The organism is Mesorhizobium sp. BH1-1-4 (genome assembly GCF_020165665.1).
Classification (GTDB): Bacteria; Pseudomonadota; Alphaproteobacteria; order Rhizobiales; family Rhizobiaceae; genus Mesorhizobium.
In genome coordinates this window covers 1-111,955 of record NZ_JAIUIN010000014.1, presented here as the reverse complement: position 1 = coordinate 111,955, position 111,955 = coordinate 1, and the positions used below count along the sequence as shown (strand labels likewise).

Annotated in this window: 111 protein-coding genes and 1 pseudogene (1 of these 112 cut by a window edge); 55 read left to right on the top strand and 57 right to left on the bottom strand. The window is 64.5% G+C overall.

The window, feature by feature from the left end:
- Positions 1-1,335, bottom strand: partial view of a tRNA uridine-5-carboxymethylaminomethyl(34) synthesis enzyme MnmG gene (gene mnmG, locus LB569_RS22005; protein WP_224694071.1) — the 5' portion only. 537 nt of this gene lie to the left of the window's left edge; the window shows 1,335 of its 1,872 coding nt (coding positions 1-1,335); the start codon lies at positions 1,333-1,335; the stop codon falls past the left edge of the window.
- 471 nt (positions 1,336-1,806) lie between these two features.
- Positions 1,807-3,138 (bottom strand): tRNA uridine-5-carboxymethylaminomethyl(34) synthesis GTPase MnmE, encoded by a 1,332-nt coding sequence (mnmE, locus tag LB569_RS22000; RefSeq protein WP_224694070.1) that lies wholly within the window; start codon positions 3,136-3,138, stop codon positions 1,807-1,809.
- An 89-nt stretch (positions 3,139-3,227) separates the two neighbouring features.
- On the opposite strand from mnmE, the gene LB569_RS21995 reads away from it, so the two are divergent.
- Positions 3,228-5,246, top strand: a complete 2,019-nt coding sequence (locus tag LB569_RS21995) for a thioredoxin domain-containing protein (RefSeq protein WP_224694069.1) — start codon at positions 3,228-3,230, stop codon at positions 5,244-5,246.
- A gap of 82 nt (positions 5,247-5,328) precedes the next feature.
- Here LB569_RS21995 and rho read toward each other — a convergent pair whose 3' ends face one another.
- The 3 genes from rho to hemE form a co-directional block, all read right to left on the bottom strand.
- Positions 5,329-6,594 (bottom strand): transcription termination factor Rho, encoded by a 1,266-nt coding sequence (rho, locus tag LB569_RS21990; RefSeq protein ID WP_140703638.1) that lies wholly within the window; start codon positions 6,592-6,594, stop codon positions 5,329-5,331.
- 165 nt (positions 6,595-6,759) lie between these two features.
- The gene (gene hemJ, locus LB569_RS21985) at positions 6,760-7,296 is read right to left on the bottom strand and encodes a protoporphyrinogen oxidase HemJ (RefSeq protein WP_224694068.1); all 537 of its coding nucleotides are present in this window, start codon (positions 7,294-7,296) and stop codon (positions 6,760-6,762) included.
- Entirely contained in the window at positions 7,296-8,327 is a 1,032-nt protein-coding gene (gene hemE, locus LB569_RS21980; RefSeq protein ID WP_224694067.1) for a uroporphyrinogen decarboxylase, read from the bottom strand. The genes hemJ and hemE overlap by 1 nt, the downstream gene beginning before the upstream one ends.
- A 405-nt stretch (positions 8,328-8,732) precedes the next feature.
- Here hemE and LB569_RS21975 point away from each other — a divergent pair, with 405 nt between their 5' ends.
- From LB569_RS21975 to dnaQ, 5 genes are all read left to right on the top strand, one after another.
- Complete coding sequence (locus LB569_RS21975; protein ID WP_140703633.1) at positions 8,733-9,554, top strand: pyruvate, water dikinase regulatory protein; 822 nt, start codon at positions 8,733-8,735, stop codon at positions 9,552-9,554.
- Between the two features lie 287 nt (positions 9,555-9,841).
- A complete protein-coding gene (locus LB569_RS21970; protein ID WP_224694066.1) occupies positions 9,842-10,441 on the top strand; it encodes a Maf-like protein in 600 nt (199 codons plus the stop codon).
- Positions 10,434-11,297: a shikimate dehydrogenase gene (locus tag LB569_RS21965; RefSeq protein WP_224694065.1), complete on the top strand. Its 864-nt coding sequence runs from the start codon at positions 10,434-10,436 to the stop codon at positions 11,295-11,297. The genes LB569_RS21970 and LB569_RS21965 overlap by 8 nt, the downstream gene beginning before the upstream one ends.
- Positions 11,294-11,875 (top strand): dephospho-CoA kinase, encoded by a 582-nt coding sequence (gene coaE / locus LB569_RS21960; RefSeq protein WP_224694064.1) that lies wholly within the window; start codon positions 11,294-11,296, stop codon positions 11,873-11,875. Before LB569_RS21965 ends, coaE begins: the two co-directional genes overlap by 4 nt.
- Before the next feature lie 89 nt (positions 11,876-11,964).
- Positions 11,965-12,690: a DNA polymerase III subunit epsilon gene (dnaQ, locus tag LB569_RS21955; RefSeq protein ID WP_224694063.1), complete on the top strand. Its 726-nt coding sequence runs from the start codon at positions 11,965-11,967 to the stop codon at positions 12,688-12,690.
- Between the two features lie 9 nt (positions 12,691-12,699).
- Here dnaQ and LB569_RS21950 read toward each other — a convergent pair whose 3' ends face one another.
- The 9 genes from LB569_RS21950 to LB569_RS21910 form a co-directional block, all read right to left on the bottom strand.
- Positions 12,700-13,650: an alpha/beta hydrolase gene (locus LB569_RS21950; protein ID WP_224694062.1), complete on the bottom strand. Its 951-nt coding sequence runs from the start codon at positions 13,648-13,650 to the stop codon at positions 12,700-12,702.
- Positions 13,651-13,668: 18 nt separating this feature from the next.
- The gene (locus tag LB569_RS21945) at positions 13,669-14,349 is read right to left on the bottom strand and encodes an isochorismatase family protein (protein WP_224694061.1); all 681 of its coding nucleotides are present in this window, start codon (positions 14,347-14,349) and stop codon (positions 13,669-13,671) included.
- A gap of 265 nt (positions 14,350-14,614) precedes the next feature.
- Positions 14,615-15,919: a M24 family metallopeptidase gene (locus LB569_RS21940; protein WP_224694060.1), complete on the bottom strand. Its 1,305-nt coding sequence runs from the start codon at positions 15,917-15,919 to the stop codon at positions 14,615-14,617.
- A gap of 307 nt (positions 15,920-16,226) precedes the next feature.
- Positions 16,227-17,195 carry a GlxA family transcriptional regulator gene (locus tag LB569_RS21935; RefSeq protein ID WP_224694059.1) on the bottom strand — a complete coding sequence of 323 codons (969 nt, stop codon included), beginning with the start codon at positions 17,193-17,195 and terminating at the stop codon, positions 16,227-16,229.
- A 248-nt stretch (positions 17,196-17,443) separates the two neighbouring features.
- Positions 17,444-18,625: a trans-sulfuration enzyme family protein gene (locus LB569_RS21930; RefSeq protein ID WP_224694058.1), complete on the bottom strand. Its 1,182-nt coding sequence runs from the start codon at positions 18,623-18,625 to the stop codon at positions 17,444-17,446.
- Positions 18,622-20,076 (bottom strand): pyridoxal-phosphate dependent enzyme, encoded by a 1,455-nt coding sequence (locus tag LB569_RS21925; protein ID WP_224694057.1) that lies wholly within the window; start codon positions 20,074-20,076, stop codon positions 18,622-18,624. Before LB569_RS21925 ends, LB569_RS21930 begins: the two co-directional genes overlap by 4 nt.
- A 748-nt stretch (positions 20,077-20,824) precedes the next feature.
- Positions 20,825-22,177, bottom strand: coding sequence for an FAD/NAD(P)-binding protein (locus LB569_RS21920; RefSeq protein WP_224694056.1), 1,353 nt, complete (start codon positions 22,175-22,177; stop codon positions 20,825-20,827).
- Positions 22,178-22,208: 31 nt separating this feature from the next.
- A complete protein-coding gene (locus LB569_RS21915) occupies positions 22,209-22,682 on the bottom strand; it encodes an RrF2 family transcriptional regulator (protein WP_140703612.1) in 474 nt (157 codons plus the stop codon).
- 535 nt (positions 22,683-23,217) lie between these two features.
- Entirely contained in the window at positions 23,218-24,408 is a 1,191-nt protein-coding gene (locus LB569_RS21910; RefSeq protein ID WP_224694055.1) for a helix-turn-helix transcriptional regulator, read from the bottom strand.
- Between the two features lie 514 nt (positions 24,409-24,922).
- On the opposite strand from LB569_RS21910, the gene LB569_RS21905 reads away from it, so the two are divergent.
- The gene (locus LB569_RS21905) at positions 24,923-25,555 is read left to right on the top strand and encodes a LysE family translocator (protein WP_181173611.1); all 633 of its coding nucleotides are present in this window, start codon (positions 24,923-24,925) and stop codon (positions 25,553-25,555) included.
- A gap of 74 nt (positions 25,556-25,629) precedes the next feature.
- Here the strand turns inward: LB569_RS21905 and LB569_RS21900 are convergent, their stop codons facing one another.
- Together LB569_RS21900 and LB569_RS21895 are read right to left on the bottom strand one after the other, a co-directional pair.
- The gene (locus LB569_RS21900; protein WP_224694054.1) at positions 25,630-26,181 is read right to left on the bottom strand and encodes a hypothetical protein; all 552 of its coding nucleotides are present in this window, start codon (positions 26,179-26,181) and stop codon (positions 25,630-25,632) included.
- 166 nt (positions 26,182-26,347) lie between these two features.
- On the bottom strand, positions 26,348-27,625 hold the full coding sequence (locus LB569_RS21895) for a YadA-like family protein (protein ID WP_224694053.1): 1,278 nt from the start codon (positions 27,623-27,625) through the stop codon (positions 26,348-26,350).
- A 504-nt stretch (positions 27,626-28,129) separates the two neighbouring features.
- On the opposite strand from LB569_RS21895, the gene LB569_RS21890 reads away from it, so the two are divergent.
- Together LB569_RS21890 and LB569_RS21885 are read left to right on the top strand one after the other, a co-directional pair.
- Positions 28,130-29,290, top strand: coding sequence for a helix-turn-helix transcriptional regulator (locus LB569_RS21890; protein ID WP_224694052.1), 1,161 nt, complete (start codon positions 28,130-28,132; stop codon positions 29,288-29,290).
- Between the two features lie 140 nt (positions 29,291-29,430).
- Positions 29,431-30,579, top strand: coding sequence for a helix-turn-helix transcriptional regulator (locus tag LB569_RS21885; RefSeq protein WP_224694051.1), 1,149 nt, complete (start codon positions 29,431-29,433; stop codon positions 30,577-30,579).
- A gap of 36 nt (positions 30,580-30,615) precedes the next feature.
- On the opposite strand, the gene LB569_RS21880 is transcribed toward LB569_RS21885, so the two are convergent.
- Positions 30,616-30,954, bottom strand: coding sequence for a hypothetical protein (locus LB569_RS21880; RefSeq protein ID WP_224694050.1), 339 nt, complete (start codon positions 30,952-30,954; stop codon positions 30,616-30,618).
- Positions 30,955-31,275: 321 nt separating this feature from the next.
- Between LB569_RS21880 and tauA the strand changes: the two genes are divergently transcribed.
- From tauA to LB569_RS21860, 4 genes are all read left to right on the top strand, one after another.
- Positions 31,276-32,289, top strand: a complete 1,014-nt coding sequence (tauA, locus tag LB569_RS21875; protein WP_224694049.1) for a taurine ABC transporter substrate-binding protein — start codon at positions 31,276-31,278, stop codon at positions 32,287-32,289.
- A 111-nt stretch (positions 32,290-32,400) separates the two neighbouring features.
- A complete protein-coding gene (locus LB569_RS21870) occupies positions 32,401-33,174 on the top strand; it encodes a taurine ABC transporter ATP-binding protein (RefSeq protein ID WP_224694048.1) in 774 nt (257 codons plus the stop codon).
- On the top strand, positions 33,171-34,031 hold the full coding sequence (locus LB569_RS21865; RefSeq protein ID WP_224694047.1) for an ABC transporter permease subunit: 861 nt from the start codon (positions 33,171-33,173) through the stop codon (positions 34,029-34,031). Before LB569_RS21870 ends, LB569_RS21865 begins: the two co-directional genes overlap by 4 nt.
- Positions 34,032-34,050: 19 nt before the next feature.
- Positions 34,051-34,239, top strand: a complete 189-nt coding sequence (locus tag LB569_RS21860) for a hypothetical protein (RefSeq protein WP_224694083.1) — start codon at positions 34,051-34,053, stop codon at positions 34,237-34,239.
- Positions 34,240-34,254: 15 nt separating this feature from the next.
- On the opposite strand, the gene LB569_RS21855 is transcribed toward LB569_RS21860, so the two are convergent.
- Positions 34,255-34,446: a hypothetical protein gene (locus LB569_RS21855; protein ID WP_224694046.1), complete on the bottom strand. Its 192-nt coding sequence runs from the start codon at positions 34,444-34,446 to the stop codon at positions 34,255-34,257.
- Between the two features lie 309 nt (positions 34,447-34,755).
- Between LB569_RS21855 and LB569_RS21850 the strand changes: the two genes are divergently transcribed.
- The 4 genes from LB569_RS21850 to LB569_RS21835 all read left to right on the top strand — a co-directional run bounded on the left by LB569_RS21850 (position 34,756) and on the right by LB569_RS21835 (position 38,028).
- Entirely contained in the window at positions 34,756-35,124 is a 369-nt protein-coding gene (locus LB569_RS21850; RefSeq protein ID WP_224694045.1) for a septal ring lytic transglycosylase RlpA family protein, read from the top strand.
- 234 nt (positions 35,125-35,358) lie between these two features.
- Entirely contained in the window at positions 35,359-36,636 is a 1,278-nt protein-coding gene (locus tag LB569_RS21845) for a polyhydroxyalkanoate depolymerase (protein WP_224694044.1), read from the top strand.
- A gap of 159 nt (positions 36,637-36,795) precedes the next feature.
- Positions 36,796-37,410 (top strand): transglutaminase-like cysteine peptidase, encoded by a 615-nt coding sequence (locus LB569_RS21840; protein ID WP_140703593.1) that lies wholly within the window; start codon positions 36,796-36,798, stop codon positions 37,408-37,410.
- A 378-nt stretch (positions 37,411-37,788) separates the two neighbouring features.
- A complete protein-coding gene (locus tag LB569_RS21835; RefSeq protein WP_140703591.1) occupies positions 37,789-38,028 on the top strand; it encodes a hypothetical protein in 240 nt (79 codons plus the stop codon).
- Positions 38,029-38,104: 76 nt separating this feature from the next.
- Here LB569_RS21835 and LB569_RS21830 read toward each other — a convergent pair whose 3' ends face one another.
- Genes LB569_RS21830 through LB569_RS21815 form a run of 4 tightly spaced genes read right to left on the bottom strand, consistent with a single transcriptional unit; the run spans position 38,105 to position 40,842 of the window.
- Positions 38,105-38,473: a helix-turn-helix domain-containing protein gene (locus LB569_RS21830; RefSeq protein ID WP_140703589.1), complete on the bottom strand. Its 369-nt coding sequence runs from the start codon at positions 38,471-38,473 to the stop codon at positions 38,105-38,107.
- A gap of 10 nt (positions 38,474-38,483) precedes the next feature.
- On the bottom strand, positions 38,484-39,014 hold the full coding sequence (locus LB569_RS21825; RefSeq protein ID WP_224694043.1) for a Smr/MutS family protein: 531 nt from the start codon (positions 39,012-39,014) through the stop codon (positions 38,484-38,486).
- Positions 39,011-40,111, bottom strand: coding sequence for a murein transglycosylase A (locus LB569_RS21820; protein WP_224694042.1), 1,101 nt, complete (start codon positions 40,109-40,111; stop codon positions 39,011-39,013). The genes LB569_RS21825 and LB569_RS21820 overlap by 4 nt, the downstream gene beginning before the upstream one ends.
- A gap of 23 nt (positions 40,112-40,134) precedes the next feature.
- The gene (locus LB569_RS21815; protein ID WP_015314736.1) at positions 40,135-40,842 is read right to left on the bottom strand and encodes a Tim44/TimA family putative adaptor protein; all 708 of its coding nucleotides are present in this window, start codon (positions 40,840-40,842) and stop codon (positions 40,135-40,137) included.
- Between the two features lie 199 nt (positions 40,843-41,041).
- Between LB569_RS21815 and LB569_RS21810 the strand changes: the two genes are divergently transcribed.
- From LB569_RS21810 to LB569_RS21800, 3 genes are all read left to right on the top strand, one after another.
- The gene (locus tag LB569_RS21810) at positions 41,042-41,539 is read left to right on the top strand and encodes an FxsA family protein (protein WP_224694041.1); all 498 of its coding nucleotides are present in this window, start codon (positions 41,042-41,044) and stop codon (positions 41,537-41,539) included.
- A 363-nt stretch (positions 41,540-41,902) separates the two neighbouring features.
- A complete protein-coding gene (gene secB / locus LB569_RS21805; protein WP_224536780.1) occupies positions 41,903-42,406 on the top strand; it encodes a protein-export chaperone SecB in 504 nt (167 codons plus the stop codon).
- 488 nt (positions 42,407-42,894) lie between these two features.
- Positions 42,895-44,535, top strand: a complete 1,641-nt coding sequence (locus LB569_RS21800; protein ID WP_224694082.1) for an ABC transporter substrate-binding protein — start codon at positions 42,895-42,897, stop codon at positions 44,533-44,535.
- Positions 44,536-45,108: 573 nt separating this feature from the next.
- Here the strand turns inward: LB569_RS21800 and LB569_RS21795 are convergent.
- The 3 genes from LB569_RS21795 to lepA all read right to left on the bottom strand — a co-directional run bounded on the left by LB569_RS21795 (position 45,109) and on the right by lepA (position 49,710).
- The gene (locus tag LB569_RS21795; protein WP_224694040.1) at positions 45,109-45,591 is read right to left on the bottom strand and encodes a hypothetical protein; all 483 of its coding nucleotides are present in this window, start codon (positions 45,589-45,591) and stop codon (positions 45,109-45,111) included.
- Positions 45,592-45,703: 112 nt separating this feature from the next.
- Positions 45,704-47,803: a TPR end-of-group domain-containing protein gene (locus tag LB569_RS21790; RefSeq protein ID WP_224694039.1), complete on the bottom strand. Its 2,100-nt coding sequence runs from the start codon at positions 47,801-47,803 to the stop codon at positions 45,704-45,706.
- A 101-nt stretch (positions 47,804-47,904) separates the two neighbouring features.
- Positions 47,905-49,710, bottom strand: coding sequence for a translation elongation factor 4 (lepA, locus tag LB569_RS21785; RefSeq protein WP_224694038.1), 1,806 nt, complete (start codon positions 49,708-49,710; stop codon positions 47,905-47,907).
- A 208-nt stretch (positions 49,711-49,918) separates the two neighbouring features.
- On the opposite strand from lepA, the gene LB569_RS21780 reads away from it, so the two are divergent.
- From LB569_RS21780 to msrA, 4 genes are all read left to right on the top strand, one after another.
- Positions 49,919-50,983, top strand: coding sequence for a TadE/TadG family type IV pilus assembly protein (locus LB569_RS21780; protein ID WP_224694037.1), 1,065 nt, complete (start codon positions 49,919-49,921; stop codon positions 50,981-50,983).
- Between the two features lie 358 nt (positions 50,984-51,341).
- Positions 51,342-52,046, top strand: a complete 705-nt coding sequence (locus LB569_RS21775; RefSeq protein WP_224694036.1) for a DUF1223 domain-containing protein — start codon at positions 51,342-51,344, stop codon at positions 52,044-52,046.
- A gap of 86 nt (positions 52,047-52,132) precedes the next feature.
- Positions 52,133-52,411, top strand: coding sequence for a hypothetical protein (locus LB569_RS21770; protein ID WP_224694035.1), 279 nt, complete (start codon positions 52,133-52,135; stop codon positions 52,409-52,411).
- 214 nt (positions 52,412-52,625) lie between these two features.
- Positions 52,626-53,354 (top strand): peptide-methionine (S)-S-oxide reductase MsrA, encoded by a 729-nt coding sequence (msrA, locus tag LB569_RS21765; RefSeq protein ID WP_224694034.1) that lies wholly within the window; start codon positions 52,626-52,628, stop codon positions 53,352-53,354.
- A 162-nt stretch (positions 53,355-53,516) separates the two neighbouring features.
- Here the strand turns inward: msrA and LB569_RS21760 are convergent, their stop codons facing one another.
- Positions 53,517-53,789 (bottom strand): DUF4242 domain-containing protein, encoded by a 273-nt coding sequence (locus LB569_RS21760; protein ID WP_224694033.1) that lies wholly within the window; start codon positions 53,787-53,789, stop codon positions 53,517-53,519.
- 215 nt (positions 53,790-54,004) lie between these two features.
- Between LB569_RS21760 and LB569_RS21755 the strand changes: the two genes are divergently transcribed.
- Positions 54,005-56,593 (top strand): ATP-binding protein, encoded by a 2,589-nt coding sequence (locus LB569_RS21755; RefSeq protein ID WP_224694081.1) that lies wholly within the window; start codon positions 54,005-54,007, stop codon positions 56,591-56,593.
- A 29-nt stretch (positions 56,594-56,622) separates the two neighbouring features.
- Here LB569_RS21755 and LB569_RS21750 read toward each other — a convergent pair whose 3' ends face one another.
- Together LB569_RS21750 and LB569_RS21745 are read right to left on the bottom strand one after the other, a co-directional pair.
- Positions 56,623-57,627, bottom strand: coding sequence for a cytochrome d ubiquinol oxidase subunit II (locus tag LB569_RS21750; protein ID WP_224694032.1), 1,005 nt, complete (start codon positions 57,625-57,627; stop codon positions 56,623-56,625).
- 4 nt (positions 57,628-57,631) lie between these two features.
- Positions 57,632-58,993, bottom strand: a complete 1,362-nt coding sequence (locus LB569_RS21745; RefSeq protein WP_224694031.1) for a cytochrome ubiquinol oxidase subunit I — start codon at positions 58,991-58,993, stop codon at positions 57,632-57,634.
- Positions 58,994-59,287: 294 nt separating this feature from the next.
- Here LB569_RS21745 and LB569_RS21740 point away from each other — a divergent pair, with 294 nt between their 5' ends.
- Both LB569_RS21740 and LB569_RS21735 read left to right on the top strand, forming a co-directional pair.
- Positions 59,288-60,214 carry an ABC transporter ATP-binding protein gene (locus LB569_RS21740; protein ID WP_224694030.1) on the top strand — a complete coding sequence of 309 codons (927 nt, stop codon included), beginning with the start codon at positions 59,288-59,290 and terminating at the stop codon, positions 60,212-60,214.
- On the top strand, positions 60,211-60,972 hold the full coding sequence (locus tag LB569_RS21735; protein ID WP_140703560.1) for an ABC transporter permease: 762 nt from the start codon (positions 60,211-60,213) through the stop codon (positions 60,970-60,972). Before LB569_RS21740 ends, LB569_RS21735 begins: the two co-directional genes overlap by 4 nt.
- A gap of 344 nt (positions 60,973-61,316) precedes the next feature.
- Here LB569_RS21735 and LB569_RS21730 read toward each other — a convergent pair whose 3' ends face one another.
- The gene (locus tag LB569_RS21730; RefSeq protein ID WP_224694029.1) at positions 61,317-62,354 is read right to left on the bottom strand and encodes a phosphatidylglycerol lysyltransferase domain-containing protein; all 1,038 of its coding nucleotides are present in this window, start codon (positions 62,352-62,354) and stop codon (positions 61,317-61,319) included.
- A gap of 437 nt (positions 62,355-62,791) precedes the next feature.
- Between LB569_RS21730 and LB569_RS21725 the strand changes: the two genes are divergently transcribed.
- On the top strand, positions 62,792-63,979 hold the full coding sequence (locus LB569_RS21725; protein ID WP_224694028.1) for a flavin-containing monooxygenase: 1,188 nt from the start codon (positions 62,792-62,794) through the stop codon (positions 63,977-63,979).
- 41 nt (positions 63,980-64,020) lie between these two features.
- Here the strand turns inward: LB569_RS21725 and LB569_RS21720 are convergent, their stop codons facing one another.
- Positions 64,021-64,245, bottom strand: coding sequence for a hypothetical protein (locus tag LB569_RS21720; protein WP_140703554.1), 225 nt, complete (start codon positions 64,243-64,245; stop codon positions 64,021-64,023).
- Between the two features lie 135 nt (positions 64,246-64,380).
- Positions 64,381-66,384, bottom strand: a complete 2,004-nt coding sequence (locus tag LB569_RS21715; protein WP_224694027.1) for a PhoX family protein — start codon at positions 66,382-66,384, stop codon at positions 64,381-64,383.
- A gap of 278 nt (positions 66,385-66,662) precedes the next feature.
- Between LB569_RS21715 and LB569_RS21710 the strand changes: the two genes are divergently transcribed.
- Positions 66,663-67,226 (top strand): hypothetical protein, encoded by a 564-nt coding sequence (locus tag LB569_RS21710; protein ID WP_224694026.1) that lies wholly within the window; start codon positions 66,663-66,665, stop codon positions 67,224-67,226.
- Positions 67,227-67,447: 221 nt separating this feature from the next.
- Here the strand turns inward: LB569_RS21710 and LB569_RS21705 are convergent, their stop codons facing one another.
- Complete coding sequence (locus LB569_RS21705; protein WP_140703550.1) at positions 67,448-68,110, bottom strand: response regulator; 663 nt, start codon at positions 68,108-68,110, stop codon at positions 67,448-67,450.
- A complete protein-coding gene (locus LB569_RS21700; protein WP_140703548.1) occupies positions 68,107-69,498 on the bottom strand; it encodes a sensor histidine kinase in 1,392 nt (463 codons plus the stop codon). Before LB569_RS21700 ends, LB569_RS21705 begins: the two co-directional genes overlap by 4 nt.
- A gap of 187 nt (positions 69,499-69,685) precedes the next feature.
- On the opposite strand from LB569_RS21700, the gene LB569_RS21695 reads away from it, so the two are divergent.
- The 4 genes from LB569_RS21695 to LB569_RS21680 all read left to right on the top strand — a co-directional run bounded on the left by LB569_RS21695 (position 69,686) and on the right by LB569_RS21680 (position 72,997).
- Positions 69,686-70,024: a hypothetical protein gene (locus LB569_RS21695; RefSeq protein WP_140771065.1), complete on the top strand. Its 339-nt coding sequence runs from the start codon at positions 69,686-69,688 to the stop codon at positions 70,022-70,024.
- A gap of 50 nt (positions 70,025-70,074) precedes the next feature.
- Complete coding sequence (locus LB569_RS21690; protein ID WP_224694025.1) at positions 70,075-70,776, top strand: phosphatase PAP2 family protein; 702 nt, start codon at positions 70,075-70,077, stop codon at positions 70,774-70,776.
- A 94-nt stretch (positions 70,777-70,870) separates the two neighbouring features.
- Entirely contained in the window at positions 70,871-71,149 is a 279-nt protein-coding gene (locus tag LB569_RS21685) for a helix-turn-helix domain-containing protein (protein ID WP_140703547.1), read from the top strand.
- Between the two features lie 69 nt (positions 71,150-71,218).
- A complete protein-coding gene (locus LB569_RS21680) occupies positions 71,219-72,997 on the top strand; it encodes a SulP family inorganic anion transporter (RefSeq protein ID WP_224694024.1) in 1,779 nt (592 codons plus the stop codon).
- On the opposite strand, the gene LB569_RS21675 is transcribed toward LB569_RS21680, so the two are convergent.
- Positions 72,987-73,592 (bottom strand): DNA-3-methyladenine glycosylase, encoded by a 606-nt coding sequence (locus tag LB569_RS21675; RefSeq protein ID WP_224694023.1) that lies wholly within the window; start codon positions 73,590-73,592, stop codon positions 72,987-72,989. The genes LB569_RS21680 and LB569_RS21675 overlap by 11 nt on opposite strands.
- Positions 73,589-74,488, bottom strand: coding sequence for a LysR family transcriptional regulator (locus LB569_RS21670; protein WP_224694022.1), 900 nt, complete (start codon positions 74,486-74,488; stop codon positions 73,589-73,591). The genes LB569_RS21675 and LB569_RS21670 overlap by 4 nt, the downstream gene beginning before the upstream one ends.
- Before the next feature lie 121 nt (positions 74,489-74,609).
- On the opposite strand from LB569_RS21670, the gene LB569_RS21665 reads away from it, so the two are divergent.
- From LB569_RS21665 to LB569_RS21650, 4 genes are read left to right on the top strand one after another with little or no spacing between them, the layout of a single operon-like run.
- Positions 74,610-75,803, top strand: coding sequence for an MFS transporter (locus LB569_RS21665; RefSeq protein ID WP_140703542.1), 1,194 nt, complete (start codon positions 74,610-74,612; stop codon positions 75,801-75,803).
- The gene (locus tag LB569_RS21660) at positions 75,800-76,273 is read left to right on the top strand and encodes a cyclophilin-like fold protein (RefSeq protein ID WP_224694021.1); all 474 of its coding nucleotides are present in this window, start codon (positions 75,800-75,802) and stop codon (positions 76,271-76,273) included. The genes LB569_RS21665 and LB569_RS21660 overlap by 4 nt, the downstream gene beginning before the upstream one ends.
- Before the next feature lie 25 nt (positions 76,274-76,298).
- Positions 76,299-76,700 (top strand): cupin domain-containing protein, encoded by a 402-nt coding sequence (locus LB569_RS21655; RefSeq protein ID WP_224694020.1) that lies wholly within the window; start codon positions 76,299-76,301, stop codon positions 76,698-76,700.
- Positions 76,701-76,710: 10 nt separating this feature from the next.
- Complete coding sequence (locus tag LB569_RS21650; protein ID WP_224694019.1) at positions 76,711-77,727, top strand: zinc-dependent alcohol dehydrogenase family protein; 1,017 nt, start codon at positions 76,711-76,713, stop codon at positions 77,725-77,727.
- Between the two features lie 29 nt (positions 77,728-77,756).
- Here LB569_RS21650 and LB569_RS21645 read toward each other — a convergent pair whose 3' ends face one another.
- Entirely contained in the window at positions 77,757-78,617 is an 861-nt protein-coding gene (locus LB569_RS21645) for an SMP-30/gluconolactonase/LRE family protein (protein ID WP_224694018.1), read from the bottom strand.
- 113 nt (positions 78,618-78,730) lie between these two features.
- Here LB569_RS21645 and LB569_RS21640 point away from each other — a divergent pair, with 113 nt between their 5' ends.
- The gene (locus LB569_RS21640; protein WP_224539757.1) at positions 78,731-79,534 is read left to right on the top strand and encodes a helix-turn-helix domain-containing protein; all 804 of its coding nucleotides are present in this window, start codon (positions 78,731-78,733) and stop codon (positions 79,532-79,534) included.
- A gap of 8 nt (positions 79,535-79,542) precedes the next feature.
- On the opposite strand, the gene LB569_RS21635 is transcribed toward LB569_RS21640, so the two are convergent.
- From LB569_RS21635 to LB569_RS21625, 3 genes are all read right to left on the bottom strand, one after another.
- Complete coding sequence (locus LB569_RS21635) at positions 79,543-79,938, bottom strand: hypothetical protein (RefSeq protein ID WP_224694017.1); 396 nt, start codon at positions 79,936-79,938, stop codon at positions 79,543-79,545.
- A gap of 264 nt (positions 79,939-80,202) precedes the next feature.
- Complete coding sequence (locus LB569_RS21630) at positions 80,203-81,141, bottom strand: CHAD domain-containing protein (protein ID WP_224694016.1); 939 nt, start codon at positions 81,139-81,141, stop codon at positions 80,203-80,205.
- Positions 81,138-81,611: a CYTH domain-containing protein gene (locus tag LB569_RS21625; protein ID WP_224694015.1), complete on the bottom strand. Its 474-nt coding sequence runs from the start codon at positions 81,609-81,611 to the stop codon at positions 81,138-81,140. Before LB569_RS21625 ends, LB569_RS21630 begins: the two co-directional genes overlap by 4 nt.
- 90 nt (positions 81,612-81,701) lie before the next feature.
- On the opposite strand from LB569_RS21625, the gene LB569_RS21620 reads away from it, so the two are divergent.
- The 4 genes from LB569_RS21620 to LB569_RS21605 are packed head-to-tail and all read left to right on the top strand — an operon-like array spanning position 81,702 to position 85,493.
- Positions 81,702-82,493: a CerR family C-terminal domain-containing protein gene (locus LB569_RS21620; RefSeq protein WP_224694014.1), complete on the top strand. Its 792-nt coding sequence runs from the start codon at positions 81,702-81,704 to the stop codon at positions 82,491-82,493.
- Positions 82,490-83,443 (top strand): HlyD family secretion protein, encoded by a 954-nt coding sequence (locus tag LB569_RS21615; RefSeq protein ID WP_224694013.1) that lies wholly within the window; start codon positions 82,490-82,492, stop codon positions 83,441-83,443. Before LB569_RS21620 ends, LB569_RS21615 begins: the two co-directional genes overlap by 4 nt.
- On the top strand, positions 83,440-84,360 hold the full coding sequence (locus LB569_RS21610) for an ABC transporter ATP-binding protein (RefSeq protein ID WP_224694012.1): 921 nt from the start codon (positions 83,440-83,442) through the stop codon (positions 84,358-84,360). The genes LB569_RS21615 and LB569_RS21610 overlap by 4 nt, the downstream gene beginning before the upstream one ends.
- Entirely contained in the window at positions 84,357-85,493 is a 1,137-nt protein-coding gene (locus LB569_RS21605; protein WP_140703520.1) for an ABC transporter permease, read from the top strand. The genes LB569_RS21610 and LB569_RS21605 overlap by 4 nt, the downstream gene beginning before the upstream one ends.
- An 83-nt stretch (positions 85,494-85,576) precedes the next feature.
- Here the strand turns inward: LB569_RS21605 and LB569_RS21600 are convergent, their stop codons facing one another.
- A complete protein-coding gene (locus LB569_RS21600; RefSeq protein ID WP_224694011.1) occupies positions 85,577-86,551 on the bottom strand; it encodes a threonine/serine dehydratase in 975 nt (324 codons plus the stop codon).
- A 309-nt stretch (positions 86,552-86,860) separates the two neighbouring features.
- The gene (locus LB569_RS21595; RefSeq protein WP_224539742.1) at positions 86,861-87,184 is read right to left on the bottom strand and encodes a hypothetical protein; all 324 of its coding nucleotides are present in this window, start codon (positions 87,182-87,184) and stop codon (positions 86,861-86,863) included.
- A gap of 163 nt (positions 87,185-87,347) precedes the next feature.
- Between LB569_RS21595 and mbfA the strand changes: the two genes are divergently transcribed.
- The gene (gene mbfA / locus LB569_RS21590) at positions 87,348-88,331 is read left to right on the top strand and encodes an iron exporter MbfA (RefSeq protein ID WP_140703515.1); all 984 of its coding nucleotides are present in this window, start codon (positions 87,348-87,350) and stop codon (positions 88,329-88,331) included.
- 46 nt (positions 88,332-88,377) lie between these two features.
- Here the strand turns inward: mbfA and LB569_RS21585 are convergent, their stop codons facing one another.
- The 3 genes from LB569_RS21585 to LB569_RS21575 all read right to left on the bottom strand — a co-directional run bounded on the left by LB569_RS21585 (position 88,378) and on the right by LB569_RS21575 (position 89,319).
- Positions 88,378-88,722, bottom strand: coding sequence for an antibiotic biosynthesis monooxygenase family protein (locus tag LB569_RS21585; protein ID WP_224694010.1), 345 nt, complete (start codon positions 88,720-88,722; stop codon positions 88,378-88,380).
- The gene (locus tag LB569_RS21580) at positions 88,719-89,051 is read right to left on the bottom strand and encodes an NIPSNAP family protein (protein ID WP_140703513.1); all 333 of its coding nucleotides are present in this window, start codon (positions 89,049-89,051) and stop codon (positions 88,719-88,721) included. Before LB569_RS21580 ends, LB569_RS21585 begins: the two co-directional genes overlap by 4 nt.
- Before the next feature lie 64 nt (positions 89,052-89,115).
- Positions 89,116-89,319, bottom strand: coding sequence for a DUF1127 domain-containing protein (locus LB569_RS21575; RefSeq protein WP_224694009.1), 204 nt, complete (start codon positions 89,317-89,319; stop codon positions 89,116-89,118).
- 68 nt (positions 89,320-89,387) lie between these two features.
- Between LB569_RS21575 and LB569_RS21570 the strand changes: the two genes are divergently transcribed.
- On the top strand, positions 89,388-90,062 hold the full coding sequence (locus LB569_RS21570; protein WP_127279422.1) for an ArsR/SmtB family transcription factor: 675 nt from the start codon (positions 89,388-89,390) through the stop codon (positions 90,060-90,062).
- A gap of 210 nt (positions 90,063-90,272) precedes the next feature.
- Here LB569_RS21570 and ligD read toward each other — a convergent pair whose 3' ends face one another.
- The 3 genes from ligD to LB569_RS21550 form a co-directional block, all read right to left on the bottom strand.
- Positions 90,273-92,774 carry a DNA ligase D gene (gene ligD, locus LB569_RS21560; protein WP_224694008.1) on the bottom strand — a complete coding sequence of 834 codons (2,502 nt, stop codon included), beginning with the start codon at positions 92,772-92,774 and terminating at the stop codon, positions 90,273-90,275.
- Between the two features lie 9 nt (positions 92,775-92,783).
- Positions 92,784-93,653 carry a Ku protein gene (locus LB569_RS21555; RefSeq protein ID WP_224694007.1) on the bottom strand — a complete coding sequence of 290 codons (870 nt, stop codon included), beginning with the start codon at positions 93,651-93,653 and terminating at the stop codon, positions 92,784-92,786.
- 119 nt (positions 93,654-93,772) lie between these two features.
- The gene (locus tag LB569_RS21550) at positions 93,773-94,279 is read right to left on the bottom strand and encodes a ferritin-like domain-containing protein (protein WP_224539728.1); all 507 of its coding nucleotides are present in this window, start codon (positions 94,277-94,279) and stop codon (positions 93,773-93,775) included.
- A 399-nt stretch (positions 94,280-94,678) separates the two neighbouring features.
- Here LB569_RS21550 and LB569_RS21545 point away from each other — a divergent pair, with 399 nt between their 5' ends.
- Both LB569_RS21545 and LB569_RS21540 read left to right on the top strand, forming a co-directional pair.
- Entirely contained in the window at positions 94,679-94,819 is a 141-nt protein-coding gene (locus LB569_RS21545) for a hypothetical protein (protein ID WP_013892047.1), read from the top strand.
- Between the two features lie 179 nt (positions 94,820-94,998).
- Positions 94,999-95,436 (top strand): thiol-disulfide oxidoreductase DCC family protein, encoded by a 438-nt coding sequence (locus tag LB569_RS21540; RefSeq protein ID WP_224694006.1) that lies wholly within the window; start codon positions 94,999-95,001, stop codon positions 95,434-95,436.
- A 140-nt stretch (positions 95,437-95,576) separates the two neighbouring features.
- Here LB569_RS21540 and LB569_RS21535 read toward each other — a convergent pair whose 3' ends face one another.
- From LB569_RS21535 to LB569_RS21525, 3 genes are all read right to left on the bottom strand, one after another.
- Positions 95,577-95,960, bottom strand: a complete 384-nt coding sequence (locus LB569_RS21535) for a DUF1850 domain-containing protein (protein WP_224694005.1) — start codon at positions 95,958-95,960, stop codon at positions 95,577-95,579.
- Positions 95,957-98,077 (bottom strand): TRAP transporter permease, encoded by a 2,121-nt coding sequence (locus tag LB569_RS21530; protein ID WP_224694004.1) that lies wholly within the window; start codon positions 98,075-98,077, stop codon positions 95,957-95,959. The genes LB569_RS21535 and LB569_RS21530 overlap by 4 nt, the downstream gene beginning before the upstream one ends.
- Before the next feature lie 73 nt (positions 98,078-98,150).
- Positions 98,151-99,110 (bottom strand): TAXI family TRAP transporter solute-binding subunit, encoded by a 960-nt coding sequence (locus LB569_RS21525; protein ID WP_224694003.1) that lies wholly within the window; start codon positions 99,108-99,110, stop codon positions 98,151-98,153.
- A 255-nt stretch (positions 99,111-99,365) separates the two neighbouring features.
- Here LB569_RS21525 and LB569_RS21520 point away from each other — a divergent pair, with 255 nt between their 5' ends.
- Complete coding sequence (locus tag LB569_RS21520) at positions 99,366-99,734, top strand: YciI family protein (RefSeq protein ID WP_140703497.1); 369 nt, start codon at positions 99,366-99,368, stop codon at positions 99,732-99,734.
- 7 nt (positions 99,735-99,741) lie between these two features.
- A complete protein-coding gene (locus tag LB569_RS21515) occupies positions 99,742-100,986 on the top strand; it encodes an RNA polymerase sigma factor (protein WP_224694080.1) in 1,245 nt (414 codons plus the stop codon).
- Positions 100,987-101,156: 170 nt separating this feature from the next.
- Here LB569_RS21515 and cysK read toward each other — a convergent pair whose 3' ends face one another.
- The 5 genes and pseudogenes from cysK to hrcA form a co-directional block, all read right to left on the bottom strand.
- Positions 101,157-102,137, bottom strand: a complete 981-nt coding sequence (gene cysK, locus LB569_RS21510; RefSeq protein ID WP_224694002.1) for a cysteine synthase A — start codon at positions 102,135-102,137, stop codon at positions 101,157-101,159.
- Between the two features lie 210 nt (positions 102,138-102,347).
- Positions 102,348-102,965: pseudogene (locus LB569_RS21505) on the bottom strand (LysE family translocator).
- A gap of 279 nt (positions 102,966-103,244) precedes the next feature.
- The gene (locus LB569_RS21500; protein ID WP_224694001.1) at positions 103,245-104,594 is read right to left on the bottom strand and encodes a PQQ-dependent sugar dehydrogenase; all 1,350 of its coding nucleotides are present in this window, start codon (positions 104,592-104,594) and stop codon (positions 103,245-103,247) included.
- A gap of 111 nt (positions 104,595-104,705) precedes the next feature.
- Positions 104,706-104,903, bottom strand: coding sequence for a hypothetical protein (locus LB569_RS21495; protein ID WP_224694000.1), 198 nt, complete (start codon positions 104,901-104,903; stop codon positions 104,706-104,708).
- 176 nt (positions 104,904-105,079) lie between these two features.
- Complete coding sequence (gene hrcA, locus LB569_RS21490; protein WP_140703489.1) at positions 105,080-106,162, bottom strand: heat-inducible transcriptional repressor HrcA; 1,083 nt, start codon at positions 106,160-106,162, stop codon at positions 105,080-105,082.
- A gap of 180 nt (positions 106,163-106,342) precedes the next feature.
- Here hrcA and rph point away from each other — a divergent pair, with 180 nt between their 5' ends.
- From rph to LB569_RS21465, 5 genes are all read left to right on the top strand, one after another.
- Positions 106,343-107,059, top strand: a complete 717-nt coding sequence (rph, locus tag LB569_RS21485; protein WP_224693999.1) for a ribonuclease PH — start codon at positions 106,343-106,345, stop codon at positions 107,057-107,059.
- Positions 107,060-107,242: 183 nt separating this feature from the next.
- Positions 107,243-107,653, top strand: coding sequence for a VOC family protein (locus LB569_RS21480; RefSeq protein WP_224693998.1), 411 nt, complete (start codon positions 107,243-107,245; stop codon positions 107,651-107,653).
- Entirely contained in the window at positions 107,653-108,300 is a 648-nt protein-coding gene (gene rdgB / locus LB569_RS21475; RefSeq protein ID WP_224693997.1) for an RdgB/HAM1 family non-canonical purine NTP pyrophosphatase, read from the top strand. Before LB569_RS21480 ends, rdgB begins: the two co-directional genes overlap by 1 nt.
- Entirely contained in the window at positions 108,297-109,475 is a 1,179-nt protein-coding gene (hemW, locus tag LB569_RS21470) for a radical SAM family heme chaperone HemW (RefSeq protein ID WP_224693996.1), read from the top strand. The genes rdgB and hemW overlap by 4 nt, the downstream gene beginning before the upstream one ends.
- Positions 109,476-109,494: 19 nt before the next feature.
- The gene (locus LB569_RS21465) at positions 109,495-109,818 is read left to right on the top strand and encodes a low molecular weight protein tyrosine phosphatase family protein (protein WP_224693995.1); all 324 of its coding nucleotides are present in this window, start codon (positions 109,495-109,497) and stop codon (positions 109,816-109,818) included.
- 56 nt (positions 109,819-109,874) lie between these two features.
- Here the strand turns inward: LB569_RS21465 and LB569_RS21460 are convergent, their stop codons facing one another.
- Positions 109,875-110,063, bottom strand: coding sequence for a hypothetical protein (locus tag LB569_RS21460; RefSeq protein WP_135933149.1), 189 nt, complete (start codon positions 110,061-110,063; stop codon positions 109,875-109,877).
- A gap of 7 nt (positions 110,064-110,070) precedes the next feature.
- Positions 110,071-110,244 carry a hypothetical protein gene (locus tag LB569_RS21455; protein WP_224693994.1) on the bottom strand — a complete coding sequence of 58 codons (174 nt, stop codon included), beginning with the start codon at positions 110,242-110,244 and terminating at the stop codon, positions 110,071-110,073.
- 169 nt (positions 110,245-110,413) lie between these two features.
- Here LB569_RS21455 and rsmI point away from each other — a divergent pair, with 169 nt between their 5' ends.
- The gene (gene rsmI, locus LB569_RS21450) at positions 110,414-111,316 is read left to right on the top strand and encodes a 16S rRNA (cytidine(1402)-2'-O)-methyltransferase (RefSeq protein WP_224693993.1); all 903 of its coding nucleotides are present in this window, start codon (positions 110,414-110,416) and stop codon (positions 111,314-111,316) included.
- The gene (locus LB569_RS21445) at positions 111,309-111,686 is read left to right on the top strand and encodes a YraN family protein (RefSeq protein WP_181173603.1); all 378 of its coding nucleotides are present in this window, start codon (positions 111,309-111,311) and stop codon (positions 111,684-111,686) included. Before rsmI ends, LB569_RS21445 begins: the two co-directional genes overlap by 8 nt.
- The last annotated feature ends 269 nt before the right edge of the window (positions 111,687-111,955 follow it).

Below are 111,955 nucleotides of genomic sequence, written 5' to 3'. Positions count from 1 at the left end.
CAGCCGCTCATCGGCGTTGTCGGCGCGCAGCGACAGCCGGAACTCGGCGCGCGAGGTGAACATCCGGTACGGTTCGCTGATGCCGCGGCTGGTCAAATCGTCGACCATCACGCCGATATAGGCTTGGGTCCGGCTGAGCACGATTTGCTCGCCGCCTCCGGCGCGTCGCGCCGCATTGAGGCCGGCGAGCAGGCCCTGTCCAGCCGCCTCCTCATAGCCGGTCGTGCCGTTGATCTGACCGGCAAGAAACAGCCCGGTAACGCGCCTGGTTTCCAATGTCTGATGCAGTTCGCGCGGATCGACGTGATCATATTCGATGGCATAGCCGGGCTGCAGCATGACCGCACGCTCCAGCCCGGGAATGGTCTTCAGGATATCGAGCTGAACGTCTTCCGGCAGCGAGGTCGAAATCCCGTTTGGGTAGACGGTGTGATCATCGAGCCCTTCCGGTTCGAGAAAGATCTGGTGCCCGTCGCGGTCGCCGAACTTGACGATCTTGTCCTCGATCGACGGGCAATAGCGCGGCCCGACGCCTTCGATCGAGCCGGAATACATGGCCGAGCGGCCAAGATTGGCGCGGATAAGCTCGTGCGTCGCCGTGGTCGTGCGCGTGATGCCGCAATCGATCTGCGGCGTTGTGATACGGTCGGTCATCAGCGAGAACGGCACGGGATCCACGTCCGCCGCCTGACTGTCGAGCGATGCCCAATCGATGGTTCGCCCATCGAGCCGCGGCGGCGTTCCGGTCTTGAGCCGCCCGAGCTTGAAGCCGGCGCGGTCCATCGTCGCCGACAATCCCGTGCTCGCCTTCTCGTTCATGCGGCCGGCGACGATCTTCTTCTCGCCAATGTGGATGAGACCGCGCAGGAAGGTTCCCGTCGTCAGCACCACGGCGCCGCAGGCAAGCCGCCGACCGTCCGCCAGCAAAACCGCGGCGATCTTTCCATCGGAGATTTCGAAATCGAGAACTTCGCCCTCGACGACGTCGAGCTCGTTCTGCTGCCGAATCGCTTCCTGCATGGCAAGGCGATAGAGCTTCCTGTCGGCCTGCGTGCGCGGACCGCGCACCGCCGGCCCCTTGCGGCGGTTAAGCAGACGGAACTGGATCCCGGCAGCATCCGCCACGCGGCCCATCAGCCCGTCCATGGCGTCGATCTCGCGCACCAGATGCCCCTTGCCGAGACCGCCGATCGCCGGGTTGCACGACATGACGCCGATCGTGTCGAAACGCAGCGTTACCAGCGCGGTGCTGGCGCCGGCGCGCGCAGCGGCACTGGCCGCCTCGCAACCGGCATGGCCACCGCCCACCACAACCACATCATAGTGATCGGTCATTCCAAATGTCCTGGATTCGAAAGATTGAGGGACACATGTCCCCACGAGGCGAAGCTGTCAAGAAAACTTACGCGCGACGTTTCACGTGAAACAGGCAAACCGAGGCTCGGTGCGCGTTTCACGTGAATCACACCCCGGAATGTTCACGTGAGTCCGTCGAAGCCCCAGCAAAACGGCCAAGTATGTTTCACGTGTGTCAGGTCAACGGTTGCCGAAACCTACACGACTTCGTCATCCACGGGCGGAGCACGAGCGAAGCTCCGTCGCGAAGACCCGAGGATCCATTCCGCGACGTTGCTGACGGGTGCAAAAGGAGCAGAACCTGCACGGTGGCACGCTCGAAAGTCGCGGCATGGATCTTAAGTCCTGCGCTGCGTCGCTTCGCTCCTTGCTCCGCCATAAAATGACGAAGCCGTGGAGGTTTCCGACACCTGTCAGCCCTTCTTCAACCAAGTGATTGTTTCACGTGAATCATTTTCCGATACAGAACTGACCGAAAATCACATCGAGCATATCCTCGACGTCAATCGCGCCAACTATTCGGCCCAGCCGGTCAGCGGCCAACCGCAACTCCTCGGCGCGCAGTTCCTTGCCGGCGCCCTGGTCATCAGTGGCTAGAAGAAGGTGGCGATTTGCGTCACTGAGCAGTTCGACATGGCGTAGGCGGGACGGCAAAACATCGCCAACGTTTCCCGCCGCAACCGCCGCGCGCCTGCCGATCTCTGCCAGCAGAGCCTCCACGCCAGTCCCATCCAGAACTGAAATAACGAGATCATACCGATCGGGTGCATTACCCAACGCCTCGTGAGTCACCAGGTCGAGCTTGGTGCCGACCCTCAACAGCGGTGCCTTGTCCGGGATCGTGCCTATTTCCCTAGGAGACAAGATGTCTTCCAGCAGCAACAGGAGATCGGCACGATCCGCCTTGCTGCGCGCTTTCTCGATGCCGATCGCCTCGACCTTTCCCGGCGCATCCCGCAACCCGGCCGTATCGGTCAGCCTGACACGCAGGCCTTCGAGGTCCAGCACCACCTCGAGCAGGTCGCGGGTGGTGCCGGGCTCATCCGTTACAATAGCTGCATCGCGCCGCGCCAAGGCGTTGAACAGGCTAGACTTGCCCGCATTGGGCGCGCCAAGGATGACGACCTCGAAGCCGTCGCGGATGATTTCGGCGGCATGAAACCCAGCTATGTGGCGGTCAATCTCCGAGATCATCGACCGCACATCCGACCAGACCGTATCCGAAACGGAACCCGGCACGTCGTCCTCGTCGGCGAAGTCGATCTCCGCCTCGATCATGGCCCGCGCATGGATCAGGCGACGCCGCCAACCGAGATAAAGCGCGCTCTGTGCGCCTTCGGCATTCTGCACGGCAAAGCGCCGCTGCGCTTCGGTCTCGACGTTGACCAAGTCCGCCAGCGCTTCCGTCTCGACCAGATCGACCTTGCCGTTGAGAAAGGCACGGCGCGTGAATTCTCCGGGTTCGGCGTGCCTGACGCCTTCGAATCCGGCGATCGTTTCCAGCATCCTGGCCACCACGGCGCGGCCGCCATGGACGTGGAACTCGGCGACGTCTTCGCCGGTGAAGCTGGCAGGACCGGGGAAGAAGAGGACCAGCCCGGTGTCAACAAGCGTTCGATCCGCCGCCATGAACCTGCGCAGCACCGCGCTGCGCTCCTTAACCATGCCACCAGCGATCGTTTCGATAACGAATCGAGTCCGTGGGCCGGAGATACGCAGCACCGCGACGCCGGCGGGAAGCCGGCCGCTCGACAATGCCACGATCGAATCGTCTGAAATCATTTGCCCGCTCTACCGAACCGCCCTAGCTTCCGCCTCATCACCGACCTCTGGACCGCCCCGAAACGACTTGCCCCCGAAAGTTGGCCATCGTGACATTGCCCGCGCAAAACCTGCTTGCCGACGAGGCCAGCCCCTATCTGCGGCAGCACAGCGGCAATCCCGTGCATTGGCGGGGATGGTCGCCGGCATCGCTGGATGAGGCAAAGGCTCTGGACCGGCCTATCCTGCTCTCCATCGGCTATGCCGCCTGCCACTGGTGCCATGTCATGGCCCATGAAAGCTTCGAGAATGACGACGTCGCCGCCGTCATGAACCGTCTGTTCGTCAATATCAAGGTCGACCGCGAGGAGCGTCCCGACATCGACCAGATCTATATGGCGGCCCTGTCGTCGATGGGCGAGCAGGGCGGCTGGCCGCTGACCATGTTCCTGGCGCCCAACGGCAAGCCATTCTGGGGCGGCACCTATTTCCCGCGCGAGCCGCGTTATGGCCGTCCGGGGTTCATCCAGGTGATGGAAGCGGTCGACAAAGCCTGGCGCGAGAAGCGGGCGAGCCTGCACCAGAGCGCCGACGGCCTGACCTCCCATGTCGAGGCGCGGCTCTCGGCCACCCATGCCAAGGCGCTTCTCGATCGCGATACGCTGTCCGATCTCGCCGGCCGCGTCAGTGGCATGATCGATCGCGATCGCGGCGGCCTCGCCGGCGCACCGAAATTCCCCAACGCGCCGTTCATGCAAACATTGTGGCTGTCCTGGCTGCGCGACGGCAATGCCGCGCATCGCGACGACGTTCTCGCCAGCCTCGAACATATGCTCGCCGGCGGCATCTACGATCACATCGGCGGCGGGCTCAGCCGCTACTCGACGGACGCCGAGTGGCTGGTGCCGCATTTCGAGAAGATGCTCTACGACAACGCGCAGCTGATCCGCTTCTGCAACTGGGCCTTTGCGGCGACCGGCAACGATCTGTTCCGGATACGAATCGAAGACACGGTCGATTGGCTGCTGCGCGAAATGCGCGTCGATGGCGGCCCCTTTGCCGCCAGTCTGGACGCCGACAGCGATGGCGAGGAAGGGCTGTTCTACACTTGGAGCAGGGAAGAGATCGATTCCGTCCTTGGTGACGATTCAGCCTTGTTTTTCAAATACTTCACGCTTTCAAGCCCGCCCGGCTGGGAAGGCAAGCCGGTGGTCCATCAGACCTTGTCCCAGCAGGCGCTTGGCGCCGCGGACCGCGAAAGCCTGATCCCGCTGAAGGCAAGGCTCCTCGCTGTTCGCGAAGAGCGCGTCAGGCCAGGCCTCGACGCAAAGACCCTGACCGACTGGAACGGCCTGATGATCGCCGCGCTCGCCGAGTCCGGCCGTTCCCTGGCCCGGCCGGACTGGATCGGGGCCGCGGCAAAGGCTTTCGCCCGTATCGATGCCGCAAGCCGCGACAATCGCTTGCCACATTCCATGCTCGGCGCCCGGAAATTGTTTCCCGCACTGTCGAGCGACTATGCCGCCATGGCCAATGCGGCGATCTCGCTGTTCGAAGCCACGGGCGATTGGAGTTATGTCGACAAGGCCAGCCAGTTCCTGGAACAACTGGACCGTTGGCACACCGACGCGCAGGGCACGGGCTACTACCTGACCGCGTCGGACAGCACCGACGTGCCGATCCGCATCAGGGGCGATGTCGACGAGGCCATTCCGTCGGCCACCAGCCAGATCATCGAGGCGCAGCTGCGGCTCGCATCCGCCACCGGCAATCTCGACCTGCAGGAAAAGGTTTGGAAAACCGCCGAGCACGCCGCCGGCCGCGCCGCGCATCAGACCTATGGTCAGGCCGGTATCGTCAATGCCTGCGCGCTTGCCCTCGAGCCGCTGAAACTGGTCATCGTCGATGATCCGGACGACCAAAAACTTGTTCCGGTTACGAATCGAAATCCTGACCCGCGCCGCGTCGATATCGTGGTGCCGATCGGTACGGCAGCGAATCGACCCTTGCTGCCCGGCGGAATCCTGCCGCCGACAAACCGGCGTGGCGCTTGGCTCTGCACCGGCCAGGTTTGCCTGCCGGTGGTTACGGATCCGGGTGAATTGGAAGGATTGCTGCGGCGAACCTGATTTCGCCGCCAGATGTCAGAGCGCGAAGCGGACACGGCGCAAATCCGAGAACGAAGAGAAGGAGGGGCGAACCCCTCCGAACTCAAGTGTTCATCGAATCGAAGAAATCGCCGTTGGTCTTGGTCTGCTTCAGCTTGTCGATCAGGAACTCGATCGCGTCGGTGGTTCCCATCGGCGCCAGGATGCGGCGCAGCACGAAGATCTTCTGCAGGTCCTGGCGCGACACCAGCAGGTCTTCCTTGCGGGTACCGGACTTCAAGATGTCGATGGCCGGATAAATGCGCTTGTCGGCGACCTTGCGGTCGAGCTGGATTTCGCAGTTGCCGGTGCCCTTGAACTCTTCGAAGATGACCTCGTCCATGCGGCTGCCGGTATCGATCAGCGCCGTGGCGATGATGGTCAACGAGCCGCCTTCCTCGATGTTGCGGGCGGCGCCGAAGAAGCGCTTCGGGCGCTGCAGCGCGTTGGCGTCGACACCGCCGGTCAGCACCTTGCCGGATGACGGCACGACGGTGTTGTAGGCGCGGCCGAGGCGGGTAATCGAATCCAGCAGGATCACCACATCGCGGCCGTGCTCGACCAGGCGCTTGGCCTTCTCGATGACCATTTCGGCGACCTGGACGTGGCGCACCGCCGGTTCGTCGAAGGTTGAGGAGATCACCTCGCCCTTCACCGAACGCTGCATGTCGGTCACTTCCTCGGGACGCTCGTCGATCAGAAGCACGATCAGATAGCATTCCGGATGATTGGCGGTGATCGAGTGGGCGATGTTCTGCAACAGCACCGTCTTGCCGGTGCGAGGCTGTGCGTTGATCAGGGCGCGCTGGCCCTTGCCGATCGGCGCCACCAGATCGATCACGCGGGGCGAGATGTCCTTGGTCGGCGGATTGTCGACCTCCATCTTCAGCCGCGAGGTCGGATAAAGCGGCGTCAGATTGTCGAAGTGGATCTTGTGGCGGATCTTTTCGGGATCGTCGAAATTGATCGTGTTGACCTTGAGCAGCGCGAAATAGCGCTCGCCCTCTTTCGGACTGCGGATCGGCCCTTCGACCGTATCGCCGGTCTTCAGCGAAAAGCGCCGGATCTGCGACGGCGAGATGTAGATGTCGTCGGGACCTGGCAAATAGTTGGCATTGGCGGAGCGCAGGAAGCCGAAACCGTCCTGCAGCACCTCGACCACACCGTCGCCGATGATTTCGATGTCCTGGGCGGCGAGCTTCTTCAGGATCGCGAACATCAGTTCCTGCTTGCGCATGACGCTGGCGTTCTCGACCTCGAGCGATTCGGCATAAGCGATCAGCTCAGGCGGCTTCTTGTTCTTGAACTCGGTGAGTTTCATTTCTTGCATTAGATAGACTCTGGGTAGGCTTTGGGAAAAAAATCGGCGGGATGCGACAAATGCCGGGCGCGGCCGAAAGCAATGACGGGCGGCGCATGACGGGAAGGAAGACCCGTCTTGTATCGTCGGTCGGCTGAAAGAGCAAGCCGCCTTTTAACGGGGCCGGATGAAGCCTCAGAAAGGCTTCACCACGACCAGGATCACGATCGCGATCATCAGCAATGTGGGGATCTCGTTGACGATCCGCCAGTGCCGTGCCGGTTTTTCGTTGCGGTCCGCGGCGAATTTGCGCACCGCGGCGGCGAGATAGCCGTGGACGCCCGATAAAATCAGCACCAGGCCGATCTTGGCATGCAGCCAGCCACCCTGGAAGGCAAAGATCTTCCACGCAAGCCACAGCCCGAACACCCAGGTGAGGATCATCGCCGGATTGATGATGCCGCGCAGCAGGCGCCGCTCCATCACTTTGAACGTCTCGGATTGAACGGACCCTTTCTCGGCCTCGACATGATAGACGAACAGCCGCGGCAGATAAAGCATGCCGGCCATCCAGGAAATGACGGCGAGGATATGGATCGCCTTTGCCCAGGGATAGAAGCTTTCCGGTGCGAAGAAGAACAAAAGCGCGGTGAGAACGATCAGCACTGTGATGCCGACGGCCATGCGCTTCATCGCCTGGCCGGTGCTGTTGGTGTCATCTCGGTCAGCCATCAGCGTGCCGCGCTCCGAACCTGTTTCACCATCGCCTCGACATGGGCCACCGGCGTCTCCGGCGTGATGCCATGGCCAAGGTTGAAGATCAGCGGTCCGTGGCCCAGCGCCTGGAGGATCGCCCCTACGCCGTCGGCGAGCGCTTCACCGCCCGCGACCAGCCGCAACGGATCGAGATTGCCCTGGACCGCTCCTTGCCGCTGCAACGCCTTCGCTGCCTCCAGCGGCACCGTCCAGTCGATGCCGAGCCCAGTCACGCCGGTCCTGTCGCGATAGCTCTGGTAGCGGGCCCCGGCACCCTTGGGAAAGCCGATGATCGGCACGTCGGGATGAACGGCGCGGACCTGCCTGACGATCTCGGCCACAGGTTCGATGCAGAAGCGTTCGAACGAGGCATCGTCGAGCACGCCCGACCAGGAATCGAAAATCTGCACGACATCCGCGCCCGCCTCGATCTGGCGGATCAGGTACGAAGCCGAATGATCGGCGAGCACTTTCAAGAGATGTTTGAACGCCGCCGGCTCGCGATAGGCGAACAGCCGCGCCGGCGCCTGGTCGGGCGTTCCGTGCCCGGCGATCATATAGGTCGCCACCGTCCACGGCGCGCCGCAGAAGCCGATCAGTGTCGTCTCGTCGGGCAATTTCGCCCGCAGCCGGCGCACCGTCTCGTAGACCGGTTCGAGATTCACGTGAAACATGTCGCTTCCGAGCGCCGCGATCTCGCTCGCCGAAATCGGTGTCAGCAGCGGCCCGCGCCCTTCTTCGAAGCGTACGTCGCGGCCTAGCGCATGGGGAACGACAAGAATGTCCGAGAACAGGATGGAAGCGTCGAAGCCGAAGCGTTCGATCGGCTGCATCGTCACCTCGACGGCAAGGTCGGGATTGTAGCAGAGGTCCAGGAACGAACCGGCACGTACACGCGTTTCGCGATATTCCGGCAGATAGCGTCCGGCCTGGCGCATCATCCAGAGCGGAGGAGGAAACACCGCCTCGCCTTTCAGGACATCCAGCATGATCCGTCTTGCAGGCATCGAGCGCTCGCCTCTCCCGGCTTCCTCTTAATCAAATATCTTATTTATAAAGAGTCTTCTGATTCTAAGAGTCTGTTGGTTGTGGTGGTTGTCACCTGTCCCGCTTTGACCGCCAAAACGCCAGCAAGCATATTGTCGCGCATTGCGGGTCGCGCATTGCAGGGTTCTGGGGACAATCAGGAATCGCGCAGGCGAGTCAATGCGCTAAGTCCGGTGCCCTTGGAACCAGCCCTGTGGACGAGCGAAAGGCAAAATGCTTCGTCCACGGACTTGTCCCCAGCCGCCCGGCCAAGCTGACAGCGCATCGAATTGTGGACAAACCGCCATCTGATACAGTCGCCCCTGGCCAGTGCACCCGCCTGTCCAACCTTATCCACATCCGCCCACAGCCCCAGGTGACCCCCTGTGAACAAACCCCAGAGCTTCTTCCACCTGCATCTGATTTCCGACGCGACGGGGGAAACGCTGCTCGCCGCCGGCCGCGCGGCCTCGGCACAGTACAAGGATGCGCGCGCCATCGAACACATCTACCCGCTCATCCGCACCGAAAAGCAGGTCGCCAAGGTGTTCGAGGACATAGAGGAGGAGCCGGGCATCATCCTCTATACGGTGGTCGACCAGAAGCTGGCGCGCGGCATCGACGAACGCTGCGCGGCCATGGGCCTGCCCTGCGTGTCGGTGCTGGAGCCGGTACTGACCGTCTTCCAGTCCTATCTCGGCACCCCGGCCGGCCGCCGCGTCGGCGCCCAGCATGTTCTCGACGCCGAATATTTCCGCCGCATCGACGCGCTCAATTTCACCATGGACCATGATGACGGCCAGCTGCCGGCCAATATGGATGACGCCGATGTCGTGCTGATCGGCATATCGCGGACGTCGAAGACGCCGACCAGCATCTATCTCGCCAACCGCGGCATCAAGACCGCCAACATCCCGATCGTGCTCGGCGTGCCGGTGCCCGAAAGCCTGGTCAGCGCCAGGACACCGCTGGTCGTCGGATTGATCGCCACCGCCGAGCGCATCTCGCATGTGCGCCAGAACCGCATCCTCGGCAATTCAAGCACCTATGTGCCGACCGACTATGTCGACCGCGCCGCCATCAACGAGGAACTCGCCTACGCCCGCCAGATCTGCACCCGCCATGGCTGGCCGATGATCGACGTCAGCCGCCGTTCGATCGAGGAGACGGCCGCGGCCATCGTTGCCCTGCGCGGGAAGACGAGGTAGATGAGCGGACAGTGAGTTTTCCGAGTCACCTTTAGCGGAGGTCGGCGCCGCCCCTCACCTGCCTGCCGGCATCCTCTCCCCGCATAGTGACGGGGAGAGGGGCGCTGTCGTCGATGGTTCGCCAATCGCCAGCGTTGCCGCAAAGAGCGGCTGCACTGAAGCTGCCCCTTTCTCCCCGTCTCTATACGGGGAGAAATGACCGGCAGGACAATGAGGGGCGGCGCCAACCTTACAGAGTAAAGCTCCTCATACGCCAACCGCGTTTGTATCTGCGCCCGAGTGCAAAAATGACAGAAAAAATCATCCTCGCTTCAGGCAGTCCGTTCCGCAAGGCGATGCTGGTCAATGCCGGCGTCGATATCGAGGCGGTTCCGGCGACGCTCGACGAGCGCGCGTTGGAAGCGCCGTTGCAGGACAGCGGCGCCTCGCCCGAGGACGTCGCTTTGGTGCTGGCCGAAGCCAAGGCGACCGAAGTCAGCGAGCGCCGGCCCGGCGCGCTGGTGCTTGGCTGCGACCAGACTTTGTCGCTCGGCGACGAGGTGTTCCACAAGCCGGCCGACATGGAAGGCGCGCGACGGCATCTCCTGGCGCTGTCTGATAAGACCCATCAGCTCAACAGCGCCGCCGTGCTGGTGCGCGACGGCAATGTGCTGTGGCGCCATGTCGGCATCGCCTCGATGACCATGCGCAAGCTCGACCCGGCCTTCATCGGCCGCCATCTCGCCCGGGTCGGCGCCAAGGCCTTGTCGAGCGTCGGCGCCTATCAGATCGAGGGCGAAGGCATCCAGCTGTTCGAAAAAATCGAAGGCGACCATTTCACCATTGTCGGCCTGCCGCTGCTGCCGCTGCTGGCGGAACTGCGCAGACTGGGAGCCATCGATGGCTGAGGCAATGAAGAAAGCCTTCGTTACCGGCCATCCGATAAAACATTCGCGCTCGCCGATGATCCACGGCCACTGGCTGGCCGAACACGGCATCGACGGCAGCTACCGAGCGATCGATGTCGCGCCCGAGAACTTCGCCGATTTCCTGGCGAGCCTGCAGGCCAATGGCTATCGCGGCGGCAACGTCACCATCCCGCACAAGGAGGCCGCCTTTACCGGAGTCGCGCGCCGCGACCATGCGGCCGACGAGATCGGCGCCGTCAACACGCTGTGGCTCGAGGACGGCACCTTGTGGGGCGGCAACACCGACGGCCATGGCTTTGCCGCCAATCTCGACGATTACGCTCCGGACTGGGCGTCGAATGGCCCGGCCGTTGTGCTGGGTGCCGGCGGCGCCGCCCGCGCCGTCATCCACGCAATGAAGACGCGCGGCCTCAAGGACATCCGCATCGTCAACCGCACGCTCGCCCGGGCACTCGAATTGCGCGACCGCTTTGGCGCCGGCGTTTCGGCGCATGAATTGGCCGCGACCGCCGAATTGCTGCGCGATGCCGGCCTGCTGGTCAACACCACGGCGCTGGGCATGCAGGGCAATGAGGGCCTGCCCGCCGACCCCAGGGGTCTGCCCGCCGACCCCGCGCTGCTGCCCGACCATGCCGTGGTCAACGACATCGTTTATGTGCCGCTCGAAACCCCCCTGCTCGCCGCCGCGCGGGGACGCGGGCTGAAGACCGTCGACGGGCTCGGCATGCTGCTCAACCAGGCGGTGCCCGGCTTCGAGCGCTGGTTCGGCGTCAGGCCGAAGGTCACGGCTGCGCTCCGCGCGCTCATCGTTGCCGATCTGGCGCCGAAACCATGATCGTGCTCGGTCTCACCGGCTCGATCGGCATGGGCAAGTCGACCACGGCCAGGATGTTCGCCGAGGCCGGCGTGCCGGTGCATGATTCCGACCAGACGGTGCACCGCCTCTATGCCGGCAAGGCGGCCTCCCTGGTCGAGGCCGCCTTTCCCGGCACCACCGCTGACGGAAGCGTCGACCGCGCAAAACTCGGCTCCCGTGTGCTCGGCGATGCGGCTGCCTTGAAAAAGCTCGAAGCCATCATCCACCCGCTGGTCCGCGCCGATGCCGACGCCTTTCTGGTCAAGCATCGTAACGCCGGCGAATCGATCGCCGTCCTCGATATCCCGCTGCTGTTCGAAACCGGCGGCCGTGGCCGGGTCGACAAGGTCGTCGTCGTCACCGCGCCGCCCGAAATCCAGCGCCAGCGCGTGCTGGCACGGCCCGGCATGAGCGAGGAAAAACTGGCGGCGATCCTGGCCAAGCAGGTGCCGGACGCCGAAAAGCGCCGGCTGGCCGATTTCGTCATCGACACTGGTAACGGGCTGGACGCCGCGCGTGCCGCGGTAGCGGCCATCATTGCGGAACTTCGGGGATAAGCGGGGCTGCTGACGGCATGCCGTCAGCATTGCCCATTGCCATTTTGTTCCGGTCTGGCGATCCTGCCCCCTAGGAGCGACCTGATTCGATGCGTGAGATCATCTTCGACACCGAAACCACCGGCCTTGATGCGCGCGACGACCGCGTGATCGAGCTTGGCGGCGTCGAGCTGGTCAATCGGTTTCCGACCGGCAGGACCTTCCATCACTATATCAACCCGCAGGGGCGCGCGATCCATGCCGAGGCGCAGGCCGTGCACGGCATCAGCGCCGCCGACCTCGCAGGGAAGCCGAGTTTCGCCGAAATCGCCGAGGAATGGCTGCGGTTTACCGAAGGCGCCAAGCTGGTGGCCCACAACGCCACGTTCGATATCGGCTTCCTCAATGTCGAATTCGGCCGGCTCGGTCACCCGCCCGTCGACAACGGGCTTGTCGTCGACACGCTGGCCCTGGCGCGCCGCAAGCACCCGATGGGTCCCAATTCGCTTGACGCGCTGTGCCGGCGCTACGGCATCGACAACACCAAGCGCACCAAGCACGGCGCCCTGCTCGATTCCGAATTGCTGGCTGAGGTCTATATCGAGCTGATCGGCGGCAAGCAGGCGGCGCTCATTCTCGACAGCGCCACCGCGCCGGCCCAGGGCGAGAATGTCCGCCATATCGAGATCATCGTCGCCGAACGACCGGCGCCGCTCGTGCCACGGCTGACCGAAGCCGAGCGCGCGGCCCACGCCGCCATGGTCGCTACGCTCGGCGAAAAGACGCTGTGGCTGAAAGCAGCGTCTTCCGAGGCAAGCGCCGCGACGGCTTCGTAACCCGGACCTTCAGTAGGGCCACTCACCTCGACCCAGCGCGGCGACCGCCGCGATGATGCGCGCAAAGGCTTGCGCCGCTGCCGGCACCGTGGTGCGGGCGCGCAGGAAACTGTGCACCAGGCGGGGCTCCTCATGCCACCATGCCTTGCCGCCGGCGTCCAGGATGTGGTCGCGATAGGCCTCGCCATCCGATGACAGCGGATCGCATTCGGCCGTGATGATCACCGTTGGCGGCAGGCTGGAAAAATCCGTGTCGCGCAGCGGCGAGAAGGTCGGATCGTCGGGCGATTGCTTCCTCGCCGAGCGGACGTCGCGGTAGAAGGCGGCATCGCCTGTCGACAGCAGCGGCGCGTCGGCGTGTTCGATATAGGAGCCCATCGCCTCGATGCCGCCGAGATCGGGATAGATCAGCACCTGGCCGATCGCGGCGCGCGGATGGCGACGCGCGGCCTGTGCCACACCAGCCGCCAGATTGCCGCCGGCACTTTCACCGCACAGCACCAGCGGCAGCTCACTGCTTGCGGCCGCCCATTCGAAAGCCGCCAGTGCATCGTTGAAGGCGGCGGGATGAAGGTGTTCGGGGGCCAGCCGGTAGTCGACCGACAGCACGTCGAAGCCGGTGCCGGCGCAAAGTTCGGCGCAGATGTCGTCATGGCTTTCGAGGTCGCCGAGGATGAAGCCGCCGCCGTGGAAATAGAGCACCGTCGCGCGCGGCGCCGCGCCGGCGAGCCGGTAGCGGCGGACCGGGATGTCATGTTTCGAACCGGCAACCAGGCTGTCGCTGGCCTTGACCCCGGGCGGACGGCCCTGGTGGAAGGCGCGGCACATCCTGGCATAGACCGCGCGCTGCTTGTCGACCGGCAGGCCTGATATCCGCGGCGGATAAAAGGCGTTGACGCTGTCGATATAGGCCCAGAGCGCAGGGTCGAGCCAGGTTTCATATTTGCCGCGGCTGGTCATTTCAGCCCAAGGCGCCCATCAAAGCTCGGCATAGAGACGGGCGGCGTTGTCGAAGCTAAAGCGCAGCGGTACCGAGCCCTCGACCTGCCAGACGGTGGCGGTCTCGCCGGCCAGCAGCCGGCAGGCGCCGTCGGTGTCGGTCACCGCGCCGCCATAGAGCCGGTTGGCAAGGTTGAGGATACCGGTCTGGTGCATCGCCGCGCTGCCGCTGCCACAGGCGTCCTTGACCAGAAGCACGCGAAATCCCTTCGCCACCGCATCCTTTACGGTGGCGTCGATGCAGGCCTCGGTCCACACGCCCGCGACAACAAGCCATTCGATGCCTGAAGCCTTGAGCCGGTCGGCGGCCGGACCGGAGCGGAAGGCGCTGGCCTCGGCCTTGATCAGCAGCGCCTCACCCGGCGCCGGCGCCACCTCATGGCAGATTTCGGTCAGCGGGTCGCTCTTGTCGGAAAAGGCCGACTTGCCGTCCTCGCCGACCGGATGAAACGGCCGGTCCTGGCTGTCGAGATCGACGATATAGGCCCAGTGATGCAGCGGCACGTGGCTTTGCCGCGCCGCCGCCTGCAGGCGCTGGACGTTGGCGAGGATGTTTTCATAGCCCTCGACGAGGTAGCGCGGGTCCTGCCGGTGCTCTTCCTGCAGGTCGATGAACACGGCGGCCACCGTGCCGCCCTTGATGGAGATGGGGGCTTTCATACTGATGGGCCTTCGCCCCAAGATACCTCCAAACGCTGGAGGGGCAGCGCCCCCCTCTGCCCTGCCGGGCATCTCCCCCTCAAGGGGGGAGATTGGCGGTTGCGAATGCTTTCGCCAATCGCCAGCGTTTCAGGAAAAAGCGCTGCAAGCGAAGCTGCCGATCTCCCCCCTTGAGGGGGAGATGGCCGGCAGGCCAGAGGGGGGCGCCACGGAACGAGGCGCTCGTTCTTCATCTGTGATACTTCGCCGAGATGAGCAACCAGCGTCAAACCTCTCTCTCCAGAAACGCATCCTCATAGGGAAAGCGCGACAGAAGCTCCGTGCCGGTCTCGGTGATCAGGATCTCGTCCTCCAGCTTGACCCCCTCGCGGCCGCCCTTCTCGCCAATATAGCTTTCCACGCTCACCACCATGCCTGGCACGATATGGCCGTCGCGGCCATAGGTCTCGTAGTCCATGGCATGCGCGATGAACGGTGTCTCGCCATGCATGCCGACGCCGTGCATGACCGAGGTGTAGCGCTGGTCGACGAAGCGGTCCGGAATTTTCCACGCCTTTTCGGCTATTTCGCGAAAGGCCATGCCGGGTTTGACGATCGAGATGTTGTGCTGAACCTGGTCGTGCGCCATGCGGTAGAGCGATTTCTGGTAAGGCGTCGGCTTGCCCGGACCGCAGCGGAAGGTGCGGGAAAAATCGGAATAATAGCCATAGCAGCCGATCGTGTCGGTATCGAGCGCCAGCAACTCGCCGGGCCTGATCTTGCGGCCGCTGGCCTCGTTGAACCACGGATTGGTGCGCTGGCCGGAGGTGAGCAGCCGCGTCTCGATGAACTCGCCGCCCTGGCGGATGACCTCGCCATACATGATGGCGAACAGGTCGTTTTCGGAGACGCCGGGCTTGATCGCCTCGCGCACGGCATAGACGGCGGCTTCGGCGCCGGCCATCGACACCTGCAGGCATTTGACCTCCTCCGGCGTCTTCACCGCGCGCACCGCCAGAATCTCGCCCTGGCAGTCGCGGACCGCGCAGCCGCGCTTTTCCAGCGCCAGCGCCTGCAGATGGCTGCAGCGGTCGAGCCCGAGCTTCATCGAGCCGCCGCCATGTTTTTTCAGCAGTTCGGCGATCTCGTCGGCGAACGGCCCGGCGGTTTCATCGTCGCGGCCCGACACCGAAGACCAGACGAGCTTGGAAGGACGCGCCTCGTCGATCGTGTCGAGCACCATGGAGACATGGTAGCTCTGCGGGTACTCGAACAGCACGATCGGCCCTTCGGTCGGAATGAAGAAATAGCGGGTCGAGTTGCGCAGGAAATAGCCGAACATGTTGCGCGACCCGGTGGCGTAGCGCTGGTTGTAGGGGTCGAACAAAACGACGCCGCCATAGCCGGCCTCGCGCATCCAGCTGCGCAGCTTGGCCAGCCGGCCTTTGCGTAGCGCATCGGCATCGATGAAGGACGGCTCGGTGTCCGACAGCCACATGCCGCCGGCCGGATCGGCGGCGGCCGGGTGGCGCATGCGATCCTTGAAGTCGACGTCCTCGGTGCTGTCGGGTTCGAATACGACGATGCTCATGGGTTCGGCCTTGGATGGAATGCAGGCTCAGACCATGGCGCAGGAGGCGACGAGGGATTGTGCGGAAAACCGCGTGGGTTGTGCGGGATGCCGCTGAAGGAACAAGAGAGGCAGGCGCCCCCCTCTGTCCTGCCGGACATCTCCCCCTAAGTGGGGAGATCGGCAGTCTGTTCGGGCGGCGCCCTTCTAACAACGTTTGTGACTGGCGAAAGCGGAGATGACAGCCAATCTCCCCCAAGAGGGGGAGATGTCCGGCAGGACAGAGGGGGGCGCTGTCCCGCCAACGTCTCCCCGCGCCGGCGCGCGCCTAATGCCGCCGCGCCAGCTTCGGCGGATGGCCGTGCTCCTCGCGAAAGGCCCGGGCAAAGCTCGACATCGAGGCAAAGCCGCAGGCCAGCGCCACGTCGCGGACGGCCAGCGTCGAATGCGCCAGCAGATCGGCGGCACGCTTCAGCCTGAGCCGCCGGTAGTAGCCGTTGGGCGAGATGTCGAGTTCGGAGCGGAAGGAGCGTTCGAGCTTGTCGGACGAGACGCCGAGCTTGGCGGTCAGCTCGGCCATCCCCAGCCTTTCCTCCACCGCGTCCTCCATGATGGCGATGGCCGACAGCACCAGTTCGTTCTGGACGCCGGTGCGCAGGCGCAGCGGCATCAGCTTGCGGTCGACGCTGGAGCGCAGCTGGCTGTGCACGAACCATTCGGCGACGCCTGCGGCAAGCTCGGCGCCGTAATCCCGGGTGATGATCTCCAGCATCATGTCGAGGCTACCGACGCCGCCCGCCGAAGTGAAGCGCTTGCGGTCGATGACGTAGAGGTCGCGCCGCAACTCGATGTTGGGAAAGGCCTCGGTGAAGGCAGCCTGGCTGGTCCAGTGCAAGGTGCAGGCATGGCCGTCGAGCAGGCCCGCACGCGCCAGGAAGAACGCCGCGTCCGCCACCGCGCCGATATGAGCGCCATTGCGTAGACTGCGGCGGATCCAGCTCGCCGCGTCCTCGGCGACGAGATGATCGGCGTCACCGCCCGAGCAGACGACGATGCGGTCGACCTTGGGCGCGGCCTCCGCGTAAAAACCCGGCTGGATGACGACCCCGTTCGAAGCCTCGACGGGTCCCTCAGTCGCGCCGACGATGATCCAGCGGTAGCACGCTTTCTTGGCCAGAATGTTAGCCGCGCGCAGCGGCTCGATGACGGAACTGAACGCCATCATCGGAAAGCCGGGGAAGACCAGCACCGCGAAGGTGAGGGGCTCGGTGGGTTTGGGCGGGTCGCGCATGGCCATGGGCGCTACATCTCGGGCGAATGGCGGTCGGGGTCAATTGGACTGGGGGCTAACTGCTAATTGTGAGCCGTCAGCGCTGCCCCTCCCCTGCCTGCTGTCATCACGTGCTTCGCCAATCGCCGACATTGCAAAGAGAGGGCTGAGGTCGCAGACGCCCCTTGTCCCCGTCACTATACAGGGAGAAGTGCCCGGCAGGGCGATGAGGGGCGGCGCCAGCTTTGGCGATTGTCGATCTCAGCGAAGCGGCTTCACCCCCGCAGCGCCTGCTCCAGATCCGCGATCAGATCATCACCGTCCTCGATGCCCGCCGACAATCTTACCAGCGAATCCGTTATCCCGATCTCCTCGCGCTTCTCCGCCGGGATCGAGCCATGCGTCATCAGCGCGGGGTGTTCGATCAGGCTCTCCACGCCGCCGAGGCTTTCGGCCAGCGTGAACAATTGCGTGCGTTCGAGGAAACGCTTTGTCCCGGCGAGATCGCGGTCCAGCACAACCGTGATCATGCCGCCGAAGGCATTCATCTGCTGGACCGCGATGGCGTGCTGCGGATGGCTGGCGAGGCCGGGATAGATGACGCGGCGCACATCTTTTCGCGCTTCCAGCCATTGCGCGATCTTGAGGCCATTGTTGGAATGGCGCTCCATCCTGAGTGCCAGGGTCTTCAAGCCGCGCAGCGCCAGGAAACTGTCGAACGGGCCAGAAATGGCGCCGATGGCGTTCTGCAGGAACTTCAGCCGGTCGGCGAGATCCTTGTTGTCCCCGACCACGGCGACGCCGCCGACCATGTCGGAATGGCCGTTGAGATATTTGGTCGTCGAGTGCACCACGATGTCGATCCCGAGTTCCAGCGGCCGCTGAATATAGGGGCTGCAGAACGTGTTGTCGGCGACCGACAGGATGCCCCGGCGCCTGGCGAGCGTCGCGACGCCTTCGAGGTCAACGATGCGCAGCAGCGGGTTGGTCGGCGTTTCGACCCACAGCATTTTTGTTTCCGGCCGGATCGCGGCCTCCACGGCCGCAAGGTCGGTGAAGTCGACGAAGCTCACCTGCAGGTTGGCCGAGCGCTTGCGCACCCGTTCCATCAGCCGGAAGGAGCCGCCATAGATGTCGTCGGTGGCGACGATATGGGCGCCCGAATCGAGCAGCTCCAGCACCGTGGCGATCGACGCCAGGCCGGAAGCGAAAGCAAATGCGGCCGAGCCGCTTTCCAGGTCCGCCACCGCGCGCTCGAAGGCGAAGCGCGTCGGGTTCTGGCTGCGGGCGTATTCAAAACCGTTGTGCACGCCGGGCGATTGCTGGGCAAAGGTCGAGGTGGCGTAGATCGGCACCATCACCGCGCCGGTCTGCGGGTCGTGGCTCTGGCCGCCATGAATGGTGCGCGTCGAAAAGGCCAGGCGGTTCTTGCCGGCCGGCGGGGTGTGTTTGGTCATCGGGCGCGCCTCAGATGGTTGATCAGGTCGATGCGTGTGATCAGGCCGACGAACTCGTCGCCGTCGAAGATGATGGCGACCTCGTTGCGGTCGAACACCGGCAGCAGCGCATCCAGCGTCTGGCTGGCCTGCAGCGTGTGCAGGTTCGAGGTCATCGCCGTACGCACCGGGCCGTTGAAACGCTCCCAGCGCCCGTCATAGGGACCGTCGACATGGGCGAGAATATCGCTCTCGTCGACGATGCCGACCAGCTTGCCATTGTCCAGCACCGGCAATTGCGAGACATCGGAGCGGCGCATGCGGCCATAGGCGTTGAGCAGGCTCTCGTCCGGCCCGACCCAGACAGTGTCGCCGGTCCGGTGCGAGCGCATGACGAGGTCGCGCAGGTCGCCATGCTGTTCGTGTTCGGCCAGCCCCTGCTCGGCCAGCCAGAAATCGTCGAAAACCTTTGACAGATATTTGTTGCCGCTGTCGCAGACGAAGGTCACGACGCGCTTGGGCACCGTCTGCTCGCGGCAATAGCGCAACGCCGCCGAGAGCAGCGTGCCGGAGGAAGAGCCGGCCAAAATCCCTTCCCGCGACAAGAGATCGCGCACCGCCAGCATGCTCTGCTTGTCGGTGATGGAGTAGGCTTTCCTGACCAGCGACAAATCGGCATTGGGCGGCACGAAATCCTCGCCGATGCCTTCCACCGTCCAGCTGCCCGCCTCTTCCATCTTGCCGGTCTTGATCAAGGGCGCCAGCACCGAGCCGACCGGATCGGCCAGCACCATCTCCGTCTTCGGCGACACTTCGGCGAAGTAACGGCCAAGCCCGGTCAGCGTGCCGCCGGAGCCGACGCCGACCACCACCGCGTCGACATTGCCGTCGAGCTGCGAGAAGATTTCCGGGCCGGTCGTCGTCTCGTGCGCCAGAGGGTTGGCCGGATTGGCGAACTGGTTGGCGTAGAAGGCGCCGGGCAGTTCGGCGGCGATTTTTTCCGCCATGTCCTGATAGTATTCGGCATGGCCCTTGCCGACATCCGAGCGCGTCATGCGCACCTCGGCGCCGAGCGCGCGCAGATGCTGGATTTTTTCGCGCGACATCTTGTCGGGCACGACCAGGATGATGCGGTAGCCCTTGGGAATGCCGACCTGGGCGAGGCCAAGCCCGGTATTACCGGCGGTCGCCTCGACGATGGTGCCGCCGGGCTTCAGCCTGCCATCCCTCTCGGCCGCCGCGATCATGGACAGCGCGATGCGGTCCTTGATCGAGCCGCCGGGATTCTGGCTTTCGAGCTTGATGAACAGCCGGCATTTTCCGGTGTCGAATTTGGTCAATTCGACAATAGGCGTCTGCCCGATCAGGTCGAGCACCGAGGCATAGGGCGGGCGCAGCCGCGACATTGCGCCGTCCGACGCGGCGCTAGCTAAGGCGGCATTGTCGGCCGTGGCTTTTCTGTGCTCGCTCATGTCGGAGCCTCCTTGGATCAACCTAGCGTCTTTTCCAGCCGATCGCAGTTGGAAAGAAGATAGATCGTGCCAATCCGGGGGCCAGACGAGGAATGAAATTCCAGCGGCGCTTCAGAGCGCCGACCTCGACGACCCCGGCAATCGCCATCCGGGCGCCTCGGGGTAGGAAGGGACTTCAGTCTTAGTTGAGCTATAGCTAATGTAAGTATAGCTTGGTCGTGCGGGGGACGATCCCTAATCGAAGCCAAAACCCGCAATGGCCGGTGCGACCCGCTTCCAACCCAAGCATCCCCGCACCGGCCATTCTTTTCTCCCGGGTCGGGTCGCCTCATGGCCGATCCGCCGTCGCAACCCCGTCAAGGAAATCGGTCCGACCTCTGTGGAAAAGGCCGCGCCTTGAAACCGGGCTTTGAAGGGGACGGCAGACGGATCGGTTCCTTTTTGCAAGCCGATTTGCATCGCCATCACGCGAAACTGTATCAAGCTACATATATCTCGATTGACTAAAGTAACGGAACGTCAAATGGACAAGCACGGAACGTTCGAAGGCCCCTCGGACCAAGGCCTATTGGCGTGCAAGACTTTAGTCCCGCCGTCTTATAGTTAAGAACGGAAGTTGTTCAGCCCGACATAGGGCAGCGCGGAATGAATACCAGACCGCGCTCAACTGAACATGGTGTGATCGCGGAAGGCTCACGAGTCGAGGCGGATACGGTTCCGCCAAATAGGTGATCGCCGCCCGAATTGCCTACCCCAGCAACTGCTTGCTCAGCCTGGCGCACTGGACGCGGATATCGGGAATGGCGTCGATCTCGAAGAAGGTGCCGCGCGTCAGCGGCCCGACGGCGAGGATTTTCCGCGAAACCGAGCCGTCGGCGGCGATGATCTCGCAATTGGCCGAGACGTCGAGGCCGATACGCAGCGGATCCGGCCGCGCCAGCCCGCGGTCGACCAGGGAGCGCACCACGCTGTTCGACGAGGTCGAGATGTCGCGCACGATGCCGGAGCAATCATAGATGCGGGCGACTTCGAATGTTTCGAGGCGCTGGGTGTGGCGCGACTGGACCTCCACCGCGAAACCGTCGCCCGGCGTGACGGCGACGACGCGCCCCGCGACCGGCCGGATGCGGCCGGACCGCACGGCGTCCGTCACCCTGGCGTAGACCTCGGGCGCCATGCGGTGGCGATGGATGTCCCACCAGGCCTTGGTGTGTTCGACGAAGCGGCGCTTGGCCGAGGCGGGCCAGTTCTGCCAGATCTTCTGGTTGAACGGCCGCAGGCCGTCGACGACGTCGCGCCAGTCGACCCCCGCCTTCTGGTTTTCGCGGATCAGGTCGCGGAACCAGCCGACGAAATAGGAAAGCTGGGTGCCGAGCGGGATGTCGGCGACGTCTAGCTTGATCGGGTTGCCCTTGCGGTGCGGCGAGGGCAGCAGGCCGCGCCGCGACACCGCGACGATATCGCCGCGATGGCCGCGCTGCTCCAGCGCCAGAAATGCGTCGACCATGCTGAGGCCGGTGCCCAGCACCATCACCCGGCTGTCCGGGGTAATCTCCGTGTCGGCTTCCGAGCCCATTCTGATCGCATGGCCTTGCGCCGGCTGTTCGTCATGGCCGGTCGCCAATATGGCCAGATGAGCGACGACGCTGGTGCCATTGGCAAGCGCCACATCGACGCCGGACGAGGTCGGTGTGATCGAGCGGCTCTCCTCATGGATCAGCCGCAGGCGCCCGGTTGGCTGTTCGCGGGCTTCGAGTTCGTCGAGCAACTCCCCGAGGTAGCGGGCATAGATGCTGCGCGGCGCATAGAAGGGCGTCTGCGGCGTCTGCTCCGGGCCTATCAGCCCACGCCCCTGCAGCCAGCGCCAGAAATTTCCGGGATCGTCCGCATAGGCGCTCATGCCGGCCGCGCTGACATTGAGAACATGCGCCGACAGCAGCGTCGAATAGGCGATACCCTGGCCGAAATGCGGGCGCTTTTCGATCAGCGTGACACGCAGGTCCGGATTCGGCGATTTCAACAGATGCGCGGCCAGCACGACGCCGCTGGCGCCGCCGCCGACGATGATGATGGAATTGATCGAGTTGGTCCGGCCGGTCATGCGCGATCGAGCCTCTTGCGAGGCGACGGCTTCAGGCCTGGACCTTCGCCACGACAGCCAGGTCGGTCATGCCCGGCACGACCGGCAGGTCGTCGGCGATATCGCGCATCTCGGCGAGGCTGCGCTGGTCGAGCACCTCGGCGATCGCCTGCCGAACCTCGAGCATCAGATGTCGGACTTGGCATGTCGCCTCGTTACAGTCTTCACAGCGCTGATATTGGGTACGGCTGGCGCAGGGGATAGGGGCCAGCGGACCATCCAGCACGCGCACGACGTGGCCGATCTTGATCTCGTCGGCCGGTCGCGCCAGGCGGTAGCCGCCATCCTTGCCCTTGCGGCTCTGGACGAATCCGGCATTGCGCAACTCGCCCAATATGGCGTCGAGGAATTTTTTCGGGATGTTGTTGCCGGTCGCGATATCGCCAACGAAAGCGAGCTGTCCGGCCGGCATCCGCGCCAGATGGACGAGCGCCTTGAGGCCGTACTTGCCTTTTTTGGTGAGCATGAACCGAACGTTTCTCTTGTCGTGCGACGGCCCCAGGCCATCCCTGCGAAACGCCTGGCGTGCCTCCCCGCCGCACCGAAGCGTCCATGACACATAAATTCTAGTGACATGATATACAACCCAATTTCGGTTGATCTTGCTTGGTTTTCAAACCGTTGCGGCGATTTTAGGCTCGCCTTGCGACCCCGGCGACACAGAAACGAGGCTTCCATGCGGGCAGGCCTGCGCCCGGGAACCGGTGACTCCGGTGATCGCCACGATACGCTGATCCGCCATCCAACTGCCTATGTCGATAAGATTACTATACTTACCGTCGAAGACGCGAAATCGTTTGTCAATTCCATCTCTATTTGAGGCATGGATTTGCGCGAAACTCTCGAAATCGGAAATTCCGGCAGCAATTGCAGCGCGACTGGATCGGCAACTCCCTGTCCTGTTGCCTTCAATAGGCGGGATTCGGGATCTCGATATCCACCGATTGTGGTGGAGATGTTTCGAGCGGCGAGGCGTACGGGCTGTCTCCCCGCCCGACAGCTCACAAGGGTGATGCCAAGGCGGCGACAAGCCTGACGAGATCGACCTGGCGGCGGACATTGGTCTTCTCGAAGACGTGCAGGAGATGGCTCTTGACCGTCGCGCCGGCCAGGCCAAGGCCACGTGCGATCTCGCGCTGGGTGCGGCCGGCGACGATCAGTTCGGCGACCCGCACCTCCGCCGGGGTCAGGCCATAGAGGGCGGCGAAGGCATCGAAGGGAAGGCTTAACGGCCTGTCGGCCGGGGCGATGAAGAGGGCGGCGGTGGCGCGGCGGAACAGGCCAGGCCGGCTTTCACGCCTTTTCAGCGGCAGCACGTGAATGATGCGGGGCTCGCCGGAGAGACCACGCGTCGGAAAACCGCTGCCGCCACGACGCCCCAGTGCGACCTCGTCGCCGGCCGCCTGGGCGACCGCATCCTCGATCGCCAATGACATTTCGCGCGAGCCATCCGAGACGACGACGCGGCCGTTGCTGACCTTGATCGGGTCCTTGCGGGTCAGCATCTCCTCGGCTGCCGGATTGGCACGGATCAAGGCCATCAGTTCGTCGACCAGCACGACGCCTACGGAGAGACCGTCCAGCACGGAGGCCACGTTGGCCGCGGCGATCGACTGCAAATCGAGCAACTGGCTGATGGCGATGGCGCGCCGGAAGTGCGGGGCCAGAAGACGCAAGGCATCGAGTTCCCCGTTGCCGACAATGCCGACCGTTTCATGCCGGCCGAACGAAAGCGTGGAAACCATGCGCGAATTGCGCTCCAGCCCGATCGCGACCGCGTCGACCACCCCTTGCGGCTGAGCCCATTCGCGAAAATAGCGGCTGGCGACCAGCGCGGCATCCGGCACCGCCTGGGACTGCGCGATGGGCTCCTCGAGCGGATATTGTTTCACCTTGGTGTCGCCACCCCAGAGATCGACCAGGTCCTGGCCATAGGAAGGAAGCTCGCCGAGCTTCAATGAATCGATGCCCGTCGCGACACCGAGCGTCACTTCCCCTCCCGGGAGCGGATACACACCGAGAACCGCGTAGCAGAACTCCAGTTCCCGTCGAATGCTGTCGACGACCGCTGGCCAGCGGCTGGGGTCGAGCACGCAATCATAGATGGTGCCGATGAGTTCCGAAATGCGCTCCGCCGGATAGGACCGGCCGGTCATGCCGGCCAACGCGGGTTGGCGGCCACGGTCAAGCATGGCGTCGTGCTGCCCTGATATCGCTTCAACGGGATCAATCCTCGGTCGCTTTCGCGATTTCACATGTCTGGAGTCGACAGGGAGGTGGGGGGCGCACCGAAAGCCAACTGAAAGCGATTAGAAAAAAATGAAAGCTGGGAGTCAAGCCTAATCCAAATGGTGGACGCCGCGCCGCGTCTTTTGTGATTGGCTGCGCCGGCCCAAGGATAGACTGAATTCGGAGCCGTGCGACGCGCATCAGGAGAGTTCTAGATTTTCTCCACCGCCAGTTGGCGCGTCGGCTCAGGGGATAGGACGACGTCTATACACGAACGCACTTGAGTTAGAACCTTCTAATATTTGGAGAGAACGTCAAGACGACCGCTTGTCAGCCCCGCCGACGGTCGACCTTCCGAAACAATGTTCGAAGCAACTCACGAAAGCGGGGCGGCCCTTGCCAGCCACGGTTGGTATACGGCCGAGGTCTTGCTGGCCGAAACCCCGACGACGTGCGGCCCAAGGAAGATCTGTCAACATGTCGGGTACATCGGAACTTTTCCTCAGTGCGATGCGAGGCGCCTTGCTGGGTTTTGCGGTCGCGGCCCCCATCGGCCCCACCGGCCTTTTGTGCGTGCAGCGCACGATCACGGGCGGCATCGGGCCGGGTCTGGCGACCGGCTACGGGGCGGCGACCACGCACTCGGTCTATGCCTCCATTGCCGCCGCCGGGCTCGGGGCGGTGGCGCAGGTTCTGGTGGGCTGGCACATGTTGCTGCAGCTCTGCGCCGGCATGTTTCTGCTCTATATGTCGCTGACGGCGGCACGGCTGACGCCGTCGCTCGACACGGCGTTGCAGCGGCGCATGCCGTCGGGCCGGGCCTATCTGACGGGGCTGGTCTGGACCCTGGGCAATCCGATGACGCTGGTCGGCTTTCTCACGCTTACGCCGGGAATCCTGGGGGCCGGCGTACCATCCTGGAAAACCCTGGCGCTTGTTTCGGCCGGAGTGCTGCTCGGCTCGGCGGCCTGGTGGACAACGCTGACACTGGCCACCAACCATCTGCGCAAGCGTCTGAACGGGCGTGGGCTGCGCTATGTCAATCTCGTGTTCAGCTCGGGCCTGCTGATCTTTGCGCTGTCGCTGTTCGCACGCGCCCTGCGCGTTTGAGGTTTTGCAGGTCGAAACGGGCAGGATCGAGCTGTCGGTGTTTCCTTGAAACGATGAACAGCGCGAACGCGCGGCTACGGCTTTGTTTTCGTCTTCGGCGACACCGCCATAGAGGGGGCGTCCGGCGGCCCGGCATCGTCGGGTTTCTGTTGCTCGGCGACTGGCGTGTCAGGCGCCTGCGGCGACCCGGAGGTGAGGTTCACCGACACGCCGTAGATTTTCCACTGACGGTTCGCCGGTTCGAACAAAAGCTCGAAATTGACCTGCATCGGCACGGACGGAAAGAAGCCCGCCATGTGCAGCATGCCGTTCGGTTCGATCTGCGGCAGCAGGGTCAGTTGCGGCTCCAGCACCGCCACCGCGCCGAAATCCAGCGCCTGCTTGCGCTGGTTGGAAAAGATGTCGCCGAGCCCTGCCGCGCTGTTGGCCTGGAAGTTCGGCGAGCCGAGATCGCGCAGTACCGTGTAGTTGCCGGTCTTGTTGGCCTGGTCGAGCGCCAGAAGCGTGCCGCGGATCAGGATCAGCACGCCGTTGCGATCGATCCCGGCGGCATGGGCCACACGGACCTTGTCGCCCTTCTCGGTCTTTTTCGTCTGCGCCCACGCAACGCCCGGGGATGCCGCCATCAAGCCGGCCGCCAGCAAGGCTGCCAGGGTGGCCCGGGTCCGCCCTGTCGCCGAACAGTGTAGGCGCTTCATTTGACCTCCGCGGTCGCAATCGAGCCGGCGGCGGGCGATACTGGCGACCGCGTCTGTGGGAACGCGGCCGCCAGCGGCCCCCTCGCACTCGTGATCAGTTCAGCGTCCACGAAGCCCCGAGGCTGACGCCGACATCGCCGCGATTGGTGGTCGCCGACAAGGCGGCGTTGAGCCGGAAATCCAGACTGGGATTGTAACCTAGACCGAGCGCCAGGCCCGACTGGCCCTTGAAGTTGCCGAAGCCGCCGGCCAGCGACAATTTTCCCGGCCTGTCGTCATAGCGCAGCCCGGCCGTGGCCAGAGCCAGCGCGGTGCCGGCACGGGCCTCGGTGCGGTTTTCGCTGATCTGATCGCCAAGGTCGCGGAAGCCCGCTTCGAGATCGCCGACCCGGCCGTCGAGCTGGGTAATGTTGGCGGTGTTGGTCGTCACCCTGGTATCGAGATCCGCGATCTCGTTGGTGTGCACCGCAAGCTCGTTGGTGTTGTTGGTGATACGCGTCTCATGATTGGCGAGTTCTTGGGTGTTGGAGCTGATCTGTGAGGTATTGTTGGTGATGCGCGTTTCGTGGTCGGCGAGCTCGGTGGTGTTGGCGTTGATCTGCGTCGTGTGGCTGCTTACCGTGCTGTTCAGGTCGGCGATGGCGATGCCGTTCTGGGCGACCTGTGCAGGCAGATTTGTAAGCGTGGCCACATCGAATGTCGACGCCGCCAGATTGCCGCCGGCGTCCGTCGTCACCAGATAGGTCGGGCCGGACTGCGCGTCCGTGCTTGCCTGCGAAGTGATCCCGGCCAGCGTGTAGGTGTTGCTGGCCGCGCCAAGCATGACCTGATTTTTGCGCGTCGCCGTAACGCCCGCTCCGATCGCGATGGAGTGGTCTTGGAGGGCGGTCGCACCCGCGCCCAGCGCGGTGGAGTTCAAAGCGTTCGCTTTGGCCGAAGCGCCAATAGCGGTGGCATTTGACCCGCCCGCCCCTCGGGCCCCGGCCTGAGCCCCGGCGCCGATGGCTGTCGTGTTGGAATTCTCATAGTTGATAGTGGGGCTGCCATTGGGGTCATAGTAACCGCCCGCGTTAGCGAGGTTGCCGAGCGCCACGCTGTTGTCGGCAATGGCACCCGCACCCTGGCCGATGGCCGTCGAGAAATCGCCATTGCTGTTGGCGAAGTATCCGCATGCGGTGGAGCGGGTCGAGCCTCCCGCATAGGCCGCTCCACCGTCCACGCCATTGAAATCCGAGCAGATGACTCCGGCGCGTGCTGCGCCCGGCGTGAAGGCGACAAAGCCGGTGGCCGCGATCGCCACCACCACTGCTGTCCCGAGGGCGGGCACTTGGGAGGATGCCACGCGCCCGAAAACCGCCGTCGCGGCCGACACTAGTCCATTGCCTTTTCGACTTAGGCGCCTTGTCGTGGCTGTTTCGCTTTTTGTCTCGGCAGCGACGTCTTCCGATACGCTCACGCGTCCAATCTTTTCTGCGATCACGCTCAAAGCCCTCGCTTCATTGCCAATTAATCGACCGAGTCCCCTGCCGGCGGCTGTCGGTCCCGCACGCTGGCCGAGCCGGGCGGGAGGTGCTCCGGCCATGGCTGGGCTGACAATCAAGCAGTTGCGCACTTGGCGGCTGTGCTGCCGTCCCCGAACAGCACTCGCCTTGCAAACACCGACGCCCTCGAACTCCGCGCAGGACCGCAGCACCCGACGGGGGCAACCGAACACAAAGAGAATGCCGCGTCTTCCACCATTCGGTGGATAGCGACGGCCGGAGTTCGATGGTAGCGCCCGAGGCCGGATGACCATCTCCGTCGGGAGATGATCAAAGGGCTTGCCCGATCCGGATCATGTTTTAATTTTGCTGCGGTACAGCAAGGATAGGGTGAGATGCCTTCTTCTCTCTCGTTGGGTCGGCTGTCCGAGCTGATCGGGATGATCTACGACGCCGCGATCGATCCCTCGCTTTGGCCTGTCGCGATCGACGAAATCCGCAAGGCGCTCGAATTCGACAACGCCACCTTCACCCTGCAGGCCTTGCCGTCGGGCGAGGTGCTGATCAATGTGACCAGCAACATTCCTCAGCACTATCTCGACCGGATGGCCGGCTATGGCGGGGAGGTTCTCGACCAATGGGGTGGGCTGGCGGCGTTGCGCGCTCTGCCGATGGATCAGCCGGCGGTATTGAGCCGCGTCAATCCGGACGCGGTGCGCTTCGACGTCACGACAAACCGCTACTCCCTGGAGTGGGCCAAACCGCAGGGTCTCGTCGACGTCATGGCGCTCGGGCTCGCATTCGACGAGCGCGGTCTGGGCTCGCTGGCGTTTGGCCGCCACGAAAGCGCGGGGCCGATCGGCGAGCGTGAGATCGAGGCCGCCCGATTCTTGATCCCCCATCTTCAGCGCGCGGCGACCGTCAACCGGCTGCTGGACATGGCGGCGATCGCCCGGTCGACCTTCGAGGCGGTGCTCGATACGCTGACGGCGCCGATCTTTCTCACCAGCGCCGACCTCCATGTCGTGCATGCCAACCCGGCGGCGCTCGAGCTTGTCGCCACGGGCGGCCTGCTGAGCGTCCGCAACGGCGTTCTCGTCGCCAATGTTTCAGCCGTATCCAGCGCGTTGGCCGTCGCCGTCGCCCAGGCGGCACGGGACGAGGGCGCGCTCGCCCGCAAGGGATTGGGTGTTCCGGTACGCTGGCAGGACGACTCGGCCGGGGCCCTGCATGTGTTGCCGCTGCGCCCTGGGCGCGGCTCGTTCGATGCCAGCGTGGTCGCGGCGGTGTTCGTGGCGCGCGCCGATACGCCTTTCGTCGCGCCGACCGCGCTGGTGGCGGCGCTGTTCGGTTTGACGCCCGCCGAGGCACGTGTCTTCGAGCAGATCGCGGTCGGCCGCACGGTGGAGGAGACGTCCGAAGTCCTCAGCATCGGCCGCAGCACGGTCAGGACGCATCTCCTGCGGCTGTTCGAGAAGACCGGCGCGCGGCGACAGGCCGAGTTGGTTCAGCTCGCGGCGTCGCTTGCGGCACCCTTGGCCGCCAGCACTGGATAGAAGCCACCGGCGGACCCGTCACGGGCGCTTCCGCTTTCGCGCCGCGCGGGAGTGCTCCAGTTTGGGCTTGCCCGCTTCGGATCATGCGTTCATTTTGCCATGCAGCAAGAATTGTTGCTTTGCAGCAGAAGCAGGTGGTGATGCGGTCTCCTCTCTCCATGGAGCGGCTGTCCGAACTGATCGGGCTGATCTACGACGCCGCGATCGATCCCTCACGCTGGTCCGTCGCAATCGAGGAGATGCGCATCGCGCTTGGCTTCGCGACCGCCGCCATCCGCCTGCAAGCGTTGCCGTCGGGCGAGGTGCTGGTCAACGTGACCAGCAACATTCCGCAGCCCTATGTCGATCAGATGAACAGCTACGGCGCTGAAGTCCTCGAGCTGTGGGGTGGCATGGCGGTGGTAGGCTCGCTGCCGATGGATCGGCCGGCGGTGTTGAGCCAGCTCAATCCCGACCTCGACACCACGACGAACCGCTATTTTGTGGAGTGCGGCAAACCGCAAGGCATGATCGATTCCCTGGCACTGCCGCTCGCGCGGGATGGGGGTGGTCTCGGCTCGCTGGCCTTCAGCCGCCATGTCGGTGCCGCTCCCATCAACGATCTGCAGATCGAGGCCGCCCAGCTGCTGATCCCGCATCTCCAGCGCGCCGCGACGATCAACCGGCTGCTGGACATGGCGGCGATCGCCAGGGCAACCTTCCAGACCGTGCTCGACACGCTGACGGCGCCGATCTTTCTCACCACCGCCGATCTGCAGGTCGTGCATGCCAACCCGGCGGCGCTCGAGCTTCTCGCCACGGGCGGCCTGCTGAGCGTCCGCCACGGCGTTCTCGTCGCCAATGTCTCGGCTGTATCCAGCGCGTTGGCCGTCGCGGTGGCCCAGGCGGCACGGGACGAGGGCGCGCTTGCCCGCAAGGGATTGGGTGTTCCGGTACGCTGGCAGGACGACTCGGCCGGGGCCCTGCATGTGTTGCCGCTGCGCCCTGGGCGCGGCTCGTTCGATGCCAGCGTGGTCGCGGCGGTGTTCGTGGCGCGTGCCGATACGCCCTTCGTCGCGCCGACCGCGCTGGTGGCGGCGCTGTTCGGTTTGACGCCTGCCGAGGCACGTGTCTTCGAGCAGATCGCGGCCGGCCGCACGGTGGAGGAGACGTCCGAAGTCCTCAACATCGGCCGCAGCACGGTCAGGACGCATCTCCTGCGGCTGTTCGAGAAGACCGGCGTGCGACGACAGGCGGAGTTGGTTCAGCTCGCGGCGTCGCTTGCGGCACCTTTGGCTGGTCTGGCGTAGAAAAGAACTCAGGCGGCCCTGCCGCGAGAATTCATTTCAACCAGGCAGTCCGATCCGCAAACCAATTTGCTCGATCACGCTGGCAAGTGTTGTCTTTTTGATCTCAAGCGAAATTTTCGTCTTCGCGCGCGCAGCTGGGATGAACAATTCTTCCTCGCTGTATCTACTCAGGAACTCCGCCACGGCCGACAATTCGGCACCCTTTACACAGATATTAATAATGCTGTGCGACGCCCGCTTTGCGACTCGCTCAGATAAGATCTGCAGGGGCCCGCAAGTGCAGTCACAATATCCTTCGTCGTGGTGATAAATACAAATGCAATGATCGTATTGCGGACAAACTGTATTACATTCGCAATCGTCCTCAATTGTCATCGTATTCTCCAAAAACTAGTGATGTATGGATTCCCATCGGATCTGGGACAGAGGTGGACGCAGACCACCACGAAAAGAATTTCGGGTCATCCACCGTTCGGTGGACAGTGACGGTCCCAGCCCGAGGATTTCACCGCCACCCGACGCCGCGCCGCGATGTGAAGGGTGCGCCATAGCCGCCACATCCGCCTCGGCGGCAAGCCGCCAGTGGCTTTTTTCCAACAAACGCCGCGCTGTTGGAAGGATTTAACTCTACAAGAACCATAGAATTAGCTGACTATGTACAGGCAATCCGGGTTTTCTCTTTTCACGGAGCCTTTCATGTCCAGCATTTCACGCCGCATCATTCTGCTGTCTTCGGCGGCCCTTGCCGGCGCCGCCTTCCTCGGCCCGGCCATGGCCGATGACCTCAAGATCACCATCGGCTACCAGACGGTGGTCGAGCCCTCGAAAGTGCCGCAGGCCGACGGCGCCTATGAAAAGGCCACCAAGGCCAGCATCGACTGGCGCAAGTTCGATTCAGGCGCCGACGTCATCGCCGCCGTCGCTTCCGGCTCGGTCGATATCGGCTATGTCGGCTCGAGCCCGCTGGCGGCCGCCGCCAGCCGCGAACTGCCGATCCAGGCCATCTTCGTCGTTGGCCTGATTGGGCCGTCGGAAGCGCTGGTCGCCCGCAACGGCGCCGGCATCGAAAAGGTCGCCGACCTCGCCGGCAAGAAGGTCGCCGTGCCGTTCGTGTCGACGACGCATTACAGCCTGCTTGCCGCGCTCAAGCATGAGAATGTCGACCCGAAGTCCGTCGAAATCCTCAACCTCAGGCCGCCGGAAATCGCCGCCGCCTTCGCGCGCGGCGATATCGATGCCGCCTATGTCTGGGATCCGGCGCTCGGCCAGATCAAGACATCGGGCAAGGTGGTGCTGGATTCCTCGCAGGTCGCCGCCTGGGGCGCGCCGACCTTCGACGCCTGGATCGTGCGCACCGACTTCGCCGAAAAGAACCCGGAAGCCGTGCGCGACTTCGTCAAGGTGACGGGATCTGCCTATACCGAATATCTCGCCAAGCCCGACGCCTGGTCAGTGTCGTCGCCGCAGGCCGCGGCGATCGCCAAGCTCACCGGCGCCAAGCTGGAAGAGGTGCCGGAGCTCCTGAAGGGCTACGTGTTCCCGACGCTTGAAGAGCAGGCCTCGGACAAATTCCTCGGCGGCGGCACGGTCAAGGCGGTCGCGGCCGCATCCGCCTTCCTCAAGGAGCAAGGCAAGGTCGACGCCGTGCTGCCGGACTACTCGAAATACGTGACTTCGAAATACGTCACCGAGGCGCTGGCTTCGAACTGACGGCATACACGCGCGACCCACCTTCCTGACGCCGTGTGTCGCCTGTCCCGGAGCCGCTGACGAGGCGCGGTTCCGGGGGCGGGCAAATCTTCCTCCAGATACGAGGACCCCATGCCGCATCTCGTGCTTGACAAGATTTCGATCCATTATGACGGCCAGCCGGCACCCGCCGTCGAGCGTGTGTCGATCACTGTCGCCAGGGAGGATTTCGTCGTGCTTGTCGGCCGCTCCGGCTGCGGCAAGACCTCGCTGCTCAATGTCGCCGCCGGCCTGGTCGCACCCGCGCGCGGCACGGCCTCGATCGGCGGCCGGCCGATCACCGGGCCCGGCTCGGACCGGGCCGTGGTGTTCCAGAACGATGCGCTGTTTCCGTGGCTCACGGCGCGCGAAAATGTCGCCTTCGCGCTCAGGCTGCGCGGGGTGAGGCCATCCGAACGGGCGCGGCGCGCCGACCGATTGCTGGACCTCGTGAAGCTCGGCGACGCCGGCGACAAGCGCATCTGGGAGCTGTCCGGCGGCATGCGCCAGCGTGTCGGCCTTGCCCGGGCGCTCGCCGCCGAACCGCAATTCCTGCTGCTCGACGAGCCGCTCGGCGCGCTCGACGCACTGACGCGCGAGCGCATGCAGACGACGCTGCTCGATCTGTGGACGGCAAGCCATGCCGGCGTGCTGATGGTCACGCACGGCATCGAGGAGGCGCTGGTGCTCGCCACCCGCGTCGTCGTGCTGGCGCCCGGCCCCGGACGCGTGGTGCGAACCTTCGAGCCGGGCTTCTCCCGGCGCTATGCCTCCGGCGAGCCGATTCGCGCCATCAAGGCCGATCCGGCCTTCGCGGCGGCGCGCGGCGAACTGACCGACGCGATCTTCGAGGGAGAGGCGGCATGACCGTGACATCTTATACGGAGCGATCGAGCCGGAAGATCGACGAGGTCGATGGCCTGTCGGTGCCATGGTCGCCGCCCGCCCCGAAGCGCAAAGGCGTCTCGGCGCGCATGATCAGCGCGATCACCATTCTGGTGGTGCTGGCGGTATGGGCGTTGTCGGCCCGCCTGCAACTCGTTTCGCCGGTCTTCCTGCCCTCGCCAGCCGCCGTGTGGAACAAATTCTTCGTTGTGGTTCGCGATGGCTTCGTCGACGCGACGCTGTTGCAGCACGCCGTCGCCAGCCTGGGCCGCGTGTTCACGGCACTCCTCGCCGCCATCCTCGTCGGCGTGCCGGTGGGCCTCGCCATCGGCATCAGCACGGCGGGGCGCGGCATCTTCGATCCGCTACTCGAATTCCTGCGACCGATCCCGCCGCTGGCCTATCTGCCGCTGGTCATCATCTGGTTCGGCATCGGCGAGCCGTCGAAAATCCTGGTGATCGCCGTCGCCATGCTGGCGCCGGTGGCGCTGTCGACCGCATCGGGTGTTCGGGGTGTCTCGCAGGAGCGCATCAACGCCGCGCGCTCGCTTGGCGCGACGCGCGCGCAAGTGGTCCGCCATGTCATCCTGCCCAGCGCCCTGCCCTCGATCCTGACCGGACTGCGCATCGCGCTCGGCGCCGGCTGGTCGACACTGGTCGCGGCCGAACTGGTGGCGGCGACGCGCGGACTTGGCTTCATGATCCAGTCGGCGGCCCAATTCCTCGTCACCGACGTGGTTGTGATGGGCATATTGGTGATCGCCGCCATCGCCTTCGTGCTCGAATTCACCATCCGCCGGATCGAGCGCGTGCTCGTCCCGTGGGCGGGACGGGAATGATCGGAAAAAGAGAATGACGATGCCCCATTCCACCGCCGTGTTGTTCGCCCATGTCGGCTCCTGGCTGCTCGGCCTTGCCTCCGATGACAAGGCGACAAAGGAGGACGCCCCGCGCTCGCCGGCGCCGGTCCGGTTCCGGGCCGGCCACGACCGCCTGCCCCCGCGCGACGAGAGTTTTTACTGGGCCTGGCAATACTGGTCGCAGTGAACGCGGCTCACCGCCTCAACGGTTCGCCCACCACAGTCCGATCAGGCCGGCCAGCATGGCGGCGAGGCCGATATAGAGCCATTGCGACTGGCCGGTCATGAAGCTGCCACCGACCACGCCGATGCCTTGCAGCGACCACAGCGCACCGACAGCCAGCACGATCAACGCCAGCAGGTTCTTGGCCAGCACATTTTTGGTCAGTCTCATTGTCGCACCCTACTTTTGAAAGTCGATCGATTGCGGCACCGTGGCCACGATGAAAGAGCCGAAGGAAATGGCCAGATCGTCCAGGATTCTATTTGAAGATCAACGCCGGATCTGTCATCAAAGTCCTTCGTGCCGATCAAAACATGATCGAAAACTGGTCAATTCGCGCCAGAAAATCCCTGACAGACTGTTACCCTGTGACTCCAAACGTGTGATCTCGCCACGGAACCGCCAGATCACTGCCGCATTTCCTGCCTTATTCTCGACCTAACGGCTGGGTCTGTCAAAAAACGGAGCCATCCCCCAAATATGAAGACCACGAAACAGACCGCGCTTGCCGCGGTAACGATCGCTGCTGGCCTGATGGTCGGTGCTTCCGCCACTTCGGCAACTGCCGCCGCCGGCCAGTGTGGCCGCGCCTCCTGGTACGCGCTGCACTCCAAGACCGCGTCCGGCGAGCGCATGAACCCCTCGGCGATGACCGCCGCCCACCGCACGCTGCCTTTCGGCACCAAGCTGCGGGTGACCAACAAGAACAACGGCCGCAGCGTCATCGTGCGCATCAACGATCGCGGCCCGTTCATCAAGGGCCGCGTGCTCGACCTCTCCAGGGGTGCCGCCAGCCAGCTCGGCTTTATCAGCTCCGGTCAGACCGCGATCTGCATGGCGCGCGTCTGACGGTTCGGGGTGTCCGGCATGAGGGGCCGGACACATATCCTTCACATTTCGGCGGTGCACATTGAGCCGGCTGCGCCCTTGAAGGCGGCTGCACCAAGGCTTCGGACGAAAGAAGCATTGGTCACGCCACGTGACGTATTGCATCGCAGCAATTAGTTGTTAACTTTCCCGCGAGACATCTAGGGCTCGGCGCTGCTCGTCGTCCCTTCGGTCGAGGCAGCAGCGGGGTTCTTGATGTTCTACCAGCTCTACGAAATGAACCACGCCGCCCTGCAGCCGGCGCGGCTCTATGCCGACGCGGTCCGGCTCTTCTATTCCAACCCGCTCAACCCGGTTTCGCACACGCCCTGGGGCCGTTCGATCGCGGCGGGCGCCGAACTCTTCGAGCGCACCACGCGCCGCTACGGCAAGCCGCAATTCGGCCTCGCCAAGACCGTGGTCGACTGGAAGAGCGTCGCGGTCAGCGAAAAGACCGTCTGGGCGAAGCCGTTCTGCAATCTCGTCCGCTTCGAGCGCGACGTTCCCGCTGGCCGCAAGGCCGACCCGAAGCTTTTGATCGTGGCGCCGATGTCGGGCCATTACGCGACGCTGCTGCGCGGCACGGTCGAGGCGATGCTGCCCTATGCCGATGTCCACATCACCGACTGGGTCGACGCGCGCATGGTGCCGCTGGCCGAAGGCCAATTCGATCTCGACGACTATATCGACTACATCATCGACATGCTGCACACGCTGGGTCCCGACACCCATGTGATGGCGGTGTGCCAGCCTTCCGTGCCGGTGCTGGCGGCGGTGGCGCTGATGGAGACGAAGGGCGATCCCTTCGTCCCGTCGACGATGACCTTGATGGGCGGGCCGATCGACACCCGCCGCAACCCGACCGCGGTCAATCTTCTCGCCAAGGAAAAGGGCATCGACTGGTTCCGCGACAATGTCGTCATGCGCGCGCCCTGGCCGGTGCCGGGCTTCGGCCGCGAGGTCTATCCCGGCTTCCTGCAGCTTTCCGGCTTCATGAGCATGAACCTCGACCGCCACATCATCGCCCACAAGGACTTCTTCATGAACCTCGTGAAGCATGACGGCGACAATGCCGAGAAGCACCGCGACTTCTATGACGAATATCTGGCGGTGATGGATCTGACGGCCGAGTTCTACCTGCAGACGGTCGACACCGTCTTCGTGCGCCATGCGCTGCCCAAGGGCGAGATGACGCATCGCGGCACCAGGATCGACACGTCAGCCATCCGCAACGTCGCCCTGTTCACGGTCGAGGGCGAGAACGACGATATTTCGGGCCTTGGCCAGACCAAGGCGGCGCAGGATCTCTGCGTCAACATCCCCGCCGACCGGAAGGCGCATTACATGCAGCCGGCGGTCGGCCATTACGGCGTCTTCAACGGCTCGCGCTTCCGCTCCGAGATCGTGCCGCGCATCGTCGACTTCATCACCAGCTATGGCCGCCAGAACCGCGTCGCGGTGAAGCCGAAGCTGGTCCGCACCGCAAAGCGGTAGCAATTGTGAAACGGAACCGGGCCGGTGGCCCGATTCTGTTGCACAATAGACGCTGTTCTCCCCTGCGGGTAACCATGCTGCAAATCAGGCCGTCGTCGTAATTGACACGGAGTGTAAATCGCCCTTAACGTTTCGTTAACAACAGGGCGAGCGGGGACAATGAATTCCTCAACCATGCAAAGGCTGCGCGTATGCGTGGCAGCCGGGCTTGCGTTAACGGGGGGCTGGATGGCACCGGCCTGGGCGTCGGGCGCCATGGCGACCGGAGGCCTTACCTCGCAGCCGATCGGCCACTATGATTTCTGCAAGCAGCATCCGGGCGAATGCTCGATCCGTCCGGCCAACCTCGCGCCGGCGGCCCTCACCGACGGCTTGATGCGCAAGCTCGCCAACGTCACCGCCAGGGTCAATGCATCGGTCAAGCCGATGAGCGACATGGACATCTACGGCAAGGACGAGGTCTGGGCCTATCCCGACAGGGGCGTCGGCGACTGCGAGGATTATGTGCTGGAGAAGCGTCGCCAGCTGTCGCGCATGGGCGTGTCGCTCGCCGATCTCCTGATCACCGTGGTGCGCAAGCCCGACGGCGAAGGCCACGCGGTGCTGACGGTGCGCACCGATGGCGGCGACTACGTGCTCGACAATTTGACCGACAAGGTCAAGGCCTGGGACCAGACCGGCTACCGCTTCCTCAAGCGCCAGGCGATCGACAACACCGGCCGCTGGGTCTCGATCCGCGGTGGCCAGCAGGTTCTGGTGGGGTCGGTGCAGTAGCAGAGAGCGCTGCCCTTCGGATCGCGGCAGCTCTCGTGCGCACCACCCTGTCTTCACTTATCCATAACAAAGGGCAGCGCCGCCCCTCATTGCCCTGCCGGGCATTTCTCCCCGTATAGTGACGGGGAGAAAGAGCCGTCATCGCCGATCTCGCCAATTGTTACCGGTACAGGAAGGGTGGCGAGGTTGCCACAGCGACCTTTCTCCCCGTTCTACGGGGAGAAGATGCCGGCAGGCAGATGAGGGGCGGCGCTGACATCGCCGATCGCGCGTCTCGCATACTCATTCCGAAAATTTTCCGCTCCTCCATGAACCATTTCCGTTCGCGCGGCGACACACAGCCGTGAACCGAACAAACCCAAACCATGGAGACCTCGAATGACTGCTTTTCTGCGCAACACCCTTCTCGCCGCCGCTGCCGTCTCGGCCCTGACCGGATCGGCTCTGGCCGGCCAGACCATTCCAAGCTGTTCCAACACCAACCTCAACGACCTGTGGGCCGGCCGCTGTTGCGGCGAGGCCGGCGCGTCGGACTGTCTGGGCGGTGGCAATGGCGGGCACGACCATGGCGACCATGGCCGTGGCGGCAATGGCGGCAGCACGGCCGGCAAGAACTGATCTCACCACGGCTGCCCGCTGGCTGGTCGCCGGCGGGCACCGTTTTGCGCTCGGGGCGCGTTGTCATGAAACTCGGCTACTTCAACCGGCCCAATGCCGCCCGGATCGATGCGGTGATGCGGCGCAGCTCCGCCTCGTCGAGTTTCTCGATGGTCTCGGCCAGGAGATTGGCAAGCTCGGTGGCGGCGGGCGACAGACCCGACGTGTCGAGTTTCACGCGCGGATGCGAGGTTTCGGCCAGCCGCGCCAGCTCCTCGGCATCGTCCCAGATGATGTTGAAATAGCCGATGATCTTCTGGATCAGCGTCCAGGTCGGCGCGCCGCGCCGGCCATGCTCGAGCGCCGAGAGATAGGCGGCGCTGACGCCGATCGCCGCCGCCATGTCCTTCTGGCTGACGCCGCGCTCGGCCCGCAGCGCCCGCAATCTCTCGCCGAACGGCGTCATGCGCCCGGCCTCATGCCCTGATCCGCCGCAGCCTGATATAGAGCGCGCCCGAACCGCCATGGTTGCGGGCGGCATGGTCGTGGCTGGAGACCAGCGGCCGGAACGCCGGCGTCGACAGCCAGGCCGGCACGGCGCGCCGCAGCACACCGTCGCCGCCCGAGGACGACCCCTTGCCGGTGATGACCAGCACATAGCGGACGCCGCCGGCATGCGCCCGGTGCAGGAACGAGAACAGCAGCGAATAGGCCTCGTCCTGCGTCATGCCATGCAGGTCGACGCGGCCCTCGATCGGCAGCCGGCCTTTTTGCAGCTTGTCCAGCGTCGGCTCGTCCAGCCGCTGCGTAACATGCTGCACCCTGGGCTTTGCCGCGCCGGGCGCGTTGGCGGCGGGCTGGGCTGGCTGTGCCGGCGTCGGCCTGGCATCGGCAGCCATGTCTGGAATGTCGACGGCGGCGCGGCCCTTCAGCGGTTTGGCGGTGCGCGCCACCAGGTTCCACAGCACCCGGTCGTCCTCGCTGAGCCTGTCCGGGCGCTTGCTCATTTCGCGCCCTCGGCCAACGCGCGCGGCACCAGCGCGTAGAAATCGGCGGCGTTGCGCACCACGCCGGCGATCTCGCCGGCGGCGTCGCCCGAGCCGGCGAACAGGTCGCCGCGCGCCGGTCCGGTGATGGCCGAGCCGGTGTCCTGCGCGATCATCAGTCGCCGGAACGGTGTTTCGTCGAAGGCGGTGAGGGTCGGCGCGTCGATGTGAAAGGGCGTGCCGAATGTGTGCAGCAGCCGGTCGACCGCCATCGAGCGGCCCGGCGTCAGCGGCACCTTGGCGGCCGCGATCGGCCCCAGCGCGGCGTCTTCCACGGCGGCCTCGCGAAAGAAGATGTAGGAGGGGTTCTGCCACAGGATCTCGTCGATCCGGTCGGGATGCGCCTTGAACCAGGCGCGGATCGACTGCATCGTCACCTGCGCCAGCGGGATTTCGCCCAGTTCGCTCAGAATTTTGCCGGGGCCGGTAAAGCGCTGGCCCGACTTGGCGGCGTAGGTGACGCGGCAGAGCCGGCCGTCGGTCATGGCGAGCCGCGCCGCGCCCTGCACATGGATGAAGAAGGCATCGACCTTGTCGGCCAGCCAGGCGATCTCCAGCCCCTGGCCAGCGAGCGCCCCGCGCTCGATGGCGCCGCGGTCGAAATATTCGGCAAGTCCATCCGGCGTCCGCTGCGCGAATGCCAGATAAGGATCCATCCCGGCGGGCCGGTTGGCGTCATCCACGTCAATGAGATCGGCCGGCCGCGACAGCAACGGCACGGCAAAATGCTGCGTCCGCACCGGCGAGGCCTCGACTACAGGCTCGTAGAAACCGGTGACGAGCCCGACGCCGGTCTCCGGCCGCACCAGCATCGGGACAAAAAAGCGCTCGAAGAAGGCGCGGGCCTCGGACGAACTGGTAGCGGGCGCTTCGCGCGCTTGCGCATAGGCCCCGGCGAAGGCGCCGAAATCGACGCCCAGCGCACCGCTGCGATAGGGTTTTGCCAACACGTGGAAGGCGGAACGGGCAAAGGCGGCGAAGGCCGGCAGATGGTCGTCGTCGCCCCAGCCAGGCAGGTCGCCGAAAGACTTTGCCGCGAAGGAAGGCGACAGCGACACCGGAGCCCCCGCCTATTCCGGACTCAGTCTTCTTCTTCGGTGGCGACGAGCTTCCAGTTCGGGTCGCGCGAGCGCGTGTCGCGGGCGAAGGTCCAGACATCCTTGACCTCGGCAACCGTCTCGGGATCGCCGTCGATGACCGTGCCGGCCTGGTCGCGCGTCGCCGAAATCAGCTCGCTGATGATGCGCAGCGTCACATGCGCCTCGCCGCCCTTCATCTCGGCCGAGACGATATCGGCCTTGTCGATGCCGACGAAGGAGGACTGGATCTTTTCCGACTTGGCCTCGCGCTCGCCGATCGCGGCGACGAAGCCGTCATAGACCTCGCGCGACAACAGATTCTTCAGCGTTTTGCGGTCGCCGTCGGCATAGGCCATGACGATCATCTCATAGGCCATCTTGGCGCCGTCGACGAAGCCCTTGGGGTCGAAGGACGGGTCGTTGTCCTTGATCGCGCGCAGGCCCTTGTTGAGATCTGTGTCGGGCTTGGCGAAGGCGTCGATCGCCGTATAGGCGTCGGCCGGCGCCGGCTCGCCGGGCGCCCGCTTGCGCGGCAGCGACACAACGTTCTCGGGCTTCTGCGTGGCGTCCTTGTCGGTGCGCGCGGCCGTATAGGGGTCGAAGGGCGGCCGTTCGCTACCGGTCCGACGGCCCAGCACATTGCGCAGCTGGAAGAAGATCACCACCGCCGCGATCAGGAAGAAAATCGTGCCGAAGTCGAAGAAGCCCATATTTTCCGCCAATCAATCCCTGCCTCTAGGCCGGACCATCCAGCCGACAGGCTGCGGTCGCATAGCGTTCACCATTCAAAGCATATAGAACGCAAGGCGCAATCATTCAAATCAAAGGCAGGCATACCTATCTAACAGCCTCCGTGCCAGCGGCGATTGGTCGCCAACCGGCAAAAACATCCGATCGAGAAGGCAAGACTTGCGCATTTCCTTCCTTCCCCTCCTCATCCTCGCACTTCCGCTGCTGGAAATCGCCGGTTTCGTCGTCGTCGGCCGCCAGGTCGGCGCGCTGGCGACGGTCGGCCTGGTGCTGGCCTCGAGCATCGCCGGCGTGCTTTTGCTGCGCCATCAGGGTTTTGGCGTCATGACCCGCATCCGCGCCGAAATGGATGCCGGCCATGATCCCAGCCGCCAGCTCGCCCATGGCGCCATGATCGTGGTGGCGGCGATCCTTCTGATCATCCCCGGCTTCATCACCGACATCATCGGCCTGCTCCTGTTCCTGCCGCCGGTGCGCGACTTCGCCTGGGAGAGGCTCAAGGGCCGCATTGTGGTCGCCACCAATTTCTCCACCGGCGGCTTCCGCCGCCAGCGCGACAAGGTCATTGACCTCGAGGACGGCGACTATTCGCGCGAGGACGATCTCAAGCGCGGCCCCGACCACAATTCGCCGTGGCGGCGCCTGAAGGACGACTGAGGGGGCGTGCCGCCCCGTTCCCGACGTCGGCGCTGCCCCTCATTGTCCTGCCGGACATTTCTCCCCGTATAGTGACGGGGAGAAAGGGCTGAATGCGCCGCTGGCGCCGTGCAGCGTTGGCGATTGGCGAAACCATTGATGACAGCACCCCTCTCCCCGTCCCTATACGGGGAGAGGATGCCGGCAGGCAGGTGAGGGGCAGCACTGCCCTCGACAATTGACTTCTCGAACGCACAAGCAGCCTCAAGCAAATGCCCTCGCCACCACAAGGCGGCAAACCTTGTCTTGTCATGTCGGCCATGCTAGCCAACGCCCGATTTCAATTCGGTCAGCAAAGCTGCCCAGGGGAAAAGGAAACGGCTCATGGCCAGCAATGATGACGCGCCGGTCGGCGCCAACGGCAACGGAAACGGCAACGCGACGCAGCCCTCGCTCAACGTGCTCGCCCAATATGTGAAGGACCTGTCCTTCGAAAGCCCCGGCGCGCCGAACTCGCTGCGCGGCCGCGACAAGGCCCCCGGCATTGCCATCAACGTCAACGTCAACGCCAATCCGCTCTCCGACAAGCAGTTCGACGTCAATCTGACGCTGAACGCCAAGGCCTCCTTCGACCAGGAAGTGCTGTTCAACGTCGAGCTGGTCTATGGCGGCGTCTTCGCCATTTCGGGCTTCCCGCAGGAGCACATGCTGCCGATCCTGTTCATCGAATGCCCGCGCCTTCTGTTCCCCTTCGCCCGCCAGATCATCGCCGAGGCGACGCGCAATGGCGGCTTCCCGCCGCTGATGCTCGACCCGATCGACTTCGCGCAGATGTTCCAGCAGAAGATCGCCGAGGACCAGGCCGCCTCGAAGGTCCAGGTGAGCTGAGCTCGGCCTGAACGGATTTCGTCGAAGAACCCGGCCTCGCGCCGGGTTTTTTGTTGGCGCGCCCCGCACAGGCCACCCCATGCCTTCGTCATCCTATGGCGGAGCAAGGAGCGAAGCGACGCGGCGCAGACCATAGGATCCATGCCGGGACTCCGATGCGTCGCCACGGGTCCAGAATTCTGCACCGCTGCACCCGTCAGCAAGGTCGCGGCATGGATCCTCGGGTCTGCGCCGCGTCGCTACGCTCCTTGCTCCGCCCGTGGATGACGAAGCCGCGAGAGCGGGTGCCCGCCCCCTGCGGAACACCGCATAACTCCTGCGGATTCCCGAACACTCCGCGCCGTCCCCTCGCCCTATCATTCCCTCTCAGGCAACGACGCCCCGGTGGTCGCGACCGCCTCGCGTGGCGATTTCGCCGGGGCGAGCCTGTTTTCGTGCATTCCCCTGCGCAGTCCGGCCGGCATGCACCAACAAAAGAGGGAACGATGATGAGATTCATGCTGACCGACAGGAACCTGCACCCGCGCGCCAGACCCGTCGCCGACGATTTCAGGAAGGGCGGCATCAGCCGCCGCGAATATCTGGCGCTGATGGCCGGACTCGGCGTCAGCGCCGCCGGCGCTTTTGCCCTGGGCGGCCTGACCGCGACGCCGGCCCGCGCCGCCGAGCCCAAGAAGGGCGGAACCTTGCGCGTCGCCATGAACGTCAAGGGCTTCAAGGACCCGCGCACCTTCGACGGCGTCGAAATGTCCAACGTGGCGCGCCATTGCAACGAATATCTGGTGCGCTGGAACACCGATTTCTCGTTCGAGCCGTGGCTCCTGGAAAAATGGGAGATGAGCGACGACGCCAAGACGCTGACGCTGCACGTGCGCAAGGGGATTTCGTGGTCGAACGGCGGCGCCTTCAACGCCGACGATGTCGTCCACAACCTGACCCGCTGGTGCGAGGCCGGCGTCGCCGGCAATTCGGTCGCCGCGCGCATGGGCGCGCTGGTCAACGCCGACACCAAGAAGGCGGTCGATGGCGGCATCGAGAAGGTCGACGACTACACGATCAAGCTCAACCTGCCGAAGCCAGACATTTCGCTGATCGCCGGCATGGCCGACTATCCCGCGCTGATCATGCACCGCTCCTATGATGGCGACGGCGACCCCATGAAGGCGCTTGCCATCACCACCGGCCCTTGCGAGCTGGTCAAATGGGACGCCGAGACGGGTGCGGAGGTGAAGCGAAAGGACAAGCCCTGGTGGAAGGGCGAGTTCTACCTGGATGGTATCAGGTGGATCGACTACGGCTCCGACCCCAACGCCATGTTGTCGGCCTTCGAATCCGGCGAGATCGACACCGACCACGAAACCGCTTCCGATGCCGTCTCGCAGACCGACAAGATGGGGCTGAAGAATTCCGAGATCGCCACCGGCTCGACCATCGTTGCCCGCTTCAATGTCTCCAACGCGCCCTATGACGACGTCAAGCTGCGCCGCGCCGCCCAGCTCGCCGTCGACAATTCCGCCGTGCTGAAGCTCGGCCTCGACGGCCGCGGCAAACCCGCCGACAACCACCATGTCGGCCCCATGCATCCTGAGTTTGCCGATATCGGCCCGGCCAAGCGCGATGTCGAGCAGGCGAAGACACTGCTCGCCGAATCCGGCAAGGCGGACCACGAATATGAGCTGATTTCGGTCGACGTCGAATGGCAGAAGAACACGGCCGATGCCATCGCCGCGCAGATACGCGAGGCCGGCCTGAAAATCAAGCGCACCGTGCTGCCCGCCGCCACCTTCTGGAACGACTGGAGCAAGTTCCCCTATTCCTGCACCGAATGGCTCGGCCGCCCGCTCGGCGTCCAGGTGCTGGCGCTGGCCTACAAATCCGGCGCCGCCTGGAACGAAAGCGCCTACGCCTCGAAGGAATTCGACGCGCTGCTCGACAAGGCGCTGGCCATGCCCGACCCCAAGGCCCGCAAGGAGATCATGGCCGAGATCGAGCGGAACCTGCGTGACTCAGGCATCATCATTCAACCCTACTGGCGCTCGGTCTACCGGACCTATCGCAAGGGGGTGGAAGGCTGCGAACAGCACCAGGCGCTGGAGCAGCATTTTGAGAAGGTCTGGATTGAAAGTTGAGGTTGGCGCGGCGTTCTTCCTTCTCCCCCTGTGGGAGAAGGTGGATTGCCGCGAAGCGGCAAGACGGATGAGGGGTGCGTGACGGATCGCCGCCTTGCAGAACTAAGCGCTGTGCGCCCAATCCTTTCCACCGCCTCACTCCGCTGGAACACCCCTCATCCGTCTCGGCGCTGCGCGCCGATCCACCTTCTCCCACAAGGGGAGCAGGGAAGCAGCGTCGCGCCCGCGCCTCACCTTCACCCTCAGCGCCGCCCCTCACTGTCCTGCCGGACATCTCTCCCCGTAAACGGGGCGAGAGGGCTGGCCGCAAACCCGGCGCCCTTCCTGCAACGTCTGCGATTGGCGAAAGCGGCAATGCCAGCCCCTTCGCCCCGTTTACGGGGGTGAGGAATGATCCGCATAGCGGACGAAAAGCCAATTGCTTGGCTTTTCGAATGACGAACGCCCGAAGGGATAGCGAAGGGCCGGGATGCAGGCAGGCAGATGAGGGGCAGCGCCAACGCCGGTCTTCCTGTCACGGATTCCGACAGCAGCGTTCATCCCTCACCGCCCATCCCCCACCAGCGTCCAGATTCACCCAGCAAAGGTCAGCACCAGGAAGGGATAGCCTGCCGTCGGCAGCGGCGCCGAGGTCGGCAGCAGGCGCGCGCCCCACAGCACCATGCCCACCGACACCAGGAACAGCACGGCGGCGACGAGCGCGGTCAGCCGCATCCACAGCGCAAACGTATTCGGCACGCTGACCAGGATCAGAGCCGCCGCCCAAAGTGGGATGCCGCCGACATAGGAAGGCACGCTGGCTGGCAAGCCAGCCGCGTTGCCAGCCAGAAGCAGGCTCTCGCCGGCAAGGAAGGTCAGGAAGCCCGCGGCCACGCAATCATTGCCGAGGCGCTGGTATTTCATCGTCAGCAGTGCCGTCGCCACCACCAGCGGCACGCCATCGATCGCCCAGAGTGTTTCGCGCAACGCATCGCTCGCCATGAAGGTGCCGGCAAGGCCGAAGGCGCCCCCGATGGCGAGGCCGGTGGCGACGGTGTCCAGAAAATTACTGCGCATTGAGGTCTGCCCAAGCCAGATGAAAGCGTCTACAGCGATCACAATGCTATGCAAGCACGAGTTTGCCATCGGCCACCGAGACGAAACCATCGGGCGGCCGGAAGAACGATTTCTATGGTGCGTCCCTAAGAATTTCTTGAAACCAAGGGAAGTGCCTGAGACTGGCTAAGTCGGTATCTGTCTCAAGGTGTGCCCTGGATGGAAGTGAGCCGACAGCGGCGCACGCTTCTAAATGAGTCCTGGCGCTATTCGTGTTACCTTCCAGCGCGCATAAACATGCCATATTATACGCTTCGGTTGGCTTTATCTTCAGGGCTTTTTCGAGCTTGTCGCGGATCGTGTCAAATAAAGTCGTATCCCCGGTGGCATTGGCCTTGGCCAACAACGCGGTGCCCCAATTATTCAGTGCATCGTAGCTATTTGGCTTAGCCTCCAGTGCCGCTTCGTACTTTTCACCGGCCGCATCAAACAGCGCGGCATTGCCAGCAACCTTGGCCTTGGCGAGAAGCGCGTTGCCCCAGTTAATCGCCGCCTCATAACTGTGGGGTCTGATCTTCGACGCCGCTTCGTATTTTTCGCAGGCCGCGTCAATCAGCGCCGTGCTGCCAGCTGCACTAGCCTTAGCCTTGGCCATTAGAGCATTGCCCCAGTTATTTAGCGCCTCATAACTGTCGGGCTTAACCTTCAGCGCCGTCTCGTACTTTTCGCAGACCACATCAAGCAGGGCCGGATCACCGGTGGCCTCCGCTTTTTCCATCAGCGCACTGCCCCAGTTGTTCAGCATCTCATAACTATCGGGCTTAATCTTCAATGCCGCTTCGTACTTGCTGATAATCTCATCTAATTGCGAGGTATCGCCGGTTATCCTAGCTTTAGCCAACATCGCGTTACCCCAATTGTTCAGCGCCTCGGCAATGTCCGGCTTGATATTGAGCGCCGCTTCGTACTTCTCGCCAGCCGAATCGAACAGCGTCGTTTCGCCAGCGGCTCGGGCTTTGCCCAGCAGCGCGTCACCCCAGAACGTCAGGGCCTCGTGGCTATCCGACTGTATTTCTAATGCCGTCTTGAACTTCTGAATCGCGGCTTCGAATAGAGCTGCCTCGCCGGATGCCCTTGCCTTTTCTATTATCTGGGTTCCCTCTCCCAACAACGCCGCCGCCAGTACCCTCGGGGGGATGTCCTCACCTCTATTTGAAGCAGCTATAATTTCGCCAAAGTCCCCCTTTAGGAGATCCATGCTAGCACGAAGTGCTAGATCTTCGACGGTTGGATCTATTTCGATCAGATCTAGCTTTTTTCGCAGAGCTTCCAACACGTCCACGCCAACATCAGACGTTCCGTCTATGGGAAATTTCGTAATCGGAGAAATCTCATTTCTAATGTGAGATATCGGATTTTGGAATACCATCGGAGGCCAACAGTTAAGTTCTTGAGCAACCCGCACAAGAAACGTATCTGCATCTGCGCCACCAAAATATTCTGCGAGTTGTGGATTTTTTGCCAATAGCTGAGATACGTTTGCATCGGCGTCATCGCCGTGGCCAATCCAAAACATCCGCTCTGTCCCATCGAACTCGCTTACGATGACTGGAAATACCGCGTCGGCCAAGCCACTATACCCGATGACCAAAAGTGGCGATGTTCTTATTGTCTCCATCAACAAAGGGCGAAGCCTCTCAGCATGATCCTTTGTCTCCTGATCGGAGTTTAACATGGAAAGACCATAGCCCTGACCATGAAGATGGATAATCGCTGGAGAAACGATATGATCTGTGGTTCTGGAGGCTCCAGTAACGAAATCATAAGTTGCTGGATACAGTCCGCAAATCCCGCAGGCTCTTGCAAGAACGCTGTCGAAATTGAAGGTCATTGTCCTTGACACAAAACCAGACGCCATCATTGCCGCTATGGCGATATTAGCCCAGTTTACTTTAGCTTCTTTTAGGTATTTTCCGAGTAGGTCTTTTCTGTCATTCTTACTCAGGCAAGCCATAAGGCGCCCGTAGCTTTTTCGATCATCATCGCTAAGCTTTGCGATGTGCGGTTGAAATTGAGAACTTTCGTTGATTTCCTTGATGAGTTCTCGCGCGAGTGGAATTCCAGCTGCTTTGGAGCAGCCGGCACCTATCAACAAAGAAAAAGGCCGAGTGTCTTTCGCGTGCCGTATGAATCCAGCTAAGCGTTTTACATCTTCTGATGAATATTTCCCCATAACAGAATAGTATCTACCGCCGCACGTAAATCAATAGACGCTGGGAGCCACGTCGCCCTCCTACAGGGGGCTTGAGGTCGCCATGCGCGCCAACCGGCTTCTCAATCCCCCATCTTCAGCGCCTGGATAAACGCCTCCTGCGGGATATCGACCTTGCCGAACTGCCGCATCCGCTTCTTGCCCTCTTTCTGCTTGTCGAGCAGCTTGCGTTTGCGGCTCACGTCGCCGCCGTAGCATTTCGCGGTCACGTCCTTGCGCAGCGCCGAGATGGTTTCGCGCGCGATGACCTTGCCGCCGATCGCGGCCTGGACCGGGATCTTGAAGAGATGGTTGGGGATCAGCTCCTTCAGCTTCTCCACCATCTGGCGGCCGCGCTTTTCCGCCGCCGTGCGGTGGACCAGCATGGAGAGCGCGTCGACCGGCTCCTCATTGACCAGAATCGACATCTTCACCAGGTCGCCCTCGCGGTAGTCGGTCAGGTGATAGTCGAACGAGGCGTAGCCTTTTGAAATCGACTTTAGCCGGTCATAGAAATCGAAGACCACTTCGTTGAGCGGCAGATCGTAGGTCAGCATGGCGCGCTTGCCGACATAGGACAGGTCGGCCTGGATGCCGCGCCGGTCCTGGCAGAGTTTCAATATGCCGCCGAGATAGTCGTCGGGGGTCAATATGGTGGCGCGGATCCACGGCTCCTCGATCGACGCGATCTTCACCACGTCGGGCATGTCGGCCGGGTTGTGCAATTCCTTCATCGTGCCGTCATTGAGCTGCAGCCTGTAGACGACGGAGGGTGCCGTGGCGATCAGGTCGAGGTTGAACTCGCGCTCCAGCCGCTCCTGGATGATTTCCAGGTGCAGCAGGCCAAGGAAGCCGCAGCGATAGCCGAAGCCGAGCGCGGCACTGGTTTCCATCTCATAAGAGAAAGAAGCGTCGTTGAGGCGCAGTTTGCCGACGGCGGCGCGCAGGTCCTCGAAATCGGCGGCGTCGACCGGGAACAGGCCGCAGAACACCACCGGCTGCGCCGGCTTGAAGCCGGGCAGGGCCTTTGCCGTCTGGCGCTTGTCCTCGGTGATGGTGTCGCCGACGCGGGTGTCGGCCACTTCCTTGATCGAGCCGGTGAAGAAGCCGAACTCGCCGGGGCCAAGCTCGTCGACATTGATGCGGGCGGGCGTGAACACGCCGGTGCGCTCGACCAGGTATTTGGCGCCGGTGCCCATCATGCGGATGGTCTGGCCCTTCTTCAAGACGCCGTCGATGATGCGCACCAGCACGATGACGCCGAGATAGGCGTCGTACCAGCTGTCGACCAGCATCGCCTTCAGCGGCGCCGTGGCATCGCCCTCGCGCGGCGGCGGCAATTGGTGGACGATGGCCTCGAGCACGTCGGGAATGCCGAGGCCGGTCTTGGCCGAGATCAGCACGGCGCCGGAGGCGTCGATGCCGATCACCTCCTCGACCTGCTCGCGGATGCGCTCGGGCTCGGCGGCCGGAAGGTCGACCTTGTTCAGCACCACGACGATCTCGTGGTTGTTGTCGATCGCCTGGTAGACATTGGCCAGCGTCTGCGCCTCGACCCCTTGTGAGGCGTCGACCACCAGCAGCGAACCCTCGCAGGCGGCGAGCGACCGCGACACTTCATAGGCGAAGTCGACATGGCCGGGCGTGTCGATGAGGTTGAGGATATAGTCCTCGCCATTGTTGGCGCGGTATTTCAGCCGTACCGTCTGCGCCTTGATGGTGATGCCGCGCTCGCGCTCGATGTCCATCGAGTCCAGCACCTGCTCCTTCATGTCGCGCAGCTCCAGCCCGCCGGTCGACTGGATCAGGCGGTCGGCAAGCGTGGATTTGCCATGGTCGATATGGGCGACGATGGAGAAATTGCGGATGTGGTCGAGGGGCGTGCTCATGCCGCGCGCTTTAGCAGGGGCGGCAAGCGGCGGCAAGGCTTGGCGCCCAAGGGCCGCCTTGCCGCTCGCAAAGCGGTGAAATCGGCAAAAGAATCGAAAAAACCGGCCCGCGGGCCAAGAATGCATAAACTTTGATCGATCACATTAGAGCTTGGTTTGCTGGCTGCGTGGTAACTGCACGCTCGCTAATGTCCGTCGAGGGTTTGAAATGTTCAGGGTTTTGCGCGGCTTTGCCCGCTCCCGCAGCGGGTCGATGATGCCGCTCTTCCTGGTGAGCCTGATGCCGCTGATCGCGGTCATCGGCTTCTCGGTCGACTATACCGGCGCGGTCCAGACCAAGTCCAACCAGCAGCAGGCGCTCGATGCCGCGATCCTGACGATCACCACCATGGACACCACGTCGACGCTGGCGCAACGCCAGGGGCTGTTGCAGGATTCCTTCGCCGCCAATGGCGGACAAGGCGCCGCGACGCTGACCAACTTCGTGGCTGGCAGCGCCACCACCGCCACCACCGCGCGGGCCACGGCAAGCTTCGCCATGCCGACCGTTTTCATGCAGATCGCCAGGATCGACACCGTGCCGATCGCCGTGGCCTCGGCGGTCAGCAAGCCGCCGGCGCTGGTCAATGCGACCTTCAAGGTCACCGGCGTGTCGGGTTACTGGAACAAGACGATGACCCTCTACGGCACGCAGTTCGGAGCGGCCGTGGCCAAGCCGCTGATGACGATCGACTATGTCTATGGCAACACCAAAGACCCGAAGGGCTACGGCACCACCAACGTCAACGTTTTGACCACGAATTCAGCCGGCAACACCGTCACCACGCTTGTCCAGAGCCAGGTCTGCACCGTCGGCAACAATCCGCCAACGGGCGTGACCCTCAAGACCGATGCGAGCGGCACGAAATATTACTGTGTCGATACGATGTATCCCGCCAACAGCGCCGGCGCGGCGATCGACGTCAGCCAGATGGGCGGCCTCTATTTGCAGATGGATGTGCCGTCGGGTAACCCGAAAAAGCTGATCTCCAACGACCCCGCGACGTCCAACCGGCTCTATAGCGGGTTGAGCGCGAACAGCCTGACCGAGACCGCCACCGGTCAACCCGTTGACATCTTCAGCGTCGTGCCTTGCGGCGCGACGGCCTATCAGGCTTGGGAAGACGGCGGCAACTCGGTTCCCGCGCCAGTCAGCAACGCCGACTTCTTCTACAACGTCACCGGCAAATGCGACTACAACAAGCGGCCCTCGGAGACCGCACTGACGCAGTGACACTGCCGATCTCCCCCTCGTGGGGGAGATGGCCGGCAGGCCAGAGGGGGGCGCTGTCCCGCCGACCTTACAGGTTCATCCGCTAGGCCCGATTTCCTCTCTGTCAATCCAAGATCGATGATTGTGGAATTTCACCTCGATCAGCGCTCTACGGCGCCCCCCTCTGTCCTGCCGGACATCTCCCCCACAAGGGGGGAGATTGGATGCGACCACCGTTTTCGCCAATCTCCGAGGCCGCAAGGAACACGCGCGCCACCATCTTCAATCACAAACCGGTGAGCGTTGTAACGAAGCCCGTGGCGGCGGCGAAGTGGGGATATGAGCGGCGCATCGTGGCGCCCTCCCACGGAGCAAGCCGATGTCGCCAGTCATGTCATGCAAGATCCTCGCATTGTCCGGCCTCGCCACGCTGGCGCTCGCCGCCGCGCTTGGTGCGGCCAGCGCCCAGCCGCTCACCGTGGTCGAGCTGTTCACCAGCCAGGGCTGTTCGTCCTGCCCACCGGCCAATGCCAACCTCATCAAGGTCAAGGACCGGCCCGGCGTGCTGGCGCTGTCCTTCAACGTCACCTATTGGGACTATCTCGGCTGGAAGGACACGTTCGGCAAACAGGAATTCACCCGACGCCAGGTTTCCTACGAGCCGCCGCTCGGCCATGACGGGCCGTTCACGCCGCAAGTGGTGGTCAACGGCCATGCCGATGTCGTCGGCGCGGCACCCGGCGAGATCGAACATCTGATCGCTGCGACGGCCAGGACCGGCGGCCCGTCGCTGTCGCTCGGCGGCGGCAAGATCGCGATCGGCGCCGGCGCGGCACCGGGCGGCCACGCCGACGTCTGGCTGGTGCGCTATACCAAGGGTGTCGTCGAAGTGCCGGTGGCGCGCGGCGAAAACACCGGCCGCACCTTGCCGCATGCCAATGTCGTGCACGCGCTGACGAAACTCGGCGGCTGGACCGGCGCTGCCAAGACGCTCGATCTGCCGGCGGCCTCCGGCGGCCTCAGCACCGCCGTGCTGGTGCAGTCACCCGGCGGCGGGCCGATCCTGGCCGCCGCGACCGACTGATCATCCCCTTTTACCGCACGGGGCCGCGCAACGCGGCAACGCATCACCCGGCCCGCTTGCGCGCGCCAAAACCCAAGGAGACTTCCATGACCAGATATCTGACCCTGCCGGCGCTCGCCTTCGCGCTTTCGGCCGCCATGTTCGTCGCCGGCGCCCGCGCCGACGACGCGACCAACGCCATGAAGCCCGCCAATGCGATGGCGACCGACGCCATGAAGCCCGCGACGGATGCCATGAAGCCGGCGGATGCCATGAAGCCCGCGACCGACGCGATGAAGCCCGCCGACCCGATGGCCACCAACGCGATGAAGCCCGCGGCGGATGCCATGAAACCGGCGACGGATGCGATGAAGCCGGCGCAGTAAACCGGGCCGGCCGCCCCAGCCTCGCTCGGCCAACCTCTCCCTGCTGGGGAGAGGAGACTGTCGGCGCCGGCGCGAGCCTCTTCTCCCCTCGGGGAGAAGGTGGCCCGAAGGGCCGGATGAGGGAGCCCCGCCGACAGGGGCCGCCGCACGGCAAATTGAGAACCTCTTGGCGGCCTGCCTCGTATATACTGGAACAACAACAGGAGATCAGGACATGACCGGTACCGAAAAGACACGACCGTTCTTTACCCGCGGCGCGCTGGCCGTGCTCGGTTTCGCAGCGGTGGCGGCGGCGGCCTTCTGGCAGACCCCGGCGCGCTCAGCCGAGGACGCGGTGGTGATCCCGCCGCCCGCGATGGACGAAAAGGCCGCAACGGGCAGCGAAAAGGCCATCTTCGCCGGCGGCTGCTTCTGGGGCGTGCAGGGCGTGTTCCAGCACGTCAAGGGCGTCAGCAAGGCCGTTTCCGGCTACACCGGCGGCGCCAAGGACGACGCCGTCTACGAGACGGTCGGCACCGGCCGCACCGGTCACGCCGAATCCGTCGAGATCACCTATGATCCGTCCGAGGTGACCTATGGCCAGCTGCTGCAGGTCTATTTCTCGGTCGCCCACAACCCGACCCAGCTCAACTACCAGGGCCCGGACTCGGGCACCCAGTACCGCTCGACGATCTTCGCCGAAAACGATGCCCAGAAGAACATCGCGCAGGGCTACATCGCCCAGCTCGACAAGGCCAAGCTGTTCGGCGCGCAGATCGTCACCACGATCGAGACCGGCAAGACCTTCTACCCGGCCGAGAACTACCACCAGGATTTCCTGACGCTGAACCCGACCTACCCCTACATTGTCTACAACGACCTGCCCAAGGTGGCGAATTTGAAGACGCTGTTCCCGGCGCTTTACAGCGACAAGCCGGTGCTGGTGCTGTCGGCCAGCAACTGATGAGGGTTATCTCCCCCTCGAGGGGGAGATGTCGCCAAAGGCGACAGAGGGGTCGGTTCGACCGGGCTCGACTTCCTGCGACAGAAGAAGGCTAGCGCTCCATCTCCGGCGACCCCTTCTGGCCTGCCGGGCATCTCCCCCTCAGGGGGAGATGCCGCACCGTCACCGGTAAAAGTAGGGGTCGAGAACCCGCACCTCCGTGATCTTGTCGACCGGCAGCGAATTCTTCTGGGCCGTGCTGCGGATCGCTTCCGGCGAGGGTGCGTCGTAGATGCAGAATGTGTGCTTCTTGTCGGGGGACACGAAGGACTGCACCCAGGTCACGCCTTTTTCCGCATTACGCATGATGACGCCGTCCAGCGCATCGGCGCCGGCATCGTTCATCGGAATGTTGAGGCCATCGGGAAAGGTACGTTCAACCAGGTAACGGGGCATGGGATTTCCCTTTTCTATTGCGTCGCACTCGATCCGAGCGCGGCCAGAGTGTGACCATGCGCATCGGCGGCGCGCATCGGCACCATTCCCCATGTTTCCCCGATTGATTCCCCATATTGGCCTCGGAGCCACACAGCGGATACCAAACACGCCTATCGTGGCGCATGAATCGGGGTTTGGGCGGCGGCAGAACGGATCAATCCGTGCGAATGACGATGCTTCTGGAACGGCAGGCACAACTGGAGCACCTGGGCAGCCTTCTGGCTGAGGCGGCGCGCGGCCACGGCCATGTCGCGGCGTTGGTTGGGGAGGCGGGCGCCGGCAAGTCGGCGCTTGTCGAGGCTTTCATCGGCGCGGGCAGCGATGGCACACGAATTTTGCGCAGCGCCTGCGAGGATCTGTCGATTCCCGACCCGCTCGGGCCGCTCTATGATCTCGCCCGCGAGGCGCAATGGGCAATGCCGCAAGCGATCGACGTGCGGCAGGGACAGAAGTTGCCGGTGTTTTCCGATGCGCTCGAAGTCTTCGAGACCAGGACCCAGCCGACGCTTCTGGTAATCGAGGACCTGCACTGGGCCGATGACGCGACGCTCGACTTCGTCCGATTTCTCGGCCGGCGCATCGCCAACACCCACATCCTCCTGCTTTTGACGGCGCGCACCGACCGCAGCGAGGGCCAGATGCGCGTGCGCCGCGCGCTGGGCGAAATTCCGGCCGGCAGCGTTGCGCGCATCGATGTGCCGCTGCTCAGCGAGAGGGCGGTGTTGTCGCTTGCCGCGGCCGCCGGCCGCGACGGCGACGCCATCTACCGGGCAAGTGCCGGCAACGCCTTTTTCGTCACCGAACTGCTGAGCGCCGAAAATGAAACGGCGCTGCCGCTCAGCGTGCGCGAAGCGGTGCTGGCGCGCGCCGAACGCCTGTCGACCGGCGCCCGCGCGATGCTCGATGCGGTCTCGGTGTTTCCAAGGCGCGCCGACGCCTGGGCCCTTACCGGCCTGTGCGGCGTGGCCAGCGCCGGCCAGCTTGCGGAATGCGTCTCCAATGGCCTGCTCGACGATCTCGGCGACGCCTATGCCTTCCGCCACGAGATCGCCCGCCGCGCCATCGAGGCCATGCTGACGACCAGCCACAGACGCGAGTTCAACCAGCGCGCGCTGTCCGCGCTGCGCGAACGGAATGGCATCGCCACGGCGCGGCTGGTCCATCACGCGGTGGAGGCGCACAATCTGGACACGGTGCGCGAACTGGCGCCTGTTGCCGCCCGCGAGGCCTCTCGTGTCGGTGCCCATCGCGACGCCGCGGGTTACTACGAGGTCGCCTTGCGCCAGGCCGACAGCCTGGCCGCGCAAGACCGGGCCGGACTTTACGAGCAATATGCCTTCGAGTGCCATCTGATCGGCCGCATCGACGAGGCGATCAAGGCGCAGGAACACGCAGGGGCCCTGCATCGCGCGCTGGGCGACGTGCTCAGGGAAGGTGACAGCCTCCGGTGGCTATCGCGGTTTTCCTATCTGGTCGGCGACCGGCAGGCCGCCGACCTGTTCGGCGCCCAGGCGGTGACGCTGCTCGAGACGGCGCCAGCCGGGCCGGAACTGGCCATGGCCTATTCCAATCTCTCGCAGCTGGCGATGCTGGCCGAACGGCTCGACGAGACCTTGTCGCTGGGCGCCACGGCGATCAGGCTTGCCGAAGAGTTGGACCGGCCGGACATTGTCTGCCACGCGCTTAACAATGTCGGCGCCGCCGAGCAGTGGGTGGACCCGAACAGCGGGCGGCTGCGTCTTGCCCGCAGCCTTGAAATCGCGCTCGCCCAGAATTTTCAGGAACACGCCGCGCGTGCCTTCACCAACTGCGCCTGCAGCGGCATGAATCAGCTGGACTACAGCCAGGCGCAGTCCTTCCTCGATCGCGGCATCGACTATTGCGTCGAGAACGATCTCGCGACCTGGCGCGACTACATGCGCGGCGTGCGGGCGCAATTGCTGCTGCGTCATGGACGGTGGGACGAAGCGGCCGCCGAGGCGGTTGAAGTCCTCGCCGGCAATCATGCCGCGGCCCTCGTGCGCTATCCGGCCCTCGTGGCGCTGTCGCGGCTAAGGGTCCGTCGCGGCGACCCATCGGCTGAGCTGCTGCTGGCGGAGATGAAGCAGTTCCTGGAAAAGGGAACCGAGCTGCAACGTCTGTTGCCCTACGCGGCGGTGATCGCCGAACAGGCCTGGCTGGGCGACGCGGACAAGGACGAGGCGTTGCGGCTGATCGGCCTTGCCGAGGGCTTGTCGCCGACGCGGGCGGTGTTCGCCGAACTGGCCGGCTGGCGGCAGCTGCTGGCACCCGACATCGATCCGGGCGACGCATCAGGCATGGCCGCGCCCTACCGGATGCTGCTGGCTGGCGACTGGCGTGGGGCGGCCGCGGTCTGGGCGGAACTCGACGCCCCTTACGAACGCGCGCTGGCGCTCGCCCAGGCCGACGAGGCCGCGCAGCGGACGGCGCTGGAGATTCTCGAGGCGCTCGGCGCCCGGCCGGTCGCAAGCCATGTACGCGACATCATGCGGCAAAACGGCGTCATCCATATCGCCCGGGGGCCGCGCCGCACGACGCGTGCCAACAGCGCCGGCCTGACCCAGCGGCAGATGGAGGTGCTGCAGCTGATCGAGCGCGGCCTGTCCAACAAGCGCATTGCCGAGCATCTCGCCATTTCGCCCAAGACCGTCGACCACCATGTCTCGGCGGTGCTTGGCAAGCTCGATGCCGTGTCTCGTGGCGAGGCCACCGCCGCCGCGCGCGACTCAGGGCTGATCTGAGGCGGCTGGCGGTTCGAACGGCCGGGGCCTCAGTCGTAGGTAAGATCCGTCGCCTTGCCGCCGAACACCCGGTAGGCGTAGAACGAATAGAAGATGATCACCGGCAGCACCACCACGGTGCCGACCAGGATGATGGCGAGGCTTTCGGGCGCCGACGCCGCCTGCCAGATGGTCAGTTTGTCGGGCACCACGAACGGGTAGAACGACCAGGCGAGACCGGCAAAGCCAAGCGCGAAGATGGCGGCGAGCGTCAGGAACGGCCGGATCGCATGGCGATCGTCGGGCTTGGGCAGATCGAAGGTCTGCCGCCACAGCCAGAAAAACAGCAGCGCCGACAGGATCGGCAGCGGCGACAGATAGAGCATTTCCGGCCAGACGAACCATTTGGCGAAGATGCGCGGGCTGGCGAAGGGCGTGGCCAGCGACACGGCGGCCATGCCGAGCGCGGTCAGCACCAGGGCCGTGCGCAGCCAGCGCACCGCCTTCTTCTGCAGCTCGCCTTCGGCCTTGTAGATCACCCAGGCAGCGCCCATCGCCGCGTAGGCTGCCGCCAGGCAGAACGCCACCAGCACGCCGAACGCCATGCCGCCCACGCCGACATCGAGGCCGAGCACATAGACGCCCAGCATATAGCCTTGCGCCAGCGAGGCGATGACCGAGCCCAGGAAGAAAATACGATTCCAGCGATGTTTCTTCCCCGCCGGCACCTTGGCGCGGAAGTCGAAGGCGACGCCGCGCAGGATCAGCCCGACCAGAAGCACGAAGACGGGAATGTAGAGTGCGGTGAGGATGAGGCCATGCGCCAGCGGGAAGGCGACCAGCAGCAGGCCGACGGCCAGCACCAGCCAGGTTTCGTTGGCGTCCCAGAACGGGCCGATCGCGGCGATCATCGTGTCCTGTTCGGTGTCTTCTGCCGCCGCGAACAGGATGCCGATGCCGAGGTCGAACCCGTCGAGGATGACATAGATCAGGATGGCGAGGCCCATCAGGCCGGCGAAGATCAGCGGGAGCAGGGTTGACCAGTCGTAGCTCATTTTCTCACTCCTCCGCCGCCGGTTGCGACATCGCTATCTTCATCACGCCCGGCAGCGGCGAGGAATCGCCATCCTTGGCCGCCTTCAGCGCCAGGTGCACCAGCACGCCGAGATAGGCGATCAGCAACAGCACATAGAGCAGGAGGTAGATGGCGAGCGTCAGCGCGACATGGCTGCCGGCCACCGGACCTACGGCGTCGGCGGTTTTCAGCACCCCCGTCACCAGCCAGGGCTGGCGGCCGATCTCGGTCGTGTACCAACCGGCGAGCGTCGCCAGCCAGCCCGACAACGCCATCGGCACCATCAGCATGGCGAGCGGCCTGGGCAGCGAATGCCGGCGCTTGAGGAAGAAGGCCGCCGACCACGACACGGCGAGCATCAAAAGCCCGGTGCCGACCATGATGCGAAAACTCCAGAAGAGCGGAAAGACCGGCGGATGGTTGCCCGGATAATCGTTCAGCCCCGGCACGACACCGTCGGTGCTGTGCCGCAGGATAAGGCTGGCGCCGTCGGGAATGGCGATCTCAAATCTGTTTTCCTTCGCCGCCTCGTCGGGCAGCGCGAACAGCACCAGAGGCACGTTAGGCCCCGTGTTCCAGTTGGCTTCCATGGCCGCGATCTTCTGCGGCTGGTGCTCCAGCGTGTTCAGCCCATGCTGGTCGCCGGCAAGAATCTGGATCGGGATGAGGATGGCGGCGGTGAAGACGCCGGTGCGCAGCGCCTTCCACATCGATTCCGAACGGTCGCCATGGAGGTAGCGCAGCGCCGACAGGCCGGCGATCAGGAACGACACAGTCAGCCCCGAGGCGAGCAGCATGTGCACCAGCCGGTAGGGCATGGACGGGTTGAAGACGATGGCCCACCAGTCGACGGCGTGCGCGACGCCGTCGCGCATCTCGAAGCCGGCCGGGGTCTGCATCCAGGAATTGAGCGCGATGATCCAGAAGGCCGAGAGCGTCGTGCCGCCGGCGACCAGCACCGTCGCCAGCGTGTGGACGCGGTTGGAGACGCGGCGGAAGCCGAACAGCATGATGCCGAGGAAGGCGGCCTCGAGGAAGAAGGCGGTGAGGATCTCATAGGCCAGCAGCGGCCCGGCGATGTTGCCGACATGCTGCATGTAGCCCGGCCAGTTGGTGCCGAACTGGAAGCTCATGGTGACGCCCGAGACGACGCCCATGGCAAAGGACAGCGCGAACACCTTCACCCAGGTGAAATAGGCGCGCATCCAGGCGGAATCATTGGTCGCGTTGTAGCGCAGCTTGAAGAACAGCAGCACCCAGCCAAGCGCAATGGTGATCGTCGGAAACAGGATATGGAACGAAATATTCGCGCCGAACTGCATACGCGACAGAATAAGCGGGTCCATGGCGGGCTCCGGCTGCTTATTATTTCGACGCAATTCCCAAGGGAAAGCGCGCTACACTTTTCCTGGAATTGCTCCAATACTGGCGGAGGATAGGCCCGAAGCGTGGTCAGGTCAAAGCGGCGTCCTGCCGCGAGGCTCAACGCCACAGGACAATTTTACCGGTTGCAGGCGATGCATTTCCAGCCGGCCCCGAGCCTCGATGTCCAGAACTGGCAGCAGGGCATTGACTTGTGGTTGCACTGGCCGACAACAGGCCTATATCAAGTCACCTCTTTCAGGCAGCCGTTTTCAGCCATGCCCTCCATTCTGTCCATTTCCGGGGTCTCCAAGACCTACGCCACCGGCTTCACCGCGCTCAAACAAGTCAATCTCGACATAGAGCGCGGCGAGATCTTCGCGCTGCTCGGCCCCAATGGCGCCGGCAAGACGACGCTGATCTCGATCGTCTGCGGCATCGTCAACCGCTCGTCGGGCACCGTCACCGTCGATGGTCATGACATCAACAGGGACTATCGCGCCGCGCGCAGCCTGATCGGGCTGGTGCCGCAGGAGCTCACCATCGACGCCTTCGAGAGCGTCTGGGCCACCGTCAATTACAGCCGCGGTCTGTTCGGCAAGCCGGCCAATCCGGCCTTTGTCGAAAAGGTGCTGCGCGACCTGTCGCTGTGGGACAAGAAGGACGCCAAGGCCATCACCCTGTCGGGCGGCATGAAGCGGCGGCTGATGATCGCCAAGGCGCTGTCGCACGAGCCGCGCATCCTGTTTCTCGACGAGCCGACCGCCGGCGTCGACGTCGAGTTGCGCCAGGACATGTGGGAAATGGTGCGCCGGCTGCGCGAGGACGGCGTCACCATCATCCTCACCACCCACTATATCGAGGAAGCCGAGGCCATGGCCGACCGCGTCGGCGTCATCAACCGCGGCGAGATCATCCTGGTCGAGGACAAGGCCGAGCTGATGCGCAAGCTCGGCCGCAAGCAGATGACGATGGAGCTGCGCGCGCCGCTCGCCAGCGTGCCCGAAGGGCTTTCGCGCTATGCGCTCGAACTGTCGGTCGACGGCAACCAGCTCACCTACACCTATGACAACCAGAGCGACCGGCCGGGCGTTGCCTCGCTGATCAGGGATCTCGAGGCGGCAGGCGTCCAGTTCCGCGATATCGACACCAAGAACAGCTCGCTCGAGGAGATCTTCGTCAATCTTCTGAGGCAAGAGCCATGAACCTGCGCGCTGTATGGGCGATCTACCGGGTCGAGATGGCGCGTGCGTTCCGCACCGTGCTGCAGAGCATCATCTCACCGGTCATCTCGACATCGCTCTATTTCGTCGTCTTCGGCTCGGCCATCGGCTCGCGCATCACCGAGATCGACGGCATCAGCTACGGCGCCTTCATCGTGCCGGGCCTGATCATGCTGTCGCTCTTGACGCAGTCGATCTCCAACGCGTCCTTCGCCATCTATTTCCCGAAATTCGTCGGCTCGATCTACGAACTCCTGTCGGCGCCGGTCTCCTATCTGGAGATCGTCATCGCCTATGTCGGCGGCGCGGCCACCAAGTCGATCATCCTCGGCCTGATCATCCTGGCCACCGCCTCGCTGTTCGTGCCGCTCCACATTGAACATCCGTTCTGGATGCTCTCCTTCCTGGTCCTGACGGCGGTGACCTTCAGCCTGTTCGGCTTCATCATCGGAATCTGGGCGAAAAGCTTCGAGCAGCTGCAGTTGGTACCGCTGCTGATCATCACCCCGCTGACCTTCCTCGGCGGCAGCTTCTATTCGATCCACATGCTGCCCGGCATCTGGAAGACGATCACGCTGTTCAATCCGGTGGTCTACCTGATCAGCGGCTTCCGCTGGAGCTTCTACGGCAAGGCCGATGTTTCGGTCGGGGTCAGCCTCGGCATGACGCTGGTCTTCCTGGGCGTCTGTATCGCGATCGTCGCCTGGATTTTCAAGACCGGCTACCGGCTGCGCAACTGACGCGGTTGGTCTGGTGTGCGTGGCAGCTTGGCGCATGCATTGTCTTACGCTGCGCTGGTCGACCCCCACTCCGTCTCGGCTTCGCCGAGCCACCTTGCCGGGGCGAGCCACGGGTCTCGCCCGTCCTTCGGACCCCCCGATCGACGGGGTAGAGGAAAGGCGCCAAGCTTTTTGCCGTCAACGCTTTTCCAATGAGGCTCCCTTCCTTTCCCTCCTGCGAAGCAGCGACGGATTGGGGGAGCCACATGGCAATCAAGTGTCGCGCCGATCAGTCACGCAAGTCACGGAAGATATGTACATAGAGCTTACGGAAGTGGGGGCGGAGAACCCAAGTCCTGCAGAGTTCAAATAGCCTTGACCAGCCGCAGCAACCCCAGCATCTCGATATAGGTCCCCTCGCGAAAGGCGATGTAGACGGGCTCCTCGGCGCCGTGGAAGCGGCGCTTGAATGCCGCCTGTCCCTGCAGGTTGAACCTGCGGCGGTTGACCCAGGGCGAATCGTAGGCGCGCTGAAAGGTGTTGCGCCAGAAGTCGCTTTCTGAAAATCCGCTCGGGCCCACGTCGACGAGCGGCGACAGGCCGAGCGTCACCACGGAGATGCCTTCCTCGCGAAACCGGTCGACGGCGTATTTGGTCAGGCCGATCTCGGCATGCGGCGAGGCATCGATATGCTTGCGCTTGAAGGCGGTGGTATAGCCGATCACCTTGCCGCCGGCGAAAAGTGGGTCGAAGTCGAGCAGGGCGATGAGCTCGCCATCGGGGCCATGCAGCACGAAACGGCGCATGTCGGTGCCGAGCTGATCGTTGAAGGGACGATTGAGGAAGCCCATCTCCCAGCGCTTGACGATGCGGTCGCCGCGCCAGTTGTCCGACAGCCGCTTGATCTCGTCGAGATGGACCGTCCGCTTGTCCTCCTCGAACGAAAAGCCTTTCTTCAACAGCCAGCGCTCGGAATAGCGCACGGTCTCGTTGCGCTTTCCGGAAAAATCATGGTCGGGCAGGACAAGCCGGGTGTCGATGCCCAGCCGGTTGACCTTGTAGCCCAGCCCGGCCAGCACGCGCGCGGTCTCCGCGCCGATCTGCACGAACCACGGGCTGCCGGCGGCCTCGACGAAACGCCTGATCATGTCGGGCCGCAGCGCCGGAGCCACCACAGGGTCGCCAAGCGCGAAATGATGCCTCATCTTGGTGCCGAAGGCGATGTAGCCGTTCGCGTCGCCGAAATAGGAAAGCTTTTGCTGCACGGCGGTGGAGTAAGCGAGCGAGAAGTCGCCATGACGGCGCACCAGCGCCAGGCGCTCGACATGCGTCAGCGCCAGGCGCTCGACCTTGGGCGAGGCGCCCTCGAGGATTTTGTCGAAATAGATCCGCAAGGAGGGCATGGTCGAGATTCCGCGTGCCGTCTGCGGCGCCGCATGCCTTGAATAGCAAGCTGGACCGCCGTGGCGCCTTGATTTCTTGCGGGAAGCCGAATGGGTTACGGGTTCGGATTCCTGCGCCGTCAGAAGAGGTCCGCCAGCCCCCGGACCTCGAATCAATCACATTGCCGCGACCTGATTATCGCCGATGCCGCCGATATGCCATATAGGGCTGGATGTATTCGGACAGAAGCGGGAAACCGTCATGTCGTCGTTTTGGCCGCGCTGCCGCCCCGGCTGTTTTCGCCGGGCGCACGGAATCCTCCCGATCGGCATCGCGGCTCGGCGCGGGGCCTGGAAACGGCATCGGGTTGCCGTTCGGACCCTGTGCGCGATCAAACCGTTACAACGGCCTGCGAACCTTTCGGGGTTGCCGCTAGGTGAGTGGGATTCGAGAGTGCATGGCTGATACGACAACCCGGACGATGATGGAGCAGTTGGTGGCGGTCGAGCCGGTGATCGTCATTGGCGCCGGTGCCGCCGGGCTGGCTGTCGCACAGGCTTTGATCAAGGCCGGCGTCGCGACGGTGATCCTGGAGAGGGAAAGCCGGCTGGCCGAACCCTGGCGCCGGCGCCACGAGCAGCTGCACCTCAACACCCATCGCGATCTCTCCGCGCTGCCCGGCCTTGCCTATCCGAAGGGGACCCCCGCCTTTCCGCACCGGGATGTCGTCATCCGCCATATGAACGATTTCCATGAGGCGAACCGCTTGCCGGTGGAGTTTGGCGTTTCCGTCGAGGCCGTCATGTTCAAGGGCGATCACTGGGCCGTGCGCACCAGCGCCGGCTCGCGCCTGGCGCGTCATGTCGTTGTCGCCACCGGCCGCGACAGGGAACCCTTCACGCCGCAGTGGAAGGGCATGCAAGCGTTCGCGGGCCGGATCGTCCATTCGGCGGATTTTGGCGACGCCCAGGCCTATGCGGGCAAGAAGGTGCTGGTTGTCGGCGCCGGCAATTCCGGCTTCGATGCCCTCAATCATCTGTCGGGCATCGATACTTCAGCTGTCTGGCTGTCGGCTCGCAGCGGCCCCGCCCTGTTGCCCAAGCGCATCGGCAAGATCGCCGTGCACCGCCTCTCGCCGCTCATGGCGCGCCTGCCGCCGCGCGTCGCCGACGTCGTGATGGCGGCGACGCAGCGTCTGGTGTTCGGCGATCTGACCAAATTCGGCATGCCGCCCGCGCCTGCCGGCGGCGCCAGCCGTTTGATGTCGGACTACACCGCGATCGCCGCGGACGACGGCGCCGTCGATGCCATCAAATCGGGCAGGATCGTGGTGGTGCCGGGGATACGGGAGTTCACCCGCGATGGCGTCATCCTGGCCGATGGCAGCCTGATCGCTCCCGACATCGTCATTGCCGCGACCGGCTACCGCACCGGGCTGGAGCGCATGGTCGGCAATCTCGGCGTGCTCGACGAGAAGGGCGTTCCGCTCTTCAATGGCGGCCAGGACGATCCGAAACTGCCCGGCCTGTGGTTCACCGGCATGCGGCCGAGCATCCGCGGCTGCTTCGCCAATGCCGCCATTTTGGCCAAGGCGATCGCCAGGCGCATCGCCGGTGCGACCCATCCATCCAGCGCATCACGCTAACAGCATGAATCCGTTTCGACGCGACGTGCTGATCTCGGATGCTACGCCGATTTCGGCTCCAGCCGCCGGAAACCGACAGCCTCCGTCAGCGTCTCCTCGTCGACCATGCCGGCATTGTAGAGGGCAAGCAAGGTGAGCGCCAATTCACGCGCCTCGGCGGATTCGGGGTGGGCTTGCCGTCGGCGGCAGGCCTCGTCGAAGACACGTTGCAAGGTGGCCACCTCGTCGGGTTTGAGCAGGCCACGGTCGTAGATCGACTTGGGCATGGCGATGATCTCCTCATCACGATCTAGGGCGCCCTGTTTAAATTGCCAATCTTTCCCGAGGCTTGAATGCAATACCGCGCAAAAGAAGGGGGCTCCGGCGATCCGGAGCCCCCTCTCGGTTTGTCTTGTCCGATGTCAGATGGCGATCTTGCCGCCGCCCTGCTTGGTGATCGCCACGACCGCCGGCCGCACCGGCATGTCGGGCTTGAAATCGGGCCAACGCGTCGACAGGTCCTCATAGTAGGAGGGCCGGCCAAACGCTTCCCAGTCCTCGCCGCCGTCACCAGGATGCTGGACGGCGACGAAGGCGGTCTGATCGTCCGGCGTAAACAGCGGGCCGCACATCTCGGCGCCGATCGGCACGCGGAAGAACAGTTTCGAGGTCGCCCGCGCTGATCCTTCCGTGTCCACCGCCCACAGGCCATCGGTGCGGCCGGTGGCCTTCGGACCCTGGCCGTCGGTGGCGACCCACAGGCGGCCGGCCGAATCGACCGCGCAATTGTCGGGCATGCCGAACCAGCCATGGGCCGTCGTCGCGGTGGAGAAGGTGGCGCCGACATCGGCCACCGAGGGATCGCCACATTTCAGCAGCACTTCCCACTTGCCCTTGGCAGCGGCGAAATCACCGCCGTCCTCCGATATTTCGATAATGTGGCCGAAGGCGTTTTCGGCGCGCGGATTGGCGGCGTCGACCTGGTCGGCCTTGCGCTTGGAATTGTTGGTCAGCATGACATAGACCTTGCCGTTGACGCCATTGGGCTGGATGTCCTCGGGCCGGTCCATCTTGGTGGCGCCGAGCAGGTCGGCGGCGCGGCGTGTCTCGATCAGCACGTCGGCCTGGCCGGCAAAGCCGTTTTCCGCCGTCAGCGGACCCTGGCCGAACACGATCGGCAGCCATTCGACCGAACCGTCCTCGGCGAATTTGGCGACATGCAACGTGCCGTCGTCGAGCAGGTCCTTGTTGGCGGCAGGGTCGTTGGCGTCGAATGTGCCCTTGGTGACGAATTTGTAGACATAGTCGAAGCGCTCGTCGTCGCCGAGATAGAAGACGACGCGGCCGTCCTTGGCGACGATCGATTCGGCGCCCTCATGCTTGAAGCGGCCCATGGCGGTGCGCTTGCGCGGCACCGAATTCGGATCGGTGACGTCGACCTCGACGATCCAGCCGAAGCGGTTGGCCTCGTTCGGCTCCTTGGCGAGGTTGAAGCGGTCGTAATGCGCGCCCCATTCATAAGCGCCTTCCGGGATGCCGAGGCGCTTGTAGTTGGCGGCTTCCTTGTGGCCTTCCGGCAGTTCGCCGGAGAAGTAGCCGTGAATATTCTCCTCGGACATCACATAGGTGCCCCAGGGCGTGACGCCGCCGGCGCAATTGTTGATGGTGCCGAACACCTTGGCGCCGGACGGGTCGGCATTGGTCTTGACGCGGTCATGGCCGGCGACCGGGCCCGACAGCGCCATTTCGGTGTTGGCGGTGATGCGGCGGTTGAGCTTGCCGTCGCGCACCACCTGCCACTTGCCGCCATCCTTGCGGATCTCGACGATGGTGCCGCCATGCGCGGCCATCTCGACATCGACCTGCTCCTTCGAGAGCGGCGCCACCTCGGCCGACTTCTTGCCGTCCTTCTCGACGATCTTGACGATGCCCGGGAACATCAGATGCGGGTTGGTGTATTCGTGGTTGACCACCAGCAGGCCATGTTCGGCCGAACCGTCGAGCGGAATGTAGCCGACATAGTCGTTGTTGTAGCCGAACTGCCTGGCCTGGGCCTGTGCCGACTGCTTCGTCGGATCGAAGTCCGGCGAATCGGCGAACAGCGGATCGCCCCAGCGCAACAGAACGTCGGCGTCGTAGCCCGGCGCGACATGGTGCTTGTCGTCGATGCCGGCTTCCAGTTCGTCGAATTTGAAGGCGGAGCCTTCCGCGGCGCGGGCATCGTCGGCGGCGATCAGGGCCAGCGGGCTGACGGTGGCGGCGATCGCCGAGACGGCGAGCGACCCCTTGAGGAAGCCACGGCGCGAAAACCGCCCGGCGATGATCTCGCCCATCGTGCGGTTTTCGCTGGGATTGTTGGCCGGTCCCTCGTTTTCCTCGAGCAGGCTGGTGCGGAATCGGACGTCGGGGGAGCGATGTTCGGTCATGGGAGCCTCTGGCTTGGATTTGGCTGGAGCTTGTTGCCTTTTCAACCGCCTTATAGCGTGCTGATCACATTTTCGTGACATCGTATCCCCGCCATCGCTCCCTCACGACACCGCTTTTTCACGACCGGCATGGGACTTTGGTCCAATCTTGCGCCTGCAAAGGTCTTGGAAGACAAACGCAACGGTCGGAGGTCGCTTCCGGTCACCATTTGTTTCGGCGATGTTGGTCGCACTGCGACGTTGGGGTGGGCGCGCCGGCTCAATCGACGGAGATCAGGATGCACGGATCGATAAACGCCCGTTGTTGCCGGCTGGCTTTCGGCTCGGCGGCTCTGCTGGTGCTGACCATCGCTCCCTATGGAATTGCCTTTCATGGCTTCGTTCCCGGACTCGAGGCCGCGACCGCGCTTGCCGGTAAGGGCGGCGGCGGTGGTGGTGGGAATGGCGGCGGCAACGGTGGCGGCGGCGGGAATAGTGGCGGCGGAAACGGCGGCAATAGCGGCGGTGGGAACAGCAGCGGCGGAAACGGCAACAGCGGCAGCGGAAATAACAGTGGCAACGGAAACGGCGGCGGCAACAACGGCAACGGCAACGGCAACGGCGCTGATAACGGTGGCGGCAATTCGGGGGCCGGCAAGGGCCAGGGTGCGAAGAGCAGCCATGTCAACGCCACGACCGGCGACAAGGTCGACGTGGACGGCAACAAGATTACGGTTCAGCACCCCGATGGCTTGACGGAGAAGATAGAGAACGGCCGTTTCAGCATGAAGGACAAGCTCGGCCGCACGATCATCGATCGCCGTGCCACACCGGCCGATGCAAGCCGCCTCAAGGCTCTGTGAATCCAGGCAGCGCGAATCTGGGCTCTGTGAATCTCGGCCCCGTGAATTTCGGCCTTGTGAAACTGGTCAACAGGCAACGACCAGTTTCACACGTCACCTCCGCCGCCCCCCGGCGGAGGTGACCTCGTTTTGCGCGGCATTCCAGTGCCGCGATATGTAACCGTCTTCGCGGGAAAAGCGCGCGGCGAGCGGGCCGGCTGTTCCATTGAACGCCGACCCATCTACGGGCGATCCCTCTCGCGGTCGCGAAACTCGCGCATCATCAGGGCCGCTTCGGTGCGGTTCCGCACGTTGAGTTTCGACAGCACCCCCGTCATGTGATGCTTGACGGTCTTCTCCTGCAGCTCCAGGCGCAAGGCCACTTCCTTGTTGCTGAGCCCCTCCGCCACCAGCCGCAGGATTTCGGTCTGTCGACCGGTGAGTTGCCGCAGCCGGTCCGCCATGCCGTTGGCGGGCTGGAGGGACTGAACATCGGAAAGCAGCCGGGCCGATAGTGTCGGCGAAAGATAGCTTTCACCGGCCGCCACGTTGCGCAGGATATCGGCAAGCGCGCGCGACCCGACGCCTTTGAGGATGTAGCCGTGCACCCCCGCGTTCAGGGCCTTGGTGACGTCGGAATTGGCCTCCGACACGGTCAGCATGACGATTTTCTGGGCGGGGTGGTCGGCAAGGATGTTCGCGACCGCGGGCAGGCCGCCGCCCGGCATGGAAATATCGAGCAGCAAGATGTCGGGCTGCACGGTCGAGGCGATGCGTTCCGCGTCCTGCGCGGTAGCCCCTTCCCCGACCACCTCGAAGCCTCCGATCTCCGACAGGCTGCGTGTCACACCCTCGCGGAAGAGAGGATGGTCGTCGACAATGGCGATACGGATGGCGCCCATCATGCTTGCTCCTCGACCGAAAGACGGATCACCAGTTTCGTGCCCTTCGGCCCCGTCAGGGTTTCGAACTGTCCGCCAATGCTTTCAACCCGCTCTCTCAGGCCGGCGAGCCCCAATCCTTCGGCCCGCGCCGGATCGAAACCCGGCCCGCCATCCGACACTTCGACGAAAAGCCTGCCGTTTTTCATGCCCGCGCGCACCGCCTGATCCTTGCCCCGCCCGTGGCGGTAGGCATTGTTCAGCCCCTCCTGCACGAAGCGATAGATGCTGATCTTCTCAGAAGCGCCGGGCTCGGGCAAATGCGCGGGCTGCGTGAGCCTCACCGCCGTGCCCGTCCGGCGCTCATGTTCCTCGACGGCCAGCCGCAACACGTCCGCCACCGCCGCCGTTTCTATCTGCGGCAGGACCAGGCCGGTGCAGATGCCGCGTATTTCGCGCATCGCGTCCTCCAGCGTCTTGCGGATCATCGCGACCTCGGTCGAGCGGCCCTCGCTGGCAAGGCCGTCGCCGGTAAACACGGGACTGTCCATGCGCAGCGCCGCCAGGGCCACGAGCTGGGCCGGGCCGTCATGCAGGTCGGCGCCGATCCGGCGCAGATATCTTTCGTTGAGCGCGGTGGCGCGGCGTGACGCCCGCTGCACGCGGTGCCGCAGGGCGCTGTTCTGCGTCACCAGGTCCTGCAGCTCCGACACCTGGCGGCGCAGCGCCCCGCGCTGGTCGTCGATGGTGCGGCTGCCGCGCAGGACGATGCCTGACAGGAGCAGGAATGCCATCAAGGTGGTGCCGGCCACGACCAGCCAGCTCGACAGCAGCGCCGATGCCAGCGTGGCCTTGAAATCGCTGGCGACCTCATAGAATTCGGTGACGGCGACCACATCGCCGGACCAGGGTTCGCGCACGGGGTTGTAGATCTCCAGCAACGGCACGCCCGAGGACCGCTCCTTCTCTTCGTTCTCGTCGAACGTATCGAACTGGGCGGTAACGTTGCCCTGGAAGGCGGAACGCAGATTGTCGGTCACCTCGAAGCGCCGGCCTATCAAGGCCGCGTCTTTCGAATAGAGTACGGTGCCGTCGCGGCGCCAGAGCCTGAACGACACCAGGCGTTTGCCGAGCGCGCCCTGGCCGAGCGTCTCGTCGAGCGCCTGCTTGACGGACTCGCTGAGCTCCTCGTTCTTGCGCAGGTCGGGCAACAACGGCGCGATCACGCTGTCGACGTAGAGCGCCGTCGTGGCGGCCGAATTGCGGGTGACCCCCTCCCGGATCTGCGTCGTCACCCAGGCGCCCACCACCAGCATGACGACCAGCAAGCCGAACCCGCCGGCAACGACGAACTGCAAGGCGAGGGAAAGCTCGCTCCAGCGCCGCGCCAAGTTCTGAAGAATACGAATCATGAGCCCCTGATCGCCCTTTTATCGACAGGCTGGGCGATTTTCACCACATTGAGCCTCAGCCCCGCCGTTGCCAAGACCCTCGTTAGCACGAGGCCGCCATGGGCATGACATCGCTTGACGGACCGGCATGCTTCGGGAACAAGGTCCGCCACGCACGCGGCCAGAGCCGCTTCGAGGGGGACGGACGTTGAGTTTTTCGGGATTGCTGCAGCTTGGCTTTTCGACGGTGATCTTCCTGCTGGCGGCGACCGCCGCCAAGCAATGGGGGCTGGCGCCCAGCCTGGGCAAGATCCTGCTGACGCTGGCACTCTATTCGCTGGGCAATCTGATCATGCTGCGGCTGATCCGCGAGTTCGGCATGTCGGTATCTTTCAGCCTCTCGGCGGTGATCCAGCTGGTCTCGGTCAACGTCGTCGCACTGGTGTTCTTCGGCGAGCGCGTCAACGCGCTGCAGGCGGCCGGCATCGTGCTGGCGATCGCCGCCGTGGCGCTGATCACGCTTGGCCCCTATCTGCAAGGGCGATGACAAGAAGGGGGCGATGACAAGAAGGTACGATGGCCAGGGATGAAGGGCGGATGAAAGATCCCGCAAGCACGCTGCTCAACCGGATCGAATTCCCGGTGCTGCTGGCCGGCCTGGCCATCGCCGGCGGGCTGTGGGGTTTCGTCGAGCTGATGGAGCTGGCACGCGCCACCGCCGCGCATGGTTTCGACACCGAGATCCTGCTCGCCTTCCGCCAGCCGGGCCAGCCCGGCGTTCCCATCGGTCCGCCATGGCTGGAAGGGGCGATGCGCGACATCACTAGCCTTGGCAGCGCCAGCGTGCTGGTGCTGATCACGGCCGCGACCATCGTCTACCTCTTGTTGATTCGCAGGCCGGGGACGGCACTTCTCATGTTCGTCGCCGTCGCCGGTGGCCAGCTTCTGTCCAGCCTGTTGAAAGTCGGCGTCGATCGGCCGCGGCCCGAACTGATCTCGCATCTCGTCAACGAGACCTCGCTCTCCTTCCCGAGCGGCCACGCCATGCTGTCTGCGGTGACCTACCTGACGCTCGGCTCGCTCGCTGCGCGGTTCCTGCGTGGCCGGGCGACGAAAATCTATGTCCTGTCGCTTGCCGTGCTGACGACGGTCTTAGTCGGCGTCAGCCGCATCTATCTCGGCGTCCACTGGCCATCGGACGTGCTGGCCGGTTGGTGCGCCGGTTTTGCCTGGGCGATGCTATGCTGGCTGGTGGCGCGGATGCTGCAGCGCCGCAAGGTGGTCGGCGAAAGCGAGTAAACTTGCATGTCTGATATATGCATAATGATGCTTGAAACATCACAATGACAGTATTATACGTTATATCAGCAGACTCAGACATGGGTTCCGGCCGATGATCACTGCCGCGCAGATGCGTGCCGCAAGGGCCTTGGCCGGCATTGACCAGAAGACGCTCGCCGAGCGCGCCGGCGTCTCGCTTCCGACAATCCAGCGCATGGAAGCGAGCGACGGCGTGGTCAGGGGCGTGGTCGATACGCTGATGAAGGTCATCCAGGCTCTCGACGAGGCCGGGGTGGAGCTGATCGGCGAGAACCATGCCAGCGAGCGCGGCGGCAGGGGCGTGCGCCTCAAGTCCGCGGTGCCGCCGGATCCCAAGGCTGAGCCGGCATAAGTCGCGACGGCGACCGCCGACAGTCCTGCCGACGATCCCGCCGCCTTTGCGAGGTGCGGAAGGCAGCCCATGGACCAAGCCCGTCAAGCAGTGCATCAACCGGCCCGTCAACGGGTTCACGGGCCGGCCCGCGGATCGCCTCAAGGGTCGGAAAAACCGACCTTTTCCGAACTGTTCACACCGAAACTGGTGACGGTCTGGCGGGAGGGTTACCACCTGCCGCAATTCAAGGCCGACGTGATGTCCGGCCTGACGGTCGCCATCGTCGCGCTGCCGCTGTCGATGGCAATCGCGATCGCGTCCGGGGTGACGCCGGAACGTGGCCTCTACACTTCCATCGTTGGCGGCTTCATCATCTCGGCCTTCGGTGGCAGCCGCTTCCAGATCGGCGGCCCGGCCGGCGCCTTCATCGTGCTGGTGGCGGCGACGGTCGCACGGGTCGGCGTCGACGGCCTGCTGCTGGCGACGATGATGGCGGGCGTGTTCCTGCTTGCCATCGGCTATCTCAGGCTTGGCACCTACATCAAATTCATTCCCTATCCGGTCACCGTCGGCTTCACCGCCGGCATTGCCGTCATCATCTTCTGTGGCCAGATCGTCGAACTGTTCGGGCTGACCATGCCGGTCAGGGAGCCTGGACCGTTCGTCCCCAAGCTGATCGCGCTTGGCGAAGCGTCCGGCACGATCAACCTCGCGGCGACGTCGGTGGCGGTGCTGACCATGGCAACCATCGTTTTCCTGAAGCGCTGGCGGCCGAAATGGCCTTCCATGCTGATCGCCATCGGGCTTGCCTCGATCGTGGTGGCGTTGTTCGCGCTGCCGGCCGCGACGATCGGCACGCGCTACGGCGGCATTCCGCGCAGCCTGCAATGGCCCGGCCTGCCCCCGGTCAGTGTCGACAGGATGATCGAGGTGCTGCCGGATGCCGTCGCCTTCGCGCTGCTCGGCGCCATCGAATCACTGCTGTCGGCCGTCGTCGCCGACGGCATGACGGGGCGGCGGCACCGGTCGAATTGCGAGCTGGTCGCGCAAGGCTTCGCCAACATCGCGTCGGCCTTGTTCGGCGGCATCTGCGCCACCGGCACCATCGCGCGCACCGCCACCAATGTGCGGGCCGGCGCGCACGGCCCGGTCTCGGGCATGGTCCATTCGGCCATCCTGCTGGTGCTGATGCTGGCGGCCGCACCGCTGGCCAGCTACATTCCGCTCTCCGCCCTTGCCGGCGTGCTGGCGGTGGTCTGCTGGAACATGGTCGAGAAACAGGCCTTCGCCACGCTGCTCAGGGCCTCGCGGGGCGATGCGCTGGTGCTGATGGCGACCTTCCTGATCGTCGTCTTCCGCGACCTGACCGAAGGCATCGTCGTCGGCTTCGCGCTCGGCTCGATCCTGTTCATCGACCGCATGGCGAAGTCAGTCGCGGTCGAGGCGGAGCTGGCCCAGGACGATGTCGCCGACGGCGCCGACGGCGGTCGCGCCTACGATTCCAGCGAGGCTGTCGACGCCGACACCGTCGTCTATCGCATCTCGGGCGCCTTCTTCTTCGGTGCCGCCTCCACCGTCGGCAGTGTGCTCGACCGCATCGCCGACCAGCGCAAGAATTTCATCCTCGACTGTTCGGCCGTGCCGCTTTTCGATTCGACCGCGGCCAATGTCATCGAAAGCGCGGCCCGCAAGGCCAGCCGCGCCGGCGTGCGCTTCATCATATCGGGCGCCTCGCCGCGGATACGGCGCATGCTGATCAACCACGGCGTCAAGCGGCCGCTGGTGACCTACGCCGCCTCGATCCGCGACGCGCGGGCCCAACTGGCGGGAAAACAAGAGGCGGAGAAGCCTCCCCTCAGCGGTTGAGCGACCCCGGGCCGCTGACGAAGGGATTTTTCCTGACATGGAAGCGCAGCAGGCGCTCGGCGTCCTTGGAGATCCCGATCCGGGTGCTCTGTCCGATCTCGCCGGCGTAGTGCCCGTCATCCGCCAGCCATAGCGGGCCTCTCTGGCAAAGGTCGAGCCCGTCGAGCGAACGATCGATCCGCAGTGCCGCGGCCAGCCGTCCCGGCCCGCGCGTCAGGTCGCGCAGCCGTTCTACGCCACGGTTCAGCCGCATGATCGGAATGCCTTCCAGCGGCTCCAGCGCCCGGATCAGCACGCCGGTGCCGATGCCCGGTGCCTCGCTCGAAACGTTCAGCATGAATGAGATGCCATAGGCGAGATAGACATAGGCGTGCCCGCGCTCGAGAAACATCGAGCGGTTGCGCGCCGTCATCCCCCGAAAACCATGTCCGGCGGCATCGCCGACGACATAGGCTTCAGTCTCGACGATCCGGCCGCTGACCCTGCCTTCGGGCAAGTCGCGCACCACCAGCTTGCCGATGAGATGGCGGGCAAGCGCTGCCGTATCGTGCGGCAGTTCTTCCCGCGCGAGCAGGCGGGGCGCGGTCAGGCTCATGAGACATCCGCATGGCGCAATGCATTGGCGATCACCGCGAAGGCAGGTGAGTTCTGCCGCCGGGTCGGATAGTAGAGGTAATAGCCCGGAAACAGCGGGCACCATTCGTCGAGCATCAGCACCAGCCGGCCCGACCGGATCTCGTCGGCCACCAAATTCTCAGGCACATAGGCGATCCCGAGGCCGCTGACGGCGGCGTCGATCATGGGGATCGTCGAATTGAAGGTCAGCTGTCCGTCTATACGCACCCTCAGCTCTCGCCCGTCCCTGGCGAACTCCCAGGCATAGAGGCCGCCCGACCGTGACTGGCGGTGGTTGATGCAATCGTGCTGGACGAGGTCCTGCGGCGTGCCGGGCGCCGGATGCCGGGCGAGATAGTCGGGCGACGCGACGACAACCAGCCGCCAGTCGGGGCTGATGCGAATGGCGATCATGTCCTTGTCGACGCTTTCCCCCAGCCGCACGCCGGCGTCGAACCGCTCCTCGACGATGTTGCGGAAGCCATTGTCGACATTCAGCTCGACGTGAATGTCGCGATAGTGCCGCAGCACCGGTTTCAGCTTCGGCCAGACGATCCAGTCAAGCGCGTGATCGGAGAGTGTGATCCGCACATTGCCCGAAGGCTTGTCGCGAAACGCCATCAGCGCGTCGATGTCGTTTTCGATATCCTGGATGCGCGGCGCCAAGGCGCGCAGCAACCGCTCCCCGGCTTCGGTCGGCGAGACGCTGCGCGTGGTTCGGGTCAGCAGGCGCAGGCCGAGCCGCGCCTCGAGCTGCTTCACGGTGTGGCTGAGCGTCGACTGGGACGTGCCGAGCTTGGCGGCCGCTTTGGTGAAGCTGCTTTCCTCGGCCACCGCCTGGAACCAGAGCATGTCGTTCAGGTCGCGGCGGTTCATGGCCAGCCCTCGTGTATTTATATCAGAATTAGATAAGTCCATGCGAATTACAACGGCTAATCGGGGCAGTCCGGACGATTTATACAGCCTTCAACGAAAACCGTTGGAGGGGCCGAGGCGCATGGAAACCACCTATGACAGCCAACTTGCCGAATCACCGAGCGCCTGGGGCGCGGTGATCTGCCTGTCACTGCTCACCTTCGTCCTGGTGGCGTCGGAGTTCATGCCCGTCAGCCTGCTCACGCCAGTCGCCAGGGACCTGGCCATCACCGAAGGCCAGGCCGGCCAGGCTATCTCCGTCTCTGGATTCTTCGCCGTCGTCACCAGCCTGTTCGGCAACGCCCTGCTGTCGAGGCTGGACCGGCGCACGGTCGTCCTCTTCTATACCGCCGTGCTCGTCGTCTCCGGACTGGCGATCACCTTTGCGCCGAACTATCCGGTGTTCATGCTCGGACGGGCCCTGATCGGCGTGTCGATCGGCGGCTTCTGGTCACTGTCGACAGCCATTCTGGCGCGCATCGTCTCGCGCGACGACTTGCCCAAGGCGATCGCCATGCTGCAGGGCGGGACGGCATTCGCCACGGTCATCGCGGCGCCGCTTGGAAGTTTTCTCGGCGGCCTGATCGGATGGCGCGGCGCCTTCTTCATCGTCGTGCCGATCGGGCTCGCCGCCATCGTCTGGCAACTCGCCGTCCTGCCCAGCATGCCCGCCGAAGAGCCCGTCTCGGCTAGGCGCATGTTCGGCCTTCTCGGCAACCGCGCCTTCGCCATCGGCATGGCGGCCACCACACTCGCCTTCATGGGCCAGTTCTCCCTTTCCACCTACCTGCGTCCATTTCTCGAAGGCGTCACCGGGCTCGACGTGAACACGCTCTCGATGGTCCTGCTCGGGCTCGGGCTGGCGGGCCTCGTCGGCACGTCGCTCGTCGGTTTCGCCCTGCGCTCGCATCTGGGCGCCGTGCTGATCGGCCTGCCGGCCATGCTTTCGGTCATCGCGCTGCTGTTGATCGCGCTTGGCCCCTTCGCGGCCGCGACCGCGATCCTGCTCCTGCTGTGGGGATTGTTCACCACGCCCATTCCGGTGGCATGGAACACGTGGATGGCCAAGGTCATCCCGAACGATCTCGAGGCGGGCGGAGGCCTGCAGGTCGCGCTGATCCAGTTCGCCATCACCTTCGGCGCGTTTGCCGGCGGGTTGCTGTTCGACACCGCCGGCTGGTGGAGCCCCTTCGCCCTCGCCGCCTTGCTTCTCCTCGGCTCGACGCTATTTGCCGTCGCGGCGGCGACCTCCACCTTGGCGAGCCGACAGTCGTGACACGACGACAGGTCACCCGACGCACGCTGCTCTGGGCCGCGATCGCGCAGGCGGCGGTCTTGCCTGGACAGGCTTTCGGGCAGCAAGGCGCCGACCCGGCAAGCCAGGAGCCCACGGACATGAAGATCAGGATCGGCTTCAACGGGCAGACGATGACGGCCACGCTGTACGACAATCCCTCGGCACGGGATTTTCATGCCTTGCTGCCGCTGGATCTGACGATCGACAACTACGCCGGCAACGAGAAGATCGCCTATCTGCCGCGCAAACTCACCGAACAAGGCAGCGGTCCCTTCGGCAACGAACGGCCCGGCGACCTCTGCTATTTCGCGCCCTGGGGCAATCTGGCGTTGTTTTATGACGGGTATAGCTGGTCAACCGGGCTGATCCGGCTCGGGCGCCTCGACGACGGATTCGAGCCCCTGCTGACGCGCGGAGAATTCCCCCTCCGCATCGAGCACATTCACTGACACCAGGAAAGGAAAGGGTTGTTCCATGGATATCCAACGCGCCGGCGCCAAGCCGTCCGCCAAGGGACCCGCCGAGTGGTTCACCGGCACGGTCCGCATCGATCCCCTGTTTTCCGCGCCTGCCCCGGCACGCGCCGCGGGCGCCGCCGTCACATTCGAGCCAGGCGCACGCACGGCCTGGCACACCCATCCGCTCGGCCAGACACTGATCGTCACGGCTGGCCTGGGCCGTGTGCAGCGCGAGGGCGGTCCCGTCGAGGAAATCCGCCCCGGCGACGTCGTCTGGTTCGCGCCTGGCGAAAGACACTGGCATGGCGCCAGTCCGAGCACGGCAATGACGCACATCGCCATCCAGGAAGCGCTCGACGGCAAGGCGGTCGACTGGCTCGATCACGTCACCGATACGCAATACGACACCAACCGATAGGAGACGTTCCATGCGCGGCACCGTTCTTTACAGCCCTGGCGACATTCGCTGCGAGGAAGTGGCGGATCCCGAGATCCTGCTGCCCACCGACGCGATCGTGCGCTTGTCGGCGACCTGCGTCTGCGGATCGGATCTGTGGCCCTATCGCGGCTTGCAGCCGATCGCCGGGCCCGCCCATATGGGCCACGAATATTGCGGTGTCGTCGAGGAGGTCGGCAGCGCGGTTCGAACCATCCGCCCTGGCCAGTTCGTGGTCGGGTCGTTCGCGACTTCCGACAACACCTGCCCCAATTGCCGCAACGGCTATCAGTCGTCATGCCAGCACCGGACATTCATGACCGGCGCCCAGGCGCCTTTCCTGCGCGTGCCGCTGGCCGACGGCACCTTGGTGGCGCTGTCCGATCAGCCTTCGGCCGAGATGATCCCGAGCCTGCTCGCCACGTCCGACGTGCTGGGCACCGGCTGGTTCGCCGCCGACGCCGCCAACGTAAAACCAGGGTCGACGGTCGCGGTGGTCGGCGACGGCGCGGTAGGCCTGCTTGCCGCGCTTTCCGCCAGGCAGATGGGCGCCGAGCGCATCATCGTCATGAGCCGGCACGAGCCGCGCCAGAAGCTCGCCTTGGAATTCGGCGCCACCGACATCGTCACCGAGCGCGGTGAGGAAGGCGTCGCCCGCATCCTGGACATGACCGGCGGCATCGGCGCCGACTCCGTGCTCGAATGCGTCGGCACGCAGGAATCGATGAAGCAGGCGATCGGTTCGACCCGCAAAGGCGGTTACGTCTCCTATGTCGGCGTCCCGCACCAGGTGCAACTGGATGGGCAACAGCTGTTCTTCGCCCATGTGCACCTGCATGGCGGCCCGGCACCCGTGCGCCGCTACCTGCCCGAACTGATCGCCCTCGTCACCGAGGGCAAGATCAATCCCGGCAAGGTGTTCGACCTGGTCCTGCCGCTCGACCAGGTGGCCGAAGGCTACAAGGCGATGGACGAGCGCCGCGCCATCAAGACGCTGCTGCGGGTCTGACCATCACCCCTGCTACGCCGTCACGGCGCTCAATCGACCTTGAGCGCCGCGACCTCGCCCTCGTTCATCAGCGGCACGTAGAGGATCGACTTGCCGTCGGTGCCGATGTCGGCGCTGCCCGGCTTGAAACGCGCTACTTCTTCCGGCGCGCCGCCTTCCCTGTAACGATAGAGCGTGCCGGTCATGTAGGCGGTGGCGTAGATGGTGTCGCCAATGGCGATGACGCCGTCGAGGTCGGCGAATTTCTGCGCCCCCGCCAGCGGCGTCACCGCCCTGCTGGCGAGGTCCACCGCCAGCAGCCCGCCCGGCTCGGCCGTGCTGAAGTCGGCCTTGATGCCCTTGCCCCATGAGGCGACGATGAGCCTGCCGCCATCGGCGAAGACGCCGTTGGGCGAGGCGAGCAGCGGGTCCTTGACGAACAGCTCCGGCCTGTCGCCGTCGATGCGGTAGATCGCATCCGCCAGCATATCGGTGACGTAGACGTGGCCGGAAGCGTCCGCCGTCATGTCGTTGAGGAACACGGCATTCGGCACCGCGATGCTGGCGATCAGTTTGCCGCTGGCGAGGTCGACGACGCGGACCTTGGTGATGTCGGCGACATAGAGTTTGCCGCCCGCTATCGCCATGCCCTTTGGCGCGTCCATGCCGTCCGTCCAGTGCTGGGTCACTGTCTTGCCGTCGAGGGACAGCACGCTGAGATAACCATTGCCGTCGGCATCGCCCGGATTGCCCACGATGTTGGAAACGATGACGCGGCCGTTGGCGGCGTCGAACAGCGCCGATTCCGGCTGCTCGAGGCCCGTGGCGCGCCAGAGCTCTGCGGCTTGGGCGACTGGCGGGGCGGCGATTCCGATGGCCGCGGAAAAAGCGGTAGAGATGAGGCGTTTCATGTCCGGTCTCCTGTGATGACGGCGGAGACCTATGATTTTCGATACTTTCCGGGAAGGGCAATTGCCGCTAGCATCGAATACCGATACGAAACGCCCAGCAACAGGTGCATTCCATGAACGGTCTGATCTTCGAGGCGCTGAAACGGACGCTGAAGGCCAAGGGCGTCACCTATCGCGAACTCGCCGAACGCATGGGCGTTTCCGAGCCGACGGTGAAGCGCATCTTCCATGACAAGAACTGCAAGCTCGACCGTCTGGTGGAGATCTGTGCTGCCGCCGGCGTGGAGCTGGAAAACGTGCTCGGCTCGATGAGCAGGGGGCCGGGACCGGTCAACCGCGTCGCACCCGAGATCGAGCGCCGGCTCGCCGGCCGTCCGGCACTGCTGTTCGTCTTCGTCATGCTGTCGGAAAAATTCACGCCTGAAGGCATCATGCGCTCGCAAGGCTTGAGCGAAGCCTCGATGTTCCTCTATCTGCGCGATCTCGAGGAACTCGGCCTGATCGCGCTCGGCCGTGGCCTGTCGGCAAGGCTCTTGGTCGAAACGCCGATCCAGTGGAATTTCGAGGGGCCGCTGAGGCCGCTGTTCGAGATGACCAACAAGAATTTCATCGGCTGGGCGATCACCCATATCGAGAAGGAAGCGACCTTCGTCAGCTTCTCCAGGCGGATGCGGCCGGAAACGGCGGAGATGGTGCGGCGCGAGGCCGAGGAACTGGCCGATCGCGCCAAACTCTTGGCCCATCACGACCAGCACACCACGCCGGAGGATGGGCTGGTCGGCTACAAATGGACATTTGCCTTCGGCGCCACGCCGTTCGAGGCGATCATGCCGATCGGCCCGCATGCGCGGGATGCCGGCGCGCGGACGAAGGATCAGCCTTCCCTGGTCAAAAAGCGGCCGCCGCTACCGGCATAGGCCATCGGTCAATAGTTGGCGCCGCCGCCGCAATCGCATTCGGCCTCGCTGGCCCTGTCGTTCCAGCCGCTGCCGACATAGGAGTAGCTTCTGCTGGAGCGGAAATGGTGGCCGCCGCGGTCGATATGTTCCCACAGCGTGATGGTGCAGCCGCGCTTGACCTTGAACGACGACACCTTGTCGTTCCATGACGGTTCGTAGATGAAGCGGTGAATGCCATCGGATATGCCGACATCGGGCGCGTTCACCATCTTCATGTCATCGCCGCTGCCCAGCGTCCAGTGCGACCCGCCATAGTCGCGATCCGAGTAGATCGTGCAGGTCCGATTGGCGGCATTGGCCGCGCTCGCCAGCATGCCGACGGCGACACCTGCCGCCAGAATGTACGCTTTCATCTGTTTCATCTCTCCCTCCAGCCCGGTCTCGATGAAGTGCGAAATATGGAATTCCCGGGGAACGAGCCGTCACCGGCAAGGCCCGGATCGATCGGTCCAGCCCGCGGATCGAAAAGCAATCAAGTCGTAAGCAATCGGGTCAGCAAGCAATCAGGTCAGTAAAGGACGCGGCATGACAAGTGGTGCCGTCGAGCAAGCGGCAACGGCCGGCGCGCCACATCGTGGTCGCAAGATTACAGCAATTGTGGTAAAGCAACAAACATGAAAGTTTATTTAGGCGGCGGCCAGATCGTCCGTGGTCGAGGCGCCGGCGAGATCGTCGCGCGCCTTGCGGGCAAGCCTTTTCGTCGAGCGCTTGGGACTGTCGCCAAACAGTTCGGTCGCTTCGGCAAGGCAGGCCTTCTTCAGGCTCTTCTCCGAGCGCTTCAGCAGCTTGCCAAGAAGTTTTGTGTCCTCGGGCGGGCCAAGCGGCTGGTCGTCGGCCTCGAGCAGCGCGCGCATGACGAAAACGTCGTGCAGTTCGCCGAGCCGCTCGCCCAGCGCGTCGACGGCCTTGCGCCGCGCCTTGATCGGGGTCGGCCACAACCTGCCCAGCAGCGACAGGTGCATGCCATGTGTCTTGGCAGCCTTGCGCAGGTCATGGAAATCGTCGGCCTCGCCACGCGCGCCGGCCTTGTCGAGCGCCTTCCTGGCACGGCGCAAGGTGACGCGCGCGCCTTCGGCAAGCACGTCGGCAGCCTGTTCCGGCTGGCCGGGCAGGGCAAGGGTTTCGATGCGCTTCATGCCCTCTTCGCAAGCGGCGGTGGCCGCGCCGATCGCTGCCCGCAGCCCGGCGCCTTCGTGCAGATCATGCTGGCGTGCGATCAGCCTGTCGCGCACGGCATCGAGCCCGCCATCGGCGCTTTCCCTGGCAAAGGCCGCCGCAAGCCGGTCGATGGTTTCGATCAGCGCTGTCGCTTCGCGCGGGCCGGCAAGCAGCGCGGCGACATTGCGATAGCATTGGTTTTCCGTGGCGCAGAATGTTTCGTCTCCGGAACGAACAAGGCGCAGCAAGGCACGCGCGCTCTTCAGCCGCTTACGGCATTTGTGCAGCCCCTGCTCCGGCCGGGTGCGCGCCACATCCAGATGCAGGAGCGCCTTGCCGATTTCCTCGGCAAGGATACGCCTGACCTCGCCGGTCAGCGGCAGGCGCGGATCTATGCGAAAGCTCATGCGGCGATCTCCGGTATCCCCCCGAGGGCGAGCGACGCGTTGTAAAATTTCTGCTCGCCGGTGACTTCACGACCGAGCCAATCAGGCAGCATTTCGTCCGGAACGTCTTCCGGAGTCTCGAGCTCGGCCACCACAAGTCCCGCCAGTGCGCCGCCAAAGACATCGACTTCATAGAGATAGCCGCCATGCCTAACATGGTGACGTGTCTTCTCGATGACACGTCCGATGGCGAAGTCCAGCATCTCCACAGCCTCCTCCAGCGGGACCGGATATTCGAATTCGTCGCGTTCGCGCGCTCTGCTGCCGAATTTGAGCGTCAGCCTAGCCGAGGCGCCATCGCTGATGCGGATACGGACTGTTCGTCCGGGTGCCGTGGCGAGATAGAACTGGAGAATGCGGATCTCCGCTTCCACCAGATCCCGCCATGCGGTGCTGGAGACCAGGAACTTACGCTCGACTTCCTTGCCCATGGCCGCGCACTAAAGCGTTTGCCGCGCGCGATGGCAAGACGCCCTCGCTTGTAAGTTGACTTTAATCAATCGATTGATTAAAGTCCCGTCATGATCAAAATGCCAGACGCCAAGCCGCCCCGGCGCGAGACGTCCCCGGCGGAGCTGACGCGGGCCGCGCTCGTCCAGGCGGCGCTGAAACTGTTCGGACGGCAAGGTTTCGACGGCACCTCGACGCGCGAGCTGGCGGCCGAGGCCGGGGCAAATATCGGCTCCATCGCCTATCATTTCGGCGGCAAGGAAGGTCTTCGCGCCGCCGCCGCCGACTTCATCGTCGAGACCATTCAGGCAGTCGCTGGCCAGGCACTGGGCGTCGGCCAAGCACTGGGCGCCGGCCAAGCACTGGGCGCCGGCCAAGCACTGGGCGCCGGTCAAGCACTGGGCGCCGGTCAGACGCTCGATGGACAGGCCGTGACGGCTGGCGATCCGGAGGCGGCGCGGGCACAGCTCATCGCGGCGCTGGAGCGGATGGTCGGCTTTGTCGTGGCGAGCCCCCAGGCCGGCGAGATCGTGCAGTTCGTGCTGCGCGAGCTGTCGCATCCGACGGCGGCGCTCGACCGCATCTATGACGGCGTCTTCGAGCCGGCGCATCGCCGCCTGTGTCTGCTGTGGGAACAGGCCACCGGCGAGCCGGCCGAGAGCGAACGCACCCGGCTCACCGTGTTTACGCTGATCGGCCAGGTCATCTATTTCCGCATCGGCCGCGAGGCTGTCATGCGCCGCATGGGCTGGCACGACATCGGGGCCGCCGAGGCCGCCAAGGTGGTGGCCGTCACCACGGACAACCTCGGCGCCATGCTGGCCGCCCGAAAGGGGGCAGGGATGAAGGGATCAAGACAATGAGCTTCCTGTGTTCGCTGCCGCTCGCCGCTCAACTGTTCGGCGCCTGCGCGCCGGCGGCCCCGCTCGCCGTCGGCTATGTCGAGGGCGATTATGTGCTCCTGGCGCCGATCGAGGTGGCGCAGGTCGAGACGGTGACGGTCAAGCGCGGCGACCGCGTGACGCCGGGAGCCACCGTGGTGACGCTTGAAAATGCCGACGCCAAGATCGCGGTGGCGCAAGCGCAGGCAGCCCTTGCGCAGGCGCAGGCGCAGTTTGCCGACCTCCAGGTCGGTAAGCGGCCGGAGGAAATCGCCGTGCTGAAGGCCGAGGTCGACATGACCAGGGCGCAGGCCGCCGACGCCAGGCGAAAGTTCGACCGCGCCAGCGACCTGTTCAAACGCGGCGCCGGCACGCAAGCTGATTTCGACACGGCTTCCGCGACGCTGGAGACGGCCAATGCGCAGGTCGGCCAGGCGGAGGCCAACCTTGCGGTCGGCGGCCGGCCGGCGCGCGCCGAAACGATCAAGGCCGCCGACAACCAGGTCAAACAGGCGCAGGCGGCGCTGGATCAGGCGCAATGGCGGCTCTCCAAACGGGTGTTGGCCGCCCCTTCGCCCGGCCGCGTCAACGACGTCATCCGCAACCCCGGCGACACGGCGGGTCCGACCGCGCCTGTCATCTCGGTGCTCCCCGACGGCGCGGTGAAGCTCAGCGTCTATATTCCCGAAAGCGCCTTCTCCTCGGTCAAGGTCGGCAGCCTGCTCAGCGTCCATTGCGACGGCTGCGGCGAGGGCGTGAAAGCGCGCGTCAGCTATATCTCGCCCGATCCCGAATTCACGCCGCCGGTGATCTACTCCCTCGAAAACCGGCAGAAGCTGGTCTACCTCGTCGAGGCGCGGCCGGAGGGCGATACGGGTCCACTGCAGCCCGGCCAGATCGTCGATGTCGATCTTGCGGTATCGGCAAAATGAACGCCATCGACGTTCACGGCCTGGTAAAACGCTTCGGCGACAAGACCGTCGTCGACCATGTGACCATGTCGGTCGCCAAAGGTGAAATCGTCGGCTTCCTCGGCCCCAACGGCTCGGGCAAGACCACCACCATCCGCATCATGTGCGGCCTGCTGACGCCGGACGAAGGCGACGGCACGGTGCTGGGTTTCAACATCCGCACGGAGTCGCTCAGGATTAAGCGCGAAGTCGGCTACATGACGCAGAAATTCTCGTTCTACGAGGATCTGACGATCGGCGAGAACCTCGAATTCGTGGCGCGGCTCTACCGGCTGAGGCCGGTCGAGGAGTATGTCTCCCGCACGGTGGAGGAACTTGGGCTCACTACGCGCCGCAACCAGCTTGCCGGCACGCTGTCCGGCGGCTGGAAGCAGCGGCTGGCGCTCGCCGCCTGCATCATGCACAAGCCGAAATTGCTGCTCCTCGACGAGCCGACCGCCGGCGTCGACCCGAAGGCGCGGCGCGAATTCTGGGACGAGATCCATCGCCTGGCCAGCGGCGGGCTCACCGTGCTGGTCTCCACCCACTACATGGACGAGGCCGAGCGCTGCCACCGCATCTCCTACATCTCCTACGGCAAGATGCTGGCCACCGGCACCGTCGCCGAGGTGGTGAAGAATGCGGGCCTGACAACGTTCGTGCTGCAGGGTCCAAAGCTCGACCAGGTGGCGCAGGCGCTGCAAGGCCGCCCCGGCGTCGACCAGGTGGCGCCGTTCGGCGCAACGCTGCATGTCGTCGGTTCCGACAGGAAGAAGCTGGAAGCAGCCCTTGCCGATGTCGAGAAAGAGCACAAGGGCGTCACGGTGAAGCCCGGCGAAACCAGCCTCGAGGATGTCTTCATCCAGTTCATGTCGGGTTCGAAGGACAATATGGCATGAACAGCGTCTTCTCCTTCGCCAGGCTCGGCGCCTTGCTGATCAAGGAATTCATCCAGATGCGGCGCGACCGCATCACCTTCGCCATGATGCTGGGCGTGCCCCTCATCCAGCTCGTCCTGTTCGGCTACGCCATCAACAACGATCCGAAGAGCCTGCCGGCGGCCCTGGTGGCGACCAGCAGCGACCCCTACACCCGCGCCATGGTCTCGGCGCTGCAGACCACCGGCTACTACCGCTTCGACCATGTCGCGCAAAGTGCTGATGAGGCCGAGTTCCTGATGGCGCGCGGCGATGTCGCCTTCGTGGTCACCATCCCCGCCGACTTCGCCCGGCGTGTCGAACGCGGCGACAAGCCACAGATCCTGATCGAGGCCGATGCCACCGATCCGGCGGTTGCCAGCGGCGCCATCTCGACGCTCGGCACCATCGCCGGCCAGGCGCTACTGCGGGCGCAGGGCACGCAGGAAGCCGCCGCGGAGGCCGCCAGGGGACAGCTCGATGTCGTCGTCCACCGCCGCTACAATCCCGAAGGCATCTCGCAATACAACATCGTGCCCGGCCTGCTCGGCGTCATCCTGCAGATGACTATGGTGATGATGACCTCGATCGCGCTGACGCGCGAGACCGAGCGCGGCACGATGGAGAACCTCCTGGCGATGCCGTCGAGCCCGCTGGAGATCATGATGGGCAAGGTGCTGCCCTATCTGGCGGTCGGCGCGGTGCAGGTGGTGGTGGTGCTGGCGGCGTCGAAGCTTCTGTTCGCCATCCCCTTCACCGGCTCGATGACGCTGCTTTTGTCGGCGGTGCTGGTGTTCGTGCTGTCCCTGGTGCTGCTCGGCTATACGATCTCGACGATCGCGCGCACGCAGATGCAGGCCCTTCAGCTCACCTTCTTCTTCTTCCTGCCGTCGATCATGCTGTCGGGCTTCATGTTTCCCTATCGCGGCATGCCGGACTGGGCGCAGACCTTCGGCGAGATCTTTCCGCTGACGCATTTCCTGCGCATCACCCGCGCGGTGATGCTGAAGGGCGCCCAACTGCCGGCGGTGGCGACCGAGATCGGCTGGCTGGTGGTCTTTGTCGCATTGTTTGCCGGCGTGGCGTTGGTGCGCTTCAGGCGGACGCTGGACTGAGGAGAGCTTGCCCAGGTGCCTGGAGCCGCCCGAATTCCTCGTGCGGGAGGTGCGGAGATCACACGGGCAGGGACGGCGACGCTCTATGCCGCCATGATCCCGGCATAGGTGCCGAAATCGACATTGCCGCCCGACAGCACCACGGCAACGCATTTGCCCGACAGGTCGATCTCGCCCGATGACAGGGCTGCCAGCGCGACGCAGCCGCCGGGCTCGACCACCAGCTTGAGATAGGCCATGGCGTCGCGCATCGCCTGTGCCGTCGCTGTGTCGGAAACCGCGATGGCGCCGGCGAGGTTGCGGCGGTTGATCTCGAAGGTGATGGCGCCCGGCTCGGCGGTGAGGATCGCGTCGCAGATAGAGCTGTGGCCCGGCTCGTTCGAAACCCTGGCGCCCGCCGCCAGCGAGCGGCGCGTGTCGTCGAAATGCTCGGGCTCCACCGCCCAGATCGCGGTGCCGGGCGAGGCATCCTTGACCGCGACGGAAATGCCGCTGGTCAGGCCGCCACCGCCGCAGGGGATGACGACCCCGTCGAGCGATACGCCGAGCGCCCGCGCCTGCTTCACCAGCTCCAGTCCGATCGTGCCTTGGCCGGCAATGATGGCCGGATCGTCGAAGGGCGGCACCAACGCCATGCCCTTGTCCAGATAGGGACGGATCACCGTCATGCGGTCGTCCTTGAAACGGTCGAACGGCACCACCTCCGCTCCCATCTTGCGGACATTGGCGATCTTCATGTCGGGCGCATCCGCCGGCATGGCGATGACCGCCTTGACGCCGAACATGGCGGCGGAAGCCGCCACCCCTTGCGCGTGGTTGCCCGAGGAGAAAGCAACGACGCCGCGCGAGCGCTCCTCCTCGCTCAGCGTCGACAGCTTGTTGTAGGCGCCGCGGAACTTGAACGAGCCGGTGCGCTGCAGCGTCTCCGGCTTGAACAGGATGCGGCCGCCGAAGCGCCTGTTCAGCTCGGCCGATTCGATCAGGGGGGTTTCGACGATCAGGCCCGAGAGGCGTGCGGCGGCGGCGTGGATATCGGCGATGCCGGGAGGGGTGGTCATGGCGGGTCCTGCGGAGTGTGATCGCGCCATGGTGCACGCAAAGAGCCGTGCGATGCCAACGAAAAGATGTGATGGTTACAAAGTTTGGCAATGCGACGAGGTGCCAAGTGTCGCTAGCGTTGCGGCCTGCACACCCCCCTCTGTTCTGCCGGACATCTCCCCCGCAAGGGGGGAGATTGGCAGTTCATGCGTCGCGCTTTGAGATCTTGGAGATTGGCGAAGGCCGAAGCCACATCCGATCTCCCCCCTTGCGGGGGAGATGGCCGGCAGGCCAGAGGGGGGTGCTGTCCCGCCGACATTTCGGCAAATTCACCCCAGCAGCGTCCTTTGCCTCTTCGTCCCGCCAAGCTTGCGCCAATTGTTGAAGCGGTGCGTGGCGGCGGCGAACGAGATCTTCATCTGCTGGGCCACCGAATAGCGCGACTTGCCTTCGTCGAACATGCGATAGCAGCACTCGACGCCTTCCTCGGTCAGCTTGCCGTCCGGCGCCTTGTTGTGCGGATTGGCGGGGTCGAATTTCTCGATCTGCTGTTCGACCAGCGCCTTCAGGCGTTGCAGGTCGGCTTCTATGCTGGCGATGAGGTCGAGAACAGGCTTGGCGTCATAGGCATGCGGAGGCTTCTTTGCCGTCATCTGTCGTTTCCTTCTCTGGCTTGGCTCCGACATATAGGTGAACATTCACTGATAATGAAGAGCCGGACGCTTCAACAAATCTTGACCCGCGATCACCGGCGCGGTTGACCGAGGCCACCGCAAACTCTAGTTTAGAACAATTCTAAACTAGGGTAATTTCCTCATGCTTTCCCGTGTTTTCGGCTTCGGCCGCCGCTCTTTCGAGTCCTTGTCCGAACAGGAGATCCTGGCGCTCGCCATTTCATCGGAGGAAGATGACGGGCGCATCTACCGGGCCTATGCGGACGGGCTGGCTGAGACTTTTCCGCAATCGGCCAAGGTTTTCGAGGCCATGGCCGAGGAGGAAGACGGCCATCGCGACTCCCTGATCGAACTCTTCCGCAAGCGTTTCGGCGAGCGCATTCCGCTGATCCGCCGCGAGCATGTAAAGGGCTATTACGAGCGCAAGCCTGACTGGCTGGTGCGGCCGCTCGGCATCGAGGCCGTGCGCCGCCAGGCCGAGGCGATGGAGCGGCAGGCCTATCTGTTCTATGTCGAGGCGGCCAAGCGCACGTCGGACGCCTCGACCCGCAAACTGCTCGACGATCTGGCCGTGGCCGAACAGAGCCATGAAAGCTCGGCGCATGCGCTGGAGCAGGAACATGTTCCAGGCGACGTCAGGGTCGAGGAGGCGACGGCCGAGCAGCGCCAGTTCATCCTCACCTATGTGCAACCGGGCCTGGCCGGGCTGATGGACGGCTCGGTGTCGACGCTGGCGCCGATCTTCGCCGCCGCCTTCGCCACGCATGACACCTGGCAGACGCTTCTCGTCGGTCTCGCCGCCTCGATCGGCGCCGGCATTTCGATGGGCTTCACCGAGGTCGCTTCCGACGACGGCAAATTGTCGGGCAGGGGCTCGCCGATCAAGCGCGGCCTGACCGTCGGCATCATGACGACGCTCGGCGGTCTCGGCCACGCGCTGCCTTACATCATCCCCCATTTCTGGACGGCCACCGCCGTTGCCGCCGTGGTGGTGTTCTTCGAATTGTGGGCCATCGCCTTCGTCCAGAACCGCTACATGCAGACCCCCTTCCTGCGCGCCGCCTTCCAGGTGGTCCTGGGCGGCGCCCTGGTGTTCGCGGCGGGCGTGCTGATCGGCAATGCGTGAACTTTTCCCTTCTCCCACAAGGGGGGAAGAAGAGCCGCGCCTCTCCTCACCCATTCACCGCGCGGCTGTCCGCCGGCGCCTCGTCGCGTTCCGTCAGCCCGTAATCTCGCACCACATCGGCGATCCGTAATCGATAGCCGGCAAATATACCGCCGCGCCCCGCCTGCTGCGCCTGCCGGTGTTCTTCCGTATTGCGCCATGCCTTGACCGCCTCCTCGTCGCGCCAGAATGACAGCGACAGCACGCGGTTCGGGTCGGCCAGGCTCTGGAAGCGCTCGATGGAGATGAAGCCATCGATGCCGTCGAGCAGCGGCCGCAGGCTGGCCGCGATGCCGAGATAGGCATCGCGCTTGCCCTCCGCCGGCTGCACTTCGAAGATGACGGCGATCACGGCAGTACCAGCTTCGCATGCGGGCCGGACGCCAGTTTCAGGAACATGCGGTCCTCCTTGACGATAAATCGTTCGCGGTGGGCGAATTCGTAGTTTGCCTTGCCGGCGGGGTCGGCGGCAAGCCGGGCGCGATAGGCTTCGTAGGCCGCCAGGCTTTCGATGTTGTAGGCGGCATAGGCGGTCGTGGCCGAGCCTTCGTGCGGCGCGAAATAGCCGATCAGATCGGCACCGCAGCGCGGAATGGCCTGGCCCCAGTTGCGGGCATACTCCTCGAAAGCCGCCTTGCCGAACGGGTCGATCTCGTAGCGGATGAAGCAGGTGATGGTCATTTTTTCTCCTCTGAGTGTGCATCGATAATTCGAGCGACGTCGAAACGTCGCGCCGGCCGATCTGCTAGGCCTGCCAGAAGGGCTTCGCGCATTCGCGGCGCACGTCCTGCCGTGTCAGGCCGAGGTCGCGCAGCAGGTGGTCGTCGATCTCGGCAAGGTCGAGCCGCTGCAGATGGCGGTCATACCAGCGGGCCAGCAGCCCCAGCCGGACCCAGGCGACGAACGGGAACGGGCTGCGGCTGGCGAGCGGACTGGAAGCGGATGTCATCGTCGTCTCCTTGATCTGACCGCAGAATAGTGGTTATCTGACGAGAATACTTCGATGGAGGCCGAACCATGCGTGAAGGACCCGACATAGCCCGCATCGCCAGCCTGGTCGGCGACCCGGCCCGCGCCAACATGCTGAACGCCCTGATGGGCGGCACGGCATTGACGGCGAGCGAATTGGCGCTGGAGGCCGGCGTGTCGCTGCCGACCGCCTCCTCGCATCTGTCCAAATTGATGGAGGGCGGCCTGCTGACCGTGGCCAGCCAGGGCCGGCATCGCTATTACGGGCTGGCCGGCCCGCAAGTGGCCGGCATGATCGAAGCCATCACCGGCGTGGCCGAAGCCGTTGGCCCCAAGCGCGTCCGGCCGGGCCCGCGTGACGGCGCGATGCGCATCGCGCGCGTCTGTTATGATCACCTTGCCGGCGAGCAGGCTGTTGCGATGCTGGACCGCCTCGTCGACAAGAACATACTGGTCCGCGACGACAAGGAGATCAGGCTCGGCCCTTCGGCGGCATCGCATTTCGCAGCGATCGGCATCGACGTCTACACCAAACCCAGGCGGCCGGTCTGCCGCGCCTGCCTCGACTGGAGCGTGCGCCGCTCGCACCTCGCCGGCACGCTGGGCGCCGCCATCCTCGACAAGATCCTTGCCGAGAAATGGGCGCGCCGCGAGAAGGACAGCCGCGCCGTGGTTTTCTCGCCGCCGGGCAAGCAGGCTTTCGAGAGGGTGTTTTTGGGGTGATGGACTGCGGAGATGTCGGCGGGACAGCGCCCCCCTCTGCCCTGCCGGGCATCTCCCCCTCAAGGGGGGAGATTGGCAGTTTCGATGCCGACACTTTCTTTCAGACGATGAAAATTGGCGAAGGCCCAGATGACAGCCGATCTCCCCCCTTGAGGGGGAGATGTCCGGCAGGACAGAGGGGGGTGGTGCCCCCCGGCGTCGAAAGTCGAATTACCCCCGCTTCAAAGCCTTTCCCTGCTTGAAGAAATCCACCCACGGATCCGCGTCCGCCAGCCGCCTCATCGTCGTCTTGTCGCCGATCGGGAAGGCGTTCGGGGCCAAGCCGGCCTCGATTTCGGCCCAAGTCACCGGCATCGATACCGTAGCACCCTTCTTGGCCCGCGACGAATAGGGCGCCACTGTCGTCGAGCCCCTGCCATTGCGCAGATAGTCGACGAAGATTTTTCCCGTGCGCGCCTTCTTCGACAGCGTCGCCGTGTAGCGGTCAGGCGCCCCCTGCTCCAGCGCGCGGGCGAAATCATGGGCGAAACCCTTCACCGCGTCCCAGTCCGCCGAGGGTTTCAGCGGCACCAGCACATGGTAACCCTTGCCGCCGGAGGTCTTGACGAAATTGGGCAGCGACAGATCATCGAGCTTGCCCCTGATGTCGAGTGCGGCCTCGCGCACCGCCTTCACCTCGACACCCTCATCGGGGTCGAGATCGAAGATGATCTGGTCCGGCTGTTCGAGCTTGTCGATGGTGCAGCCCCAGATATGGATCTCGACCACACCGTACTGGACGAGCGCCGCGACGCCGTCGAAATCCCTGACGAACAGGATTTCCTCGCCATCGGTGGGGTCCTTCATGCGCATGATCTTGTCGCTCATGCCGGCCGAGGCGTGTTTCTGGAAGAAGCGCTGGCCGCCGATGCCGTCGGGCGCGCGCACCAGGCTGAGCGGCCGGTTGACGACAAATTGCTCCATGCGCGGCCAGACCTGCGCATAGTGGTCGAGCAGGTTCTGCTTCGATATTTTCTCGTCGGGCCACAACAGCTTGTCGGGATGGGAGAGTTTTATCGAGGTCGTCATTCCGCCGGCCTTGCCGGCGCCGCCTGCGGCCGGCTTGGCCTTGGCGGGGCTCTTGCCCGTCGTCGCCTTGGGCTTTTCCTGCACGACTTCCTCCGCCGGCTTGTCCTCGCGCAGCCCCTGGAACGAGGCATGGCGTATTATACGGTCCGACGTCCAGCTGCGAAACTCCACTTCGCCGACCAGTTCCGGCTTGACCCAGACCAGCCCCTTGCCCTTAGGCACGGCCGCGTCGAAGGGCGAGGCTTTTGCCTTCAGCGCATCGAGCTTCTTCTTCAGGTCGTTGGCGCTCTTGGTGGAGAAGCCGGTGCCGACACGGCCGGCATAGTGCAGGCTGCCGCCTTCGTAATAGCCGACCAGCAGCGATCGCAGGCCGCGTCCGGCCTTGTCCGACGGCAGATAGCCGCCGATGACGAATTCTTGGCGCGCCGTGCATTTCGATTTGACCCAAGCCGGGCCGCGTCCGCTACGGTAGGGCGCATCGGCGCGCTTCGAGACGACGCCTTCCAGCCCCATGCGGCAGGCATGTTCCAGCATGATCTTGCCGGGTTCGGCGAAATGGTCGGAGAAACGCACAGCATTGTCGGCTTGCTCGCCGAGCAGGTCCTGCAAGGCCCGCTTGCGCTCGACCAGCGGTTCCCGGCGCAAATCCTTGCCGTCGAGCCGCATCAGGTCGAACACATAATAGATGAACCGGTTCGTCCGCTTGGCCGACAAATCCTGCTGCAGCAGCGCGAAGGACGACACGCCGCTGTCGGCCAGCACGACGATCTCGCCGTCGATGATGGCATCGCTGCATTTCAGCCCTGCCAGTTCGGCCGCGATCTCGCCGCCGAATTTTTCCGTCCAGTCGAGGCCGGTGCGGGTCAGGAGCCGAACCTCGGTGCCGGCGATCTGCGCCTGCATGCGATAGCCGTCGAACTTCACCTCATGCAGCCAGTCCTGGCCCGACGGTGCATCCCGCTCCAGCGTGGCCAACTGCGGTTCGATGAAGTCGAGTTTCCTGGCCCCGGCCTTGGCCTTGCCGGCGGCCGGCTTGTTGGAGTGCCAGACCTTCGGTTTCTCACCCTTGGCCGCCTTGCCCTCGCCGACTTCCTCGATCGTCAGGCCCGATTTCACCGATTTCGGCTCGTCCTTCAGAATGTCCTCGCCGGGGCGCGCGGCGGCATCGTCGGACTTGATCAGCAGCCAGTTGTCCCGCTTTTCGCCCGGGCGCGGCCGCAGCCGAACCAGATGCCATTTGCCACGCAGCTTGTGGCCATCGAGCTCGAAGTTGATATGGCCCTTCTTCATCATCGTCGCGGGATCGCCCTCGGGCGTCCAGCGCCCTTCATCCCAGACGAGAACCGAGCCGCCGCCATATTCGCCCTTGGGGATGGTGCCTTCGAAGCCGGCATAGTCGATGGGATGATCCTCGACATGCACGGCCAGCCGCTTTTCGTGCGGGTCGAGGCTGGGACCGCGCGTCACCGCCCAGCTCCACAGCACGCCGTCATGCTCGAGCCGGAAATCGTAGTGCAGCCTTGTCGCGGCATGCTTCTGGATGACGAAGATGCCGCCGTCCTTCTGCCCGCGCGTAACCTTGCCGGCCGGCTCGCCAGTCTTCTTGAAGTCACGCTTCGAATGATACTGTTCGAGGCTTGCCATGTCGTATCCTCAGGCCGATTTGCGCTTCGGCGCAACGCTTTTCGCCTTGGCGCGCTTCGCCGCCGGCTTGGCTTTCGCTGAGGACGACTTCGTCGATCCTGAATCCGACGACAGGCTTTTCTTCAGCGCGTCGAACAGATTGACGACGTTGGAGGGTTTGGGGGCAGCCTTGGCCTTCGGCGCCTTGTGTCCCGCCTTCTTGGCGCGGACCAGTTCGAGCAGGGCATCCTCATACTTGTCCTCGAATTTCGAGGGATCGAACTTCGCTTTCTTCTTGTCGATGATGAGCTCGGCGAGATCCGTCATCTCCTGGTCGGTCTTCACCGCCTTGATGTCGCCGAAGACGCTCTCGGGCTGGCGCACTGTGTTGTCGTAGCGCAGCGTCGTCAGCACCATGCCCTTGCCGAGCGGCTCGATGACCACGGGACGTTCGCGGCTGTACAGAACGATGCGGGCAAGCCCGGCCATCTTCTTGCCCGCCATGGCGTCGCGGATGACGGCGAACGCCTCTTCCGAAACCGTGTCGGCCGGCGCGACATAATAGGGCGTGTCGAGATAGATCTGCTCGATCGAGGCCTTGTCGACGAAGCCGTCGAGGCTCATCGTGTGCGAGGACTCGATCTGCACCGCCTCGATCTCCTCCTCCTCTATGTGGACGAAATCGCCCTTGTCGACTTCGTAACCCTTGATCTCGTCGCCGTCCTCGATCGGCTTGCCGGTTTCGGCGTCGACATAGATCCGCTTCACCGTATTGCCAGTCTTGCGGTTGAGGATGCGGAACGACACCTTCTCGGCATGGGTGACGACGTTGGTCAGTTCGATGGCGCACGTGACCAGCGAGAGCTTCAGATAGCCTTTCCAGGCCGGGCGCGGCGCCATGATGGTTCCCCGTGAGAGAAAGATCAGGTGGAACGGGCGACCACCCCGCCCGGTTCCAATCCTGTCCGGCCGGGCCCGGCGCGGTTGCCTCCGGCCCCGGTCCTATTCGGCGGCCTGCCCTACTCGGCGGCTTGGAGGTTGATCTTGCTTTCCGCCATTTCGGTCAGCTTGCGATCAGTCGCCTGCTCCTCCTTCAGGTTCTTGGCCAGCACATTGGCGCAGTCGCTGCGGCCGAGCTGCTTGGCCCAGGCGATCAACGTGCCGTAGCGGGTCATTTCATAATGCTCGACGGCCTGGGCGGAGGCGATCAGCGCGGCGTCGAGAACGTCCTTGTCGTCGACATCGCCGCTGACGTCGTCGGCCTCCTCGAGAATGCCGTCGATGGCCGGGCAGTTCACCTGCTTGGCCTTCACCCCAAACAACTCGAACACCTCCTCGACGCGTGCGATATGGCCCTTGGTCTGTTCGAGATGTTTTTCGAAGCCGGCCTTTAATTGCGGGTCGGTTGCCTTGTCGACCATCTTTGGCAGCGCCTTCTCGATCTGCTTCTCGGCATAATAGATGTCGCGCAGCGTGTGCACGAAGAGATCGTTCAGCGTTTTGATGTCCTTCGAAAAGAAGCCCATGATTTCAGCCTTTCCATTGCTCTTGCCGTGGGTTTCCGGCCTGCCTGCTGGGCAGCGCCCGCGAGCCGGCAATGCCGGTCCTGTGGGCCCAACGTCCGCTGCGCGGGCCGGTTCCGGAGCTTGCCGGCCGTCGGGCAAGGAAATTTCAACGACGGCCCGGAAGTTGAAACACAAGCGCGCCAAGGCGACATTCAAACGAAACATATGTGATGCAAAAGTCACACTGGCTGGAATGGTGACAAAAGGCGCGGAAACACCCCGAATCAGCCGCATTCCGGCCATGAAGCAACGGGTTTTCGACCAAAAATTAACATCACGTTCACCGACTATTCACGCCTCGATGCTATCGTGCTCGCAATTCGGAAGGGACATCCGAAAATCGGGACAGGGACAGGGAAAATGAACTTCCTCACGCACCTCATCGGCTATGCCGCCGCCATCCGCGAGTTCGTCGCGCCGACCTATCGGCCGGAGCGCTATTATATGCGCGGCCCCGGTCCGGCCTGCGCCCGTCGCGGCACTTCGCTGGGCGCACACTGACATGACTTTCGAGAGCCGCCACAACAGCCGCATCTGCAGGCCGGACGCCAACACCCGCGGCACGACCTATCGCGCCGAGCGGCCGATTTTCGCCGACCGGCGGCGTGCGACAACGTCGCGTCTTTGAGACCGCTATCGGCCGGCTTAGGGTCCTAGGGACATAAGCAGCCGAGGCCAGCGTGACCGACCGTCCCAAGCAGCCTTCCCTACCCCTCGATGCAAGCCAGCCGCTGATCGTTTTCGACGGCGTCTGCGTGTTCTGCTCGGGCTTCGTGCGCATGGTGGTCCGCCTCGACCGCAAGGCGCGCTTCCGCTTCGCAACCGCGCAATCGCCGCTCGGCGAGGCCCTGTTCCGCGGATACAACCTGCCGACCGACAGCTACGAAACCAATCTCGTCCTGGTCGGCGGCGTCCCCTTCACGCGTCTCGATAGTTTCGTCGCCGTCATGAGCGAGCTTGGCTGGCCCTGGCGAGCTGCCAGGGCTTTGTTGCTGTTGCCACGCCCGCTACGCGACTGGCTCTACGATCGCATCGCCGGGAATCGTTATGCCCTGTTCGGCAGGAAGGACAGCTGCGCCGTCCCGTCGGCCGAGCTGCGCGGGCGGCTGATCGGCTAATGCATGTCGCCCGGAAGTGTCATCGATTCCAGACAACGACATACATAAAATCAGAAGCTTACAAAAGATCAGGCGAATCCTGTTCGCCGCGACATACTCCATGTCGAGATTTCGCACCCGGTGACCGGCCTGATCGTGCGCTATCGCGGCTGGCTGGAACCCAAGGGTTCGCACGGCTCGAGCGAGATCGTTTCGCCCGCCGTCCTGCCGAGTTCCATACAGCCCTGAACCGTGCACAGCGTCCAGCCATCGCCGGTCGCGCCGGAGGCTGCGAGCGCGAGACGCGACTGCGGGCCGACCCTGGGCGCATAGACCCACCAGCCGTCGCGCAGCACGGCACCTTCCGGCGGCTCCATGCCGGCGCCCGAGCCCTTGATGCGGGCCTCGACCACTTGCAGGCCGGACGGCGTCACCGTCCAGTTCTCTTCCCAGCGCGTCCGCTCCACCGAATGCGTCCAGGACAGTGTGAAGGCGGCAACAGTCAGTGTCGCCGTCTTGCCGGCGGAAAGGATGCACAGGCTCATGCGGCGGTCGACGCTTGCCGTGCCCGCCAGACGTGCCAGCCGATCCAGGCCAGCGACAGCGCCCATCCCGCCTCGTCGGTGAGCGGCAGCGCCGCCACCAGGAGCACGCCGGCGGCGAAGGCGACGAGCCGCTCCCACCAGGCCATGCGCCTGGCAAGGAAGCCGACTGCGGCCGCCCCCCACAGCACGATGCCCATGCACGCCTTGACGACGATATAGGCGACCTCGACGGGATAGCCGAACTGGGCGGCGATCGGGCCGGCGTCCTGCAGCATCAGCGCCGGCGTGTAGACCGCCATGAACGGCACCACGAAGCCGGCAATGGCAAGCTTGGTCGCCTGGATGCCGATCTTGAGCCCGCTCTCCTTAGCCATGGGTGCCGCGGCAAAGGCGGCCAGCGCCACCGGCGGCGTCAGATCGGCCATGATGCCGAAATAGAAGACGAACATGTGGCTGACCACTAGCGGCACGCCGAGCGACAGCAGCGCCGGTCCGGCCAGCGACGAGGTGATGATGTAGTTGGGGATGGTCGGGATGCCCATGCCGAGCACCAGGCAGGTCAGCATGGTCAGCACCAGCGACAGGAACAGATTGTTCTCGCCGATCGAGATGATCCAGCCGATGAAGGTGGAGGCGATGCCGGTCAGCGTCAGCGTGCCGATGACGATGCCGACGATGGCGCAGGCAATGCCCACCGGCAGCGCGTTCTTGGCGCCCTCGGCGAGCGAGTCCACACAGATTTGCAGCGTCTCGCGTCCGCCCTTGAAGGCGAGGCAGGCTATGACGAGCGCCGCGATTACAAGGCTGAGGATGTTGACGCCGAATTTCATGAAGGAGGCGGCGGCAAGTCCGAGCGCCAGCCAGAAGACGACGCGGAAGGCCAGCGGCCCGATCAGCGCCGCCAGCGGCGTGCCGAGGATGAGCACGATGGTCAGCGCCAGGCCCATCGTGCCGGCGAACACCGGCGTATAGCCGGCGAACAACAGATAGATCAGGGCCGCCAGCGGCAGCACCAGCGGCCAGTGCCGCCGCACCGCCTCCCATGGGTTGGGCAGGTCCGCCTTCGCCATGCCGCGCAGGCCGGCCTTGCCGGCCTCCAGATGCACCTGCCAGAAGCAGGCGCCGAAATAGAGCAGCGCCGGGATGATCGCCGCCTTGACCACCTCGGCATAGGGGATGTTCAACGTCTCGGCCATGATGAAGGCGACCGCGCCCATCACCGGCGGCATGATCTGGCCGCCCATGGACGAGGTTGCCTCGACGGCGCCGGCGAAGGCCGAGCGGAAGCCGAAGCGCTTCATCAGCGGAATGGTGAACTGGCCGCTCGCCACCACATTGGCGACGCCGGAGCCGGAGATCGTGCCCATCAGCGCCGACGACAGCACGCAGACCTGCGCTGGGCCGCCGCGCCAGGTGCCGACCAGGCCGAGCGCGAAATCGTTGAACAGCGCGATCATGCCGGCGCGTTCGAGAAAGGCGGCGAAGACGACGAAGATGAAGATATAGGCGGCCGAGACATAGATCGGCGTGCCGTAAATGCCTTCGGTGCCATAGGCGAACGTGTCGACGAGCTGGGCGAAATCATAGCCGCGATGGATGAACGGCGCCGGCAAATGGTTGCCGACGAAACAATAGGCGAGGAAGATGCAGGCGATGAGCGCCAGCGGCAGCCCCATCAGCCGCCTGGCCGCCTCGAACACCAGCACCACCAGCACGGCGCCGACGATCAGGTCGGGCGTGGTGAGGAAGCCGGAGCGCCGGATGAGATCGTTGTAGAACACCCAATTGTACAGGCCGGTGCCGAAGCCGAGCACGCCCAGCGTCCAGAACGCGGCCTTGGCCGGCAGGCTGGTGGCGCGCAGATTGGCGATCAGGGCGAAGCCGAGCAGCAGCAGGAAGCCGACATGCATGGCCCGCACCACCTGGCTCGGAATGCTGCCATAGGCGGCGATGTAGATCTGGAAGGCGGAAAAGGCGACGGCGATGGCGAAGGCCGCCTTCCCGGCTATGCCGTCGCCGAAGCCCGGCGGCAGGCCCTCGACCTGCTCTTCGGTCGCGGGGAGATGGGAGGTGGAAGATTTGCGGTCGGCTGTCGTACCAGAGGCTGCTTGGCTCATCCGACGCACTCCAAAGCGGGCGAATTGCAGGGCGAGGCGACACCTCGCGAAGACATCTCCGGTTGCCGCACCCTTACTTCAACAAACCCTTTTCCTTGTAGTAGCGCTCGGCTCCCGGATGCAGCGGCACCGGCATGCCGTCGAGCGCCTTGGCCGGATCGATCGCCTTGGCGGCGGCGTGGGCGGCGGCGAGTTGGTCGAGATGGTCGAACATCAGCTTGGTCATCTGGTATGCGGTCTCGTCGGAAACATCGGCGCGGGTGATCAGGAAATTGCCGACGGCGGCCGTCGCCACATCCTCGCTCTGGCCCTCATAAGTGCCCTTGGGAATGATCACCGACAGATAGGGCGAGCCGATCTTGGCGACATCTTCGGCCGGCACCGCCACAACATTGATCGGCAGCGAGGTGGCGAGGTCGCGGATCGAGGCGACGCCGAGCCCGGCCGACTGCAGCGTGGCGTCGAGCTGGCGGTTCTTGATCAGCTCGACCGATTCGGCGAAGGGCAGGTATTCGACGCGGCCGAGGTCCTCGTATTTCAGCCCGGCGGCGGCGAAGATGGCGCGTGCGTTGAGCTCGGTGCCCGAGGCCGGCGCGCCGACCGACAGGCTCTTGCCCTTGAGGTCGGCCAGTGTCTTGATGCCGGACTCCTGGCTGGCGACGATCTGGATGTAATTGGGGTAGATGGCGGCGATGCCGCGCAATTTGTCGAGCTTGCCGGGGAAGCCCGCCTCGGCATTGCCTTCGGCGGCCATCTTGACGGAATCGCCCAGCGCGAAGGCGATTTCGCCCTTGCCTTGCTGCAGGAGGTTGAGGTTCTCGACCGAGGCCTTGGTCGCCTGCACCTGGGTGCGGGCGCCCTCGATGCCCTTGCCGTAGATTTCCGACAGCGCCACGCCGAGCGGATAATAGACGCCCGAAGTTCCGCCGGTCAGCACATTGATGAACTCTTGGGCGGTGGCCGACACCGCGCCAAGTGCAAGTGAAAGCGCCATCGCTCCAGCAGCAACAATTTTCGTTCTGAAATTCAGCATCTGGTTCCTCCCTGAAATATTGACCGCATCACCTCCCTGATACGAACGGAGGCGAGTTTAGACAGCGGAAGGGAAATGCCAACCCGCAATTCGGCGCGTTAGACGAATGGTTGAGAGGGTGCCAAACACATGCCCGCTTGCACAAGGCGCGGCCGGAGCGGAAAGTTTTTCCGAGAGCTGTCGAAATCGGTCGCCGCCGCGCGACATACGTCCGGCCCGCAAGGACGCGGCCTTCGAAACCACGGGAGACAACCCATGCGATACATGATCATGATCTATGCCAACGAAGCCGCGCTGGCGAATGTGCCGATCGAGGCGGCCCAGCAGATGAGCGCGGCCTATGGCGCCTATACCGAGGCGTTGAAGAAATCGGGCACCTGGCTGGCCGGCGACCGGCTGCGTCCGAGCCAGGCGACGACATCGGTGCGGATCGCCGATGGCAAGACCAATGTGATCGACGGCCCCTATGCCGACACCAAGGAGCAGCTCGCCGGCTTCTACATGATCGAGGCGGCCGACATCGACACCGCCATCGAATGGGCGGCACGCTGCCCGGCGGCCAGCACCGGCACGGTCGAGTTGCGGCCGATCTGGGAACTGGACGATTACATGCCCAGGAAGTGACGGCGTGATGGACAGTCGCCCCGAAATCGCCCGGGCGGCCGCGGAGGCCGCCGCCCGCCAGAGCTATGGCAAGCTGGTGGCCTGGCTGGCGGCGCGCACGCGCGACGTGGCCGGCGCCGAGGATGCGCTGGCCGACGCCTTCGCGGCGGCGCTGGAACGCTGGCCGCGCACCGGCGTGCCGCAAAAGCCGGAAGCCTGGCTGCTCGCCGTGGCGAGGCGGCGGCGAGTCGATGCGGTGCGGCGGCGGCTAACCAGCGAAGCCGGCCGCGACCATCTCAAGCTGATCGCCGAGGAGGCTGAGGCAGGCATGACCGACAAGGATCTGCCCGACGAGCGGCTGCGGCTGATGTTCGCCTGCGCCCATCCGGCGATCGAAGCCGGCGTGCGGGCGCCGCTGATCCTGCAGACCATCCTAGGCTTCGATGCCGCCACGATCGCGTCCGCCTTTCTGGTCTCGCCGGCCACGATGGGCCAGCGCCTGGTCCGCGCCAAGAGCCGCATCCGCGAGACCGGCATTCCGTTCCGCGTGCCGGAGCGGACCGAACTCGGCGAAAGGCTGGACGCGGTGCTGGAGGCGATCTACGCCGCTTTCGCCGAGGGTTGGTCCGATCCGGCCGGCACCGAGACGCGGCGTCGCAACCTCGCCACCGAAGGCATCTGGCTCGGCCGGCTGGTCGCCTCGCTGCTGCCGGACGAGCCGGAGGCGCTGGGCCTGCTGTCGCTGATGCTGTTCGCCGAGGCGCGCCGCGCGGCACGTCGCGACATGGCCGGAGATTATGTGCCGCTCGCCGAGCAGGACCATGCGCTGTGGGATCACGCCCTGGTCGACGAGGCCGAAGGCCTGCTCGGCCGTGCCGCCACAATGGGCGCCATCGGCCGCTACCAGCTCGAGGCGGCGGTCCAGTCCGCGCATGTGGCGCGACGGCTGAGCGGCCGCACCGACTGGGCGGCGATCCGCGCGCTCTACGAAGCGCTGTTTTCGATCGCCGGTTCGCCGGTCGTGGCCATCAACCGCGCGGTGGCGATCGCCGAGACCGAGGGCGCAGTGGCGGGATTGGCCGCCCTCTATGTGCTGGGCGACGACAAGCGGCTCGACGACTACCAGCCCTACTGGGCCGCGCGTGCCGGCCTGCTGGCCAGGCTCGGCCAGGCACCGCAAGCGCTCGAAGCCTATGATCGCGCGATCGGCCTGGAGCGCGATCCCGCGGTGCGCCGCTTCCTGCAGGCAAAACGCAGCGCGCTCATACAGTGAGGTCGCGGAGCGTGGACGGCTTTTTTCGGCCGGTCAGGCCGGCCACATCTCGTGCGCGAGGAAAGCCGCTTCCGGCGCGACGCGCCGATCCACTGCCCGGGCGAGCCACTGGTCTCGGCCCGTCCTTCGGACCCAACAAGGGGAGAAGGGAAGACGGGTGCGCGAAACCCTTAGGCCCCCAGCCCTTCGAACAGGATCGTCGACAGATACCGCTCGGCGAAGTCGGGAATGACAACGACCAGGGTCTTGCCCTTGTTCTCGGGCCGCGAACCGACGACGATCGCCGCTTGCAGCGCCGCGCCCGACGAGATGCCGACCGGCACGCCTTCGAGGCGGGCGATGAGGCGCGCATTGGCGACGGAATCCTCGTTCGAGACCTTGACGATCTCGTCATAGATCGTGGTGTCGAGGATTTTGGGCGCGAAGCCGGCGCCGATGCCCTGGATCTTGTGCGGGCCGGGCTGGCCGCCCGACAGCACCGGCGAGGCTTCCGGCTCGACGGCGACGACATGCAGCGCTGGCTTGCGCTTCTTCAAGACCTGGCCGACGCCGGTGATTGTGCCGCCCGTGCCGATGCCGGCAACGAAGATGTCGATCTCGCCCTGCGTGTCGTTCCAGATCTCCTCCGCTGTCGTCTTGCGGTGGATTTCCGGATTGGCGGGGTTTTCGAACTGCTGCGGGATGACGGCGTTGGGGATCGTCGCGGCCAGTTCGTCGGCCTTGGCGATGGCGCCCTTCATGCCTTTCGGCCCTTCGGTCAGCACGAGTTCGGCGCCGAGCAGCGCCAGCATCTTGCGGCGCTCGATCGACATCGTCTCGGGCATGGTCAGGATCAACTTGTAGCCCTTGGCGGCGGCGGCGAAGGCAAGCGCGATGCCGGTGTTGCCCGATGTCGGTTCGATCAGCGTGGTCTTGCCGGCCGCGATCTTGCCCGATGCCTCCAGCGCCTCGATCATCGCCACGCCGATACGGTCCTTGACGGAGGCGATCGGATTGAAGAATTCGAGCTTGGCGACCAGATTGGCGACGATGCCCTTCTCCTTGGCGAACTTCTCGAGCCGGACCAGGGGCGTATCGCCGATCGTGTCGGTGATGGACGTGTAGATGCGGCCGCGGCCGGGCACGCGGGCGGAGGTGACGGGCTTGTTCATTGGTTTCGCTCCCAGAATTTCAGGCAAGAGAGTATTCAGGCAAGAGGAGTATTCAGGCGAGTGGCATTCCTGCCAGCACGATAAGCTGTTCAGCCGCGCAAGATAGGCTGTCGGCAAGAAATATCCGAGTAGGGGCCGTGCTGAAAACCCGTTTGCTCCGGAAAAGCGTTTCCCGAAACAAATGGTTTGCGGAACGGTTTGGCCGAAGCCCTACTTGCGGGCGGCGATCGCCGCCGCCGCGCCGACCATGAACGTGGCGGCGGTGCGGTTCAGCAGCTTGAGTGCCTTCGGCGATTTCAGGAACCAGCGCGCCTTGGCGGCGAGTGCCAGGTAAGGCACCAGCACGACGAACAGGACGACGACCGTCAGCGCGGCGAGAATGCCGTAGTCGGCGAGCGTGATCGTCTTCAGGTCGACGATGGTCGGCGTGATGGCGAGGTAGAAGATCATCGTTTTGGGATTGCCGAGCGTCACGGTGAGGCCAGCGAGGAAGCTCGACACCAGCCCGCCCTTGCCTTTCCTGGCTTAGACCGTCTCGGGCGTGATGCCGGCGGTCCAGAAACGCCAGCCGAGAAAAGCGAGATAGGCGACGCCGGCCCATTTGACGGCCAGGAACACCATGCCGAACTCCTGCGCGACGAAGGCGAGGCCCAGCACCACGGCGGTCAGATAGATAAGGTCGCCCAGCATCAGGCCAAACGACATGGCCAGCGACGAGCGAAAGCCCGAGCCCAGCGCCCGCGCGACAAGCGCGGTGACGCCGGGGCCTGGAATGGCGGCGGCGATGCCGAGAGCGGCGCTGTAGGCGAGGAAGCCGGTAAGGGTCATGGATGCGGTCTCTGATCAGAGCGCCTTATCGCATGGGACCGGCCAACGTTGAATTCCCTGGGGTCGAATTCTATTGCACCAGATATAAAGGCTCGCCTTACGAAGCCCCCTCATCCGGCCGCTTCGCGGCCACCTTCTCCCCGAGGGGAGAAGAGACGGGCGCCAGCGCCTGCAAGACTCCTCTCCCCTAGGGGATAGGTCGGATTGCCCCGAATTGCCCTTGCAATTCGGTTTTGGCAATCCGGGTGAGGGGGCCTGCGCTGCCCAACCAAAGACTCCTCAGGAGCGGCCATCACCGTAAGTCACGCGCCAGATGGTGCCGTTGCCATCCTCGGTCACGATCAGCGCGCCGTCGTTTGCCACCGCCACACCGACCGGCCGGCCCCATACCTCGCCGTTGGAAACGACGAAGCCGGTCATGAAATCCTCGTATTCACCGGTCGGTTTGCCGTCCTTGAACAGCAAACGCACCACCTTGTAGCCGGTGCGGTTGCCGCGATTCCAGGAGCCGTGCAGGGCAACGAAGGCATCGCCCTGATACTCCTGCGGGAAAGCCTTGCCGGTGTAGAAGGCGATGTTGAGCGGTGCCGAATGGGCCTGCATCAGCACATCGGGAACAGTGGCCTTGCCAGCGAGGTCGGGGCGCTCGCCCTTGTGGCGCGGATCCTCATTGTTGCCGATGTAATACCACGGCCAGCCATAGAAGGCGCCGTCCCTGACCGATGTCGCGTATTCGGCCGGCACATTGTCGCCGAGCGCGTCGCGCTCGTTGACGACGCACCACAGGGCGCCGGTCGCCGGCTGGATCGTCATGCCCGAACAGTTGCGCAGGCCGGTGGCGACGATGCGTCCGTTCTTGCCGTCGGGATCGAAGGCCCTGACGTCGGCGCGGCCCTCCTCGGATCCCCAGGTCGCGCCGATCGGCTGCGACTTGACCCATGTTTCGAGACCGCCTTCCGGTTCCTTGCCCATGTCCTCGGCGACGTTCGAGCCGGAGCCGACCGACAGATAGAGCGTCTTGCCGTCGGGCGAAAAGGCGATGTCGCGCGTCCAGTGGTGACTAGCCGGAATGTGGTCGACGATGGTTTCCGGCTCGCCGGATGCTTTCAACTCGCCGCTCCTGTAGGGGAAGCGCACGATGCTGTCGCTGTTGGCGACATAGACCCATTGCGGGTCGTTGCCCAAGGGATAGAAGGCAATGCCGTAGGGCTGGTTGAGATTGCCGGCGAAGACCCCCTGCTCGGCCGGTTGCGCGCCGCCCTTTGTCAGCCGATAGACGCGAACCTGGTTGGCCTCGCTGTCGGCGACGAACAGGTCGCCGTTCGGCGCCACGCGCACGACGCGCGGATTGTCGATGCCAGAGGCGATCAGCTGGGCCGAGAACCCGGGCGGCAGTTGCGGCTTTGCGTCCGCTGGCATGTCCGCTAGCCCCGCGCTGTTCGAAGCCGATTTGGTGACGTAGGGCTTCGGCAGGTCTTCCGGCTTGATCAGCCGGCGCGCGCCCGGCCTGTCGGCGCGCCAGTCACCGAAGGCGGCCGGACCCTTGAGCACCGGCTGATCGGCCGCCAGGGCCGAACCGGCAATGATGAGGCTGACCGGGATGGCGGCCATCGAGGCAAGTCTTATCATGAGAGACCTCCGCATCGTGCCGCAAATCGATTGCCGCGCGTAGCGGCAACGGCCGAGCGTGGCGGATGGTTCCATGCCACACGTCCGGTTGGAGCGACGGTAGAGCGGTTATCAAGCTTCGGTGGCGTCGAGGTCGCGGTCCAGGCGCTTTTCCAGCTCGACGAGATCGGCCGGCAGCGGCAGGCCCATGGCGCGCATTTCCCGCAGTTTCTCGCGCAACTGCTCCTGCACCTCGTGCACGTCCTCCGGCTGGTTGACCATCTCCTCCAGCAGCAGGCTGATCTGGGCCTTGAACGATTCCAGCGCCATTCTTTTTCTCCTTGCTGCCTGTTGTTCGATTCTGGGGCTCTAAGGTGTCGAGATTCAGGTCAGGCCGAGTCGAAAACGGTTGATACCGAGAACCGGAGCGGAGCGTACTTTTGTACGTGAGACCGGAGGCGGAGGTGGCAGCCGTTTGCAGACCGGTCCCCCTGAATATCGTCACCTTAGCGCAGCATGCGCGATATCAGCTGCGCCGTATAATCCACCATCGGCACGATGCGAGCATAGTTGAGCCGGGTCGGGCCGATGACGCCGAGCGCGCCGACGACGCGGGCATCCTTGTCGCGATAGGGCGCCACAACCAGCGACGAGCCCGACAGCGAGAACAGCTTGTTTTCCGAGCCGATGAAGATGCGCACGCCCGATCCCTGCTCGGCAAGGTCGAGCAACTGGATCAGCCCGTCCTGCGTCTCCATGTCCTCGAACAAATGTCGCAATAGCTCGATGTCGGCCTGGGCGGTGACGTTTTCGAGCAGATTGGCGCGGCCGCGCACGATGAGCCGCGCCGGCAGGCCGCTTTCGGCGCCCGCCCACACCGCCAGCCCCTTTTCGACTAGATCCTGCGACAGCGTGTCGAGCGCGGCCCGCGTCTCCTCCTTGATGCGGGCGATCTCGGTGCGCGCCTCGGCCAGCGTGCGGCCGCGAATATGCGCATTGAGAAAATTCGAGGCCTCGTGCAGCTGCGAGACCGTGGTGCCGGCGGGCAGGTCGACGACGCGATTCTCGACGTCGCCGTTTTGCGACACCAGCACGGCCAGCGCCTTGGTCGGCTCGAGCTGGATGAATTCGATATGCTTCAGCGCTACCTCGTTCTTGGCGGCCAGCACCAGGCCGGCGCCGCGCGACATGCCCGACAGCATCTGGCTGGCCTCGGTCAGCATGTGCTCCAGCGTGGCGCCGGAGCCGGAGGCGCGCACCTGCGCCTCGATGGTGCGGCGCTCCTCGTCGGAGAGGTCGCCGAGTTCCATGAAGGCATCGACGAAGAAGCGCAGGCCGGCCTGCGTCGGCAGCCGCCCGGCCGAGATATGCGGCGCGTAGATCAGCCCGAGATGTTCGAGGTCGCTCATCACGTTGCGGATGGTGGCCGGCGACAGCGAGGAGGGCAGGATGCGCGACAGGCTGCGCGAGCCCACGGGCTCGCCGTCCCTCAGATAGGAATCGACGATGCGCCGGAAAATGTCGCGCGAGCGCATGTCGAGGGATTGAAGAGCGGGCGACTGCGAAGCGGGATCGACTGCCTTGGTCATTCGGCCAAAAACCTCCGTGTTCAGGATATAGACTTCGGTACGCCGCGCGCAACCAGGTGTCTGTGGCCGATCACCCCGGGGTGCCTGTCTCGGATCCCAGGTCCGTTTTCCTTTGCGCGCTGCCCCCCTTGCGTCTAAAAGCCGGCCACGATTTCAAGAAACTGACAGAAAGCAGGCCGAATGCGCCCCTCCAAACGCCAATTCGACGAAATGCGCGCCATCTCTTTCGAGCGCGGCGTCTCCAAGCACGCCGAAGGCTCGTGCCTGGTGAAGTTCGGCGACACCCATGTGCTATGCACCGCGAGCCTTGAGGAAAAGGTGCCGGGCTGGATGCGCAATTCCGGCAAGGGCTGGGTGACGGCCGAATATGGCATGCTGCCGCGCTCGACCGGCGAGCGCATGCGCCGCGAGGCTTCCGCCGGCAAGCAGGGCGGCCGCACGCTGGAGATCCAACGCCTGATCGGCCGCTCGCTGCGCGCCGTGGTCGATCTGCAGGCACTCGGCGAACAGCAGATCACCGTCGACTGCGACGTCATCCAGGCCGATGGCGGCACCCGCACCGCCTCGATCACCGGCGGCTGGGTGGCGTTGTATGATTGCCTGCGCTGGATGGAAGCGCGCCAGATGACCAGCGTCGCCAAGGTGCTGAAGGACCATGTGGCGGCGATTTCCTGCGGCATCCATGACGGCCAGCCGGTCATCGACCTCGACTATATCGAGGATTCCTCGGCAGGCACCGACGCCAATTTCGTCATGACCGGCAAGGGCGGCATCGTCGAGATCCAGGGCACCGCCGAGGGCGAACCCTTTTCCGAAGCGCAGTTCGCGGATTTGATGGGATTGGCCAAGAAGGGCATTTCCCGCCTAGTCAGCCTGCAGCAGATGGCGGTGGCCTAGGATTTTGATGCCGAGCCCAGGCGCCCCCCTCTGTCCTGCCGGCCATCTACCCCACGAGGGGGGAGATTGGCAGTTTGGCTGGCCGTGCCTGCCTCTCAACGTTGAAAATTGGCGAAAGCGACCGATACAGCCAATCTCCCCCCTTGCGGGGGAGATGCCCGGCAGGGCAGAGGGGGGCGCCTCGTGACACCCTCCGCAATCCTGGAATCGGCCCTCTATGTCACCGACCTCGCTGAGGCGGAAACGTTCTACACCGACATGCTCGGCCTCATCCTCCTCGGCAAGGTCGAAGGCCGCCACCTCTTCTTCCGCTGCGGACCGGGCGTTCTGCTCATCTTCAACGCCGAGGCAACCAAAATCCCGCCCGCGCCCGATGCGAAGCTGAAAGTCCCTCCGCACGGCGCTGTCGGCGACGGCCATCTGTGCTTTGCCGCGACCGCCGCTGAAATCCACGCCTGGAAAGCCCATCTTCAGGCGAGGAAAATCGCCATCGAAAGCGAATTCGAATGGCCGCAAGGCGGGCGTTCGCTCTATATACGCGACCCCTCGGGCAACTCGATCGAGTTCGCCGAGCCGAGAATCTGGGGCCTTTGATGCATACACTTGATGGCAAGAAGATCGTCGTCGCCAGCCACAATGAAGGCAAGCTGCGCGAATTCGCCGATTTGATGGGACCGTTCGGCTTCGAGGCGAAATCGGCCAAGGCCTACGGCCTGCCCGAGCCAGAGGAGACCGGCACTACCTTCGAGGAAAACGCCTACATCAAGGCCTTTGCCGCCGCCAAGGCGACCGGCCTGCCGGCGCTGTCGGACGATTCGGGCCTGTGCGTCGACGCGCTCGACGGCGCGCCCGGCGTCTACACCGCCAACTGGGCTGAAACTCCGGAAGGATCGCGCGATTTCGCCATGGCCATGCAGCGCACCGAAGTGGCGATGCAGGAGGTCGGCGCGGCCGCGCCCGGCCAGCGCACGGGCCGCTTCGTCGCCGTCATCTGCCTCGCTTTCCCGAACGGCGAGGCCGAATATTATCGCGGCGAGGCCGAAGGCACGCTGGTCTGGCCGCCGCGCGGCGAGCTCGGCTTCGGCTACGATCCGGTGTTCCTGCCCAATGGCTTCGACAAAACTTTCGGCGAGATGAGCGCGGAGCAAAAGCACGGCTGGAAGCCCGGCCAGCCGACGGCGCTGTCGCACCGCGCCCGCGCCTTCCAGAAATTCGCCCGCGCTCGGCTTGGTTCGGAATGATCGGGTCCAGCACCACCATGCCGCTCGACCGCGGCCCGGGCTTCGGCGTCTACGTGCATTGGCCGTTCTGCGCGGCCAAATGCCCCTATTGCGACTTCAACAGCCATGTCCGCCACCAGCCGGTCGACCAGGAGCGCTTTGCCGCCGCCTTCGAGGCCGAGCTGGCGACGATGCGCCAGCGTACAGGGCCGCGCGAGGTCACCAGCATCTTTCTCGGCGGCGGCACGCCGTCGCTGATGAAGCCGGAGACGGTGGCCAGGGTTCTCGACGCGGTGGCCAAGAATTGGTCGGTGCCTGACGGCATCGAGGTGACGCTGGAGGCCAATCCGTCCTCCGTCGAGGCCGAGCGGTTTCGCGGCTACCGGACCGCGGGCGTCAACCGCGTCTCGCTCGGCGTGCAGGCGTTGAACGACAAGGATCTGCGCTTCCTTGGCCGGCTGCACAATGTCGAGGAAGCGCTGCACGCCATCGGGCTGGCGCGCGAGATTTTTCCGCGCCTCTCCTTCGACCTGATCTATGCCCGTCCCGGCCAGACGCCGGAGGCTTGGCAGGCGGAACTCGAACAGGCGATCGGCCATGCCGCCGACCATCTGTCGCTCTACCAGCTGACCATCGAGGAAGGCACGCCCTTCCACGCGCTGCACGCGGCGAAGAAATTCGCCATTCCCGACAACGACCACGCTGCCGACCTCTATGCGCTGACGCAGGAGATCACGGCGACGCATGGTTTGCCGGCTTACGAGATTTCCAACCATGCCAGGCCGGGCGCCGAGAGCCGGCACAATCTGACCTACTGGCGCTACGGCGAATATGTCGGCGTCGGCCCCGGCGCGCATGGACGCTTCGTCGAGAACGGCCACCGGGTGGTGACGATCGCGGAGAGAATGCCGGAGACCTGGGCCAATCTGGTCGAGGCCAAGGGTCATGGCATCACCGGCGGCGAGCTCCTGACGCGTTCGGAAGAAGCCGACGAGTTCCTGCTGATGGGGCTGAGGCTTGCCGAAGGCATCGACCTCACGCGTTACGAGGCGTTTTCCGGACGCGGCTTGTCCAGCGCCCGGCTTTCGGTGCTGCAGGGCGAGGGGCTGGTGGCGCCGATCGGCAATGCGCGCCTGCGCGCCACCCCCGCCGGCATGATCGTGCTGGACGCCGTGGTGGCGGACCTGGCGCGGTAATGACGGTCCAGAGGAGCCCGTGAAGAACATCCTCTTCGTCTGCAGCCAGAACCGCTTGCGCAGCCCGACCGCCGAGCAGGTGTTTTCCACGCGCCGCGACATAAAGGTCGCGTCGGCCGGCACCAATCACGACGCCGATACGCCGCTGACGCATGAGCTGGTCGGCTGGGCCGACATCATTTTTGTCATGGAGAAAATCCATCGCACCAAGCTGCAGAAGAAATTCAAGACCAGCCTCAAGGCGGCCAAGGTGATCTGCCTCGACATCCCGGACGAGTACGAATTCATGGATCCGGAGCTGATAGCGCTTCTGAAGGCGCGCGTTTCACGCTATCTGGACTGAGCGCCTGGCCCAGCGTTCGCCACCTTCGGGCGGCCGTGTCGCCAATCCGAGCCCGGTCAGGCGTCGTGCTTGTGGCGGTGCTTTCCGCGTTCTTTCTCCGCGTGGGCCTCACCGTTGCGGACTGGCTTGGCGTTGTCCTTGTCGCGGCGGCCGCGGTGCTGGTCCCCCAATGAGGGCAAGGGTACGCCGTTGCGGGCGTTTTTCGTCTCAAGACGGGTGATGAAGATATCGAAGCGATTGGGCATCGTCCGGTCAGTGCTCCGTCGTGCTGTCGGGTTTGTTGTCGGAAAGCTTTACGTTCGTGGGCAAGGCTGTCGGCTCCGCTGTAGGGCCGGCCTTGGCGGGCAGCCGCTTGTCCCGCCGCGCGGCACGATTGCGATCGGCATAATAGGGCGCGAACTCGTCCTGTATCTTCAGGCTGTCCATCCTGTCCTCCCTAGGGGAATCAGGGGCTAAATCTGCCAAAACCGGTTTCGTTCCGCACTGTGGCGAAGGAATGGCGGCCACCTTACATGGGCGTGAGTTTTGCAAGCCGGCGCCAGCCATGCCAAACAGGATTTGGCAGGCCAGATAGGCTTGAACGGAGACGGCATCGGTGACTGGCGAGACGGGCAAGCGCAGCTATGTGGTCGGGCAGACCGAAATCGCGGCCCGTCCGCTGGAGCCGGCGCTTTATCTGGTGGCGACGCCGATCGGCAACCTCGCCGACATTACGTTGCGCGCGCTGGAGACGCTGGCCGCCGCCGACATCGTCGCCTGCGAGGACACGCGCGTGTCGCGCGTGCTGCTCGACCGCTACGGCATCCGCCGCCGCACCACGGCCTATCACGAGCACAATGCCGGCGAGGCCGGACCCAAGCTGATCGCGGCACTCGAAGCCGGACAGAGCGTGGCGCTGATTTCGGATGCCGGCACGCCGCTGGTCTCCGACCCCGGCTACCGGCTGGTCGGCGAGGCGCTCGAGCACGGCATTCGCGTTGTGCCGATTCCCGGCCCGTCGGCGCCGCTAGCAGCGCTCACCGCATCCGGCCTGCCGTCGGACGCTTTCCTGTTCGCCGGCTTCCTGCCGGTCAAGGTTGGCCAGCGGTTGTCGCGGCTGGAGACGCTGAAGGCGGTACCTGCGACGCTGATCTTCTTCGAATCGCCGCGCCGGCTGGCCGAGTCGCTCGGCGCCATGGTCGAGGCCCTCGGCGGCGAGCGCAAGGCCGCTATCGGCCGGGAATTGACCAAGACGTTCGAGGAAATCCGCACCGGCACGCTGCAAGCGCTCGCCGACCACTATGCGGCGGCGGACACGCCGAAGGGCGAGATCGTCGTCTGCGTCGGTCCTGCCGAGGCCAGGGCCGACGAACCTGAAGATATCGACCGCCTGCTGCTATCGCTGGCCGCGGAGATGCCGGCGTCCAAGGCGGCGGCGGAAGCCGCGAAAATGACCGGCGGCCAGAAGCAGGCGCTTTATCGGCGGCTGCTTGAACTTCGAGAAGGCGACGATGGCTGAGCGCCCGAGCGCCAGCCGCCTGAAAGCTTACCGGCGCGGCCATCGCGGCGAATGGCTGGCGGCTGTGGCGCTGATGCTGAAGGGCTACCGCATCCTGGCGCGCCGCCACCGCACCCGCTTTGGCGAGATCGACCTGATCGCGCGGCGTGGCGATCTGGTGCTGTTCGTCGAGGTCAAGGCGCGCCGCACGCTGATCGAGGCCATGGAGGCGATCGGCCGCGAATCGGAGCGCCGCATCGAGGGTGCGGCCGACATTTGGCTATCGCGACAGCCCGACTATGGCAGGCTGTCGATGCGCTTCGACATGGTTGCCGTGCTGCCCTGGCGCTGGCCGGTGCATGTCCCGAATGCGTTTTATGGCCGGAATTAGGCTCGTTGCCGAAGGGCAATCCATTCGTTGAAATTAGTTCTGCCCCTCATCGCCCTGCCGGGCACTTCTCCCCGTATAGGGACTGGGAGAAGGGAGGCGGCCGCGGCGACGGCGACCTTCTTGCAACCGTTGTAGTTGGCGAAATCGCGGATGACAGCACCCCTCTCCCCGTCCCTATACGGGGAGAGGATGCCGGTGTCCGAACCGGATAGATAGGTAACAGAATGGACTGATTGCATGGGTGACAGTTTTCTTGTCCGCCGGGAGGA

Bases quoted from the DNA above. Each gene is read 5' to 3' on its own strand.
- mnmE (WP_224694070.1), bottom strand. From the start codon at position 3,138: ATGATTTCAGACGATTCGATCGTGGCATTGTCGAGCGGCCGGCTTCCC.
- rho (WP_140703638.1), bottom strand. From the start codon at position 6,594: ATGCAAGAAATGAAACTCACCGAGTTCAAGAACAAGAAGCCGCCTGAG.
- hemJ (WP_224694068.1), bottom strand. From the start codon at position 7,296: ATGGCTGACCGAGATGACACCAACAGCACCGGCCAGGCGATGAAGCGC.
- hemE (WP_224694067.1), bottom strand. From the start codon at position 8,327: ATGCCTGCAAGACGGATCATGCTGGATGTCCTGAAAGGCGAGGCGGTG.
- LB569_RS21970 (WP_224694066.1), top strand. From the start codon at position 9,842: ATGACAGAAAAAATCATCCTCGCTTCAGGCAGTCCGTTCCGCAAGGCG.
- LB569_RS21965 (WP_224694065.1), top strand. From the start codon at position 10,434: ATGGCTGAGGCAATGAAGAAAGCCTTCGTTACCGGCCATCCGATAAAA.
- coaE (WP_224694064.1), top strand. From the start codon at position 11,294: ATGATCGTGCTCGGTCTCACCGGCTCGATCGGCATGGGCAAGTCGACC.
- dnaQ (WP_224694063.1), top strand. From the start codon at position 11,965: ATGCGTGAGATCATCTTCGACACCGAAACCACCGGCCTTGATGCGCGC.
- LB569_RS21950 (WP_224694062.1), bottom strand. From the start codon at position 13,650: ATGACCAGCCGCGGCAAATATGAAACCTGGCTCGACCCTGCGCTCTGG.
- LB569_RS21945 (WP_224694061.1), bottom strand. From the start codon at position 14,349: ATGAAAGCCCCCATCTCCATCAAGGGCGGCACGGTGGCCGCCGTGTTC.
- LB569_RS21940 (WP_224694060.1), bottom strand. From the start codon at position 15,919: ATGAGCATCGTCGTATTCGAACCCGACAGCACCGAGGACGTCGACTTC.
- LB569_RS21935 (WP_224694059.1), bottom strand. From the start codon at position 17,195: ATGGCCATGCGCGACCCGCCCAAACCCACCGAGCCCCTCACCTTCGCG.
- LB569_RS21930 (WP_224694058.1), bottom strand. From the start codon at position 18,625: ATGACCAAACACACCCCGCCGGCCGGCAAGAACCGCCTGGCCTTTTCG.
- LB569_RS21925 (WP_224694057.1), bottom strand. From the start codon at position 20,076: ATGAGCGAGCACAGAAAAGCCACGGCCGACAATGCCGCCTTAGCTAGC.
- LB569_RS21920 (WP_224694056.1), bottom strand. From the start codon at position 22,177: ATGACCGGCCGGACCAACTCGATCAATTCCATCATCATCGTCGGCGGC.
- LB569_RS21915 (WP_140703612.1), bottom strand. From the start codon at position 22,682: ATGCTCACCAAAAAAGGCAAGTACGGCCTCAAGGCGCTCGTCCATCTG.
- LB569_RS21910 (WP_224694055.1), bottom strand. From the start codon at position 24,408: ATGCTTGACCGTGGCCGCCAACCCGCGTTGGCCGGCATGACCGGCCGG.
- LB569_RS21905 (WP_181173611.1), top strand. From the start codon at position 24,923: ATGTCGGGTACATCGGAACTTTTCCTCAGTGCGATGCGAGGCGCCTTG.
- LB569_RS21900 (WP_224694054.1), bottom strand. From the start codon at position 26,181: ATGGCGGCATCCCCGGGCGTTGCGTGGGCGCAGACGAAAAAGACCGAG.
- LB569_RS21890 (WP_224694052.1), top strand. From the start codon at position 28,130: ATGCCTTCTTCTCTCTCGTTGGGTCGGCTGTCCGAGCTGATCGGGATG.
- LB569_RS21885 (WP_224694051.1), top strand. From the start codon at position 29,431: ATGCGGTCTCCTCTCTCCATGGAGCGGCTGTCCGAACTGATCGGGCTG.
- LB569_RS21880 (WP_224694050.1), bottom strand. From the start codon at position 30,954: ATGACAATTGAGGACGATTGCGAATGTAATACAGTTTGTCCGCAATAC.
- tauA (WP_224694049.1), top strand. From the start codon at position 31,276: ATGTCCAGCATTTCACGCCGCATCATTCTGCTGTCTTCGGCGGCCCTT.
- LB569_RS21870 (WP_224694048.1), top strand. From the start codon at position 32,401: ATGCCGCATCTCGTGCTTGACAAGATTTCGATCCATTATGACGGCCAG.
- LB569_RS21865 (WP_224694047.1), top strand. From the start codon at position 33,171: ATGACCGTGACATCTTATACGGAGCGATCGAGCCGGAAGATCGACGAG.
- LB569_RS21860 (WP_224694083.1), top strand. From the start codon at position 34,051: ATGCCCCATTCCACCGCCGTGTTGTTCGCCCATGTCGGCTCCTGGCTG.
- LB569_RS21855 (WP_224694046.1), bottom strand. From the start codon at position 34,446: ATGAGACTGACCAAAAATGTGCTGGCCAAGAACCTGCTGGCGTTGATC.
- LB569_RS21850 (WP_224694045.1), top strand. From the start codon at position 34,756: ATGAAGACCACGAAACAGACCGCGCTTGCCGCGGTAACGATCGCTGCT.
- LB569_RS21845 (WP_224694044.1), top strand. From the start codon at position 35,359: ATGTTCTACCAGCTCTACGAAATGAACCACGCCGCCCTGCAGCCGGCG.
- LB569_RS21840 (WP_140703593.1), top strand. From the start codon at position 36,796: ATGAATTCCTCAACCATGCAAAGGCTGCGCGTATGCGTGGCAGCCGGG.
- LB569_RS21835 (WP_140703591.1), top strand. From the start codon at position 37,789: ATGACTGCTTTTCTGCGCAACACCCTTCTCGCCGCCGCTGCCGTCTCG.
- LB569_RS21830 (WP_140703589.1), bottom strand. From the start codon at position 38,473: ATGACGCCGTTCGGCGAGAGATTGCGGGCGCTGCGGGCCGAGCGCGGC.
- LB569_RS21825 (WP_224694043.1), bottom strand. From the start codon at position 39,014: ATGAGCAAGCGCCCGGACAGGCTCAGCGAGGACGACCGGGTGCTGTGG.
- LB569_RS21815 (WP_015314736.1), bottom strand. From the start codon at position 40,842: ATGGGCTTCTTCGACTTCGGCACGATTTTCTTCCTGATCGCGGCGGTG.
- secB (WP_224536780.1), top strand. From the start codon at position 41,903: ATGGCCAGCAATGATGACGCGCCGGTCGGCGCCAACGGCAACGGAAAC.
- LB569_RS21800 (WP_224694082.1), top strand. From the start codon at position 42,895: ATGAGATTCATGCTGACCGACAGGAACCTGCACCCGCGCGCCAGACCC.
- LB569_RS21795 (WP_224694040.1), bottom strand. From the start codon at position 45,591: ATGCGCAGTAATTTTCTGGACACCGTCGCCACCGGCCTCGCCATCGGG.
- LB569_RS21790 (WP_224694039.1), bottom strand. From the start codon at position 47,803: ATGGGGAAATATTCATCAGAAGATGTAAAACGCTTAGCTGGATTCATA.
- lepA (WP_224694038.1), bottom strand. From the start codon at position 49,710: ATGAGCACGCCCCTCGACCACATCCGCAATTTCTCCATCGTCGCCCAT.
- LB569_RS21780 (WP_224694037.1), top strand. From the start codon at position 49,919: ATGTTCAGGGTTTTGCGCGGCTTTGCCCGCTCCCGCAGCGGGTCGATG.
- LB569_RS21775 (WP_224694036.1), top strand. From the start codon at position 51,342: ATGTCGCCAGTCATGTCATGCAAGATCCTCGCATTGTCCGGCCTCGCC.
- LB569_RS21770 (WP_224694035.1), top strand. From the start codon at position 52,133: ATGACCAGATATCTGACCCTGCCGGCGCTCGCCTTCGCGCTTTCGGCC.
- msrA (WP_224694034.1), top strand. From the start codon at position 52,626: ATGACCGGTACCGAAAAGACACGACCGTTCTTTACCCGCGGCGCGCTG.
- LB569_RS21760 (WP_224694033.1), bottom strand. From the start codon at position 53,789: ATGCCCCGTTACCTGGTTGAACGTACCTTTCCCGATGGCCTCAACATT.
- LB569_RS21755 (WP_224694081.1), top strand. From the start codon at position 54,005: ATGCTTCTGGAACGGCAGGCACAACTGGAGCACCTGGGCAGCCTTCTG.
- LB569_RS21750 (WP_224694032.1), bottom strand. From the start codon at position 57,627: ATGAGCTACGACTGGTCAACCCTGCTCCCGCTGATCTTCGCCGGCCTG.
- LB569_RS21745 (WP_224694031.1), bottom strand. From the start codon at position 58,993: ATGGACCCGCTTATTCTGTCGCGTATGCAGTTCGGCGCGAATATTTCG.
- LB569_RS21740 (WP_224694030.1), top strand. From the start codon at position 59,288: ATGCCCTCCATTCTGTCCATTTCCGGGGTCTCCAAGACCTACGCCACC.
- LB569_RS21735 (WP_140703560.1), top strand. From the start codon at position 60,211: ATGAACCTGCGCGCTGTATGGGCGATCTACCGGGTCGAGATGGCGCGT.
- LB569_RS21730 (WP_224694029.1), bottom strand. From the start codon at position 62,354: ATGCCCTCCTTGCGGATCTATTTCGACAAAATCCTCGAGGGCGCCTCG.
- LB569_RS21725 (WP_224694028.1), top strand. From the start codon at position 62,792: ATGGCTGATACGACAACCCGGACGATGATGGAGCAGTTGGTGGCGGTC.
- LB569_RS21720 (WP_140703554.1), bottom strand. From the start codon at position 64,245: ATGCCCAAGTCGATCTACGACCGTGGCCTGCTCAAACCCGACGAGGTG.
- LB569_RS21715 (WP_224694027.1), bottom strand. From the start codon at position 66,384: ATGACCGAACATCGCTCCCCCGACGTCCGATTCCGCACCAGCCTGCTC.
- LB569_RS21710 (WP_224694026.1), top strand. From the start codon at position 66,663: ATGCACGGATCGATAAACGCCCGTTGTTGCCGGCTGGCTTTCGGCTCG.
- LB569_RS21705 (WP_140703550.1), bottom strand. From the start codon at position 68,110: ATGATGGGCGCCATCCGTATCGCCATTGTCGACGACCATCCTCTCTTC.
- LB569_RS21700 (WP_140703548.1), bottom strand. From the start codon at position 69,498: ATGATTCGTATTCTTCAGAACTTGGCGCGGCGCTGGAGCGAGCTTTCC.
- LB569_RS21690 (WP_224694025.1), top strand. From the start codon at position 70,075: ATGAAAGATCCCGCAAGCACGCTGCTCAACCGGATCGAATTCCCGGTG.
- LB569_RS21685 (WP_140703547.1), top strand. From the start codon at position 70,871: ATGATCACTGCCGCGCAGATGCGTGCCGCAAGGGCCTTGGCCGGCATT.
- LB569_RS21680 (WP_224694024.1), top strand. From the start codon at position 71,219: ATGGACCAAGCCCGTCAAGCAGTGCATCAACCGGCCCGTCAACGGGTT.
- LB569_RS21675 (WP_224694023.1), bottom strand. From the start codon at position 73,592: ATGAGCCTGACCGCGCCCCGCCTGCTCGCGCGGGAAGAACTGCCGCAC.
- LB569_RS21670 (WP_224694022.1), bottom strand. From the start codon at position 74,488: ATGAACCGCCGCGACCTGAACGACATGCTCTGGTTCCAGGCGGTGGCC.
- LB569_RS21665 (WP_140703542.1), top strand. From the start codon at position 74,610: ATGGAAACCACCTATGACAGCCAACTTGCCGAATCACCGAGCGCCTGG.
- LB569_RS21655 (WP_224694020.1), top strand. From the start codon at position 76,299: ATGGATATCCAACGCGCCGGCGCCAAGCCGTCCGCCAAGGGACCCGCC.
- LB569_RS21650 (WP_224694019.1), top strand. From the start codon at position 76,711: ATGCGCGGCACCGTTCTTTACAGCCCTGGCGACATTCGCTGCGAGGAA.
- LB569_RS21645 (WP_224694018.1), bottom strand. From the start codon at position 78,617: ATGAAACGCCTCATCTCTACCGCTTTTTCCGCGGCCATCGGAATCGCC.
- LB569_RS21640 (WP_224539757.1), top strand. From the start codon at position 78,731: ATGAACGGTCTGATCTTCGAGGCGCTGAAACGGACGCTGAAGGCCAAG.
- LB569_RS21635 (WP_224694017.1), bottom strand. From the start codon at position 79,938: ATGAAACAGATGAAAGCGTACATTCTGGCGGCAGGTGTCGCCGTCGGC.
- LB569_RS21630 (WP_224694016.1), bottom strand. From the start codon at position 81,141: ATGAGCTTTCGCATAGATCCGCGCCTGCCGCTGACCGGCGAGGTCAGG.
- LB569_RS21625 (WP_224694015.1), bottom strand. From the start codon at position 81,611: ATGGGCAAGGAAGTCGAGCGTAAGTTCCTGGTCTCCAGCACCGCATGG.
- LB569_RS21620 (WP_224694014.1), top strand. From the start codon at position 81,702: ATGATCAAAATGCCAGACGCCAAGCCGCCCCGGCGCGAGACGTCCCCG.
- LB569_RS21615 (WP_224694013.1), top strand. From the start codon at position 82,490: ATGAGCTTCCTGTGTTCGCTGCCGCTCGCCGCTCAACTGTTCGGCGCC.
- LB569_RS21610 (WP_224694012.1), top strand. From the start codon at position 83,440: ATGAACGCCATCGACGTTCACGGCCTGGTAAAACGCTTCGGCGACAAG.
- LB569_RS21605 (WP_140703520.1), top strand. From the start codon at position 84,357: ATGAACAGCGTCTTCTCCTTCGCCAGGCTCGGCGCCTTGCTGATCAAG.
- LB569_RS21600 (WP_224694011.1), bottom strand. From the start codon at position 86,551: ATGACCACCCCTCCCGGCATCGCCGATATCCACGCCGCCGCCGCACGC.
- LB569_RS21595 (WP_224539742.1), bottom strand. From the start codon at position 87,184: ATGACGGCAAAGAAGCCTCCGCATGCCTATGACGCCAAGCCTGTTCTC.
- mbfA (WP_140703515.1), top strand. From the start codon at position 87,348: ATGCTTTCCCGTGTTTTCGGCTTCGGCCGCCGCTCTTTCGAGTCCTTG.
- LB569_RS21580 (WP_140703513.1), bottom strand. From the start codon at position 89,051: ATGACCATCACCTGCTTCATCCGCTACGAGATCGACCCGTTCGGCAAG.
- LB569_RS21575 (WP_224694009.1), bottom strand. From the start codon at position 89,319: ATGACATCCGCTTCCAGTCCGCTCGCCAGCCGCAGCCCGTTCCCGTTC.
- LB569_RS21570 (WP_127279422.1), top strand. From the start codon at position 89,388: ATGCGTGAAGGACCCGACATAGCCCGCATCGCCAGCCTGGTCGGCGAC.
- ligD (WP_224694008.1), bottom strand. From the start codon at position 92,774: ATGGCAAGCCTCGAACAGTATCATTCGAAGCGTGACTTCAAGAAGACT.
- LB569_RS21555 (WP_224694007.1), bottom strand. From the start codon at position 93,653: ATGGCGCCGCGCCCGGCCTGGAAAGGCTATCTGAAGCTCTCGCTGGTC.
- LB569_RS21550 (WP_224539728.1), bottom strand. From the start codon at position 94,279: ATGGGCTTCTTTTCGAAGGACATCAAAACGCTGAACGATCTCTTCGTG.
- LB569_RS21545 (WP_013892047.1), top strand. From the start codon at position 94,679: ATGAACTTCCTCACGCACCTCATCGGCTATGCCGCCGCCATCCGCGAG.
- LB569_RS21535 (WP_224694005.1), bottom strand. From the start codon at position 95,960: ATGAGCCTGTGCATCCTTTCCGCCGGCAAGACGGCGACACTGACTGTT.
- LB569_RS21530 (WP_224694004.1), bottom strand. From the start codon at position 98,077: ATGAGCCAAGCAGCCTCTGGTACGACAGCCGACCGCAAATCTTCCACC.
- LB569_RS21525 (WP_224694003.1), bottom strand. From the start codon at position 99,110: ATGCTGAATTTCAGAACGAAAATTGTTGCTGCTGGAGCGATGGCGCTT.
- LB569_RS21520 (WP_140703497.1), top strand. From the start codon at position 99,366: ATGCGATACATGATCATGATCTATGCCAACGAAGCCGCGCTGGCGAAT.
- LB569_RS21515 (WP_224694080.1), top strand. From the start codon at position 99,742: ATGGACAGTCGCCCCGAAATCGCCCGGGCGGCCGCGGAGGCCGCCGCC.
- cysK (WP_224694002.1), bottom strand. From the start codon at position 102,137: ATGAACAAGCCCGTCACCTCCGCCCGCGTGCCCGGCCGCGGCCGCATC.
- LB569_RS21500 (WP_224694001.1), bottom strand. From the start codon at position 104,594: ATGATAAGACTTGCCTCGATGGCCGCCATCCCGGTCAGCCTCATCATT.
- LB569_RS21495 (WP_224694000.1), bottom strand. From the start codon at position 104,903: ATGGCGCTGGAATCGTTCAAGGCCCAGATCAGCCTGCTGCTGGAGGAG.
- hrcA (WP_140703489.1), bottom strand. From the start codon at position 106,162: ATGACCAAGGCAGTCGATCCCGCTTCGCAGTCGCCCGCTCTTCAATCC.
- rph (WP_224693999.1), top strand. From the start codon at position 106,343: ATGCGCCCCTCCAAACGCCAATTCGACGAAATGCGCGCCATCTCTTTC.
- rdgB (WP_224693997.1), top strand. From the start codon at position 107,653: ATGCATACACTTGATGGCAAGAAGATCGTCGTCGCCAGCCACAATGAA.
- hemW (WP_224693996.1), top strand. From the start codon at position 108,297: ATGATCGGGTCCAGCACCACCATGCCGCTCGACCGCGGCCCGGGCTTC.
- LB569_RS21460 (WP_135933149.1), bottom strand. From the start codon at position 110,063: ATGCCCAATCGCTTCGATATCTTCATCACCCGTCTTGAGACGAAAAAC.
- LB569_RS21455 (WP_224693994.1), bottom strand. From the start codon at position 110,244: ATGGACAGCCTGAAGATACAGGACGAGTTCGCGCCCTATTATGCCGAT.
- LB569_RS21445 (WP_181173603.1), top strand. From the start codon at position 111,309: ATGGCTGAGCGCCCGAGCGCCAGCCGCCTGAAAGCTTACCGGCGCGGC.